General features: G+C 71.9%; 98 protein-coding genes, 1 tRNA gene, 1 other RNA gene, 1 pseudogene and 1 riboswitch. Of the genes and pseudogenes, 48 read left to right on the forward strand and 53 right to left on the reverse strand.

Translation table 11 applies throughout. The features are described 5' to 3' along the window. Positions 1 to 299 precede the first annotated feature (299 nt). Both H7965_RS11295 and H7965_RS11300 read right to left on the reverse strand, forming a co-directional pair. Positions 300 to 374: transfer RNA gene (locus H7965_RS11295), tRNA-Gly, on the reverse strand. 708 nt (positions 375 to 1,082) lie between these two features. Next, positions 1,083 to 1,904 carry an IS110 family RNA-guided transposase gene (locus H7965_RS11300; protein ID WP_186770686.1) on the reverse strand — a complete coding sequence of 274 codons (822 nt, stop codon included), beginning with the start codon at positions 1,902 to 1,904 and terminating at the stop codon, positions 1,083 to 1,085. Positions 1,905 to 1,933: 29 nt separating this feature from the next. Between H7965_RS11300 and H7965_RS31935 the strand changes: the two genes are divergently transcribed. Beyond that, positions 1,934 to 2,167: a hypothetical protein gene (locus H7965_RS31935; protein ID WP_390624562.1), complete on the forward strand. Its 234-nt coding sequence runs from the start codon at positions 1,934 to 1,936 to the stop codon at positions 2,165 to 2,167. 308 nt (positions 2,168 to 2,475) lie between these two features. Here H7965_RS31935 and H7965_RS11305 read toward each other — a convergent pair whose 3' ends face one another. Beyond that, positions 2,476 to 3,267, reverse strand: coding sequence for a potassium channel family protein (locus tag H7965_RS11305; RefSeq protein WP_222440572.1), 792 nt, complete (start codon positions 3,265 to 3,267; stop codon positions 2,476 to 2,478). A gap of 2 nt (positions 3,268 to 3,269) precedes the next feature. Continuing rightward, positions 3,270 to 4,505 (reverse strand): argininosuccinate synthase, encoded by a 1,236-nt coding sequence (locus H7965_RS11310; protein ID WP_186770687.1) that lies wholly within the window; start codon positions 4,503 to 4,505, stop codon positions 3,270 to 3,272. A 268-nt stretch (positions 4,506 to 4,773) separates the two neighbouring features. Here H7965_RS11310 and H7965_RS11315 point away from each other — a divergent pair, with 268 nt between their 5' ends. Then, the gene (locus tag H7965_RS11315) at positions 4,774 to 5,880 is read left to right on the forward strand and encodes a hypothetical protein (RefSeq protein WP_186770688.1); all 1,107 of its coding nucleotides are present in this window, start codon (positions 4,774 to 4,776) and stop codon (positions 5,878 to 5,880) included. Between the two features lie 121 nt (positions 5,881 to 6,001). Here the strand turns inward: H7965_RS11315 and aroC are convergent, their stop codons facing one another. Both aroC and fabI read right to left on the reverse strand, forming a co-directional pair. Next, on the reverse strand, positions 6,002 to 7,108 hold the full coding sequence (gene aroC, locus H7965_RS11320; RefSeq protein ID WP_186770689.1) for a chorismate synthase: 1,107 nt from the start codon (positions 7,106 to 7,108) through the stop codon (positions 6,002 to 6,004). Between the two features lie 4 nt (positions 7,109 to 7,112). Further along, on the reverse strand, positions 7,113 to 7,946 hold the full coding sequence (gene fabI, locus H7965_RS11325) for an enoyl-ACP reductase FabI (protein WP_186770690.1): 834 nt from the start codon (positions 7,944 to 7,946) through the stop codon (positions 7,113 to 7,115). A gap of 113 nt (positions 7,947 to 8,059) precedes the next feature. Here fabI and pdxH point away from each other — a divergent pair, with 113 nt between their 5' ends. From pdxH to H7965_RS11345, 4 genes are all read left to right on the forward strand, one after another. Then, complete coding sequence (pdxH, locus tag H7965_RS11330) at positions 8,060 to 8,647, forward strand: pyridoxamine 5'-phosphate oxidase (RefSeq protein WP_456308148.1); 588 nt, start codon at positions 8,060 to 8,062, stop codon at positions 8,645 to 8,647. A gap of 19 nt (positions 8,648 to 8,666) precedes the next feature. Further along, positions 8,667 to 10,145: a bifunctional aminoglycoside phosphotransferase/ATP-binding protein gene (locus H7965_RS11335; RefSeq protein WP_186770691.1), complete on the forward strand. Its 1,479-nt coding sequence runs from the start codon at positions 8,667 to 8,669 to the stop codon at positions 10,143 to 10,145. A gap of 34 nt (positions 10,146 to 10,179) precedes the next feature. Continuing rightward, entirely contained in the window at positions 10,180 to 11,058 is an 879-nt protein-coding gene (locus H7965_RS11340; protein ID WP_186770692.1) for a universal stress protein, read from the forward strand. A gap of 184 nt (positions 11,059 to 11,242) precedes the next feature. Continuing rightward, entirely contained in the window at positions 11,243 to 11,953 is a 711-nt protein-coding gene (locus tag H7965_RS11345) for a pirin family protein (RefSeq protein ID WP_186770693.1), read from the forward strand. Here the strand turns inward: H7965_RS11345 and H7965_RS11350 are convergent. From H7965_RS11350 to H7965_RS11480, 27 genes are all read right to left on the reverse strand, one after another. After that, complete coding sequence (locus H7965_RS11350) at positions 11,928 to 12,866, reverse strand: hypothetical protein (RefSeq protein WP_186770694.1); 939 nt, start codon at positions 12,864 to 12,866, stop codon at positions 11,928 to 11,930. The two genes, H7965_RS11345 and H7965_RS11350, sit on opposite strands and share 26 nt — an antisense overlap. Further along, positions 12,863 to 13,882 (reverse strand): NADP-dependent oxidoreductase, encoded by a 1,020-nt coding sequence (locus tag H7965_RS11355; RefSeq protein ID WP_186770695.1) that lies wholly within the window; start codon positions 13,880 to 13,882, stop codon positions 12,863 to 12,865. The genes H7965_RS11350 and H7965_RS11355 overlap by 4 nt, the downstream gene beginning before the upstream one ends. A 313-nt stretch (positions 13,883 to 14,195) precedes the next feature. Then, positions 14,196 to 14,390 (reverse strand): hypothetical protein, encoded by a 195-nt coding sequence (locus H7965_RS11360; protein ID WP_186770696.1) that lies wholly within the window; start codon positions 14,388 to 14,390, stop codon positions 14,196 to 14,198. Positions 14,391 to 14,538: 148 nt separating this feature from the next. Continuing rightward, positions 14,539 to 16,725: an NAD-dependent DNA ligase LigA gene (gene ligA, locus H7965_RS11365; protein WP_186770697.1), complete on the reverse strand. Its 2,187-nt coding sequence runs from the start codon at positions 16,723 to 16,725 to the stop codon at positions 14,539 to 14,541. Further along, positions 16,722 to 17,186: a GNAT family N-acetyltransferase gene (locus tag H7965_RS11370; RefSeq protein WP_186770698.1), complete on the reverse strand. Its 465-nt coding sequence runs from the start codon at positions 17,184 to 17,186 to the stop codon at positions 16,722 to 16,724. Before H7965_RS11370 ends, ligA begins: the two co-directional genes overlap by 4 nt. Continuing rightward, positions 17,183 to 18,865 carry a DNA repair protein RecN gene (gene recN / locus H7965_RS11375; RefSeq protein ID WP_186770699.1) on the reverse strand — a complete coding sequence of 561 codons (1,683 nt, stop codon included), beginning with the start codon at positions 18,863 to 18,865 and terminating at the stop codon, positions 17,183 to 17,185. The genes H7965_RS11370 and recN overlap by 4 nt, the downstream gene beginning before the upstream one ends. Before the next feature lie 119 nt (positions 18,866 to 18,984). Further along, positions 18,985 to 19,842 carry an outer membrane protein assembly factor BamD gene (locus H7965_RS11380; RefSeq protein ID WP_186770700.1) on the reverse strand — a complete coding sequence of 286 codons (858 nt, stop codon included), beginning with the start codon at positions 19,840 to 19,842 and terminating at the stop codon, positions 18,985 to 18,987. A gap of 88 nt (positions 19,843 to 19,930) precedes the next feature. Next, positions 19,931 to 20,911 (reverse strand): UDP-3-O-acyl-N-acetylglucosamine deacetylase, encoded by a 981-nt coding sequence (lpxC, locus tag H7965_RS11385; RefSeq protein WP_186770701.1) that lies wholly within the window; start codon positions 20,909 to 20,911, stop codon positions 19,931 to 19,933. A gap of 264 nt (positions 20,912 to 21,175) precedes the next feature. Continuing rightward, positions 21,176 to 22,702 carry a cell division protein FtsZ gene (ftsZ, locus tag H7965_RS11390; protein ID WP_186770702.1) on the reverse strand — a complete coding sequence of 509 codons (1,527 nt, stop codon included), beginning with the start codon at positions 22,700 to 22,702 and terminating at the stop codon, positions 21,176 to 21,178. A gap of 119 nt (positions 22,703 to 22,821) precedes the next feature. Then, a complete protein-coding gene (ftsA, locus tag H7965_RS11395; RefSeq protein WP_186770703.1) occupies positions 22,822 to 24,117 on the reverse strand; it encodes a cell division protein FtsA in 1,296 nt (431 codons plus the stop codon). Further along, complete coding sequence (locus H7965_RS11400; protein WP_186770704.1) at positions 24,114 to 25,016, reverse strand: cell division protein FtsQ/DivIB; 903 nt, start codon at positions 25,014 to 25,016, stop codon at positions 24,114 to 24,116. The genes ftsA and H7965_RS11400 overlap by 4 nt, the downstream gene beginning before the upstream one ends. Beyond that, positions 25,006 to 25,929, reverse strand: coding sequence for a D-alanine--D-alanine ligase (locus tag H7965_RS11405; protein WP_186770705.1), 924 nt, complete (start codon positions 25,927 to 25,929; stop codon positions 25,006 to 25,008). The genes H7965_RS11400 and H7965_RS11405 overlap by 11 nt, the downstream gene beginning before the upstream one ends. Further along, on the reverse strand, positions 25,926 to 26,834 hold the full coding sequence (gene murB, locus H7965_RS11410; protein WP_186770706.1) for a UDP-N-acetylmuramate dehydrogenase: 909 nt from the start codon (positions 26,832 to 26,834) through the stop codon (positions 25,926 to 25,928). Before murB ends, H7965_RS11405 begins: the two co-directional genes overlap by 4 nt. A gap of 11 nt (positions 26,835 to 26,845) precedes the next feature. Further along, positions 26,846 to 28,309 (reverse strand): UDP-N-acetylmuramate--L-alanine ligase, encoded by a 1,464-nt coding sequence (gene murC / locus H7965_RS11415; protein ID WP_186770707.1) that lies wholly within the window; start codon positions 28,307 to 28,309, stop codon positions 26,846 to 26,848. Continuing rightward, positions 28,309 to 29,436 carry an undecaprenyldiphospho-muramoylpentapeptide beta-N-acetylglucosaminyltransferase gene (murG, locus tag H7965_RS11420; RefSeq protein ID WP_186770708.1) on the reverse strand — a complete coding sequence of 376 codons (1,128 nt, stop codon included), beginning with the start codon at positions 29,434 to 29,436 and terminating at the stop codon, positions 28,309 to 28,311. Before murG ends, murC begins: the two co-directional genes overlap by 1 nt. A gap of 46 nt (positions 29,437 to 29,482) precedes the next feature. Beyond that, a complete protein-coding gene (locus H7965_RS11425; protein WP_390624563.1) occupies positions 29,483 to 30,667 on the reverse strand; it encodes an FtsW/RodA/SpoVE family cell cycle protein in 1,185 nt (394 codons plus the stop codon). Then, on the reverse strand, positions 30,664 to 32,043 hold the full coding sequence (gene murD, locus H7965_RS11430; protein WP_229682520.1) for a UDP-N-acetylmuramoyl-L-alanine--D-glutamate ligase: 1,380 nt from the start codon (positions 32,041 to 32,043) through the stop codon (positions 30,664 to 30,666). Before murD ends, H7965_RS11425 begins: the two co-directional genes overlap by 4 nt. A gap of 35 nt (positions 32,044 to 32,078) precedes the next feature. Further along, complete coding sequence (gene mraY / locus H7965_RS11435) at positions 32,079 to 33,167, reverse strand: phospho-N-acetylmuramoyl-pentapeptide-transferase (RefSeq protein WP_186770711.1); 1,089 nt, start codon at positions 33,165 to 33,167, stop codon at positions 32,079 to 32,081. After that, entirely contained in the window at positions 33,164 to 34,555 is a 1,392-nt protein-coding gene (locus H7965_RS11440) for a UDP-N-acetylmuramoyl-tripeptide--D-alanyl-D-alanine ligase (protein ID WP_186770712.1), read from the reverse strand. The genes mraY and H7965_RS11440 overlap by 4 nt, the downstream gene beginning before the upstream one ends. Further along, complete coding sequence (locus H7965_RS11445) at positions 34,552 to 35,997, reverse strand: UDP-N-acetylmuramoyl-L-alanyl-D-glutamate--2,6-diaminopimelate ligase (protein ID WP_186770713.1); 1,446 nt, start codon at positions 35,995 to 35,997, stop codon at positions 34,552 to 34,554. The genes H7965_RS11440 and H7965_RS11445 overlap by 4 nt, the downstream gene beginning before the upstream one ends. Before the next feature lie 4 nt (positions 35,998 to 36,001). Beyond that, positions 36,002 to 38,110: a peptidoglycan D,D-transpeptidase FtsI family protein gene (locus H7965_RS11450; protein ID WP_186770714.1), complete on the reverse strand. Its 2,109-nt coding sequence runs from the start codon at positions 38,108 to 38,110 to the stop codon at positions 36,002 to 36,004. Then, positions 38,107 to 39,069: a cell division protein FtsL gene (ftsL, locus tag H7965_RS11455; RefSeq protein ID WP_186770715.1), complete on the reverse strand. Its 963-nt coding sequence runs from the start codon at positions 39,067 to 39,069 to the stop codon at positions 38,107 to 38,109. The genes H7965_RS11450 and ftsL overlap by 4 nt, the downstream gene beginning before the upstream one ends. Next, complete coding sequence (rsmH, locus tag H7965_RS11460; protein ID WP_186770716.1) at positions 39,066 to 40,067, reverse strand: 16S rRNA (cytosine(1402)-N(4))-methyltransferase RsmH; 1,002 nt, start codon at positions 40,065 to 40,067, stop codon at positions 39,066 to 39,068. The genes ftsL and rsmH overlap by 4 nt, the downstream gene beginning before the upstream one ends. Next, positions 40,064 to 40,501, reverse strand: coding sequence for a division/cell wall cluster transcriptional repressor MraZ (locus tag H7965_RS11465; protein WP_186770717.1), 438 nt, complete (start codon positions 40,499 to 40,501; stop codon positions 40,064 to 40,066). The genes rsmH and H7965_RS11465 overlap by 4 nt, the downstream gene beginning before the upstream one ends. Positions 40,502 to 40,850: 349 nt before the next feature. After that, an RNA gene (gene rnpB, locus H7965_RS11470) (RNase P RNA component class A) lies at positions 40,851 to 41,290 on the reverse strand. Positions 41,291 to 41,330: 40 nt separating this feature from the next. Then, positions 41,331 to 42,014, reverse strand: coding sequence for an N-acetylmuramoyl-L-alanine amidase (locus tag H7965_RS11475; protein WP_186770718.1), 684 nt, complete (start codon positions 42,012 to 42,014; stop codon positions 41,331 to 41,333). A gap of 37 nt (positions 42,015 to 42,051) precedes the next feature. Continuing rightward, positions 42,052 to 42,846 carry a TerB family tellurite resistance protein gene (locus H7965_RS11480; RefSeq protein ID WP_186770719.1) on the reverse strand — a complete coding sequence of 265 codons (795 nt, stop codon included), beginning with the start codon at positions 42,844 to 42,846 and terminating at the stop codon, positions 42,052 to 42,054. A 433-nt stretch (positions 42,847 to 43,279) separates the two neighbouring features. On the opposite strand from H7965_RS11480, the gene H7965_RS11485 reads away from it, so the two are divergent. Then, complete coding sequence (locus H7965_RS11485) at positions 43,280 to 43,441, forward strand: hypothetical protein (RefSeq protein ID WP_186770720.1); 162 nt, start codon at positions 43,280 to 43,282, stop codon at positions 43,439 to 43,441. A 383-nt stretch (positions 43,442 to 43,824) separates the two neighbouring features. On the opposite strand, the gene metE is transcribed toward H7965_RS11485, so the two are convergent. Then, positions 43,825 to 46,164 carry a 5-methyltetrahydropteroyltriglutamate--homocysteine S-methyltransferase gene (gene metE, locus H7965_RS11490; protein WP_186770721.1) on the reverse strand — a complete coding sequence of 780 codons (2,340 nt, stop codon included), beginning with the start codon at positions 46,162 to 46,164 and terminating at the stop codon, positions 43,825 to 43,827. An 89-nt stretch (positions 46,165 to 46,253) separates the two neighbouring features. After that, positions 46,254 to 46,508: riboswitch (cobalamin riboswitch) on the reverse strand. A gap of 311 nt (positions 46,509 to 46,819) precedes the next feature. On the opposite strand from metE, the gene H7965_RS11495 reads away from it, so the two are divergent. From H7965_RS11495 to H7965_RS30840, 3 genes and pseudogenes are all read left to right on the forward strand, one after another. After that, positions 46,820 to 47,302 carry a Tat pathway signal protein gene (locus tag H7965_RS11495; protein WP_186770722.1) on the forward strand — a complete coding sequence of 161 codons (483 nt, stop codon included), beginning with the start codon at positions 46,820 to 46,822 and terminating at the stop codon, positions 47,300 to 47,302. 34 nt (positions 47,303 to 47,336) lie between these two features. Next, positions 47,337 to 47,998, forward strand: a pseudogene (locus tag H7965_RS11505) (ChaN family lipoprotein). Beyond that, positions 47,967 to 48,098, forward strand: coding sequence for a hypothetical protein (locus H7965_RS30840; RefSeq protein ID WP_261394162.1), 132 nt, complete (start codon positions 47,967 to 47,969; stop codon positions 48,096 to 48,098). The pseudogene H7965_RS11505 and the gene H7965_RS30840 overlap by 32 nt, the downstream one beginning before the upstream one ends. A gap of 48 nt (positions 48,099 to 48,146) precedes the next feature. Here H7965_RS30840 and H7965_RS11510 read toward each other — a convergent pair whose 3' ends face one another. Further along, positions 48,147 to 48,947 carry an SDR family NAD(P)-dependent oxidoreductase gene (locus H7965_RS11510; protein ID WP_186770725.1) on the reverse strand — a complete coding sequence of 267 codons (801 nt, stop codon included), beginning with the start codon at positions 48,945 to 48,947 and terminating at the stop codon, positions 48,147 to 48,149. Positions 48,948 to 49,279: 332 nt separating this feature from the next. Between H7965_RS11510 and H7965_RS11515 the strand changes: the two genes are divergently transcribed. Continuing rightward, complete coding sequence (locus tag H7965_RS11515) at positions 49,280 to 49,594, forward strand: DMT family transporter (protein ID WP_186770726.1); 315 nt, start codon at positions 49,280 to 49,282, stop codon at positions 49,592 to 49,594. 204 nt (positions 49,595 to 49,798) lie between these two features. On the opposite strand, the gene H7965_RS30845 is transcribed toward H7965_RS11515, so the two are convergent. Beyond that, a complete protein-coding gene (locus H7965_RS30845; RefSeq protein ID WP_261394163.1) occupies positions 49,799 to 49,930 on the reverse strand; it encodes a hypothetical protein in 132 nt (43 codons plus the stop codon). Positions 49,931 to 50,144: 214 nt separating this feature from the next. On the opposite strand from H7965_RS30845, the gene sdhC reads away from it, so the two are divergent. The 5 genes from sdhC to H7965_RS11540 all read left to right on the forward strand — a co-directional run bounded on the left by sdhC (position 50,145) and on the right by H7965_RS11540 (position 55,450). Next, positions 50,145 to 50,558: a succinate dehydrogenase, cytochrome b556 subunit gene (sdhC, locus tag H7965_RS11520; RefSeq protein ID WP_229682521.1), complete on the forward strand. Its 414-nt coding sequence runs from the start codon at positions 50,145 to 50,147 to the stop codon at positions 50,556 to 50,558. Positions 50,559 to 50,572: 14 nt separating this feature from the next. Then, entirely contained in the window at positions 50,573 to 50,971 is a 399-nt protein-coding gene (gene sdhD / locus H7965_RS11525) for a succinate dehydrogenase, hydrophobic membrane anchor protein (protein ID WP_186770728.1), read from the forward strand. A 114-nt stretch (positions 50,972 to 51,085) separates the two neighbouring features. Continuing rightward, complete coding sequence (sdhA, locus tag H7965_RS11530; protein WP_186770729.1) at positions 51,086 to 52,897, forward strand: succinate dehydrogenase flavoprotein subunit; 1,812 nt, start codon at positions 51,086 to 51,088, stop codon at positions 52,895 to 52,897. Between the two features lie 14 nt (positions 52,898 to 52,911). Continuing rightward, positions 52,912 to 53,694 carry a succinate dehydrogenase iron-sulfur subunit gene (locus H7965_RS11535; protein WP_186770730.1) on the forward strand — a complete coding sequence of 261 codons (783 nt, stop codon included), beginning with the start codon at positions 52,912 to 52,914 and terminating at the stop codon, positions 53,692 to 53,694. Between the two features lie 190 nt (positions 53,695 to 53,884). Continuing rightward, entirely contained in the window at positions 53,885 to 55,450 is a 1,566-nt protein-coding gene (locus H7965_RS11540; RefSeq protein ID WP_315898688.1) for an ABC transporter substrate-binding protein, read from the forward strand. A gap of 211 nt (positions 55,451 to 55,661) precedes the next feature. On the opposite strand, the gene H7965_RS11545 is transcribed toward H7965_RS11540, so the two are convergent. From H7965_RS11545 to H7965_RS11560, 4 genes are all read right to left on the reverse strand, one after another. Continuing rightward, positions 55,662 to 56,564, reverse strand: coding sequence for a glycosyltransferase family 2 protein (locus tag H7965_RS11545; protein ID WP_186770732.1), 903 nt, complete (start codon positions 56,562 to 56,564; stop codon positions 55,662 to 55,664). Positions 56,565 to 56,617: 53 nt separating this feature from the next. Continuing rightward, positions 56,618 to 57,187: a peptidoglycan-binding domain-containing protein gene (locus H7965_RS11550; RefSeq protein ID WP_186770733.1), complete on the reverse strand. Its 570-nt coding sequence runs from the start codon at positions 57,185 to 57,187 to the stop codon at positions 56,618 to 56,620. Between the two features lie 87 nt (positions 57,188 to 57,274). Then, positions 57,275 to 58,669, reverse strand: a complete 1,395-nt coding sequence (locus H7965_RS11555) for an amidase (protein ID WP_186770734.1) — start codon at positions 58,667 to 58,669, stop codon at positions 57,275 to 57,277. 15 nt (positions 58,670 to 58,684) lie between these two features. Further along, the gene (locus H7965_RS11560; RefSeq protein WP_229682522.1) at positions 58,685 to 59,569 is read right to left on the reverse strand and encodes a sulfite exporter TauE/SafE family protein; all 885 of its coding nucleotides are present in this window, start codon (positions 59,567 to 59,569) and stop codon (positions 58,685 to 58,687) included. 162 nt (positions 59,570 to 59,731) lie between these two features. Between H7965_RS11560 and H7965_RS11565 the strand changes: the two genes are divergently transcribed. The 4 genes from H7965_RS11565 to H7965_RS11580 all read left to right on the forward strand — a co-directional run bounded on the left by H7965_RS11565 (position 59,732) and on the right by H7965_RS11580 (position 64,609). Further along, positions 59,732 to 60,211, forward strand: coding sequence for a (2Fe-2S)-binding protein (locus tag H7965_RS11565; protein WP_456308152.1), 480 nt, complete (start codon positions 59,732 to 59,734; stop codon positions 60,209 to 60,211). A 3-nt stretch (positions 60,212 to 60,214) separates the two neighbouring features. Then, positions 60,215 to 61,207: an FAD binding domain-containing protein gene (locus tag H7965_RS11570; RefSeq protein WP_186770736.1), complete on the forward strand. Its 993-nt coding sequence runs from the start codon at positions 60,215 to 60,217 to the stop codon at positions 61,205 to 61,207. A gap of 3 nt (positions 61,208 to 61,210) precedes the next feature. Beyond that, complete coding sequence (locus H7965_RS11575; protein WP_186770737.1) at positions 61,211 to 63,475, forward strand: xanthine dehydrogenase family protein molybdopterin-binding subunit; 2,265 nt, start codon at positions 61,211 to 61,213, stop codon at positions 63,473 to 63,475. Between the two features lie 207 nt (positions 63,476 to 63,682). Then, the gene (locus H7965_RS11580; protein ID WP_186770738.1) at positions 63,683 to 64,609 is read left to right on the forward strand and encodes a BKACE family enzyme; all 927 of its coding nucleotides are present in this window, start codon (positions 63,683 to 63,685) and stop codon (positions 64,607 to 64,609) included. Between the two features lie 17 nt (positions 64,610 to 64,626). On the opposite strand, the gene H7965_RS11585 is transcribed toward H7965_RS11580, so the two are convergent. Beyond that, positions 64,627 to 65,238 (reverse strand): hypothetical protein, encoded by a 612-nt coding sequence (locus H7965_RS11585; RefSeq protein ID WP_186770739.1) that lies wholly within the window; start codon positions 65,236 to 65,238, stop codon positions 64,627 to 64,629. 36 nt (positions 65,239 to 65,274) lie between these two features. Here H7965_RS11585 and H7965_RS11590 point away from each other — a divergent pair, with 36 nt between their 5' ends. After that, positions 65,275 to 66,117, forward strand: a complete 843-nt coding sequence (locus H7965_RS11590; protein WP_186770740.1) for an aldo/keto reductase — start codon at positions 65,275 to 65,277, stop codon at positions 66,115 to 66,117. Between the two features lie 107 nt (positions 66,118 to 66,224). Here H7965_RS11590 and H7965_RS11595 read toward each other — a convergent pair whose 3' ends face one another. Next, positions 66,225 to 67,211 (reverse strand): Bug family tripartite tricarboxylate transporter substrate binding protein, encoded by a 987-nt coding sequence (locus H7965_RS11595; RefSeq protein WP_186770741.1) that lies wholly within the window; start codon positions 67,209 to 67,211, stop codon positions 66,225 to 66,227. 13 nt (positions 67,212 to 67,224) lie between these two features. Further along, positions 67,225 to 68,202 (reverse strand): Bug family tripartite tricarboxylate transporter substrate binding protein, encoded by a 978-nt coding sequence (locus H7965_RS11600; RefSeq protein WP_186770742.1) that lies wholly within the window; start codon positions 68,200 to 68,202, stop codon positions 67,225 to 67,227. Between the two features lie 127 nt (positions 68,203 to 68,329). On the opposite strand from H7965_RS11600, the gene H7965_RS11605 reads away from it, so the two are divergent. Both H7965_RS11605 and H7965_RS11610 read left to right on the forward strand, forming a co-directional pair. Beyond that, the gene (locus H7965_RS11605; RefSeq protein ID WP_186770743.1) at positions 68,330 to 69,130 is read left to right on the forward strand and encodes a phytanoyl-CoA dioxygenase family protein; all 801 of its coding nucleotides are present in this window, start codon (positions 68,330 to 68,332) and stop codon (positions 69,128 to 69,130) included. Positions 69,131 to 69,260: 130 nt separating this feature from the next. After that, positions 69,261 to 70,235 (forward strand): catalase family peroxidase, encoded by a 975-nt coding sequence (locus H7965_RS11610; RefSeq protein ID WP_186770744.1) that lies wholly within the window; start codon positions 69,261 to 69,263, stop codon positions 70,233 to 70,235. On the opposite strand, the gene H7965_RS11615 is transcribed toward H7965_RS11610, so the two are convergent. Further along, on the reverse strand, positions 70,229 to 71,137 hold the full coding sequence (locus H7965_RS11615; protein ID WP_229682523.1) for a hypothetical protein: 909 nt from the start codon (positions 71,135 to 71,137) through the stop codon (positions 70,229 to 70,231). The genes H7965_RS11610 and H7965_RS11615 overlap by 7 nt on opposite strands. Before the next feature lie 81 nt (positions 71,138 to 71,218). Here H7965_RS11615 and H7965_RS11620 point away from each other — a divergent pair, with 81 nt between their 5' ends. The 4 genes from H7965_RS11620 (at position 71,219) to H7965_RS11635 (ending at position 75,856) form a co-directional block, all read left to right on the forward strand. After that, entirely contained in the window at positions 71,219 to 71,710 is a 492-nt protein-coding gene (locus H7965_RS11620) for a pentapeptide repeat-containing protein (protein ID WP_186770745.1), read from the forward strand. Between the two features lie 8 nt (positions 71,711 to 71,718). Then, complete coding sequence (locus H7965_RS11625; protein WP_229682524.1) at positions 71,719 to 73,920, forward strand: ATP-dependent helicase; 2,202 nt, start codon at positions 71,719 to 71,721, stop codon at positions 73,918 to 73,920. A gap of 80 nt (positions 73,921 to 74,000) precedes the next feature. Beyond that, positions 74,001 to 74,924, forward strand: a complete 924-nt coding sequence (locus H7965_RS11630; protein ID WP_186770806.1) for a 50S ribosomal protein L11 methyltransferase — start codon at positions 74,001 to 74,003, stop codon at positions 74,922 to 74,924. A gap of 116 nt (positions 74,925 to 75,040) precedes the next feature. Further along, a complete protein-coding gene (locus tag H7965_RS11635; protein ID WP_186770747.1) occupies positions 75,041 to 75,856 on the forward strand; it encodes a peptidoglycan-binding protein in 816 nt (271 codons plus the stop codon). Positions 75,857 to 76,001: 145 nt separating this feature from the next. On the opposite strand, the gene H7965_RS11640 is transcribed toward H7965_RS11635, so the two are convergent. The 7 genes from H7965_RS11640 to H7965_RS11670 all read right to left on the reverse strand — a co-directional run bounded on the left by H7965_RS11640 (position 76,002) and on the right by H7965_RS11670 (position 84,804). After that, positions 76,002 to 76,763 (reverse strand): SDR family oxidoreductase, encoded by a 762-nt coding sequence (locus H7965_RS11640; protein WP_222440573.1) that lies wholly within the window; start codon positions 76,761 to 76,763, stop codon positions 76,002 to 76,004. Beyond that, positions 76,756 to 77,409 (reverse strand): ankyrin repeat domain-containing protein, encoded by a 654-nt coding sequence (locus H7965_RS11645; RefSeq protein WP_186770749.1) that lies wholly within the window; start codon positions 77,407 to 77,409, stop codon positions 76,756 to 76,758. The genes H7965_RS11640 and H7965_RS11645 overlap by 8 nt, the downstream gene beginning before the upstream one ends. Positions 77,410 to 77,460: 51 nt before the next feature. Then, positions 77,461 to 77,820: a hypothetical protein gene (locus H7965_RS11650; protein WP_186770750.1), complete on the reverse strand. Its 360-nt coding sequence runs from the start codon at positions 77,818 to 77,820 to the stop codon at positions 77,461 to 77,463. Beyond that, the gene (locus H7965_RS11655; protein ID WP_186770751.1) at positions 77,820 to 79,910 is read right to left on the reverse strand and encodes a hypothetical protein; all 2,091 of its coding nucleotides are present in this window, start codon (positions 79,908 to 79,910) and stop codon (positions 77,820 to 77,822) included. The genes H7965_RS11650 and H7965_RS11655 overlap by 1 nt, the downstream gene beginning before the upstream one ends. Continuing rightward, complete coding sequence (locus H7965_RS11660) at positions 79,911 to 82,631, reverse strand: DUF4159 domain-containing protein (protein ID WP_186770752.1); 2,721 nt, start codon at positions 82,629 to 82,631, stop codon at positions 79,911 to 79,913. A gap of 157 nt (positions 82,632 to 82,788) precedes the next feature. Continuing rightward, positions 82,789 to 83,652, reverse strand: coding sequence for a DUF58 domain-containing protein (locus H7965_RS11665; protein WP_186770753.1), 864 nt, complete (start codon positions 83,650 to 83,652; stop codon positions 82,789 to 82,791). A gap of 135 nt (positions 83,653 to 83,787) precedes the next feature. Next, positions 83,788 to 84,804: an AAA family ATPase gene (locus H7965_RS11670; RefSeq protein WP_186770754.1), complete on the reverse strand. Its 1,017-nt coding sequence runs from the start codon at positions 84,802 to 84,804 to the stop codon at positions 83,788 to 83,790. Positions 84,805 to 84,999: 195 nt separating this feature from the next. Between H7965_RS11670 and H7965_RS11675 the strand changes: the two genes are divergently transcribed. The 4 genes from H7965_RS11675 (at position 85,000) to H7965_RS11690 (ending at position 87,878) form a co-directional block, all read left to right on the forward strand. After that, positions 85,000 to 85,632 (forward strand): DUF1285 domain-containing protein, encoded by a 633-nt coding sequence (locus H7965_RS11675; protein ID WP_186770808.1) that lies wholly within the window; start codon positions 85,000 to 85,002, stop codon positions 85,630 to 85,632. Positions 85,633 to 85,693: 61 nt separating this feature from the next. Beyond that, complete coding sequence (locus tag H7965_RS11680; protein ID WP_229682526.1) at positions 85,694 to 86,284, forward strand: CoA pyrophosphatase; 591 nt, start codon at positions 85,694 to 85,696, stop codon at positions 86,282 to 86,284. 101 nt (positions 86,285 to 86,385) lie between these two features. Beyond that, positions 86,386 to 86,685 (forward strand): DUF6111 family protein, encoded by a 300-nt coding sequence (locus H7965_RS11685; RefSeq protein ID WP_186770755.1) that lies wholly within the window; start codon positions 86,386 to 86,388, stop codon positions 86,683 to 86,685. Beyond that, positions 86,682 to 87,878 (forward strand): CCA tRNA nucleotidyltransferase, encoded by a 1,197-nt coding sequence (locus H7965_RS11690; RefSeq protein WP_186770756.1) that lies wholly within the window; start codon positions 86,682 to 86,684, stop codon positions 87,876 to 87,878. The genes H7965_RS11685 and H7965_RS11690 overlap by 4 nt, the downstream gene beginning before the upstream one ends. A 376-nt stretch (positions 87,879 to 88,254) precedes the next feature. On the opposite strand, the gene H7965_RS11695 is transcribed toward H7965_RS11690, so the two are convergent. Then, positions 88,255 to 89,769 (reverse strand): class I SAM-dependent methyltransferase, encoded by a 1,515-nt coding sequence (locus tag H7965_RS11695; RefSeq protein ID WP_186770757.1) that lies wholly within the window; start codon positions 89,767 to 89,769, stop codon positions 88,255 to 88,257. Positions 89,770 to 89,848: 79 nt separating this feature from the next. Between H7965_RS11695 and H7965_RS11700 the strand changes: the two genes are divergently transcribed. From H7965_RS11700 to mnhG, 11 genes are all read left to right on the forward strand, one after another. After that, a complete protein-coding gene (locus H7965_RS11700) occupies positions 89,849 to 91,630 on the forward strand; it encodes an ABC transporter ATP-binding protein (RefSeq protein WP_186770809.1) in 1,782 nt (593 codons plus the stop codon). 5 nt (positions 91,631 to 91,635) lie between these two features. Next, positions 91,636 to 92,835, forward strand: a complete 1,200-nt coding sequence (locus H7965_RS11705; protein ID WP_186770758.1) for an MFS transporter — start codon at positions 91,636 to 91,638, stop codon at positions 92,833 to 92,835. A 59-nt stretch (positions 92,836 to 92,894) separates the two neighbouring features. After that, a complete protein-coding gene (locus H7965_RS11710; protein ID WP_186770759.1) occupies positions 92,895 to 93,224 on the forward strand; it encodes a hypothetical protein in 330 nt (109 codons plus the stop codon). Beyond that, the gene (locus tag H7965_RS11715; RefSeq protein WP_186770760.1) at positions 93,200 to 94,120 is read left to right on the forward strand and encodes a sensor histidine kinase; all 921 of its coding nucleotides are present in this window, start codon (positions 93,200 to 93,202) and stop codon (positions 94,118 to 94,120) included. The genes H7965_RS11710 and H7965_RS11715 overlap by 25 nt, the downstream gene beginning before the upstream one ends. 217 nt (positions 94,121 to 94,337) lie before the next feature. Further along, the gene (locus tag H7965_RS11720; RefSeq protein ID WP_186770761.1) at positions 94,338 to 94,802 is read left to right on the forward strand and encodes a PTS sugar transporter subunit IIA; all 465 of its coding nucleotides are present in this window, start codon (positions 94,338 to 94,340) and stop codon (positions 94,800 to 94,802) included. Between the two features lie 58 nt (positions 94,803 to 94,860). Beyond that, positions 94,861 to 97,818: a monovalent cation/H+ antiporter subunit A gene (locus H7965_RS11725; protein ID WP_186770762.1), complete on the forward strand. Its 2,958-nt coding sequence runs from the start codon at positions 94,861 to 94,863 to the stop codon at positions 97,816 to 97,818. Then, positions 97,818 to 98,162 carry a Na+/H+ antiporter subunit C gene (locus H7965_RS11730; protein ID WP_186770763.1) on the forward strand — a complete coding sequence of 115 codons (345 nt, stop codon included), beginning with the start codon at positions 97,818 to 97,820 and terminating at the stop codon, positions 98,160 to 98,162. Before H7965_RS11725 ends, H7965_RS11730 begins: the two co-directional genes overlap by 1 nt. An 8-nt stretch (positions 98,163 to 98,170) precedes the next feature. After that, positions 98,171 to 99,781 carry a monovalent cation/H+ antiporter subunit D gene (locus tag H7965_RS11735; RefSeq protein ID WP_186770764.1) on the forward strand — a complete coding sequence of 537 codons (1,611 nt, stop codon included), beginning with the start codon at positions 98,171 to 98,173 and terminating at the stop codon, positions 99,779 to 99,781. Further along, a complete protein-coding gene (locus H7965_RS11740; RefSeq protein ID WP_186770765.1) occupies positions 99,778 to 100,266 on the forward strand; it encodes a Na+/H+ antiporter subunit E in 489 nt (162 codons plus the stop codon). The genes H7965_RS11735 and H7965_RS11740 overlap by 4 nt, the downstream gene beginning before the upstream one ends. Then, complete coding sequence (locus tag H7965_RS11745) at positions 100,263 to 100,544, forward strand: K+/H+ antiporter subunit F (RefSeq protein WP_186770766.1); 282 nt, start codon at positions 100,263 to 100,265, stop codon at positions 100,542 to 100,544. The genes H7965_RS11740 and H7965_RS11745 overlap by 4 nt, the downstream gene beginning before the upstream one ends. Beyond that, on the forward strand, positions 100,541 to 100,915 hold the full coding sequence (mnhG, locus tag H7965_RS11750) for a monovalent cation/H(+) antiporter subunit G (RefSeq protein ID WP_186770767.1): 375 nt from the start codon (positions 100,541 to 100,543) through the stop codon (positions 100,913 to 100,915). The genes H7965_RS11745 and mnhG overlap by 4 nt, the downstream gene beginning before the upstream one ends. Positions 100,916 to 100,994: 79 nt before the next feature. On the opposite strand, the gene H7965_RS11755 is transcribed toward mnhG, so the two are convergent. Next, on the reverse strand, positions 100,995 to 104,708 hold the full coding sequence (locus H7965_RS11755) for an AAA family ATPase (RefSeq protein ID WP_186770768.1): 3,714 nt from the start codon (positions 104,706 to 104,708) through the stop codon (positions 100,995 to 100,997). Positions 104,709 to 104,925: 217 nt separating this feature from the next. Between H7965_RS11755 and H7965_RS11760 the strand changes: the two genes are divergently transcribed. From H7965_RS11760 to H7965_RS11785, 6 genes are all read left to right on the forward strand, one after another. Then, on the forward strand, positions 104,926 to 105,780 hold the full coding sequence (locus tag H7965_RS11760) for a class I SAM-dependent methyltransferase (protein WP_186770769.1): 855 nt from the start codon (positions 104,926 to 104,928) through the stop codon (positions 105,778 to 105,780). 119 nt (positions 105,781 to 105,899) lie between these two features. After that, a complete protein-coding gene (locus H7965_RS11765; protein ID WP_186770770.1) occupies positions 105,900 to 106,337 on the forward strand; it encodes a cupin domain-containing protein in 438 nt (145 codons plus the stop codon). A 185-nt stretch (positions 106,338 to 106,522) separates the two neighbouring features. Then, positions 106,523 to 107,392, forward strand: a complete 870-nt coding sequence (locus H7965_RS11770; RefSeq protein WP_222440574.1) for an FAD binding domain-containing protein — start codon at positions 106,523 to 106,525, stop codon at positions 107,390 to 107,392. Positions 107,393 to 107,396: 4 nt separating this feature from the next. Further along, the gene (locus tag H7965_RS11775; RefSeq protein WP_186770771.1) at positions 107,397 to 107,879 is read left to right on the forward strand and encodes a (2Fe-2S)-binding protein; all 483 of its coding nucleotides are present in this window, start codon (positions 107,397 to 107,399) and stop codon (positions 107,877 to 107,879) included. Beyond that, a complete protein-coding gene (locus H7965_RS11780) occupies positions 107,876 to 110,119 on the forward strand; it encodes a xanthine dehydrogenase family protein molybdopterin-binding subunit (protein ID WP_186770772.1) in 2,244 nt (747 codons plus the stop codon). The genes H7965_RS11775 and H7965_RS11780 overlap by 4 nt, the downstream gene beginning before the upstream one ends. An 852-nt stretch (positions 110,120 to 110,971) precedes the next feature. Continuing rightward, positions 110,972 to 113,821 carry a PAS domain S-box protein gene (locus H7965_RS11785; protein ID WP_186770773.1) on the forward strand — a complete coding sequence of 950 codons (2,850 nt, stop codon included), beginning with the start codon at positions 110,972 to 110,974 and terminating at the stop codon, positions 113,819 to 113,821. Positions 113,822 to 113,930: the final 109 nt, after the last annotated feature.

Here is a 113,930-nt window from a genome sequence, read left to right on the forward strand (position 1 = left end):
CTCAGCTTCTGGGATTACCTCGGCGCCAGGCTCGGCATCCCAGGCCAAGCCAGCATCCCGTACTTGCCCGACTTGGTCCGGCAGCGCTGCCAGCCCGCCTGACCACCACAGGTTTTGCCCCTCTTACTTGTAGACTGGATCGGGCAAGTCCCGAGGTCCGGAGAGAAGAGCCCGGAGAGAGACGCGCGCCGCGGCTCGATATCGCCCTCGAAGTCTCAAGGTGCACGCCGAATACGTGGCGGAAGGCCGCGCTTCTGGGAGGCGGCGTCACTACGGAGAATGTGTTCTGAGGGTCCGACTGGAGCGGGCGAAGGGATTCGAACCCTCGACCCCAACCTTGGCAAGGTTGTGCTCTACCCCTGAGCTACGCCCGCGTCCGTCGGCAGCAGCGGGCTTTTATCAGGCTTTCCGGGGAAGACAACCCTGAATCTGTTGAGAATCCGCCATCACCTGTCGATTCATGCCAAAAGCGCATTTTCGCACCGTACCGTGGCGGGTCGTCGCCTGGCAGCGCATCAGGTGAAGCAAAACTCGCCCGAGGCCCGAACCATGATCGGCGATGCCGTGACGCCACATGGCGCACTGGTCGCTGGGGATCGGGCCTCGGCCCAGCGCGCGCTCTGCTGGATGCTGCCTGCGCGGAAGCTTGCCGGGTGGTCGATGAAGCCTCGCCCGCCATGCCGTCACGCCTGAGAGAGCGTCGGCGATGCCACGGGCAAGCCCCTGCCGCTGTCGCCCGACGTGGTCTGTCCGTCGTTGAATGCTTCGAGACAGGGGAGGCGTCTTCCTAGCGGAGGCTCTGGCTCATTGGAGTTGGAGGTTATGCGGCCTGCTGCTGATGCAGCAAGCGGGACACCTTCTGTCATTGGGCGGTGGGAGGTCAACGCGGGCTCGTCCGTTTCGCGGATCTTGCTTCTGTTCGTGGTCTGCGTGTGGCAGCCACATGAGGCGGTCCGATGCGAGGGAAGGGCCGATCTCAAAAGCGGCGGCCCCGTGAGGGGCGACCAGGTGTCCAGCGGCCTGCTCCCACCGTCGTCCGCGTCCGGACGAACCCTGCAGCGGTGATGGAGGTGTCTGGTGGATCAGCCCTCCATCGCCACTGCTGGGATGCCGTAGCGGAAGTCGCTTTCGCTGACCCACATGCGGTGCAGTACGCTGGCGAGCTTTCTGGCGACTACAACCTTGGCGCGCTTGGCGCCGCGGCGCTGGATCAGCCGCACGCCCCAGGCTTTCAGGGCAGGCCATTTGGTGACGCGGGTCAGCAGCACGTGCGCCGCCTCGAACAGGGCCACCCTGGTGGTGGCATCGCCGACCTTGCTGATCGCCCCGGCCCGGTCGGTCTCCCCGGACTGGTAGCGCTTCGGCGTCAGTCCGAGGAACGCCCCGACCGAACGCGACGAGCGGAAGCGGGCGGGGTCATCGATCGTGCTGCGGAAGGTCAGCGCCACCACGGCGCCAACGCCGGGCACCGTCATCAGGCGGCGGCAGACCGCATCGTCGCGCGCGGCGTCCCGGACCTGCCGGTCGAGCGCGGCGAGCTGGTCGCGCAACGCTTCGCGCGCCTGCAGCAGCGGCTCGAGAATACCGGGCAGGCTGGGGTGGCCGTCGAGCAGGGCGCGGACCGCACCCGACCAGCTCCTGCGCCGCAGCGTCGCCAGACGTAGGCCGAAGCCCCGCAGCAGTCCGCGGACGCTGTTCTCCAGGTCCTGCAGTTGCCGGACCATCGTCGTGCGCGCCGCCAGCCGGGCGCGCTGCTCCCGCGCAGTGATCGCCTTCACGTGGACCGGGCGGAACCAGCCCATGCGCAGCAGGTGACCGACACCCTCAGCCTGTTGCTGGCGGTCATCGTCCATCCAGCCAGTGTGCAGGACCGCGAAGGCGCGGAGACCTGCTGCGGGGGGCACGCCGGAGTTTCCTCTTCGTCGAACGCCTGATTGCGGATGCGGGCTACCAGGGGCCGAAGATGGCAGCGGCCGTTGCCGGGACCGGTGCCTGGATTTTGGAAGTCGTCCGCCGCTGCGACCAGCATCGCTTTGTCGTGCTGCCCAAGCGCTGGATTGTCGAGAGAACGCTGGCCTGGATCAGCCGGCCACCTCAGCGTCGGTCCAAGACGCTTCAACATCCGCAATCACGCCCGAGCCGCTGCCGTTTGCGGTGTGCATGGTGAGGCGCTGTCCCGGCCGTATTGCGAGCATTGCAAGGCCTTGGTTCCGAAATCCATTCTGGACGGGAACGGCAAGCGACCCTTGGCGGTGTGAACGAGTTGCCGCCGTGTCCGATCACAGGGGCGGGCGACGACCTGAAGCAGCCAGTGACCCGCAAGGAACCGGCACGACGCAAGGCGCAGCTCAGGCGCGCCATTGTTGGGCACATGCGCAAGTTGCCGGCATCGCCTCGCCGCGTTCGCGGCATCTTCGGGCGCAAGACCTCCACTACGCCGTGTAGGTCAGGATCACCCCAGCCGGATCAATAGTGTCAGACGAGCCCCTGATCCAGGATCTTCAGCTGTATGCCACAGGCTTTGCAATGCACCGCATCCGGCTCATGCCGCTGCAGGCCGCAGCTCGGGCAGGTGAAGCGCACCTTACTGGGGCGGAACAGGGTCTGCGCCAGCCGCAGGAACAAGGTCACCCCGGCCAACATGATCACCACCGTCAGCAGCCGTCCGGAGGCGCCATGCAGGACGATGTCGCCGAAGCCGGTGGTGGTCAGCGCGGTGACGGTGAAATACAGCGCATCGGCATAGTTGCCGATGTTCGGGTTGATGCGGTGCTGCGTCTCGAACACCAGCCCGGTCATGATGAAGATGAAGACGCCGAGCTGTGCCGCCGCCAGCGTCGCCTCCTCGTTGCGGCGGAAGAAGGGCAGGTCGCTGCGCAGCGAGGTGATCAGCCGCACCGAGTGCAGCAGCCTGAGGGTCCGCAGCACCCGCAGGAAGCCGAGCGCCCCATGCAGCAGCGGCGCCAGCAGCAGGGAGACGATGGCGACCAAATCGGCCAGTTCCAGTGGCCGCAGCAACTGCCGCAAGGGACGTTTCGTGGCGGCGGTGCGGGCGGTGAATTCCGCCAGCAGCCCCAACCCCAGCATTACATCCACCGCCATCACCATGGCCGAGAGCGGCAGGAAGGAGGCATAGACGATCCAGCCGATGCTGATCGCGTCCAGTGCCAGCAACCCGTAACGGAATTGCTTCGCATGCTCCGCCTTCGACCAGTAGAGCCGCCGCAGCGCAACCCGGGGGCTGTCGTGTGGCGACTTTTCCGGCACGGCTAAAGCGCGCCGCCCTTGCGCCCAGCCATGGCGCCGAGCCGCAGCCGCAGCGCATTCAGCTTGATGAAACCCTGGGCGTCGAACTGGTCATAGGCGCCCTGGTCATCCTCGAAGGTGACGTGCTTCATCGAGTAGAGGCTGTTCGGCGACTGCCGGCCGGTGACGATGGTGTTGCCCTTATAGAGCTTCAGCCGGACCATGCCGGTCACGCTGCGCTGGCTTTCATCCGCCATGGCCTGGAGCATCCGGCGTTCCGGGCTGAACCAGAAGCCATTGTAGACGATCTCGGCGTAGCGCGGCATGAGCGAATCCTTCAGATGCGCCGCCTCGCGGTCCAGGGTGATGCTCTCGATCGCCCGATGCGCCGCGTAGAGGATGGTGCCGCCGGGCGTCTCGTAGCAGCCACGCGACTTCATGCCGACGAAGCGGTTCTCCACCAGGTCCAGCCGGCCGATGCCGTTGGCCTTGCCCAGCGCGTTCAGCCGGGTCAGCAGCATGGCGGGCGAGAGGCGCTCGCCATTGATGCCGACGGCGTCGCCGCGCTCGAATTCGATGGTGATCTCGGTGGGCGTGTCGGGCGCGTCCTCCGGGCGGATGGTGCGCTGCCACACCATCTCGTCCGGCGCATCCCAGGGCTCCTCCAGGATCTTCCCCTCGCTGCTGCTGTGCAGCAGGTTGGCATCGACGCTGAACGGCGCCTCGCCGCGCTTGTCCTTGGCAATCGGGATCTGGTGCTGCTCGGCGAAGGCGATCAGCGCGGTGCGGCTGGTGAGGTCCCATTCGCGCCAGGGGGCGATGACTTTCACATCCGGCTTCAACGCGTAGTAGCCGATCTCGAACCGCACCTGGTCGTTGCCCTTGCCGGTGGCGCCATGCGCCACGGCATCGGCGCCGACCTCCTCGGCGATGCGGATCTGCTCCTGGGCGATCAGCGGCCGGGCGATGGAGGTGCCGAGCAGGTACTGCCCTTCGTAGAGCGCATTCATCCGGAACATCGGGAAGACGAAGTCACGGACGAACTCCTCCCGCAGGTCGCGGATGAAGATGTTCTCCGGCTTAATGCCGAGCAGCAGCGCCTTGTCGCGGGCCGGGCCGAGTTCCTCGCCCTGGCCGAGATCGGCGGTGAAGGTCACCACCTCGCATTGGTAGGTGGTTTGCAGCCACTTCAGGATGACGCTGGTGTCGAGCCCGCCGGAATAGGCGAGCACGACCTTCTTCACGTCCTTCACACGCATGGGAAACGGCCTTCCGGCTGGCGGTCTGGTTGGGGCCGCACCATGGCGCCGGGTCTCGGTGGCGGCAAGGCGGGGCGGCGCAAACCGCGTGAGGTTTGCGCCCGGTGCATAGCCCGGGCAGGCTTTCCGATCAAAGGCTTGCTCGGCCGGACGGGGCCGGGGCCGTCGAAGCTGAGCAGGGCCAAGTTTCGCCGCGGGAGTTGCGCAAGGGTCTTGCGAACCTCGGGCCAGTCATGGTTTCATCACTTTTATGGCATATCTCGTACAATTGCGCGGGATCGCATGCGCGCTGGCCTGCCTTGCCCTTGCCGGCCTCACCCTGCTCCCCGCCGCGGCACATCCGGCCGGGGCCGACGCCCTGTCGGTGGCCGCACCGGTGCTCGACGTCGCCGCCGTGCCGCATCTGACGCCCGAGGGCCGGGATGATTACGCCCGCTTCCTGCTGCAGGCGACGCCGCGGGCCTTCGCCCTCAGCCCCGATGGCACCTGGGGCTGGGCGGCGGCGCAGCCGGATATGGCGGCGACCGAGGCGCGGGCGCTGACCCTCTGCGCCCAATGGGGTGGTCGCGGATGCCGGGTGTATGCCCGTGACCTGGCCGTGGTCTGGGACGGTGCGCCACCCCGGCCCGGGGCGCCGCCGGCCAGGATGCTGGCGGCCGGGCGAGGCTGGTCGCTGACACCGGACCAACGCTTCTTCTGGCAGGGGCCGGGGGCGGCACGCGGGGTCTATGTCTGGGCCCATGGACGGGCCGCCGGAGGCCAGGACAGCCGCGGCACCCAGCCGCAGCCGCATGTCCGGGTCTTCAACAACGCCGGTTGGGACGTGGTGCGATTCGACCGCGACCCGGCAACCGATGAAACCGACGCCGCCGCCGTCTGGCTGCGCACCGCGGTGCACAGGCTGCGGGCACAAGGCTACGGCCGGGTGGTGGTGGGCGGCCAGTCGCGCGGCGGGTGGAATGCGCTGCAGGCCTTGCAGGAGACTGGCTTGGCCGATGCGGTGGTGGCGGTGGCCCCGGCGGCGCATGGCGCGACCGGCAGCCCGGCCTGGGCCTGGGCGCTGGATGACCTGCGCCGGGTGGTGGCACGGGCCCGCAGCCCGGCGGCGCGGGTGGTGGTGGTGACCTTCGCCGGCGACGAGTTCGACCCGGATCCGACCGGCCGCGCCGCCGTCTTCCGCACCCTTGCGGCGCCGCGGGTGGGGGCGCTGCTCTTCCTCGACCGTCCGGCGGAGGTCAGCGGCCATGGCGGCGGCGCCGATGCGCGCTTCACCCTGCGCTATGGGGCGTGCCTGCTGGAGTTCGTGGAAGGGCGGGCCGCGGGGTGCGATGAGCCGCGGCGGGCGCCCATGGACCTTGCCGCGCGGCATCCGTAGCTGCCTGGAATGCTGCCGGTACCGGGTCGGGCACAGCCAAGGCTCCGGAAGGCTGCGGCTGGCGGCAAAGCGCCGGATGCGTGTGGAACGGTTGGCCGGTCACGATGAACCGCCAACGGCATCAGTTCCGCGGCAGCCGGGCGCTGTCCGGCGCATCCGGGTTCTGCGCCCGGTGCCGCAGCAGGTGGTCGGCCAGCACCAGGGCGAGCATCGCCTCGCCTACCGGCACCGCGCGGATGCCGACGCAGGGGTCGTGCCGCCCTTTGGTGAGGACGTCCACCTCGCGGCCATGGCGGTCCACCGCCTGGCGCGGCGTCAGGATGCTGCTGGTCGGCTTCACCGCGAAGCGGGCGACGATGGGCTGGCCGGTGCTGATGCCGCCGAGCACGCCGCCGGCGTGGTTGGATCCGAACACGACCCGGCCGTCCGCGCCCATCCGCATCTCATCGGCATTGGCCTCGCCGGTCAGGGCGGCGGCGGCGAATCCCTCACCGATCTCGACGCCTTTCACGGCATTGATGCCCATCAGCGCCGCGGCGATCTCCGCGTCCAGCTTGCCGTAGATCGGCGCGCCCAGGCCGGGCGGCACGCCTTCCGCCACCACCTCGATCACCGCGCCGAGCGAGGAGCCGGATTTCCGCGCCGCCAGCAGCGCCTGTTCCCAGCGCCGAGCGGCGGCGCGGTCGGGGCAGGAGAAATCATTCTCGCCCACCGCCGCCCAATCCCAGGCGGCGCGGTCCACCGCGTCGCCACCCATCTGCACCAGCGCGCCACGGATTGTCACATCCGGCCCCAGCACCTTGCGGGCGATCGCGCCGGCGGCGACCCGCATGGCGGTCTCCCGCGCGCTGCTGCGGCCACCGCCGCGATAGTCGCGGATGCCGTATTTCAACTCATAAGCCAGGTCGGCATGGCCGGGGCGGAACCGGTCCTTGATCTCGCCATAGTCGCGCGAGCGCTGGTCCTGGTTCTCGATCACCAGCGCGATCGGCGTGCCGGTGGTCAGCCCCTCGAAGACGCCCGAGAGGATGCGGACCTGGTCCGGTTCCTGCCGCTGGGTGACGAAGGCCGATTGTCCCGGCCGGCGGCGGTCGAGGAAGGGCTGGATATCGGCCTCGCCCAACGCCAAGCGCGGTGGGCAGCCATCGACGACGCAGCCGATGGCCGGGCCATGGCTTTCGCCCCAGGTGGTGACGCGGAACAGATGGCCGAAGCTGTTGTGGGACACGGCATCACACCGTGCTGATGTCCGGCGCGTCCACCGCCTTCATCCCCACCACATGGTAGCCGCTGTCCACGTGATGCACCTCACCGGTGACGCCGGCGGCGAGGTCGCTCAGCAGGTACAGCCCGGCGCCGCCGACCTCCTCGATGGAGACGTTGCGCTTCAGCGGGCTGTTCAGCTGGTTCCACTTCAGTATGTAACGGAAATCGCCGATGCCGCTGGCCGCCAGCGTCTTGATCGGCCCGGCCGAGATCGCGTTCACCCGGATGCCGATGCCGCCGAGGTCGGCCGCCAGGTAGCGCACGCTGGCCTCCAGCGCCGCCTTGGCCACGCCCATCACATTGTAATGCGGGGTGACACGCTCGGCGCCGAGGTAGCTCATCGTCAGCAGGCTGCCGCCCGGCTTCATCAGCGGCACCGCCCGCTGGCTGACCGAAACGAAGGAGAAGCAGGAGATGTCGAGCGCCTGCAGGAAGGCCTCGCGCGGCGTGTCCAGGTAGCGGCCGCGCAGGTACTGCTTGTCGGCGAAACCGATGGCATGGACCAGGAAATCCAGCCCACCCCAGTTCTCCCGCAGGGTGGCGAAGGCGGCGTCCACGCTGGCGTCGTCGGCCACGTCGCAGGGCAGCACCAAAGAGGAGCCGATGCTCTCGGCCAGCGGGCGGACGCGCTTCTCCAGCGCCTCCCCCTGATAGGTGAAGGCGACCTCGGCGCCCTGGGCGGCGACCGCGCGGGCGATCCCCCAGGCGATGGAGCGATCATTCGCCACGCCCATGATCAGGCCGCGCTTCCCCGCCATGAGCGAACCGGTGGGGGCATCAGCAAGCGGCGCTTCGGACATTTGCAAGGGGAACCAGCTTGTTGCGGATGGACGGCCGTGGTGGCACACCCCCGGCCGGCGGGCAAGGGGGACCGACCCGCGACCGCCCCCATCACCCCATCGGGATGCACGCCATGGACAGCACTGCCACCGACCCCATCGCCCGGTTCGAGGCCTGGATGGCGGAGGCGGCGCAGGCCGAGCCGAATGATCCGAATGCGGTCTGCCTGGCGACCAGCACGCCGGATGGCCGCCCCTCGGCGCGAATGGTGCTGCTGAAGGGCGTCGATGCGCGAGGCTTCGTCTTCTACACCAATCTTGAAAGCCGCAAGGGCCAGGAGTTGGCCGCCAACCCCGAGGCGGCGCTGTGCTTCCACTGGAAGTCGCTGCACCGCAGCGTCCGGGTCGAGGGGGCGGTCGAGCCGGTGAGCCGGGAAGAGGCCGATGCCTATTACCAATCCCGCGCCCGCGGCAGCCGTATCGGCGCCTGGGCCAGCCGGCAGTCCCGCCCGCTGGAAAGCCGCTTCGCGCTGGAGAAGGCGGTCGCCGAATACACTATGAAATTCGGCATCGGCGAGATCCCCCGGCCGGCGTTCTGGTCCGGCTTCCGGCTGCTGCCGCGCCGGATCGAATTCTGGCGCGACATGCCGTTCCGCCTGCATGACCGCCAGGTCTTCCACCGGGAGGCGGAGGGCTGGCGGATCGAGGCGCTGTACCCGTGACCCCGGACTGGGGGCGCCGATGATCCCGCCGGCCCAGGCTGAGGCCGCGGCGCTGCTGCAGGGGCTGACCGGCGCAGCGCCGATCGAGACGCATATCTCCGCCATCTACGTCGGTGCTGAGACGGCCTTCAAACTGAAGAAGGCGGTGGCCCTCGGCTTCCTCGACTTCACCGCGCTGGCGGAACGCGAGCGCCTGCTGCGGCGCGAGCTGGCGCTGAACCAACCCTTCGCGCCCGGCCTCTACCGCGATGTGGCGTCACTCACCCGGGCGCCGGGCGGCGGGCTGGAATTGGCCGGGCCGGGCGAGGTGGTGGACTGGGTGCTGCGCATGGCGCCGGTGCCGCCCGGGGATTTCCTCGATGCGGTGGCGGCGCGCGACGGGCTGACGCCGGCGCTGCTGGACGCCATCGCCGATACCGTCGCGGCGCAGCATGCGGTGCTGCCCGCGGCCGCGCTGCCGGATCCCGCGGCGGCGATGGCCGCGGTACTGGAGGGCAACCGCCGTGCCGCCCTGGCGGCCGGGCTGCCTGCCGAACGGATCGAGGCCTGGGCGGCGACGCTGGGCGGGGCGCTGCGCCGCCTTGCGTCCATCCTTGCCGGACGCGCCAGGGCGGGACGGGTCAGGCGCTGCCACGGCGACCTGCATCTCGGCAACCTGCTGCTGTGGCAGGGCAGGGTCTGCCCCTTCGACGCGCTGGAATTCGACGAGGCGCTGGCCACCATCGACACCGGCTACGACCTCGCCTTCCTGCTGATGGACCTCGACCACCGGGTCGGGCGGGCGGCGGCGAATCGGGTGCTGAACCGCTATGTGGCGCGCGGCGGCGACGCCGGGCTCACCACCGCGCTGCCGGTCTGGCTGTCGCTTCGCGCCATAATCCGCGCCCATGTCGAGGCGGCCCGGGGCCAAGCGGCCAAGGCGCTCGGCTATCTCGACCGGGCAGAGGAGTATCTGCGGCCGCCGCCGCCGCGGCTGATCGCCATCGGCGGGCTGCAGGGCACCGGCAAGTCACGGCTGGCGCAGGCGCTGGCCCCCTGGATCGGCGCCGCGCCGGGGGCGCTGGTGCTGCGCAGCGACGAGATCCGCAAGCGCCAGGCCGGGCTGGCGCCGGAGCAGCGACTGCCGCCGGAGTTCTATGCGCCCGAGGCCAGCGCCGCGGTCTTCGCCGAGCTGACGGCGCTGGCGGCGGAGGCGGTGGGCGGCGGCCATGCCGCCATCGCCGATGCGGTGTTCCAGCGGCCGGCCGAGCGCCAGGCCATCGCCGCGGCGGCGGGTGGCGCGCGCTTCGATGGGCTGTGGCTGACCGCGCCGCTGGCCGTGTTGCGGGACCGCGTCGCCGCGCGTCGCGGTGATGCCTCGGATGCCGATGTGGCGGTGCTGGAGGCCGCCGCCGCGCGCGATTCCGGGCCGCTCGACTGGCGTGTGGTGGATGCGGCGGCTGATCCCATTCCGGCGGCCCGGGAATGCCTTGGCGTGTGCGCACCGAATCCGTGTTAGGATGGCACCGGAAGCGCCGATTGGGAGACGCGCCATGGCCTATCGACGTCTGCTGCTGCCTCTGACCGGCACCGCGGCCGGGGAAGCCGCCCTTGCCACCGCGCTGATGGTGGCGCGGATCTGGAACGCGCATGTCCATTGCCTGCATGTGCGGGTGGATGCCCGGGATGTCGCGCCGCTGGCCGGCGAGGGGCTTTCCGGCGCGATGATCGAGGAGATGATGGCGGCGACCGAACGCGAAAGCGGCGAGCGCGCCAACCGCGTCCGCCTGCTGTTCGACCGCTTCACCGGCACCGCCGGCGGCATCGCCATCGCCAACAGCGCCGAATCGGCGCTGAAGCACGACGGGCCGACCCTGTCCTTCGAGAGTATCGCGGGGCGGGAGGAGGATATTGTGGCGCAGCGGTCGCGCCTCTACGACATGGCGGTGGTGCCGCACCCCGAGGCGGATGAGGATGTCTCCTCCTCCGACGCGCTGCATGCGGTGCTGTTCGACAGTGGCAGGCCGGTGCTGATCGCCCCGCGCGAAGTGCCGCAGACCATCGGCACCCGTGTCTGCTGCGCCTGGAACGGCTCGGCCGAGAGCGCGGCCGCGGTCGCCGCGGCGCTGCCCTGGCTGCATCGTGCCCAGGCGGTCCGCCTGCTCTATGCCGATGAGTACCAGCGGCGCGGACCAACGGTGGAGGGCATCCGCAGCTATCTCCGCTGGCACGAGATCGAGGCCGAGCCGGTGCTGTTCAAGCCGTTGACGAAGGATGTCGGCGCCGGGTTGCTGGGCGCGGCGCGCGACTTCCGCGCCGACCTGCTCTGCATGGGCGCCTACAGCCATTCCCGGCTGCGCCAGCTCATCCTCGGCGGCGTGACGCGGCATGTGCTGGAGAACAGCGACATGCCGGTGCTGATGTGCCGGTAATCGGCCCGATGGCCGCAGCGCCGCAGGGCGCGGAGGGCTGAATCGGGTCGCTTCGTGGGGCCGTCATCGCCCTGGTCAATGGTGGTGATCCCGGCTGGTGACGGGACTTCCGCCAGCCGCCGCCCTATCTGGGTGCCATCGCGGCCGTCACCTCCGGCGGCCTCTCACCCGATGGAGCATCCCGATGATCGATGTTCGCCCCTTCGGCACCCTCGGCGGTGCCAACCATGGCTGGCTCCAGGCTCGCCATCATTTTTCCTTCGCCAACTACCATGACCCCGCCCGGATGAACTGGGGACGGCTGCGGGTGTGGAACGACGATGAGATCGCTGCTGGCACCGGCTTCGATCCGCATCCGCACCGCGACATGGAAATCATCACCTATGTCCGCGACGGGGCGATCACCCACCGCGACAGCATGGGCAATGAAGGCCGCACCGAGGCCGGCGACGTGCAGATCATGTCGGCCGGGACCGGCGTGGTGCACAGCGAGTACAACCTCGAGCCGGAGACGACGCGCCTCTTCCAGATCTGGATCATCCCGGACCGGCGCGGCGCGAAGCCGAATTGGGGTGCCAAGCAATTCCCCAAGGAGCAGCGTGAGACGGGATTCGAGGTGCTGGCGAGCGGCCGGCCGCAGGATGCCGGGAACGGCGCCCTGCCGCTGAATGTCGATGGCGCGGTGCTGGCGGCGACCCTGAAGGCCGGCCAGACCCTGCGCCAGCCCCTGGCCGAAGGCCGCGCCGCCTATCTGGTGCCGGCCAAGGGCGCGGTGACGGTGAATGGCGTGGCGGTCGGCACCCGCGACGGCGCTGGCATCCGCGACGAGGCGGAGATCGCCATCACCGCGACCGAGGATGCCGAGCTGGTCATGGTGGAGGTGGCGGCCGAGTAGATCGGACCATGGGCGGCTGGGCGCAGCCGCGTTCAGCCGCTCCCGCCGATCCGCTCCTCGGGCGACAGGCCGCGGCGGATTGCGTTGATCGAAGACCGCAATCCGCCATGGCCGCGCCCGCCAGCATCTCCAGCAGCGCCCCGCGCAGTACGCCGATTGGGTCGCGCCCCGGCCCCTCAGCCACCAGCGCCCGATGCCCGCCGGCCAGCACGGCATGGCGGGCACCAGGCAGCATGGTGGAGGCCAGCGGCACCAGCCCGTCATTCGGCCCGGCCCCCTGGCGTTCCATCCAGCGCGCCAGCGGCGCATAGGCCTGGTCGCGCCAGCCGCCCCGGTCTTCCAGCACCGTCGCCAGGCTCGCCATCGGCAGCTGTTCAGCCAGCGCCAGGATCGCCGCCGCATGCGCCGCCATCCAGGCGCCGCGCACCGACGTCGTCAGATCCTTCACCCCGCGCCCGGTGCCGAGACCCAGCGCCCGCAGCGCATGATGCGCCGCCAGGTGCAACCGCCGCTGGCCGCACACCGCATCCGCCACCGGCGAGCCATGAAAGGGCGATTGCAGCGCGATGAAGCCGTGGCACCGCGCCGCCACCCCCGGCAGCAGCAGCGCCGCCAGCGCCTCCAGCCCCCCCTTGCTGTGGCCGACCAACACCGCCGGCCGCGGGTCGGCGGCCAGCGCCGCGGCGATCCGTCCGGCATTGACGCCGACCGGTGCCGCGGTCGGCAGCGGCAGCACCGCCACCGCCACGCCGAGCCCGCGCAGCCACGCCGCCTGGCTGGCCATGTAGTCGATGCCGATCGGGCGCAGTCGCGCCATCACCTCGCCGAACAGCCCGTGGCAGAGCAGCACCTGCCGGCCGGCGAGCCGTGCCGCCAGCCGCGCATCCGCCGTGCTGGTGGCCGTGGGGTTCAATCGACCTGCACCACCAGCTTGCCGAAATTCCGGCCCTTCAGCAGGCCGATGAAGGCCTGCGGCGCGTTCCGCAGCCCCTGCACCACATCCTCCTTCCAGACCATCCGCCCCTCCGCCATCCAGCCGAGCATCTGCTTCCGGAAGGCGGGGTAGCGCGGCCAGCCATTGTCGCTGACGATGAAGCCCTGGATGCGCAGGCGCTTCCGCACCACCGGCCCCAGGTTGGGGCCCGGCGCGCCGCCGAAGCTGTCGGCACCCTCCGCGACGTTGTACTGCGAGATGACGCCGCACATCACCATCCGGCCGAAGTCGCGGAAGCGCGGGAAGACCGCCGCCTGCACCGCGCCGCCGACATTCTCCCAATAGACGTCGATCCCCTCCGGGCAGGCGGCGTCGAGCTGCGCGTCGAGGTCGCCGCGATGGTCGAGGCAGGCGTCGAAGCCCAGCTCCTCCGTCACGTAGCGGCATTTCTCCGGCCCACCGGCGATGCCGATGACCTTGCAGCCGCGGAGCTTGCCGATCTGACCGACGACTTGGCCGACCGCGCCCGAGGCGGCGGAGACCACCATGGTCTCGCCGGGCTTCGGCGTGCCGATATCCTCGAGCCCGACCCAGGCGGTCAGCCCGGGCATGCCGAGCACGCCGAGATTGGCCGAGAGCGGCGCCTCCTGCGAGTCCACCTTGATCAGCCCAGCGGCCTTGACCACCGAGAAGCGCTGCCAGCCATAGCCGCCCGCCACCGTATCGCCCGGCGCGAAGCCCGGGGCGCGGGAGGCGACGACCTCGCCGGCGGTACGGCCTTCCATGACCGCGCCAAGCTCGACCGGCTTGGCATAGCTCTTCGCCTCCGCCATCCGGCCGCGCATGTAGGGATCAAGCGAGAGGTATCCCGCCCGCACAAGCACCTCGCCCTCCTTCGGCTCCGGCACCGGGGTTTCGACGATCTCGAAATCCTCGGGCACCGGCTCGCCCTTCGGGCGGCGGCGGAGCAGCACCTGCAGGTTGGTTTCGGCCATGGCGTTCTCCTCTTGCGTCCTGGCTGGTTCCCGCCGTCGGGGTGGCTGGGGCGCCGGTTCCAGGCCGCAACATCGGACGGCCGCGGGTGCGGGGAAAGGGGGGCGGCACCGGGAGCGTGGCCAAAAGGGCGCCGATGCTCACTTGGCAGTGATCGCGGATGTCAAATTCCACATCCGATCGCAAGCCGTTGTGATCACCCTTGCGGCATCTATCCGGGGAGGCTGGGGGCGCAACCGAATATGGGACCTCGACCATGCGAATTGCGCCTTTGCTGCTTGCCCTGGGCAGCGGCCTCGCCTTGGCTGCCTGTAATCAGGCCTCCAGCCCCAGCGGCCCGCCGGTCAGCGGCACCAGCGCCGGCCCGGGCGCGCCGCCGTTGCAGCAGCAGGCCAGGGACATCGGCGGCAGCAACAGCGCCAATGCCTCGGCCGGCACGCCCAGCATCTCCGGCGTGCGTGGCGATGGGCGGCCGAATGTCGAATACAGCGGGCCGAGCAGCGGCAGCATCGGTAGCCCGGTGCCGCAAAGGCCGCCGCAGATGCATCAGCACTCGCGGCCCTGAGCCCGACGTCAGCGCGGAGTTCGCCGCGCGGCGCTGAGCGGTTTCACGCGGGCCGGCGACGGCCAGCGTGGAATGACGGCGGCAGCGGGCCGGTCAGGGAGCCGGCCCGCTGGCGGATGTCATTCCCGCCATCTCTCGCCACTCGGCCTCGGTCAGGGTGCGGAGGCCGAGTTCCGCTGCCTTGGTGGCCTTGCTGCCGGCATCCGCCCCGACCACCACGAAATCTGTCTTCTTCGACACATTCTTGGTGACCTTGGCGCCGAGCCGCTCGGCCACCGCCTCGGCCTCGTCGCGTGAGGTCTGCTGCAAGGTGCCGGTGAAGACCACGGTCTTGCCGGCGAAAGGGCTGTCGCTGTCGCCGAAGCTCTCGGCGGGCAGCGGCGACACCTCGCGGGCGAGATCGTCCAGCGCCTCCAGGTTCCGCCGCTCGACGAAGAACTCCGCCAGTTCGGTGGCGATGGCTGGGCCAATTCCCTGAATCGAGCCCAGCTCCTCCCGCGCCTCGGAGCCTATTGTGGTAGCGGCCAGCATGCGCGACCGCCATTGCGCGAAATCATGGTAGTGGCGGGCCAGGAGCTTGGCGTTCTGCGCCCCGATGCGGCGGATGCCGAGGGCGAAGATGAAGCGCTCCAGCGGCGGCGTGCGCCGGCTCTCGATCGCGGCCAGCAGGTTGGCGAGCTTCTTCGAATCCTTCTTCGAAGTGCGGCCCCAGCCCTCCCACTGTCGGATGGTGGCGGCATGGTCCTTGAGGCGGAAGATGTCGGCCGGGCTCTTCACCAGCCCCGCCTCATGCAGGGCGATGATGTTCTCCTCGCCCAGCCCTTCGATGTCCATGGCGTTGCGGCTGACGAAATGCTTCAGCCGTTCCACCGTCTGGGCCGGGCAGATCAGCCCGCCGGTGCAACGCCGCACCACCTCGCCGGCCGGGCGCACCGCATGGCTGCCGCAGGCTGGACAGGTTTCGGGGAAGGCGAAGGGCTGGCTGTCCGCCGGGCGCTTCTCCAGCACCACCGAGACGATCTGCGGGATGACATCGCCGGCCCGCTGCAGCACCACCGTATCGCCGATGCGGACATCCTTGCGGATGATCTCGTCCTCATTGTGCAGGGTCGCGTGCTGCACCATGACGCCGCCGACATTGACCGGCTCCATCACCGCGCGGGGCGTCAGCGCCCCGGTGCGACCGACCTGGATGTCGATCTTCAGCAGCGTGGTGGTGGCCTGCTCGGCGGGGAATTTCCAGGCGATGGCCCAGCGCGGCGTGCGGCCGACGAAGCCGAGGCGGCTCTGCCAGTCCAGCCGGTCCAGCTTGTAGACGACGCCGTCGATGTCGTAGTCCAGCCCGGCGCGCTGCCCGGCCAGCCCGGCCTGGAATTCCGCCGCCGCATGCGCGTCCGGCAGCAGCCTGGAGAGCGGGTTCACCCGGAAACCCCAGCGCTTCAGCGCCGCCAGATATTCCCAATGCGTCTCCGCCACCGGGGTGCTGGAGGCGCCCTGGGCATAGGCGAAGAACTGCAGCGGCCGGCGCGCCGTCACCTCCGGGTCGAGCTGCCGCAGCGAGCCGGCGGCGGCGTTGCGCGGATTGGCCGGGATGCGGATTTCGGGGCCGACCTTCTCGCCCCGTTCGCGGCGCTGCTCCCGCTCCTCGGCCAGCCGCGCCTGCTCCTCGCGGAAGGCGAGGAAATCCGCCTTGGTCATGAAGACCTCGCCGCGGATCTCGATCTGCGCCGGGGCATCGGGGCCGAGGCGCCGGGGCAGTTCGGCCTCGCCCAAGGTCTGGAGGTTGCGGGTGATGTCCTCGCCCACCGTGCCGTCGCCGCGCGTGGCGCCGCGGATGAAGACGCCGTCCTCATAGGTCAGGTTGACCGAGAGGCCGTCGATCTTCGGCTCGGCGACGAAGCGCAGCACCTCCTCCTCCGGCAGCCGGAGAAAGCGGCGGAGGGTGCGGGTGAACTCGGCGAAATCCTCCGGCCCGAACGCATTGTCGAGGCTCAGCATCGGCGTCCCATGGCGGGATTTGGCGAAGCCCGCGGCAGGGGCCGCACCGGGGGGGGCCTCGCTCGGGCTGTCCTCCCGCTTCAGCGAGGGGAAGCGCGCCTCGATGGCGGCGTTGCGGCGGCGCAGCGCGTCGTATTCGGCGTCGGTGATCTCCGGCGCGTCGTTCTGGTGGTAGGCGATGTCGGCGGCGGCGATCTCGGCGGCGAGGGCGGCGAGTTCGGCCGAGGCCTCGGCTTCGGTCAGCGCCTCGGGCGGGCGCGTGCGGAGCGTGGTGTCGTTCATGCCGACCGCGCCATGCGTGCCAGGCTCTCGCCGGCGAGGATGAAATCCGTGACCAAAGCCGTCTCCGCACCAAGCCGGCGATGGAAGGCGAGGGCGGTCTCGTCCCCCTCATCCGCATTCCACCACAGGAAGCTGCCGCCGGAGGCCAGCGCCTCCGCTGCCATGGCGGCGACAAGGGCCCGGCCCATCCCGTGCCGCCGCGCCTCCGGCACCACATAGAGGTCGTTGAGGAACAGCCCCCAACGGCTATGGCCGCTGTCATAGCTCGGATGCGCGGTGGCGAGGCCGGCCGCGTGCCCGTCCAGGCAGGCGACCAGCACCACGCAGCGCGCATCGCCGATCAGGTCGCGTGCCACCCGGTCCGGCGTGATCAGCCCGGGCTGCAACCCCGGCTCGTCGTTCAGCGCGCGCAGCATGGCGGCGAGCGCCGGAGCATCGTCCGGAACGGCGCGGCGAATCACAGCAGCCCCCCCGTCAGCAGGCTGTCCGCCGCCGCCCGCGCCGCATCCGTCACCCGCTCCCCGGCCAGCATACGGGCGATCTCCTCGCGCCGCTCACGCTTGCCAAGCGGCTCCACCGTGGTCGCCGCGCGCTCGCCCTTCACCTGCTTGGCGACGCGCAACTGCTGCGCCCCGCGTGCCGCCACCTGCGGGCTGTGCGTCACCACCAGCACCTGCAACCGCTCGGCCACCCGCGCCAGCCGCTCCCCCACCGCCGCGGCGGTGGCGCCGCCGATGCCGGCATCCACCTCGTCGAAAATCAAGGTCGGCACTGGGCTGCCGCGCGCCAGCACCACCTTCAGCGCGAGCATCAGCCGCGACAGCTCGCCGCCCGAGGCGATCTTCTGCAGATTCCCCGGCGGCTGGCCCGGGTTGGTCGAGATGAGGAAGGCCACCCGGTCCATGCCATCGGCGCCCCAGGCGGCTTCCTCCCGCGGCGCCACCTCGACGAAGAAGCGGGCGCGGTCGAGCTTCAGCGGCGGCAGCTCCTTGGCCAGCGCCGCTTCCAGCCGCTCCGCCGCAGTCCGCCGGGCCACCGAGAGCGCCTCCGCCGCCGCCACATAATCGCGCCGCGCCTGCGCCGCCGCCTGCTCCAGTGCCGCCACCCTGCCGCTGCCGGCATCAAGCGCACCGAGCCTCTCCTTCAGCGAGACCAGCAGCGCCGGCAGCTCCACCGCCGGCACGCCATGCTTGCGGGCGGCGGCGCGCAGGCCGAACAGCCGGTCCTCCAGCTGCTCCAGCCGGCGCGGGTCGGGGGCGCCCTCCTGCAGCAACCGCTCCAGCAGGGTCTCGGCCTCGGCCACCGCATCCTGGGCGGTCGCCAGCAGGGCGAGGATCGGCTGCGCTTCCTCATTCGGCGCCGGCAGCCGTTCCAGCGCGCGCGCCGCGCTGCGCAGCGCATCGGCCGGGCTGCCGCCGCGGCGGCGGTCGCGCGGCTGCAGATCGGCCAGGGCGGCGGCGATGCTCTCACCGCGCCGCTCGCCCTGCTGCAGCCGCTGGCGTTCGGTGGCGAGCGTTGCCTCCTCGCCCTCCTCCGGCGCCAGGGCGGAGAGCTCCTCCACCGCGTGACGGAGGAATTCCTCATCGCGCTGGGCGGCGGCGATGGCGTCGCGCGCCTCGGCCAGGGCACGCTCCGCCTCGCGCCAGCGGCGATGCGCGGCGGCGGTTGCCTGGCGCAGCGGTTCCAGCCCGCCGAAGGCGTCCAGCAGGCCCGCATGGGTTGCCGGATCGGCCAGCCCCACCTGGTCGTGCTGGCCCTGCAACTCGACCAGTGTCGCCGCCAGCCGGCGCAGCAGCCCTGCGGCGACCGGCTGGCCGTTGACGAAGGCGCGGCTGCGGCCGTCCGCCTGGACCACCCGGCGCAGCACCAGCGTCTCCTCCCGCTCAACCGCCTGTTCGGCGAGGATAGCGAAGGCGGGGTGGCCGTCGGGCGGGGCGAATTCGGCGGTGACCGAGCATTGCGCCTGGCCGGCGCGCACCATCCCGGCCTCGGCCCGCGCGCCGCAGGCCAGGCCCAGGCTGTCGAGCAGAATGGATTTGCCGGCGCCGGTTTCGCCGGTCAGCACGGTGAGGCCAGGGCCGAAGCTGAGGTCCAGCCGCTCGATCAGCACGACGTCGCGGATCGCCAGCGAGGCGAGCATGGGTGGCCGCTAGCACATCATCCGATCAGACACCGTCCGATCGGCTGGGGAGGCTCGCAGGCACGGCGGGGCATGGACCGTGAGCGCGGGCGACGCGGGCATGCGCTAGCCGCCGCGGCTCAAAAGATCCAGTTCCAGGCCCGGCGGGCGAAGCCGGGCCGCTCCGCCGCCACCGGCACGGAGCCTTCGACCAGCAGCGCGTAGCTGTCCTGGTACCAGGGGCTGCCGGGGAAATTATGCCCGAGCACCGAGGCGGTCGCCTTGGCCTCCTCCGGCAGGCCGAGGGCCAGGTAGATCTCGGTCAGCCGGTGCAGCGCCTCCGGCACGTGGTTGGTGGTCTGGAAATCCTCGACCACGCGCTTGAACCGGCCGATGGCGGCGCCGTAGAGGCGCTGGCGCTGGTAGAAGCGGCCGATGTTCATCTCCTTGCCCGCCAGATGGTCGCGGCCGAGGTCGATCTTTAGCCGCGCGTCGCGGGCATAGGCGGTGTCGGGGAAGCGGTTGACCACATCCTGCAACGCCGCCATCGCCTGCTCGGTGGTGCGCTGGTCGCGCTGCGCATCGGTGATCTGCTCGTAGTAGCAGAGCGCGCGCAGGTAATAGGCGTAGGCGATGTCGCGATGCGCCGGGTGCAGCTGGATGAAGCGGTCCAGTGCGCCGATCGCCTCGGTGTAGCGGTTGCGCTGGTACTCGCCATAGGCCGCCATGATCTTGGCGTTGGTTGCCCAGGTCGAATAGGGGTGGTCGCGCTCCACCTGGTCGAACAGGTCGACCGCCTGCGGGAAGCGGCGGGCCTGCAGCGCCTCGACCCCCGCGGCGTAGAGCCCTTCGGGGCTCTGGTCGAGCGTCGCGTTGGGCGCGCGGCGGGCGGCGTCCAGCGAGGATTGCCGGCCGTCCCAATTGTTGAACATCGAACAGCCCGGCAGGACGGCAAGGCCCAGGCACAGGGCGAGCAGGGGGGAAGCGCGTCGGATCATCGGGGCCCGGTCATGCGATTGGCCCGACCCTATAGCATGCCGCTTCGCCTGCCGACACGGGCCGGGGCGGCGGGCCATCCGGGCCGGTTCAGGCGACCGCGGGGGCCGCGGCGGCGGCGGCCGGCAGCCGCGGGGCGGCACCTTCGCCGACCAGCAGCCCGGGCAGCGCCCGCCAATTGACCCGGTCTGCGAACAGCGCCCGCAGCAGCCGATTGTTGAGCGCATGGCCCGAACGATGGCCGGAGAAGCGGCCGCGCAGCGGCGCGCCGGCCAGCGCCAGATCGCCCACCACGTCCAGCAGCTTGTGCCGCACGAATTCATCCGGCCGGCGCAGCCCGCCGGGATTCAGCACCAGCGGCCCGTCCACCACCACGGCATTGGCCAGGCTGCCGCCCTGGGCGAGGCCGGCGGCGCGCAGCCGGGCCACGTCCTCGGCCAGGGTGAAGGTCCGCGCATCGGCCAGGCCGGCGCGGAAGGCCTGCGGGGTGAGCCGCAGCGCCAGCGACTGGCGGCCGATGGCGGTGGTCGGGAAATCGATGGTGAGGCTGGCCTCCAGCCGGTCGCCGAGGCCGGGCGCCAGCTCGGCCCATGCGGCGTCGGGGCCCTCGCCCTCCTGCACCCGGACCGGGCGCAGCACCTCGATCACCTCGGCCTCGGCGGTGCCAAGGCCGCCATGGGCGATCAGCCCGGTGCAGTCGAGCAGGAAGACGAATGGCGCGGCGGAGCCGTCGAGGATCGGCACTTCCGGCCCGTCCAGTTCGACCACCGCGTCATCGACGCCGCAGCCGGCCAGCGCCGCCATCACATGCTCCACCGTGCCGATGCGATGCGCGGGCGCGTCGCCCGGGATGCCGAGGGCGGTGCAGAGGCGGGTGTCGACCACATGGTCGTAACGGGCAGGAAGCTCCAGCCCGATGTCGGTGCGGCGGAACAGGATGCCGGTGCCAGCGGCGGCCGGCCGCAGGGTGAGGGAAACCCGACGGCCGCTGTGCAGACCGATGCCGACGCAGCCGATGGCGGCCTTCAGCGTCCGGCGACGACCCGTATCGAGCGGAAAAAACCCGTCCATGCCCACCCCTGTGCAGCCCCTGTTCACCGTGGAGCGCCAGTCCTGGCAGGCACCCAGCATCTAGATGACACCCGGCTCCCGTATCTGCGAGTCAAGCCTTATTTCGTCATATTACGCTGTAACATATTGATTTGATTGTATTTTTGCGTCGCACAATGGATTGGCGAGAAATATGCTGCGGTGCGGTGAAGCCCGATTCACGGCAACGGCCGGTGCCCCGCCAAGGGGGGCACCGGCCGCGGCCGCCAATCCGATACGGTTGCGTCAGTTCGACTGACGCCGCAGGAAGGTCGGGATCTCCAGCCCGATCTCGCCCTCCGGGGCGGCGCGCGCCGGGGTCCGGGCCGGCGCCGGGTCCAGCCGGGGCGCGACCGGCGCCGGCTCCGGCAGGTTGCGCCGCATCAGCGGGGCGGAGCGGCCGGTGACGGTCTGGAACAGCCCGCGCAGCCCACCGCTGGCCACCGGCGGGGCCGGCGGGGCGAGCGTCGCCGCCTGGGCGGCGACCGGCGCCGGGCGGCGCTGCGGATCAACGGCCGGGGCCTGGGTCTCCGGTTCCTCCTCCACCACCACGACCGGCACCGGGCCGAGCGCCTGCGGCGCCGGCGCGGCGACCGGCGAGGCGGATTGATTCACCGCCGGGCGCAGGAAGCTGCCGGGCATGCCAGCGACGCGACGAGGCGCCGGGTTGGGCGGGGTGGCCGGCGCAGCGGTCACCGCCGGGCGGGACGGGCGGCCGCCAGGTACCAGGGTCAGCCCATCCGTCTTCGCCACGGCCGGCTGGGCCGCGGCCTGCGCCGCGGGATGCGTTCCCTGGGCCTGGACGGCGTCGATCCCGGTGGCGACGACGGAGACGCGGATGCGGCCGTTCATCGTCTCATCGATCGAGGAGCCGAAGATGATGTTGGCTTCCTCGTCCACTTCCTTGCGGATGCGATTGGCCGCCTCATCCACCTCGAACAGGGTGAGGTCGTAGCCGCCGGTGATGCTGATCAGCACGCCGCGGGCGCCGCGCATGGAGGTATCCTCCAGCAGCGGGTTGCTGATGGCGGCCTCGGCGGCCTTCACCGCGCGGTCGTCGCCCTCGGCCTCGCCGGTGCCCATCATCGCCTTGCCCATCTCCGCCATGACGGTGCGGATGTCGGCGAAGTCGAGGTTCACCACGCCGGGGTTCACCATCAGGTCGGTGACGCCCTTCACGCCCATGTAGAGGACGTTGTCGGCCATCTTGAAGGCTTCCTGGAACGTCGTCCGCTCATTCGCCAGCCTGAACAGGTTCTGGTTGGGGATGACGATCAGGGTGTCGACGAAGGACTGCAGTTCCTCGATGCCGAGGTCGCTGGCGCGCTTGCGCTTCGGGCCCTCGAAGTCGAAGGGTTTGGTCACCACGCCGACGGTCAGCACGCCGCGCTCGCGCGCCATGCGGGCGATCACCGGCGCCGCCCCCGTGCCGGTGCCGCCGCCCATGCCGGCGGTGACGAAGACCATGTGGCAGCCGTCCAGGTGCTTCGCCAGCTCCTCGGTCGCTTCTTCCGCCGCGGCGCGGCCGATCTCCGGCTTGGCGCCGGCACCGAGCCCCTGCGTCAGATGCGGGCCGAGCTGCACGCGGCGCTCCGCCTTGCTGTGCACCAGCGACTGCGCATCGGTGTTCGCCACGACGAACTCGACCCCGTCGAGTCCCATGGCGATCATGTTGTTGACCGCGTTGGTACCGCCGCCCCCGACACCGATGACGGTGATCCGTGGGCTGAAATCGGTGTGCTGGGCAACGGGCAGGGTCAAATTGAGCGTCATGCGTGCATCCCCCTTCACCAAATCCTAAGTGATCGTTTCGATTCGTGTCTCACGGCCCCCACCGCAAAACCGAATTAGTTCAGGCGTCCTCATCATCTCCCGGGCCGTGCCTTGCGGCACTACGCCCGGTCCCGCAGCCAGTTGACGAAGCGGCGAAACGCGCCTGGCGCCCGATCGGGACCGGGCACCAGATCGAGCAAAGGACGGCCTTCCCCTGCCGCCCAGGCGAGCAGCCCGAGCGGCGAGGCGAAGGCCGGCCCCGAAGCGGTTTCGGGCAGGCCGCGCACCGGATGCGGCCGGCCCAGCCTGACCTGGCGGTCCAGCACCCTGGCGGCCAGCTCGCGCACGCCCACGAGCTGGCTGGCGCCGCCGGTCAGCACCACCCGCCGGCCCATCTCCTGGCTGAGCCCGGCCGCCTCCAGCCGATCCTTGATCAGCTCGAAGGTCTCCTCCAGCCGCGGTCGGATGATGCCGACGACCATGGCGCGCGGCACCCGCGCGATCTGGTCCTCGGCCTCGCCCACCAGCGGCACCGGCAGCCATTCGCGCTCGTCGTCCGGCGCGCCGAGCACCCCGCCATGCAGCGTCTTCAGCCGTTCGGCATGCGCCAGCGGCGTCGACAGCAGGCGGGCCAGGTCGTTAGTCACGTGCCAGCCGCCGACCGGCAGCTGGGCAGTGTGCAGCAGATGCCCCTCGGCGAAGACCGCCAGGGTGGTGGTGCCGCCGCCCATGTCGATGACCGTGGCGCCGAGCTGCTTCTCATCCTCCACCAGCGTGGCGAGGCCGGCGGCGAAGGGGGCGGAGACCAGCTCCTCCACCTCCAGGTCGCAACGCAGCAGGCAGGCGCCGAGATTGCGCAGCGACGCCTGCGCCGCATCCACCAGATGCAGCCGCGCGGTCAGCGTCTCGCAGATCATGCCGCGCGGGTCCTCGACCCCCGGCGTCGCATCCACGGTGAAGCCGAGCGGGAAGCCGTGCACCGTCTCCCGCCCATCCTCGGCGCAGCGGCGGCGGCCCTCGTGCAGGATGGCGCGCAGGTCGGCCTCGGTCACCGCGCGGCCGGCGATCGGCCACTGGATATGGAGCTGCCGCGATTCCGGCTGGCCGCAGGAGAGGTTGACGATGGCGCCGCGCAACTGCGTATCCGCCATCACCTCCGCCTGGCCGACCGCGGCGCGGATGGCGCGCTCCGCCTCCTCCAGGTCGACCACGCTGCCGCCCTTGATGCCGCGCGCCCGCTGCCAGCCGAAGCCCAGCGTGCGCGGCGCCTGGTCACCCTCGATCCGGGCGATGATGCAGACGACCTTGGTGCTGCCGATGTCGAGGATGCCGAAGGTGCCACTGCGGGCACCCCGGCGGCGCTGCGGCGGCGCGGGCGGATCGATCGGTGGCGGCAGGCGCATGATCTGGTTCATCCACGGCCGCTCCTCACCCGCTGCGCCGCAGGCTGCTCGGCCGCGGGCGGGGCGGGCGGCAGCCGCAGCACCAGCTTGTCCGGCAGGCGCAGGTCGATCGCCGCCAGCGTCCGGTCGAGCAGCCCCTGCTTCGCATGCAACTCGACAAGGCGAGCCAGCGCCGCGGCCTCCTGGCCCTCCGGCAGCAGCACGTCAGTGCCGTTGCGCAGCCGGAGATTCCAGCGCCGCTCGGCCACCCGCACCAGCGCATGGGTGCGGTCCTGCACCTCGGGCACGCTGCGCAGCAGCGCCACCATGGGGCCGGCAACCCGGTCGGCGCCGGTGCCGACCACCAGCGGCAGCCGGCCGAAGGCGCCGATGTTCTCGGTCGCCACCACATTGCCGTGGTCGTCGATGACCGAGAAGCGGCCATCCCGCTGCCAGATCGCGAAGGGCTGGCGCTCCTCCAGCCGGACCCGGATGGTGCCGGTCAGGTGGCGCTCGACATGCGCCCGGGCGACCCAGGCGATCATCTCCAGCCGCTCCCGCGCCGCATGCGGGTCGAAGCCGAGGATCGGGTCGCCGCGCCGCACGGCCAGCGCTTCCCGCACCAGCTCCGGCGGGGTGTTGCGGCTGCCTTCCAGGAGGACCTCGTTCACCGTCAGCCCGGCCTCGGCGCCGATCTCCGCCGCGCCCTCCCACAACCCGGCCAGCCTCCCGTAGGGATCGGCCGCCATCACCGCCAGCGCCGCCACCACCAGCGCGCCGGCGCCGAGCACGGCGAGCCCGGCCGGCCGCGCCAGGCCGCGGCGCCGCCGCAGCCAGAGCCGGAAGCGGGAGGGCCGCGACGGCGCGCTGGTGACGGCGGTGCGGCTGCGTCGGGTCGGCTCGCGCTCGCGCCGGGCGCGGCTAGGCTCCATGGCGGGCGTTCTCCACCATCCAGGCGCAGAGCGCGGGGAAGGGCATGCCGACATGCGCCGCCTGTTCCGGCAGCAGCGATGTGGGCGTCAGCCCCGGCTGGGTGTTCAGCTCCAGCAGGATCAGCCGGCCCGGCTCGCCGGCGGTGTCGTCGTAGCGGAAATCCGCCCGGGTCGCGCCCCGGCAGCCGAGCGCGCGATGCGCGGCGACCGCCACCCGCATCGCTTGGTTGTAGATGCCGGGGTCGATCGCCGCCGGCAGGATGTGGCGGGAGCCGCCGGCGGCGTATTTGGAGTCGTAATCGTAGAACACCCCGGCATCGGCCAGGATGTCGGTGACCGCGAGCGCCCGGTCCTCGAGCACGCCGACCGTCAGCTCGCGGCCAGGGATGTATTCCTCGACCAGTGCCTGGCTGCCGAAGCGCCAGCCGCGGGCGATCTCGCCGCGCCGGTTGTCGCCGCTGCGGAGGATGTGGACGCCGACCGAGGAACCCTCGTTCACCGGCTTCACCACGAAGGGCCGCGGCAGCGGATCGGTCTCGGCCAGCTCGGCGAGGTCGACCAGGCGATGCGGCAGCACCGGCAGGCCGGCGGCGTGGAAGACGGTCTTGGCGGCGACCTTGTCCATCGCCAGCGCCGAGGCGCGCAGCCCGGAATGGGTGTAGGGCAGGCCGAGCCAGTCGAGCACGCCCTGGATGCAGCCATCCTCGCCATAGCGGCCGTGCAGCGCGTTGAACACCACATCCGGCTTCGCTGCCTGAAGCGCCGCGATCAGCCCACCGAGGTCGCGCGTCGCCTCGATCGGGGTGACGGCGAAGCCGGCCTCGCGCAGCGCCGCGATGCATTGCGTGCCGGAAGCGAGGCTGACCTCGCGCTCGGCGGAGATGCCGCCGTAGAGCACCGCGACCCGGGTCATGCCGCCGCTCCTTCCGTCAGGGGGATGCCGAGGCGCCTGATTTCCCACTCCAGCGCGACGCCGGAATGCGCCAGCACCCGCGCCCGCACCTCTTCGCCCAGCGCCTCCAGCTCGGCGGCGGTGGCGGTGCCGGTGTTGAGCAGGAAGTTGCAATGCTTCCCGCTCACCTCCGCGCCGCCGCGCCGCAGGCCGCGGCAGCCGGCGGCGTCGATCACCTCCCAGGCGCGGGCGCCGGGCGGGTTCTTGAAGGTGGAGCCGCCGGTACGGGCGCGCACCGGCTGGGTCGCCTCGCGCGCCGCGCGGATCTCGGCCATGCGCGCGGCGATGGCGGCGGCCTCGCCGGGGGCGGCGTGGAAGCGCGCGCGCAGCACCACGCCGCGCGGCGGCAGGCTGGCGTGGCGATAGGCGAAATCCAGCTCGGCGGCGGTCAGCCGTTGCACCCCGGCGGCGGTCGCCACCTCGGCCCAGTCCAGCCGGTCCTTCACCTCGGTGCCATAGGCGCCGGCGTTCATCGCCACCGCGCCGCCGATGGCGCCGGGAATGCCGGAAAGGAATTCCAGCCCGGCCAGCCCCGCCGCCGCGGCATGCTGCGCCACCACCGCATCCAGCGCCGCGGCGCCGGCGACCAAGCCATCGGCCTCGGCCTGCACCGCGCCGAAGGCGCCGCCGAGCCGCAGCACGACGCCGGGCAGCCCGCCGTCGCGGATGATGAGGTTGGAGGCGGCGCCCAGCACGGTCAGCGGCATCGCCTCCGGCAGCCCGGCGAGCAGCGCCACCAGATCCTCCGCATCGGCCGGCCGCACCAGCCATTCCGCCGGCCCGCCAACGCGGAACCAGGTGAAGGGCGCCAGCGCCGCGCCGGCCTGGACCCGGCCGCGGATGGCGGGAATCGGGTTGGCAGACATGGACCGGTTGCTCATGCGCGCCTCAGCGGCGTGACATTCGTCGCGCGCGGCTCGGCGGCCCGGCGGCTGCCGGGCTGCAGCGCCGCGAGCTGGTCCGGCAGCGCATGCGCCCAATTGGTGATGCTGCCGGCGCCGAGGCAGACCACGTAGTCGCCCGGCTTGGCGATGGCGTTGAGCATCTCGGCCAGGCTTTCCGGCCCCGGCAGCGGCACCACGCTGCGATGGCCGCGCGCCCGCAGCCCTTCCACCAGCGCGTCCTTGTCGACGCCCTCGATCGGCGCCTCACCGGCCGGGTAGACATCCGCGACGATGACGGTGCCGGCATCGTTCATGCACGTGCAAAAATCCTCGAACAGGGTTTGCAGGCGGGTGTAGCGGTGCGGCTGCACCACCGCGATCACGTCCCGCGCCCCGGCCTGCCGCGCCGCCTTCAGCACCGCGGCGATCTCCACCGGATGGTGGCCGTAGTCGTCGATCACCGTCACCCCGGCGGTCTCGCCGACCCGGGTGAAGCGCCGCTTCACCCCCTTGAAGCCGGCGAGCGCGGCGCGGATGGTCTCCTCTTCGATCTCCATCTCGACGCCGACGGCGATGGCGGCGAGCGCGTTCTGCACATTGTGCTGGCCGAGCATGGGCAGGCGGAAGGGCTGCATGGTGCGGCTGCGGCCGCTGGCGCGGTCCTGCACCGTGACGGTGAAGGTGGCGCCCATCCGGTCCATCAGCAGCTTCTCCGCCCGCACATCGGCCTGCGGCGAGAAGCCATAGGTGACGATGCGGCGGTCGAGCTTCGGGATCATCGCCTGCACCTCGGGATGGTCTAGGCAGAGCACGGCGAAGCCGTAGAAGGGGATGTTGCCGACGAACTGGGCGTAGCCCTCCTTCATCGCCTCCGCCGTGCCCCAGTGGTCGAGGTGCTCGGCGTCCATGTTGGTCACGATGGTGACGACGGAGGGCAGGCGGAGGAAGCTGCCGTCGCTCTCGTCCGCTTCCACCACCATCCAGTCGCCCTCGCCCTGGCGGGTGTTGGTGCCATAGGCGTTGACGATGCCGCCGTTGATCACGGTGGGGTCGATCTTCGCGGCTTCCAGCACGCAGGCGACCAGGCTGGTGGTGGTGGTCTTGCCATGGGTGCCGCCGACCGCGATGGACCATTTCAGCCGCATCAGCTCGGCCAGCATCTCCGCCCGGCGCACCACCGGGACCAGCCGCTGCCGCGCCGCCTGGACCTCCGGGTTGTCCTTGCGCACCGCGGTGGAGACCACCACCACCTGCGCCGCATCCAGGTTCTCCGCAGCATGGCCGATCGCCACCGGGATGCCGGCCTGGCGCAGCCGGGCGATGTTGTAGCCCTCCGCGATGTCGCTGCCCTGCACCTGGTAGCCGAGGTTGTGCAGCACCTCGGCGATGCCTGACATGCCGATGCCGCCGATGCCGACGAAATGGATGGGGCCGATGGTCTGGGGCAGGGCGCGCATCAGTGGGATACCTGTTCGGCCCGGCTGCGGACCAGGGAGAGGACGAGATCGGCCAGCCGACGCGCCGCGTCCGGCTGTGCCAGCTTCGCCGCGGAGGCCGCGGCGCGGGCAAGGGCGTGCGGGTCGGCCAGCTGGGTGCCCAGCTCGGTGCCCAGCCGGGCGGGGGTGAAGCCGCTCTGCGGCATCACGATGGCGGCGCCGGCTTCGGCCAGCATCCGGGCATTGGCCTGCTGGTGGTCGTCGATGGCATGCGGCAGCGGCACCAGGATGGCGGGGCGGCCGGCGCAGGCCAGCTCCGCCACCGTCCCGGCGCCGGCCCGGGCGATGACGAGATGCGCCATCGCCAGCCGGCCGGCGACATCGGGAAAGAAGGGGGAGAGCTCGGCCGGCACGCCGGCGGCCTGATAGGCGCTGCGGACCCGGTTGAGGTCCTCCGGCCGGCATTGCTGCGCCACCACCAGGCGCTGGCGCAGCGCCTCCGGCAGGGCGGCGACGGCCGGCGGCACCACATCGGCGAAGATCCGGGCGCCGAGCGAGCCGCCCAGCACCAGCAGCCGCAGCGCGCCCTCGGTGCCCGGGTAGCCGCGGCCGGCGAGCGCCGCCAGCGCCGGGCGGATCGGGTTGCCGATGACCTGCGCCCGTGCGCCGGACGGCACCTTGTCGGTGGCGGCGAAGGACAGCGCCAGCACATCGGCGCGGCGGCCGAGCAGCCGGTTGGCGCGGCCGAGCACGGCGTTCTGCTCATGCAGAACCGTCACCGGCCGCCGCCCCAGCATGCCGAGGGCGGCAATCAGCGGCGGCACGCTGGGATAGCCGCCGAAGCCGACCACCGCCGTCGCCCGCAGCCGCCGCAGCAGCCCGCGCGCCTGCCAGGTACCGGCGGCCAGCGCCATGGCGCCCTTGGCGGCCCGCAGCGCGCCAATGCCCGAGAGGCCGGAGCCATGCAGCACGAAGCGCTCGGCATTGGCGAAGGCGGCGCTCTCGAAGGCGGCGGAACGGGCGTCGGTCATCAATGCGATGCGCTCGCCGCGCGCCAACAGCTCGGCCGCCAGCGCCTCGGCCGGGAACAGATGGCCGCCGGTCCCGCCGGCGGCAATCACGATCGGGTCCACCGTCGGGCCGCGCATCACGCATCCCTCCTTCCGCCGGCCTGCCGGGGGGAGATGGCGGGCCTCACGACCCATCCCCCAGGCGGGAGCCGCGTCGCCGGGTCAGCGCCAGCAGCATCCCCATGCCGAGGGCGATCGCCAGCACCGAGGAGCCGCCGTAGGAGACGAAGGGCAGGGTCATCCCCTTGGTCGGGATCAAGTGCAGGGTGGAGGCCATGTTGACGAAGGCCTGCAGGCCGAATTGCGCCAGCAGTCCGGTGGCCGCCAGCACCACGAAGAGCTCGCCCTCCGCCAGCAGCCGCAGCAGTCCGCGCACGACGACGAAGGCGAAGAGCAACAGGATGACGGCGCAGATGATGAAGCCGAATTCCTCGCCGGCCACGGCGAAGACGAAATCCGCATGCGCATCCGGCAGCGCGTTCTTCACCCGCCCCTCGCCGGGGCCGCGGCCGAACAGCCCGCCATTGCCGAAGGCCTCCATCGCCTTGGTGATCTGAAAGGTGTCGCCGGAGGAGGGGTCGAGGAAGCGGTCCACCCGGCTGCGCACATGCGGCAGGATGAAATAGGCACTGACCGCGAGGCCGATGCCGCCGGCGAACAGCACCCCGACGACCGCGAGGTTCAGCCCGGCGACGAAGGTCTGCGCCAGGAACACCGCGACCACCACCATCAGCATGCCGAAATCCGGCTGCGACTTCAGGATGACGCAGACGACGCCGAGCAGCAGCACCGCCGCCGCCGGCCAGAGGATGCGCCCATGCAGCAGCCCGAGGCCCGGCTGCGCCGAGGCCTGGCGCTGCGCCGCCGCCCAGTTTCCCTCCGCCAGGAGCCAGGCCGTGACCACGGCGAGGCAGGGCTTGAGGAATTCGGACGGCTGCATGGTGCCGAGCAGCGGAAAGGCCAGCCAGCGCCGCGCGCCCTTGGTTTCGAAGCCGATCACCAAGGTCGCCGCGGTCAGCGCCAGCGCGCCGAGGCAGCCGAGCAGCGCCAGCCGCCGCACATTGCGCGGCGACAGCAGCGAGACCGCCATCATCATCACCGCCGCCGCCGCCAGGAACACCACCTGCTTGGCGAAGAGCAGGGTGCGGGAACTGGCGCCCATGACGCGCTCGGCAACCGCCGGGCTGGCCGCCAGCATCATCACGTAGCCGAAGCCGATCAGCCCCAGCAGCGCCGCCAGGGTCCAGCGATCGACCGTCCACCACCAGCGGCCCAGGACGGAGTCATCGGCGCGGCTGAGAGCCATCAGGCGGCCCTTTCCTGCGCGAGGGTGGTGACCAGTTGGCGGAAGCGGTCGCCGCGTGCCTCGAAGCCGGAGAACTGGTCCCAGCTGGCGCAGGCGGGGGAGAGCAGCACCACCGGCGCCGCACCCGCGCGGGCCGCCGCGGCGGCTGCGGGCACCGCTGCCTCCAGCGTGCCGAGGATCCGGTGCGGCACGCCATGCGCCGTGAGCGTCGCCGCCAGCAGCGGCGCGTCGCGGCCGATCAGCAGGGCCTCGGCGATGCGTGGGAAGTAGGGTGCCAGGCTTTCGATGCCGCCCTCCTTCGCCGTGCCGCCGGCGATCCAGACCACGCGGTCGTAGCTGGCCAGCGCCCGCGCGGCGCTATCGGCGTTGGTCGCCTTGCTGTCGTTGATGAAACGCACGCCGCCCTCTGTCGCCACCCGCTCCTGCCGGTGCGGCAGGCCGGGATAGCTGGCGAGCCCGGCGGCCAGCGCCTCGCGCGGCACGCCGAGCGCCAGCGCCGCGGCCACCGCCGCCGCGGCATTCTGGGCGTTGTGGCTGCCGGGCAGCGCGGGCGCCTGGCGCAGGTCGAGAATCGGGCCGGCTTCGTCCTGCAGCAGCCCGGCCTCGGCCCAGACGCCGCCGGGCTGGCGCGACTGGCCGGAGATCGGCAGGCGGCGGCCGGCCGTCGCCATGCCGCGCGCCGCGTCATCGTCCATGCCGAGCACGGCAAGGTCGCCCGCCCCCTGTCCGCCGAACACCCGCGCCTTGGCGGCCGCGTAGCCGGTCATGTCGGCGTGGCGGTCCAGATGGTCCGGCGAAAGATTGAGCATGATGCCGATGTTGAAGCTGAGGGTTGCGATTCGCTCCAGCATGTATGACGACATCTCGAGGACGTATACGCCTCCAGACCCCAATATCTTGAGAGACAGTGCCGCGGGACCGAGATTTCCGCCGACCTCGGCGGGGATGCCGGCACTCGCCAGCAGGTGGTGCAGCAGGGCGGTGGTGGTGGACTTGCCGTTGGTGCCGGTGATGCCGACGAAGCGGGCGGCGGAGCCGGCAGCGCGCACCGCCCGGAACAGGTATTCCACGTCGCAGAGGATTGGCCGGCCGGCGTCCCGCGCCGCCTTGGCCGCCGGATGCGGCTGCGGCAGAAGATGCGGGATGCCAGGGGAAAGCAGCAGCGCGTTCCAGCGAAACGGGGGGGCGGCGGGATCGGCCAGCATCAGCCCCGCCGCCGCGGCGCCGGCGCGGGCCTCCGGCCGGTCGTCCCAGCAGGTCACCGCGGCGCCCCAGTCGCGCAGCCGCAGCGCCGCCGGCAGCCCGGCCTTGCCGAGGCCGACCACGGCGATGGCCTCGCCGGCGAAGGGCTGGAATGCGTCGGCGGGCGGCCGGGTCACGCAACTCTCCTCCGGCGCTGCGGCTGCGGGCGCCGTCATCGGATCTTCAGGGTCGAGAGCCCGACCAGCGCCAGCACCATCGCAATGATCCAGAAGCGGATCACGATGGTGGGCTCGGCCCAGCCCTTCTTCTCGAAATGATGGTGGAGCGGCGCCATCAGGAAGACGCGTCGTCCGGTGCGCTTGTACCAGAACACCTGGATGATGACGCTGACAGTCTCGACAACGAACAGTCCGCCGACGATCGCCAGCACGATCTCATGCTTCGTCGCCACCGCGACCGCGCCGAGCGCGCCGCCGAGCGAGAGCGAGCCGGTGTCGCCCATGAACACCGCCGCCGGCGGCGCGTTGAACCAGAGGAAGCCAAGGCCGGCGCCGACCAGCGCGGCGCAGAACACCGCCAGCTCATTGGCCCCTGGCACTGCGTGCAGTTGCAGGTAATCCGCCAGCACCCGGTTGCCGACGAGGTAGGCGATCAGCGCGAAGACGCCGGCGGCGATCATCGCCGGGACGATGGCGAGCCCGTCCAGCCCGTCGGTGAGGTTCACTGCGTTGGAGGCGCCCATCATCACCAGCATCGCCACCAGTGGAAAGGCGAGGCCGAGCGGCAGCATGATATCCTTGAACACCGGCACCGCGAGCCCGGTGGCGATACCGGGCGGCAGCAGCCAGACGATCCAGATGGCGCCGACCAGGCCGACCGCCGCCTGCACCATCAGCTTCATCCGGCCGGAGACGCCCTTGGTATTGCGCTTGGTCACCTTCAGCCAGTCGTCGGCGAAGCCGAGCAGCCCGTAGGCGACGGTCACCAGCATCACCGCCCAGACGAGCCCGCTGCGCAGATCGGCCCAGAGCAGGGTGGAGAGCACCATCGCCAGCAGGATCAGCACGCCGCCCATGGTGGGCGTGCCCTTCTTGGTGAGCAGGTGGCTCTGCGGCCCGTCCTCGCGGATCGGCTGGCCACCGCGCTGGAAGCCGCGCAGCCAGCGGATCACCGCCGGGCCCAATACCAGCGAGAGGACCAGCGCCGTCAGGCAGGCGGCGCCGGCCCGGAAGGTGGTGTAGCGCACCAGGTTGAACAGCGCGAAACCCTCGGCGAAGGGTGCGAGCAGGTTGAAGATCAAATCGCACTCTCCGTCAGCGCCCGCACCACCACCGCCATTCGGCTGCCGAGCGCGCCTTTCACCAGAACCACATCCCCGGGCCGCAGCGCGTCGCGCACCAGCGGCGCCAGGGCCTCGCTATCCGCCGCATGGGCACCGCGCCGCGCCGCCGGCAGCAGCGCGTAGAGCCGGGCCATCTCCGGCCCGCAGGCGAAGACCAGATCGGCCCTTGCGGCGTCCGGCGCCAGCGCCGCATGCAACGCCGCGCTGTGCTCGCCCAGCTCCCGCATGTCGCCGAGCACGGCGATGCGGCGGGCCTCCGGCCCCCCCTTAGGGCGCAGCGCCAGCGCCGCCAGCGCCGCCCGCATCGCCGGCGGCGCCGCGTTGTAGCTTTCGTCGATCAGCAGCGCAGTGCCGCCAGGGACCACGATCTCGCGCGGCGCGCCCCGCCCGATTCCCGGCACATAGCCCGCGAGGGCCGGGGCGGCGCGCGCCGCGTCGGCCCCCAACGCCACCACCAGCGCCAGGGCGCAGCAGGCGTTCTCGGCGTGGTGCAGGCCGAGCGCCGGCAGCGCCAGCGCGACCTCGCCGCCCGGCAGGGCGATGCGCGCGCGGGTGCGGCCATCGACGCCGACCGCCGCCTCCAGCAGCCGCACCTCCGCCGCCGGGTCGCGGCCGAAGCCGAGGATGCGGGCGGCGCCGGCGGCGCGGACGGCCGCGGCGACCTGCGGGTACCAGGCGTTGTCGCGCGGCAGCACCGCGGTGCCGCCAGGCTGCAGGCCAAGCGCGATGCTGGCCTTCTCCGCGACGATGCCCTCGATGCCGCCCATATGGCCGATATGTGCCTCGCCGATGGCGGTGACGGCGACCGCATGCGGTCGCGTCAGCCGGGTGAGGGGGGCGATCTCGCCCGGGTTGTTCATGCCGATCTCGATCACCGCGAAGGCGGCCTCGGCCGGCATCCGCGCCAGGGTCAGCGGCACGCCCCAGTGGTTGTTGTAGGAGGCGGCGGCGGCATGGGTCGGGCCCAGCGCGCCGAGCAGCAGCCGCAGCATCTCCTTGGTGCCGGTCTTGCCGACGCTGCCGGTGACGGCGGCGATCCGGCCGGCGAAGCGCGCCCGCCCGGCCGCGCCGAGCGCGGTCAGTCCGGCCAGGCTATCGGCCACCCGCAGCAACGGCGCGTCGGGTGCCGCGCCGGGCGGGTCATGGTCCACCAGCGCCGCGGCGGCGCCCTTCGCCAGCGCCGCAGCGACGAAATCATGCCCGTCCCGCACGTCGCGCAGCGCGACGAAGAGGTCGCCGGGGGCGAGGCTGCGGGTGTCGATCGAGATTCCGGTGACGACGGGCTCCGCCGCCAGCGTGCCACCGGTCGCCGCCCGCAGTGCCGCCGCGTCCCACAGCGCGCTCACGTCGCACCGCCGGCGAGCGACCGCACCACCGCGGCATCGTCGAAGGGCAGGGTGACGCCGCCGATGGTCTGGCCGCTCTCATGCCCCTTGCCGGCCACCGCCAGCACGTCGCCAGGGCCAAGCTCGGCCATGGCGGCGGCAATGGCGGCGGCGCGGTCGCCGATCTCGCGGGCGCCGGGGCAGGCGGCCAGGATGGCGGCGCGGATCAGGGCAGGCTCCTCGGAGCGCGGGTTGTCGTCGGTGACGATGAGGCGGTCGGCCAGCCGGGCGCAGGCGGCACCCATCAGCGGGCGCTTGCCGGGGTCGCGGTCGCCGCCGGCGCCGAATACCACGGTCAGCCTGCCTGCCGCATGCGGTCGCAGCGCCGCCAGCAGCCGCTCCAGCGCATCCGGCGTATGGGCGTAATCGACATAGACGGCGGCGCCGTTCGGCAGCAGCGCCGCCCGCTCCATCCGCCCGCGCACCCCGGCGAGGCGTGGCAGCAGCGTGGGCAGCCGCGCCGCCGGCAGGCCGGTGGCGACGGCGAGCGCCGCCGCCAGCATGGCGTTGTCGGCCTGGAACCGGCCAGGCAGCGCCAGCACCACCTCGGCCCGGCTGCCGTATAGGTCGAGCGTCAGCGCCTGGCCCTCGGGCAGCGGCCGGTGGGCGAGCAGGCGGATCGCATCGCCGGCCTCGCCCATGGTCGCAAGCCGCAGCCCGCGCGCCGCCGCCACCCCGCGCAGCCGCCGCAGCGCCTCGGGCGCCATGTCGGCATTCGCCACGGCCGCCGCGCCGGCAGGCAGCAGCACCTCGAACAGCCGGAGCTTGGCGGCGAGGTAGGCGTCGAGGCTGCCGTGATAGTCCAGGTGGTCGCGCGTCAGGTTGGTGAAGCCCGCCGCCGCCAGGGTGACGCCATCCAGCCGGCGCTGGTCGAGGCCGTGCGAGGAGGCCTCCAGCGCCGCCCGGCTGATGCCGGCGCAGGCCAGCGCCGCGAGGTCGGCGTGGAGCGCCACCGGATCCGGCGTGGTCAGCGAGGCGCCGGGCGGGAAGCCCGGCGCCACCAGCCCCAAGGTGCCGAGCGAGGCCGCGCGGTCGCCGTCCAGCGTCCAGAGCTGGCGCAGGAAATCCACCGTGCTGGTCTTGCCATTGGTGCCGGTGACGGCGACCACCGTCGCCGGCTGGGCGCCGGCCATGGCGGCGGCCATCAGCGCCAGGATGCGGCGCGGATCGGCATCGGTCAGCAGCGGCCGCGGCGGCACGCCTTCCGGCCATGCCGTGCCCTCCGGCGCCAGCACGGCGGCGGCGCCGCGCGCCACCGCATCGCCAATGAAGCTGCGGCCATCCGCCCTTGCGCCGGGCAGGGCGGCGAAGAGGAAGCCGGGCCGCACCGCCCGGCTGTCGGCGGTCAGGCCGAGCAGCGCCGGCGCGGCGCCGGGCCCCGCAGGGCCCCCGATGCGCCGCATGAGGTCATCGAGCTGCAAGGCCGGCCTCGGACGGAGGCGTGGCGGGCACGACGGCGAGGCGCAGCGGCGGCAGCGCGACGGGCGCATCGGTACGGCGCAGCGGCGGCGCCTGGCCGATCGGCGGCGTCGGGATCGGCCGGAGCGGCGACGGGGCGGCGGCCGGCACATTGGCGCGCGGCGCCGGCGCGGCGGCGACCGGCGGCGTCGGCCGGGCCGGACGGCCGGGTTGCAGCGGGATGCTGATGGTCTGCTGGATCTGCGGCGCCCGCTCGGTCTCCGGCACCATGCCGAGGATCGGTGCGACCCGGCGGATCACCATGCCGGCGGCCGGCGCGGCGACCCAGCCGGCGGTGGCGTAGCCATGGCTCTGCGCATTCGGCTTCGGCTCATCGACCATGACGTAGATGGCGTAGCGCGGCGCGTTCATCGGAAAGGCGCCGACGAAGGCGGCGATGCGCTTGTCCTGCAGGTAGCCGCCGCGCGGTCCGGTTTTCTGCGCCGTGCCGGTCTTGCCGCCGACGAAATAGCCCGGTACCTCGGCGCCCTTGCCCGAGCCATCGGTGACGACGAGGCGCATCAGCCGCCGCATGGTGTCGGAGGTGCGCTCCGAGATGACGCGCACACCCTCCCGCGGCGCGCCATCGGCCTGCGCGACGAGGGTTGGCTGCCGCAGGATGCCGCCATTGGCCAGCGCCGCCACGCCGGTCACGACGTGCAGCGGCGAGACCGAGATGCCATGGCCGAAGGCGATGGTGATGGTGTTGATGTCGCGCCAGGCCTGCGGCCCGGGGGCGATCGGCCGCGCCGTCTCCGGCACTTCGAGGCCAAGCCGGGTCAGCATGCCCATCCGGCTCATGAACTCCCGGTGGCGCTGCGGACCGAGCAGCTGCGCCATGTGCGCGGCGCCGAGGTTGGAGGAGTAGGCCAGCACCTCGGGCAGGCTCAGGACGCGGTTCTTGCCCTTGTAGTCGCTGATGGTGAAGCGGCCGTAGCGGATCGGGCGGCGGGCGTCGAAGCTGCTCCAGACATTCGCCGCGCCGCTGTCGAGCGCCATCGCCGCGGTCAGCAGCTTGAAGGTCGAGCCGGGCTCGTAGAGGCCGACGGTCGCGCGGTTGAAGTGCGGGTCCTGGTCCTGCCGCGGCACCGCGGCGGAGCCGGTGCGGCCGACCGCCACGCGCAGCGGCGTGGCCGCCTGTGCGGCCACGCCTTCGGCGCGACGCTGCAGCCCGCCAGGGTCGGAGGCGTCGAAATCCGGCAGGCTGACCATGGCCAGCACTTCCGCGGTGTTGACGTCCAGCACCACGCCGGCGCCGCCGACGCCATTGAAGTCGGCGATCGCCTTCTGCACCGCATCGCGCAGCGCCACCTGCACCCGGACGTCGAGCGAAAGCCGCAGCGGCGTGCGGTCGGTCCGCAGCCGCTCGTCGAAATGCCGCTCCACCCCGGCGATGCCGCGGCCATCCACGTCGACCTGGCCGAGCGCATGCGCCGCGGCCGAGCCCTGCGGGTAGAAGCGCCGCTCGGCCGGGCGGAAGTGGAAGCCCGGGATGCCGAGGTTGTTGATCGCCTGCTGCTGCCGCGGCGGCAGGTTGCGAGCGATGTAGGCGAATTGCACCGGGGTCTCGGTGCCCGGCACCAAGCGTTGGGTGATGCGGGCGATCAGCCGTTCCCGGTCAAGTCCGGGCAGCACGGTCAGCAGCCGGTCGGCGGCGGCGGCGGGATCGTGAATCTCCTCCGGGTTGGCATAGAGCTCGGTCACCTGCAGGGAAACCGCCAGCACCTCGCCGTTGCGGTCGGTGATGGCGGCGCGGCTGACGTTCGGCTCGCCGGTCGGCACCCGCACCGCGGGGCGCAGGCGCGGGGTGGTCGGATCGAAGATGGTGGCCAGCGACAGCTTCAGCCCGACCGCGCTGAACAGCAGGGCGAAGCCGCCGGCGGCCAGCACCAGCCGGCCACGGGTCCGCTCCATCTGGGCGCGCCGGGCGAGTTCGGGTGCCGCCACCCGGACCAGGGCGCGCGATCCCGACGTGACAGCCGGCAGCGGCCGACCGGCTGGCGCCGCATGCGGTGAGGGCGGGACGAAGTCGTAGCCATCCTCCGGCGGCAGCGTCACCGCAGGCCTCCGCCGTTCAGGGTGGCGGCGTTGGCGCTGCCGAAGGGCACCGGCGGTGCCAGCATCGGCCGGCTGCCGCCGAGCGCGGAGCCGCCTAGGGAGGAGCCGCCTAGGGAGGAGCCGCCTATGGACGCACCGCCCAGGGACGAACGACCCACGGCGGCGGGTGCCGGCTCGGCACGGCGCGGCGCCGCGGTGGCGACCTGGGTGACCATGGGCGCGCCGAGCGAGGAGACGGTCCGGCGGGCGGGCGGCGGGGCGGCGCTTGCCACCACCGGCATCGCCGGGCGGGGCGCCGCGATCGCCGGCAGCGCTGCCACATCGGTTGCCGGACGCGAGGCCGGGCGCGGCCGCGGTGCCGGCGCGCTGGGGCGGGCGGTATCGGTTGTCGTGGTGCGCGGCTCCGCCGGGTGAGGGGTGGGGGCTGGGGCCGGCGCGCGGACGGCCACCGGCGGCTCAGCCTCGCGCGGCAGGGCCTCGGGCAACTCGAGGGCGATCGGCGGCGCGGCGGGCGGCGGAGGCGGCGCGACCGGCGCCGGCTCCACCGGTACGGCGCGCGCCAGCTGCACTGCCGGCGCGATCTGCGGCAGCAGCGCCAGCGACACCGCCTCGCCAGGCGGCGCGGTCGGCTCGCGGGCGGCGAAGAGCGCGGTCGGCCCGTCATAGGCGACAACCGCCGGAAGCCGCCGCTCGGCCTCGTTCAGCCGGATGAACTGGCTCGGCTGCATCGGCTCCAGCGACAGGTGGCGCTGGGCAACGCCGCGCAGCCGCTCCGGCTCGTTCAGCCAGGCCCATTCCGCCTGCAGCGTCTGGGTGCGCTCATTGGCTTCGTCGATGCTGCGGGCGATGCTGCGCAGCTCGCGGTCGAGCAGCGCCGCCTCGTGCTTGGTCGTGTAGAGGTGCAGCCCGGCCAGTGCAGCGGCGACGAAGCCGACGATGTTGAGCGGTCGGAAGATCATGCGGCATCCCGATCGAGCGGCAGGCGTTCCAGGGCACGCAAACGCGCGCTGCGGGCGCGCGGATTGGCATCGGTCTCGGCGGCGCCGGGGCGCAGCGCGCGCGGCGTCAGCAGGCGGTACCCGGCCGGGGCCGGGCGGCCGGCCAGCGCACCGGGATCATGGCGGGAGGTGCCGCCGCCGCGGCCGGCGCGGCTGGCCATGAAGCGCTTCACGATCCGGTCCTCCAGCGAGTGGAAGGCGACGACCACCAGCCGCCCACCCGGAGCCAGCAGCCGCGCCGCGGCATCGAGCCCACGCTCGACCTCGCCCAGCTCGTCGTTCACCGCGATGCGCAGCGCCTGGAAACTGCGGGTGGCGCGATCCATGCCTGAGGGATCGTAGGGGGTGACGGCGCGGATGATCTCGGCCAGTCGGCCGGTGGTGGTGATCGGGGCCTCGCTCCGCGCTGCGACGATGGCGCGGGCGATGCGGCGGGAATGGCGCTCCTCGCCCAGCGAGAAGAGCATGTCGGCAAGCTCCGAATCGGCCAGTGTGTTCACGAGGTCCGCGGCCGACTTGCCGACTTTCTCCATGCGCATGTCAAGCGGCCCGTCGGTGCGGAACGAGAAGCCGCGATCGGCCTCGTCGAGCTGGAAGGAGGAGACGCCGAGGTCGAGCACGACGCCATCGAGCTGCGCCACTCCGGCCTGCTGCATCAGGGAGAGCAGATCGCCGAAACGGCCTTCCAGCAAATGAATGCGGTCGGGATGGCGCGCCGCGAGGCTGGCGCCGCGGGCGATGGCGTCGGGGTCGCGGTCGATGGCGTAGAGGGTGCAGCGCGCCGCGGCCAGGATGGCGCCGGCATAGCCGCCGCCGCCGAAGGTGCCGTCGCAATAGGTGGCGCCGTCGCGCGGTGCCAGGCTCTCCAACACCTCGGCGAGCATGACCGGGACGTGGCCGGAGGCTTCGGCGCCAGGGGCGCCCTGCTGCGGCCGGTTCGTTCCTGTGGGCGCGGTCATACGTCGCCCCCGTCGTCGAGCGCGTCGAGCCGGGCTTCCTCCTCGAGGAAGGCGGCGTTGGCCCAGATTTCGAAGAAGGCGCCGCGGCCGGCGAATTGGATCTCGCCGTCGAGTCCCGCCTTCTCCGCCAGCTCCTTCGGCATGACCACGCGTCCCTCGGCATCGGGGTGCAAAGTGTGAACGCGGCCGAGCAGCCTTCGGGTGATGCTCTGGTACTCCTGGGAAAGCTTGCTGAGGCCGGCGACACGACGCTCGACCTCGGCCATGAAATCAGGCTTTGGCCAGACCTCGATGCAGGGCAGGTGACGGGAGGGACGGAGGATGACGTCCTCGGCGCCGATGCGGGTGAGGATGGCGCGGAAGGCGGCCGGCACGGAGATGCGGCCCTTCTTCGCGTCGAAACTCCCCGGAATGGTGCCCGCGAAATCGGACATCGCCCTGCAACCGCCCCCCCGGCATCGGCGTGCCCCACCTGATCAGCGGCCGGTGGGGCCCCCCGACCCCACCGACTCGCCCGACCATCCCGCTGCGAACCGCTCGCCCCCCCGAGCGTCTGGTCCCTCGCGGGATGAGGTGGGATAACATGGGAATGTCTGGGCGTACAAGCACGAATACCATTTCGGCATACTAAGTTTCTGGTCGAAGTACATGAATTTACACAGCTTGGCGTCGCCACGGGACCGAATACCAAGAACTTCACGAACCGACCGGGACGCGAGTCGTGCCGCCCCGATTTGTTCTTTTCCCGGGCTGGGAATTCCGTGGATAGCTCTGTGGATAGAGTGCGCCAGGCGGCCTGTAAGCCGGGTTCTGTCCACCTCCGGAATTCCGGGGATGGGACGACCATTCCTCTATCGCCCGCCTTACGGCAAGGCTCTCGCGGCCAACCCGGGCGACGGGGCGGGAACGCCCCTGCGGCACCATCCCGAAGGATAGCCCGCCGGTCACCCCTATTCGGCCTTGCTCCCGGTGGGGTTTGCCATGCCGGCCCCGTTGCCGGCGCCGCGGTGCGCTCTTACCGCACCCTTTCACCCTTGCCTGGCGCGGCTTTCGCCGGGCCGGGCGGTTTGCTTTCTGTGGCACTTTCCCTGAGGCTCGGAGCACGCCTTGCGGCATGCCCATCCCCCCGCCGGCCGTTGGCCGGCACCGTGTTCCCGTGGAGCCCGGACTTTCCTCCGGCCCACGCCGCAAGGACGCAGGCCGGCGGCCGTCCAGCCACCTGACGCGGCGGCCTCATGCGCCTGCGGGCAGTGGCGCGTCAACTCAGGACGAAGACTCGATCAGCGCGGCGACGGCGGCGACTCGCCCGAGCGTTCCGGCATCCGCCGCGCCATCCACCCGCGCCGGATGCCAGCGGCGCTGGAAGGCGGCGAGCAGCACGGCCAGCGGCAGGTCGGCGCGGTAGCCGATGGCGCCGAGCAGGCCGGGCACCGCGGCCAATGGCGGCGGCGTCAGCACCGCCTCCGTCCACAGCCCGACGCCGTTCGCCGCCAGCCCTGCCCAGTCGAACAACTCGCCCGGGTCCTGCTTGCGGTCAGGGGCGATGTCGCTGTGCGCCACCACATTGCGCGCCGGGATTGGATGGCGGGCGAGGATCTCGAGACAGAGGTCGCAGACCGCGGCCATCTGCAGGGCCGGGAAGTCGCGGTAGCCCCATTCATGGCCGGGATTGACGATCTCGATGCCGATGCTGCGGCCGTTCAGCCCGTCCTGCCCGCGCCAATGCGAGACGCCGGCGTGCCAGGCGCGGCGCTCCTCCGGCACCAGGGCGAAGACCGCGCCATCCTCCTCGACCAGGTAATGCGCCGAGACCCTGGCGGCCGGATCCCGCAGCCGGGCCAGCGCGGCGGCGCCACTCTGCATGCCCGTGTAGTGCAGCACGAGCATGTCGGCCGGCGTGCCGGAAGGGCGCTCGTCGTGGTTCGGGCTCGGCGCCGGGCGGATCATCAGCGCTGCGGCATGGTCCGGGATGGCACCACGCAGGTCACAGCTTGCGCTCGCGCTTGACCCGGTCCCAGGCGGCGTTGATCTCGGCCACCTTCTCGGTCGCGCGCTTGACGAATTCCTGCGGCACGCCGCGCGCGGCCAGGCTGTCCGGATGGTTCTCCCGCATCAGCCGGCGCCAGGCCAGGCGCACGCCCTCGTCGCTGGTATCGCGCGGCACGCCGAGGATGGCGTAGGGGTCCGGCCCGGTCTGCGCCGCCGCGGCGGTGCCAGCACCGGCATGGCCGTCGCGTGCCCGTTCCCAGCTCCGCGCATCCAGACCGAAGCCGAGTTGCACCCGCTGCAGGAAGGCGACCTCGGCTTTGGTCAGCGGACCATCGGCGCGGGCGATCTGGAAGAAGGCCGCCAGCACATCCTCCAGCATGCCCTTGTTGTCGGTGAAGGCCTGGCCCAGGCGCTCGGCGAAGGGGGCGAAGTCGTCGCTGCTGTCGCGGGCGTGGTCGAACAGCTGGCCGACCTCGCGCAGGCTTTCCGGCGGGATGCGAAACAGCCGCTTGAAGGTGTCGATCTCGTGCCGGTTCACCGCCCCGTCGCATTTCGCCAGCTTGGCCGCCAGCACCACCACGCTGATCGCGAACAGCTGCTCCCGCGAGCCCAGCAGCGCCGCCATATCGGCCGCCTGGTGCGCCGCGGAGCGGCCGAACATGCCGCCGACGCCGGGCGCGCCGCGCCCCTGGTCCGCCGCATGGCCCAGCGCCGCGCCGACCACCGCGCCGAGCGGCCCGCCGGTGACGAACCCCGCCACCCCGCCGATGATCTTGCCCCAGAGACTCATGCCAGCAGCCTTACCACGCCGGCGCCATGCGGCGAGAGGCTTCCGGCGCCGTCGCCGGGCGGAGGGCCTTCCAGGCATGCCGAGGAACCGGCCGGATTGAGTGTATACAAATTACCTGAACATCCGGCTCCAAACGCATTTGGCTTCAAGCCAGTTCTTTCACGCAGATGGTTTCGACCTTGGTGGCGCTGCCCTGTCCGATTCTATTCGCTGGCGGCAATGGCAGGGATCTCCACTGTTTGCTTGCAAGCGTTGGACGCCGCTGGTCGGCGGGCTCAGCGGGCCATCGGCCCCGTGGGTCACGGTCCGGCTGGGTGGAAGCTGCCGGCGAGGCCGCGGAAGAGTCCCGCGTGCGGGCAGGCGGCGGCTGGGCTGCGTTAGCTGGGACTTGATCCGGCAGCTTGTGTTGATTTCCGAAGGATGGAGCCGGTGGGTGGGCGCGGTCCTTGCCCTCGCGCTCGGACCGCGCCTGCTCACCGGCGGAGCGGAGGCCCTGGAGACAGCACAGGAACAGAAGAGCATCCGCGCCGAGGTCCGGCTGCCGGAGCTGGCCTGCCAGCCCGGCAATCTCAGCCGGGCCTGCAATCCGCGATGAGCGCGCGCAGACGGGCGCACTGATCCACCTCGACATCAAGATGCCCAGCTGCATCGATGGCGCGGTCACCACATCACCGGCGACCGCACCGGCCGGAGCAACAGGCGCGGCAAAGGCTGGGAATACCTGCACGTCGCCACCGACGACGCCCCCGCCAAACCTGAAGCACAAGCGAACGGACCCTGCACGCCAAAAGACCGAGGGCAGGGCCGGGCGCTTCATCCAAACCACCATCCGCGAATCGGCCTGCGCGACGCCCTTCGCCTCATCCGCCGGCAGGACCCGCGCCATGCGCCCCTGGATGCGACACAACCGGGCCGCACTCCGCCCTCAACGCCAAACCGCCAGCCGCATCACCAGGACAACCTCCCTGGCAATGACCCCTAGCCGGGCGGCGCCACCAGCTCCGCGCGCAGCTGCCGTGCCGCCGCGACCATGTTGCCGACCGCCGGCCGCACCTCCTCCCACCGCCGCGTCTTGCAGCCGCAATCGGGGTTCACCCAGAGCTGCGCCGCCTCGACCCGGCCCCGGGCCAGCCGGAGCAGCCGTGCCATGCCGTCGACATCCGGCACCCGCGGGCTATGGATGTCCCACACCCCCGGGCCGATCTCATTGGGGTAGGCGAAACCGGCGAAGGCATCCAGCAGCCCCATGCGGCTGCGCGCCGTCTCGACACTGATCACATCGGCATCCAGCGCGGCGATGGCGGCGATGATGTCGTTGAACTCGGCGTAGCACATATGGGTGTGGATCTGCGTGTCGTCCCACACGCCGGCGCTGGCGATGCGGAAGCATTCCACGGCCCAGGCCAGGTAGCCGGGCCATTCCGCCGGACGCAGCGGCAGCCCTTCACGCAGCGCAGGCTCGTCGATCTGCACCACAGCGCAGCCGGCTGCCTCCAGCTCGGCCACCTCGTCGCGGACCGCGAGGGCGAGCTGGCGGCACACCGTCTCGCGCGGTAGGTCGTCGCGCACGAAGGACCATTGCAGCAGGGTGACGGGACCGGTCAGCATCCCCTTCACCGGCCGGCTCGTCAGGGATTGCGCGTAGCGCCACCAGCCAACCGTCATCGGCGCCGGCCGCGCGACATCGCCCCAGAGGATGGGCGGGGCGACGCAACGGCTGCCGTAGCTCTGCACCCATCCGTGCTTGGTGAAGGCAAAGCCGGCGAGCTGTTCGCCGAAGTACTTCACCATGTCGTTGCGCTCGAACTCGCCATGCACCAGCACATCGAGCCCGGCCTCCTCCTGCCAGCGGATCGCCGCCGCGGTCTCGCTTTGCAGGAAAGCGTCGTACTCGGCAGCCGGAAGCCTGCCTGCCGCGCGGTCGGCGCGGGCCCGCCGCACCGCCTCGGTCTGCGGAAAGGAGCCGATGGTGGTGGTGGGGAAGGGCGGCAGCTTCAGCCGCGCCTTCTGATGGATACGGCGGGCGGCGAAGGGGCTTTTCCGTAGCGCCATCGCCGGTGTCACCGCGGCCAGCCGCGCGGCGACCGCCGGGTCATGCACCTTCGGCGAGGCACGGCGCGACGCCAGCGCCGCATCCGCCTCGGCAAAGAGCTGGCGCACGCCGGGCGCCTCCTCGCCTTCCTCCAGCGCCAGGGTCAGCGCCCGCACCTCGCCGAGCTTCTGCACGGCGAAGGCGAGCCAGGAGCGCAGCGCCGGGTCGAGCGCATCCTCCTGCGCCAGATCCAGCGGCACATGCAGCAGGGAGCAGGAGGGGGCGACCATCAGCCGCCGCGCGCCATCGGGTCGCAGCGCCGCCGCCCGGCGCAGCTCGCCGAGTGTCCGGCGCAGGTCGGCGCGCCAGACGTTGCGGCCATCGATCACCCCGAGCGACAGCCATTGTTCCGGCCGTGCCCCGGCAAGCACCGTGTCAAGCTGGCCAGGATCGCGCACCAGGTCGAGGTGGAGCCCGGCGACTGGCAGGGCGAGGGCGGTTTCCAGGTTCCCGCCAAGACCGCCGAAATAGCCGGTCAGCAGCAGGCAGAGTCGTGGGGCCGCGGCGGCGAGCGCGGCATAGGCGTCCCGCAGCGCGGCCTGGGCGGCCCCGTTCAAGGTCGTCGCCAGGCAGGGCTCGTCCATCTGCACCCAGCTGGCACCGGCGGCGGCAAGCTCGCGCAGGATCCCGGCATAGACCGGCAGCAGCCCGGGCAGCAGGGCCAGCGGGTCGGAGCCATCCTCGGTCTTCGCCAGCAACAGGAAGGATACCGGCCCGAGCAGCACCGGGCGGGTACGCATGCCGAGCGCAAAGGCCTCACGGAAGGCAGCCAGCGGCCGGTTCTGCGTCAGGGTGAAGGTCTGCCCCGCCCGCAGCACCGGGACCAGGTAGTGGTAATTGGTGTCGAACCACTTGGTCATCTCGAGCGCCGGCGCCTCGGCGGCGATGCCGGCCGCCTGCTCGGCTTCGGTGCCGCGCGCGCCGCGGGCCAGGGCGAAGTAGGTCGAGAGGGAGACCGGCCCCTGGCCCGGCCAGCCATAGCCCGGCGGCACCGCGCCCAGCATGCAGGCGGTGTCGAGGACGTGGTCGTAGAGCGAGAAGTCGTTGCTCGGTACATGACCGATGCCGAGGCCCTGCTGCAGGCGCCAGTGGCGCGCCCGTAGCCGCGCGGCCTCGGCCAGGAGGTCGGCCTCGGTGAGATGGCCGGCCCAGAAACCCTCCAGCGCCGCCTTCAGTGCGCGCCGATGGCCGATGCGGGGGAAGCCGAGGTTGGCGGCGATGGTCATCGGGCAGCCCGCCGCGGCGTGGCGTTGCGAGTGAGATAGGAGCGGTTGGTCATCAGCGTCTCCTCTGCCGGTGCACCCCGACCGGCGATGGGTGGAACAGGGCGATGGCAGGTCTCCTGGCTCGCGGTTGACGCCACCGGCCCTGCCTTCCCGCGCCGTACCCCCTTGGATGGAGGCCGCGGCGCAGTGGCCCGCCCCTGAAGCGAGGCGGACGGACCGATGGCTTGCCGCTGACAGTTGCGGGGGCAGCCGACGACTTGCCGCCACATCCCGATGCGGGACGGGGTGACGCACGGCGTTCCCTTTTCACCTGCTTGCGCAGGACCATGGCTTCATAAGAATATCTTTATATCTGCAATTAGCAAGCGGGATCGGTAACCTCGAAGGCTGCCGCTCGACCTGGTGGCAGGAAGCCGTCGGCAAGCCGAAACCCCTGCCGCGCGGCGGCACGAATCCGATCGCGGCAGCTACGCGCATCCGGCGTCACCCGGCTTTCAGCCGGGTTGCGCGAAGCGGTGCGGCGGAGATGTGTGGATCGCCGGGCGTGCCGGCCGGGTTGGCTGGTGGCGGATGGCAGTCGCCGGCTGAGGGGCACATTGAGATTGCGAGTCGTTATCAAATATGGCAAGCAAGCCTGGCATCGAAGGAGGCTGGGATGACGGCGGCAATGCGGGACGATCGGCACCGCAGCGCATCGCGGCGCCCCTGGTCGGGCGTGATCCTCGGGGCTGGGCTGGCGGCGGCGCTCGCCGGCGCAGCCCGGGCCGAGGCCCCGCCGCCGCTGCAACTGGAGCTGAACCGGCTGGAGCCGATGGCCGGCACGGCCGAAGGCTGCCGCATCTGGCTGGTGCTGGGGAATGATGCCGAGGGGGCGGCGCCGGTCGGCACGCTGCGCCTCGACCTGGTGATGTTCGGCACCGATGGCCAGGTCGCCCGGCGCGCGGCGGTGGAACTCGGCCCGGTCGGCGCCGGCCGCACGGTGGTGCGGCTGTTCGACCTGGCGGGGCTGGCCTGCGACCGGCTCGGCCGCATGCTGGTGAATGACGTGCTGGCCTGCAAGGTCGGCGGCCAGGATCAGCCCGATTGCGCCGAACGGCTGCGCCCCGCCAGCCGGACCGGCATCCGCTTCGGCCTGTAGCGAGGATCGCCGCCATGACGACACCGCACGGCTGATGCGGCGCGTGGCCGGGCGCAGCGCCGTGTTGCTCGACGAGACGCACGATGTGGCGGAGATCCATCGCTGGCAATTGCAGGTCACCACCTGCCTGTACCTGCCGCGGCCGGAGCTGGCGGTGGGTTTCCAGACGTTCCCCCGCCGGCTGCAGCCGGTGCTCGACCGCCAGGTCGCTGGCGAGATGGGGATCGCAGGCTTCCTGGAGGCGGTGGAATGGGAGCAGGTCTGGGCTTCCCACCGAAGATCTATCTGCCGCTGTTCCATTTCTGCCGGCAGCAAAAGGTCCCGATGGTCGCGCCGAACTGCCACCGCCCGCTGGTGACGCGGGTCGGCCATGACGGCTGGGCTGCGGTGCCGGAGGCGGAGCGGGAGGCTGCCCCGACCCCGGGGCACCGTGCCCATATCGCCAGCCTCTCCAACCAGCGACCGGAGGGGGTGACGGACCACTTCCTCCGCGCCCAGCAGGTCTGGGACCGCGCCTTCGCCTGCAACATCGCCCGGGTGAGCCGGGCCGCCGAGACGGCGGGGGAGCCGCCACCACTGGTGGTCGGCATCATCGGCCGGCCATCTGGAATACGGCCATGGCACGCCGCACCAGCTGCGCGACCTCGGCATCGCCGATGTGGCGGTGCTGCTGCCGACCGAGGCGGCGGAACATGACGCTGCCCGGCTGTGCGGCATCGGCGAGGGCATCTTCCGCCTCGGCCGCCCAGAGGAGCCGGCGCCGCGGGTGCGCCGGGAGGCTTCCTCGGGCGCGTGACGCATGGCGTGGCGCCCGAGGGCCGGTGGCGAAGGGGTGCCGCCGATCTCAGCCGCAGCGCACCGTCATCCCGCCATCGACCACCAGTTCTGTGCCGGTGACGAAGCGGGCATCGTCCGAGGCTAGGTAGAGCACCGCATTGGCGGTGTCGCGGCCATCGCCGGCGAAGCCCATCGGGATGCGCGCCAGGCGCTGCGCCAGCAGCTTCTCGACATCGCCGCCGGCGCGCTGGCCGGCCAGCCGCGCCTCGACCAGCGGCGTGTGCATCTGCCCCGGCACCACCGTGTTCACCCGGATGCCCTTGCTGGCGTATTGCACGGCGACGACCTTCGTCAGCTGGATCACCCCGGCCTTGGACGCCGCATAGGCCACCTGCGCCGAGCCGGTGAAACGGATGCCGGAGGTGGAGGCGACGTTGACGATGGCGCCGCCGCCCTGCGCTTCCATGATCGGCAGCACATGCTTGCAGGTCAGGAAGACGCTTTTCAGATTGACCGCGATCTGGGTGTCCCAGACCTCCTCCGCCAGTTCCACCGGGCCGCCGGCGGCGGAGCCGCCGACGTTGTTCACCAATATGTCGATGCGGCCGAAGCGCTGCCGGCATGCCTCGATGGCCTGGGCGACCGAGGCGCTGTCGGTGGCGTCGCAGGCAGCCTGGACAAATTCGCCGCCGGCTTCCTGGATCCGCTCCGCCGTCTCGGCCATCGCCGACGGGTTCTTGTCGGTGCCGAAGACCTTGGCGCCCTCGCGGGCGAAGAGCACCGCGGTCGCCCGCCCGTTGCCCCAGCCCGGGCCGACCGATCCGGCGCCGCTGATGAAGGCGATCTTCCCTTCGAGCCTGCCTGCCATGGTTCCGCGTCCCTTCCCTGGATCATCCGCTGTCGAATGCCGGGCTGAGTGCCACAGCGGTTGTGGGCTGGCCACCCGGGGCGAGGCGGCGGTCCGATCCAGGCGGCTGTCCTTCCCGCGGAGGATGAATCTGCGCCCGGGACGCCGGCTTGACCCGCGGGCCGGCGTGTGCCCCTGTCCCGCCGCCCTCCTGACCGCCCCGCCGAGCCGGGGCCAGCGGCAGGGCAGGGCACCGGGACGACGTGGGGCCGCTGGTCCGCGCCGGGGGTGAGCAGGCCGAGTACGCCGGGCGGCCGGCGCATGGCCAACAGAACCGGAACTGGAAAAATTCGATGGCATGGGTGTGGCTGGCCGTGGCGGGCGGCTTCGAGATGGTGTGGGCGGTGCTGCTGAAATACACCGAGGGCTTCACTCGCCTTGGCTTCAGCGCGGCGACGCTGGCGGCGATGGCGATCAGCTTCTACTGCATGTCGCGGGCGCTGCAGATGCTGCCGATGGGCACGGTCTATGTGATCTGGGTCGGCATCGGCGCCTTCGGCACCGCCGTCTGGGGGATGGTGGTGGAGGGTGACCCGGCGACCGCGGCACGGATCGGCTGCCTGGTGCTGATCCTCGCCGGGGTGGCCGGGCTGAAGGCGGCGGGCTGATGCGGGCCAACCCGCACCGTCAGTGCCCAGTGCCCAGGGCGCCGGGCGGCGCACTGTATCATCCTTCGCCCTCCGTATCCCGCCAGCCGCGCCCCCGGCCAGACCGAGCTGCTGTTCCGGTGCCGGCAGCCGCCACTCCGGGTGGCCGGTCTTAGAGCAAGGCGCTTCCGCCAGGCCGCGGAACGGTCAGGCGCTCGGCGGCGTTCAGCGTAGCCCCCGCCAGATCGCCAGCGCCGCCGCCGTTGCCACCAGCAGCTTGTACAGCGTGTCCACCCAGGGCTGGAGCCGGGTGCTCAGCGGCGGGCGCTGTGGCCTGGGATCGGGGGGCTGGGTCATGCCGGCAGCATAGCGGCGGCGGGATCGGATGTGAAGGAAAATATTCCTAAATCCCCGGCCTGCCGAGGGAATGACGCAGGCACGGAATTGACGCTATGCCGGGCGGCACCATAGAACCCTTTCAGCGCGGCGCGCACCGCCATTCCTCCGGTGCGCCCCTTTGGCCGGAGTGCATTGTTTCATGTCCATCATGCAGGATTCGCGTGAGGCGACCATGAGCGGTCGTCGATCGGATGGGACGCCCGTCCGCCGGCCGTTGTCGCCTCACCTGCAGGTCTACGACATGATGCAGATGACCAGCGCGCTGTCGATCAGCGGGCGGATCACCGGCGTCATCTGGAGCTTCGGCCTGCTGATCCTGGTATGGTGGCTGGTCGCCGCCGCCGCCGGGCCCTCCGCCTTCGCCGGGGTGCAGTGGTTCCTCTCCTCCTGGCTCGGCCTGCTCGGCATGGTGGGGCTGACCGCGGCGGCCTGGTTCCACACGCTGAACGGGCTGCGCCACCTGTCCTGGGACGCCGGTTACGGTTACGACATCGCGACCACCTACCGCACCGGCAGGATGGTGCTGATCGGCACGGCGGTGATGACCGTGCTGACCTGGCTCATCGCCATCATCGCCTGGGCCTGAGGGGAGCGCGCGTCATGGCCAATGAATACGCCGAGAACACCACGCTTCGCTCGCCGCTCGGCCGGGTGAGGGGGCTCGGGTCCGCCAAGGGCGGCACGCACCATTGGTGGATGCAGCGCGTCACCTCCATGGCGCTGCTGCCGCTGATGCTGTGGTTCGCGCTGTCGGCGGCCTCGCTCGCCGGCGCCTCCTACGCCGAGACCGTGGCCTGGATCGGCCGGCCCTGGAACGCCGTGCTGCTGCTGGCGACCATCGCCCTGGCCTTCCACCACACCGCCGCAGGCATCCAGGTGATCCTGGAGGATTATGCCAATCAGGAATGGGTCAAGATGGGTGGCATTCTCGCCATCAAGGCCATCTGTTGGCTGCTGGCGCTCGCCTCGGCCCTGGCGGTCCTCAGGATTGCGGTCTGAGCGGATCGCGCGGGCGCGGCCAGGCGCCGGCGCACGAGGCCATTCGATGGAGTAAGCCTCCGGCAGCGCCCGATGCGCGCGGCCGGAGGGCGAAATGGACAGGAAGACCGGACGATGAACGCGATTTCCCAGCCTTCGCGCGGTGCCTACCGCATCGTCGACCATACCTATGACGTGGTGGTGGTCGGCGCCGGCGGTGCTGGCCTGCGTGCCACCTTCGGCATGGGCGCGGCCGGGCTTAAGACCGCCTGCGTCACCAAGGTCTTCCCGACCCGCTCGCATACCGTGGCGGCCCAGGGCGGCGTCGGCGCCGCGCTCGGCAACATGGGTGAGGATGACTGGCGCTGGCACATGTACGACACCGTGAAGGGGTCGGACTGGCTCGGCGACCAGGACGCCATCGAGTACATGTGCCGCGAGGCGATCCCGGCGATCATCGAGCTGGAACACTACGGCGTGCCGTTCAGCCGCACCGAGGATGGCCGGATCTATCAGCGGCCCTTCGGCGGCCATATGCAGGACTACGGCAAGACCCCGGCGATGCGCGCCTGCGCCGCCGCCGACCGCACCGGCCATGCCATCCTGCACACGCTCTACCAGCAGTCGCTGAAGCATAATTGCGAATTCTTCGTCGAGTACATCGCCCTCGACTTGATCATGGATGAGGAAGGCGCCTGCCGCGGCGTCATGGCCTGGAACCTGGAAGACGGCAGCATCCACCGCTTCCGCGCCCAGACCGTGGTGCTGGCCACCGGCGGCTACGGCCGGGCCTATTTCTCCTGCACCTCGGCGCATACCTGCACCGGCGACGGCAACGCCATGGCGCTGCGCGCCGGCCTGCCGCTGCAGGACCAGGAGTTCGTGCAGTTCCACCCGACCGGCATCTATGGCTCAGGCTGCCTGGTGACCGAGGGCGCCCGCGGCGAGGGCGGCTACCTGACCAACTCCGAGGGCGAGCGCTTCATGGAGCGCTACGCGCCGACCGCGAAGGACCTCGCCAGCCGCGACGTCGTCTCCCGCGCCATGAGCATGGAGATCCGCGAGGGCCGCGGCGTCGGGCCGAAGAAGGACCACATCCACCTGCACCTGGAGCATCTCGGCGCCGCACTGCTGCATGAGCGGCTGCCGGGCATCTCCGAGACGGCGAAGATCTTCGCCGGCGTGGACGTGACGAAGGAGCCGATCCCGATGCTCCCGACCGTCCATTACAACATGGGCGGCATCCCGACCAACATCCACACCGAGGTGCTGAACCCGACCGCCGAGGACCAGGACCGCGTGGTGCCCGGGCTGATGGCGGTAGGAGAGGCGGCCTGCGTCTCCGTCCACGGCGCCAACCGGCTTGGCACCAACTCGCTGCTCGACCTGGTGGTGTTCGGCCGCGCCGCGGCCCATCGCGCGGCGGAGACGATCAAGCCCGGTGCCTCGCAGCCGCCGCTGCCGGCCAATGCCGGGCAGAAGGCGCTCGACCGGCTGGACCGGGTGCGCAATGCCAAGGGCAGCACCAGCGTCGCCGAGCTGCGCGACCGGATGCAGCGCACCATGCAGACCCACGCCGCGGTGTTCCGCACCACCGAGCTGCTGCGCGAGGGCGTGGACAAGATGAAGACGGTGCAGGCCGGCTACGGCGATATCCGCATCGCCGACCGCAGCCTGATCTGGAACAGCGACTTGGTGGAGGCGCTGGAGCTTGACAACCTGATCGGCAATGCCGTCACCACCATCACCGGCGCCGATGCGCGCAAGGAAAGCCGTGGCGCTCACAGCCACGAGGATTTCCCCGAGCGTGACGATGCCAATTGGATGAAGCACACCCTGGCCTGGGTCGATGACAAAGGCGCGGTGAAGCTCGACTACCGTGACGTCAAGATGCGCACCCTGACGAACGAAGTGCAGGTGTTTCCGCCCAAGGCACGCGTTTACTAAGGAATCCCGCCGCAATGGCTACCTTCACCCTGCCGAAGAACAGCACCGTCACCACCGGCCAGACCTACAAGGCCGAGGCCGGGGCGAAGAACCTGCGGTCCTTCCGCATCTACCGCTGGGACCCGGATGGCGGTGCCAACCCGCGCACCGACACCTATGAGATCGACCTCGACACCTGCGGGCCGATGGTTCTCGACGCCCTCATCAAGATCAAGAACGAGGTCGACACCACGCTGACCTTCCGGCGGTCCTGCCGGGAGGGCATCTGCGGCTCCTGCGCGATGAACATCGACGGGCTGAACACCCTTGCCTGCCTGAAGCCGATCGAGGATGTGCAGGGCGACGTGAAGATCAGCCCGCTGCCGCACCTGCCGGTGGTGAAGGATCTGGTGCCCGACCTGTCGCAGCTCTACGCCCAGCTGCGCAGCGTCGAGCCCTGGCTGAAGTCCGACACCCCGCCGCCGCCGGATGCCGAGCGCCGCCAGTCGAAGGAGGAGCGCGCCAAGCTTGACGGGCTGTGGGAATGCATCCTCTGCTTCTGCTGCTCCACCGCCTGCCCCAGCTATTGGTGGAACGGTGACCGCTACCTGGGCCCGGCGGTGCTGCTGCAGGCCTATCGCTGGATCGCCGACAGCCGCGACGAGGCGACGGGTGAGCGGCTGGACGATCTGGAAGACCCGTTCCGGCTCTACCGCTGCCACACCATCATGAACTGCGCCCGGACCTGCCCGAAGGGGCTGAACCCGGCCGCGGCGATCGGCAAGATCAAGCAGATGATGGTCGAGCGGCAGAGCTGAGCCACCCCCGGCCCCGCCACGCCGAGGGGGGGGCCATTTCAGCGCCTATGGACGCCGTTCCGGTGGAGACACCGGAGCGGCGTCTCCATATGCGCCCTCCGCCGGCGGTTCATTTCCCGTCGCCTGCCGGCGCCAGCCCGGTTACGCTCCCCGCAAAGCCAACAAGGCCGGGAGCGAAGCAATGCCTGGGATGATCCGTAGCCTGACCCTCTGTGCCGCGCTGGCCGCGCTGCCCGCCGCGGCGCAGCCGCGCGACACCCTGACCATCGGCTATGCCGCGGTGGTCACCACCCTCGACCCGCACTACCACAATCTCGGTCCCAACAACGCCATGGGGCAGCACATCTTCGACCGGCTGGTGGAACGCGACGCCACGGCAAAGCCGCACCCCAGCCTGGCCGAAAGCTACCGCCCGCTGTCCGAGACGGTGTGGGAGTTCAAGCTCCGCCGCGGCGTCACCTGGCATGACGGCAAGCCCTTCACCGCCGATGACGTGGTCTTCACCTTCGAGCGCGCGCCGAACGTTCCCAACAGCCCGGGCGGCTTCGGCGGCTTCCTCCGCACCATCTCCCGGGTCGAGGTGGTGGACGACTACACCATCCGCCTGCATACCCGCCAGCCGCATCCGCTGCTGCCGCTCGACCTCGCCTCGGTCAGCATCATCGCCCGCCACGCCGCCACCGGCGCGCAGGTGGAGGAATACAACAGCGGCCGTGCCGCCATCGGCACCGGGTCGTACCGCGTGCTCGCCTACCGCTCCGGCGACAGGGTGGAGCTGGCGCGGCACGAGGCGGATTGGCGGCCGGCCCAGCCCTGGTCGCGGGTGAACGTCCGCTTCCTGCTGAACGACGGCGCCCGCACCGCAGCGCTGCTGGCCGGCGACGTGGACCTGATCGAGCAGATCCCGACCTCCGACCTCGCCCGGCTGCGGCGCGACCCGCGGCTGACCGTGACCGAGATCGCCAGCCTGCGTACGGTCTTCATTTCGCCCGACTACTCGCGCCGCGGCCCGCACCCGAACGTCACCGACAATATCGGCACGCCGCTGCCCGAGAACCCATTCCACGATGCGCGGGTGCGCCGCGCCCTGTCGATGGCGGTCAACCGCGAAGCGCTGGTCGAGCGGGTGATGGAGGGCGCGGCGGAGGCGACGGCGAATTGGCTGCCGCGCGGCGCCTTCGGCTACAACCCCGACATCCGCCCGCGCGCCTTCGACCCGGATGGCGCGAAGCGGCTGCTGGCCGAGGCCGGCTTCCCCGAGGGCTTCCGCCTGACCCTCGCGACGCCGAACGACCGCTGGCCGAATGATGCGCGGATCTCTCAGGCGGTGGCGCAGATGTGGACGCGGATCGGCGTGCGCACCAGCATCGAGGCGCTGCCCTTCGCCGCCTTCGTGCCGCGGCGCTCGCGCCAGGAATGGGCGATCCAGCTCGGCGCCTGGGGTAGCACCACCGGCGAGGCCTCGAACTTCCTGCTCAGCATCGTCGCCAGCTACGACCGGCAGAAGCTGACCGGCGCCTCCAACATGACCCGGCATTCCGACCCGGTGATCGATGACTTCGTCGCCCGCGGCGCCGCCACCATGGACGAGGAGCGGCGCGAGGCGATCTGGCGCGAGGCCGTGGCCTATTACGCCGAGCAGGAGCCGATGATCCAGCTGGTGCAGTACATCAACACCTGGGCCCATCGCCGCGGCCTGCGGCACCAGCCGCGGATGGATGAGCGGACGGTGGCGATGGGGGTGCGGCCGGAGTAACGCCGTAGCGGGCCGGATGCGGGCAAAACGCCCTGCCCGCCGTCAGCGGCGCGGCAGCGCGAGAACCATCATCGTCCACCGTCATGGGCGGGCTTGACCCGCGCATCCGGTCGCCCGGTGAAGACAGGTGGTCGGGGATGACCGGACCAACTTCGGCCAGGACGGGGAGGCGGGGCCGCCAGCGCCGCTGCCGGGCCTCCTCGCCTGCCTGTCAGCGGATGCCGGCCGCCGTTGCGCTGCGGCCGCGCAGCGCCGCCAGGGTGCCCTCCAGCCGCGCCACCCATTTGCCGCGCCGCGGGTCGCCCCGGCACAGCGCCAGCCGGGTGGCGAGTTCCGCCAGCAGCAACCCGCCCTGCAGCGCCGCGACTGCCGGTCCGCGGTATTTCCGCAGCATGTGCTGGCGCGACCAGCCCATGTGCCATTCCTTGCCCCGGGTGACCTTGGCGGAGGGCGCCGAGGATTGCCCGCTGCCATGCTCCAGCCGTGCTGCATGCACATGCACCAGTGTCCGCCCGGACCGGCGCATCCGCATGCAGATGTCGTCATCCTCGTAGTAGAGGAAGATGTCGGGGTCGAAGCCGCCGATGGCGCGGAAGGCCGACAGTGGGAAGAACATCGCCGCGCCGCCGACATAGGGCGCGCAGCAATCCCCTTCTGGCGGCATCGGCGTACCGCGGCGGCGGTGGCGTTCCAGGATCGGCAGATGGCCGAATTGCAGCCCGCCATCCGGCGTGGCGATGCGCGGCGCCAGCAGCCCGGCCTCCGGATAGCGTTCGGCGGCATCCAGCAACGCCTCGACCATGCCGGGCGTGCAGCGTGTGTCGGCGTTGAGCAGCAGCCCGTAGCGCGTGGTGGCGCCGGCGAAGCCGAGGTTGGCGGCACGGCCGAAGCCGAGGTTCTCCGGCGCGCGGATCACCTGCGCCCAGGGCGCCAGCCGGGTGGCCAGCGCGGCGCTGCCGTCGCTGCTGGCATTGTCCACCACCACCAGCCGGGCGGCGGGCGGGACGGAGCGCAGGCATGCCTCCAGCACGCCGCCGCTGTTGTAGCTGACGACGAGGATGGTGACCTCGGCGAGGCGACTGTCCGCCTCCGTTGCGCGCAGGCTGTCGTGCACGCGCCACGCATCTCACCCCAGGCGCGCATTTGTCAACTTTAAGTGATAATAGGTCAGCGCGGTGGCGCCTCCAGATTGCTGGCATCGAGGCCGAGTGCCGCCGCTGTCGCCGGATTGATCTGGCCGGTCGCCTGCAGCCCGCGGCCCTGCTGGAAGCGCTCGATGGCGGATTGCGTGCCAGCGCCCCAGGCCCCGTCGATGCCGCCGCGATAGAAGCCGAGGGCGCGCAGCCGCCGCTGGATGTTGCGCACCGCCGCCGGGCTCAGCGGCTCGGTCGCCAGCGCCGCCGGGGTGCCGGGGGCCGGGCCGGCGGTCGGGCCGGCGGCCAGCAACTCGGAGGGGCCGAGGCCGAGGGTCGCCGCCGTCGCCTGGTTGAGGTGGCCGGTGACCTGCAGGCCACGGCTCTGCTGAAAGCGTTCCAGCGCCGACTGGCTGTCCGGGCCCCAGACCCCGTCGGCCCGGCCGGCATAGGCGCCGGCCTGGCGCAGCTTCTCCTGCACCTGGGTCACCGCCGCCGGCGCCAGCGGCTGGCTGTACATCAGGGAGGGCGCCTGCTGCGCCATCGCGCCCGTCGTCCAGATCGCGCCCGCCAGAGCCGCCGCCATCGCGCATTGCCGAATCATTGCCGCCTCCTCCGTGCCGCAGCCGGAAACACCCGAGACGGCACCGGGTTCGCCGGCGCCGGCGAAGCGGTCCGGAACGATCGCGGCCTACACCACAACCGGCGCGACGTTTTCCAGCAGCCAGCGGGCGAGGGCGGTCATCCGCGCATCCTGGTGCATCTGTCCCATCACCTGCACCCCGACCGGCAGCCCGCCCACCGCCAGCAACGGCACCGTCACCGCCGGGGCGAAGAGCAGGGAACTCGGCAGGTTGAACACCGCATCGCCGGTCGGCCGCGGCGCCAGCGGCTGGCCCGGCCGGTCGCCGTCCCAGACCGGGGCGGGGCCAGGGCAGGCCAGGCTGATCGCCGCATCCGCGAGTGGGGCGATGCGGGCATGGCGCTGCTGCGCCTCCTCCCGCCGCGCCAGCGCCGCCTGGTAGGCGGAGACAGGCTGCGCCTCGGCACGTTCCAGTATGGCGCGGGCGCGCGGGCTGATCGCCTCGGAATTCTGGTCCAGCAGGGCGCGCTGGTACCAGCGGTTCTCCCAGCCGGTGATGGCGCCGCCGATGGCGCGGCCCTCGGCGATCCCCTGCTCGAAGCTCTCGATCCAGGGGTGGTCGGCGCGGCGCAGCAGGGTGATGCCGGCGGCGGCGATGCGCTCCAGCAGCGCTTCGAAGGCGGTACGGCTGGGGGCGTCCAGGCCGGCCCAGCCCTCCGTCTCCATCACCACCAGCCGCAGCGGCTTCGCCGCCGGGGGCGGCGCGGGCGGGCCGAGCAGCCCGGGCCGGCCGGGGTCGCCGCCGCAGCGAGCGGCGATCTCGATCGCCACCTGCCACATGTCCTCGACGCAGCCGGCATGAACGCCATGGGTGCTCATGCTGGTGGTCTGGCGTTCGCCGCGGTGGATCCCGCCCTGGGTCGGCTTCAGCGCGACATTGCCGCAATAGGCTGCCGGCCGGATGATCGAGCCGCCGACCTGGGTGCCGATCGCCGCCGGTACCATCCGCGCCCCGACCGCCGCAGCCGAGCCGGAGGAGGAGCCGCCCGGCGTGTGCCGCGGATCGAAGGGGTTGGTGGTCGGCCCGGGATGGCTGCCGCCGAGCTCCGTCGTCACTGTCTTGCCCAGCACCACCGCGCCTGCCTGGCGCAGCGCCCAGACCGCGGCATTGTCGCGCTTCGGGAAATTCCCCCGGTAGCCGACGCAGCCCATCTCGGTCGGCATGTCCTTCGTCTCGAGCAGGTCCTTGATGCCGATCGGCATGCCGTCGATCGGCGAGAGCGGCCGCCCCTCGCGCCAGCGTGCCGTGCTGGCGTCGGCGGCGGCACGGGCGCCGGCCTCATTGCGCGCCGCCCAGGCCTGTACCACCGGCTCCCGCGCCGCGATGGTCTCGAGGCAGCGTTCCAGATAGGCGCGCGGGGTGTCGGCGCCGCTGGCGAAGCCGGGTGTGGCGTCGTGCCATGTCAGGGCCCGGAAGCGGTCCGGGCGGTAGCCTTCCTGCATCGCCAATCCTCCCATTTATCGCAGCAACCCATCCCACAGCGGCAGCCCGAGCAGCGCAGCCAGGGCGATCATCGCATAACAGGCGAGGCGGAAGGCGCGCTCGCTCGCCAGTCCGAACATCCGCGTCCCTGCCCAGATGCCGGCACCATAGGCCGGCGCCGACACCAGGAAGGGCGCCAGCAGCGCCGGCGTCAGCAGCCCGGCCGCGGCATAGGCGATGCCGGCGAAGACTGCGCCCGCCGCCAGATACAGCGCGAAGCTGGCGCGCACCTGCCGCGCCGTGCCCGGCTGTCCCAGCAGATAGGCCATCACCGGCGGTCCGCTGACCATGGCGACGCCGCCCAGCACCCCGCCGGCCAGGCCGACGGCAAGGGTCGCCGGCGTCCTTGGCCGGCCGCGGAACCGCCAGCCCGAGGCCAGCAGGCCGAGCAGCGCCAGGATCAGCAGCGCCACCGCCCAACGCAGCGCCAGGGGATCGGCCGAGGCCAGCACCAGCGCGCCCAGCGGCGTGCCGACCGCCGCCCCCATCGCCAGGATGCCGACCTGCCGCCGGTCCGCCAGCTTCCAGGCGCCCGGCGTCAGCGCCAGCACGGCCACGGCCTCCAGCACCAGCATCAGCGGCGCCGCGGCGCGCGGGCCGAGCCCGACCGAAGCCAGCGGCACGAAGATCAGCGCGGCACCGAAGCCGGAGAAGCCGCGCGCCAGCCCACCGGCCAGCGCCGCGGCCAGCAGCCAGGCCAGGGCCCCGGTCTCGGGAAGCGCCGCCAGCAGATCCGTCACCGTGCCATCCATGCCATCGGCGTCAGCATCGCCCACCGGGCCGCGTGCGGAAAGGCCCGCGCCGGCCGGCCCGCGGGTGCAACCCGGCACGCCCGCCGCTGTTGCGTCGCGCAAGGTCACCGGAGCTTCCCCCCACAGATGACGACTCAGCCCACCCCAGGCGTGGTCGGCCGCCGGTCCCTGCTCGGCTCGGGCGCTGTCTCCGCCGCCGCGCCGCTGCTGGCCGTCGCGCCCGCTGCGGCGCAACCCACCCCGATTCTCAAGGAGACCGCCGTGCTCGACCTGGTCCTGCGCGTGAATGGCCAGGAGCATCGCCTGGCGCTCGACCCCCGGGTGACCTTGCTGGATGCGCTGCGTGAGGAGCTTGGCCTGACCGGCGCCAAGAAGGGCTGCGACCAGGGGCAGTGCGGTGCCTGCACCGTGCTGCTGGACGGCCGGCGGGTGCTGTCCTGCCTCACCCTGGCGGCGCGGGCCGCGGGCGGCGCGGTCACCACCATCGAGGGGCTGGCGACGGAGGACGGCGGGCTGCACCCAATGCAGCAGGCCTTCCTCGATCATGATGCGTTCCAATGCGGCTACTGCACGCCGGGGCAGATCATGTCGGCGATCGGCTGCGTGCAGGAGGGTCATGCCGGAACGCCGGACGAGATCCGCGAGGCGATGAGCGGCAATCTCTGCCGCTGCGCCGCCTACCCCAACATCGTTGCCGCCATCGAACAGGCGAAGCCGCAGATGGCCGGGCGCCGGACGGAAAGAGGCTGAGCGATGCGCCCTTTCACCTATGACCGCGCCGATGCGGTGCCCGCCGCGCTCCGCGCCGCCGGCAGCGGCGCTTCCAGCTACCTCGCCGGTGGCACCACGCTGCTCGACCTGATGAAGCTCGACGTGATGCGGCCGGAGCGGGTGGTGGACATCACCCCGCTGGCGTCCCGACTCGGCGGGATCGAGGCCGGGCCGCAGGGGCTGCGGCTCGGCGCGCTGGCGCATATGTCGGCCGTCGCCGATGACGCCATGGTGCGGCGCGACTATCCGGTGATCGCGGAGAGCCTGGCGCTGGCGGCCAGCGGCCAGCTGCGCAACATGGCGACGCTCGGCGGCAATGTGCTGCAGCGGACGCGGTGCAACTACTTCCGCGACGTCAGCTATGCCGCCTGCAACAAGCGCCGGCCGGGGTCGGGCTGCAGCGCGCTGGATGGAGTCACCAGGCTGCATGCGGTGCTCGGCACCAGCGAGCATTGCATCGCCAGCTACCCCGGCGATTTCGCCCAGGCGCTGCTCGCCCTCGACGGAACAGTGGAACTGGAGGGGCCGCAAGGCCCCCGCCGCATCCCCTTTGCCGAATTGCACCGTCTGCCCGGTGACACGCCGCACCTCGAGACCACCCTGGCCCCGGGCGAGCTGATCACCGGCTTCGGCGTGCCGCCGCTGCCCTGGGCGCGGCGCTCGGTCTATCTGAAGGTACGCGACCGGGAGAGCTATGCCTTCGCCGTCGCCTCCGCCGCCGTGGCGCTCGACCTGGACGGCGGGCGGGTGCGTGAGGCGCGCATCGCCCTCGGCGGCGTGGCAACGCGGCCCTGGCGGGCACGCGAGGCCGAGGCGGTACTGGCCGGCCAGGTGCTCGACGAGGCGGCGGCGCAGCGCGCGGCGGAGGCGGCGTTCCGCGATGCCCGCACCCATGGCGACAATGACTTCAAGCCTGAGCTCGGCCGCCGCACCCTGGTGCGTGCGCTGTTCCAGGCGCAGCGGCTGGGGGCCTGAGCCATGCCCGACACCATGATCGGCCAGTCGCCCATCCGCATCGACGGCCGTGCCAAGGTCACCGGCGCCGCGCGCTACCCTTCCGACGTCGTTGTGCCGAACCCGGCCTGGGCTTTCCTGGTTACCAGCGCCATCGCCCTCGGCCGTATCACCGCCATTGAGGAGGCCGAGGCGCGCGCGGTGCCGGGAGTGCTGGAGATCCTCACCCATCGCAACATGCGCGGCACGGTGCGGGATGCCGGCTTCTTCGCCGCCGGCGGCTATGCCGCCGAGACCATCCGGCCGCTGGAGGATGACCGGATCTGGCACGATGGCCAGATCGTCGCCATGGTGCTCGCCGACAGCTTCGAGGCGGCGCGCGAGGCGGCATTCAGGCTTCGGGTCGACTACGCCGCGGTCACCCCCGCCGCCGGCTTCGGCAGCGCCAGCGCGACGACCGAGCCGGCCGCCAAGGCCCGCCAAGGCCACGAGGACCCCCAGGTCGGCGACGCCGATGCCGCCTTCGCCGCGGCGCCAGTGAAGATCGAGGCCGACTACGCCACGCCGACCCAGCACCACAACCCGATCGAACTCTTCACCACCACCGCGCTGTGGGAGGGGGGTAAGCTCGTCATCCATGAGCCGAGCCAGTACGTGACCGGCATTCGCCATGGTGTCGCTACCCAGCTCGGGCTCGACCCGCAGCAGGTGCGGGTGGAGAGCCATTACGTCGGCGGCGCCTTCGGCTCCAAGGGCTCGCTGACTCAGCGGACGGCGCTGGTCGCCATCGCGGCGCGGCGGCTGGGGCGGCCGGTGAAGCTGGTGCCGACGCGCGACCAGGGCTTCACCATCGCCACCTACCGGGCCGAGACGCGGCAGCATGTGAAGCTTGCCGCCGACCGCGACGGCAAGCTGCAGGCGCTGGTGCATGAGGGCACCGAGGTCACCTCGCGGCCCGACCCCTACAAGGTCGCCGGCACCCAGACCACGGCGCGGATGTACGACTGCCCGAACGTGCGCACCAAGGTCACGCTGCTGCACGCCGACCGCAACACCCCGGGCTTCATGCGCTCGCCGCCCGAGGTGCCCTACATGTTCGCGCTGGAGAGCGCGGTGGATGAGCTGGCCGTCGCGCTGAAGCTCGATCCCATCGAGCTGCGTCGGCGGAACGACAGCAAGAAGGAGCCGATCAAGGGCCTGCCCTGGAGCAGCCGCGGGCTGATGCGTTGCTACGAGGCCGGCGCCGAGGCTTTCGGCTGGTCGCGCCGCAACCCGGAGCCGCGCAGCATGCGCGAGGGCGATTGGCTTATCGGCTGGGGCTGTGCCTCGACCATCTACCCGACGCATATCGGCGCGGCGACCGCGCGGGTGACGCTGACGCCGGATGGCCAGGCGCGGGTGCAGACCGCGGCGCATGACATCGGCACCGGCGCCTATACCGTCATCGCCCAGGCGGCGGCGGAGATGCTCGGCCTGCCGCTGGAGAAGGTGCAGGTGGCGCTGGGCGACAGCGACCTGCCGCCGGCGCCGGTGGCCGGCGGCTCGAACACCACCGCCAGCGTCTGCAACGTGGTGGCGGAGGCCTGCGGGCAGATCCGCGCGCGCCTCGCCCGGGCGGCGGTGGAGGACGGGCCGCTGAAGGGCCGCGATCCGGCATCGCTCAAGCTGGTTTCGGGCGAGCTGCGCGCCGCCGATGGCACCGCCGAGGCGCTGCCCGAGGCGATGAGCCGCGCCGCCAATGGCGCCATCGAGGCCTATGCCGAATACCTGCCGCAGGGCATGCCGAAGGAATCCATGCGGAAGCTCTATTCCGGCAAGCAGGCGCTCGGCGGCGGCATTGCCGAGGGACCGCTGGCGATGGCCGCCTTCGGCGCCGAATTCGTCGAGGTCCGGGTGCATGCCCGTACCGCCGAGGTGCGGGTGCCGCGAGTGCTCGGCGCCTTCGCCGCCGGCCGCATCGTCAACCCGCGCACCGCGCGCAGCCAGCTGATGGGCGGGCTGATCTGGGGCATCGGCAGCGCGCTGCACGAGGAGACGGAGATCGACCACGGCCGCGCCCGCTACGTGAACGACAACATCTTGGAATACCTGATCCCGGTGAATGCCGATGCGCCGAAGGTCGAGGTGATGCTGCTGGAGGAGACGGATACCGGGGTGAACCCGCTTGGCATCAAGGGGCTGGGCGAATTGGGCAATGTCGGCACCAACGCCGCCATCGCTAATGCGGTGTTCCACGCCACCGGCCGGCGGGCGCGGGAACTGCCGATCCGGATCGAAAGCCTGCTGTAGCGGCGCTCCTCCGCCCTGGACGCGGCGGCCCGGACGCGCCAGCCTGGACGCCGTCGTGACTGGCGAGCTAGAGCGGATCGCGGAGGGGCGTGAACGCCCCGGAGCGTGAATCCGCTCTGCAGACAACGGGCCACGGCGGGCCGGCGTTCAGCCTGAACGCCGGCCCGCCGTGGATCCCGCCGGTCCGGAACCGAGGGGAGAGACGGCATGGCAAAGATCATCATCAGCGTGGCGGTTACCGGCGCGATCCACACGCCCAGCATGTCGGACTACCTGCCGATCACCCCGCAGGAGATCGCCGAGCAGTCGATCGCCGCGGCCGAGGCCGGCGCCGCCATCATTCACCTGCACGCCCGCGACCCGAAAGATGGCCGCCCGACCCCGGACCCTGCGGTGTTCATGCAATTCCTGCCGGTGATCAAGCAGAGCACCGATGCGGTGATCAACATCACCACCGGTGGCGGCCTCGGGATGACGGTGGACGAGCGGCTGGCGGCGCCGCTGCAGGCCAAGCCTGAGATGTGCTCGCTCAACATGGGCAGCATGAACTTCAACATCTCGGGCAGCGCGGCGCGGATCAAGCAGTTCAAGCATGAGTGGGAGCGGCCCTATCTGGAGGGCACCACCGACTTCATCTTCCGCAATACCTTCAAGGATATCGAGCAGATCGTCGAACGGCTGGGCAAGGGCCACGGCACCCGCTTCGAATTCGAGTGTTACGACGTGGGCCACCTCTACAACCTGGCGCATATGCTGGACCGCAAGGTGGTGGAGCCGCCGCTGTTCACCCAGACGATCTTCGGCATCCTCGGCGGCGTCGGCGCCGAGCCGCGCAACCTGCTGTTCATGAAGGAAACGGCGGATCGGCTGTTCGGCAAGAATTACGTCTGGTCGGTGCTGGCGGCGGGCCGCAACCAGATGCCCTTCACCACCATGGCCGGGCTGCTCGGCGGCAATGTGCGGGTCGGGCTGGAGGACTCGCTGTGGATCGGCAAGGGCCAGCAGGCCAAGAGCAATGCCGAGCAGGTGGCGAAGATCCGCCGCATCCTTGAGGAGCTGAGCCTCGAGATCGCCACCCCGGCCGAAGCGCGGCAGATGCTGGCACTGAAGGGCGGCGACCTGGTCGGTTTCTGAGCCGCGGCGTGCTGCGGCTATTGCCAGCCGAAGCGGCGCAGCAGGCGTTGCAGCAGCTCCGGCGCGTCGACGCCGGGGGCGGGGTCCGGCGCCGGGGCGGGTGGGGCCTCCCGGGCGAAGCGGGCCACCGCTTCCCGCGTGCCGGCCAGGCGCAGCTCCGTGGGCTCGCCGCCGTCGCCGCTGAGGCCGGCCATCCGCACCAGCGCCTTGTCGGCTGCCAGCAATTCCTGCTCCGCCCGCGCCGCATCCTCGCCGCGCGGGGCGCAGATCAGGGAACGGCCATCGAGGCCGCAGGGCAGCTCGATCATCCGGTTGGGCGGGAAGCGGAGCTGGGCGGTGCCGGTCAGCGCCAGCAGCCCGCGTGAGGCGCCCTCCAGGGTCAGCTCCCGCGACGTCACCACCGGTACCAGCCTGCCGCCGCGGTCCACCACCTCCAGCGCCAGCCCCGGCGCGGTGCCGGCAGGGGGCTCCACCCAGTCGCGGTGGCGCATGGTGCAGCTGGCCCGGTCGGTCATCCGGTCGGTGGCGCAGGTGAGGCGCCAGCTGCCGATCTCGGCGGTCGGCTGCGCCGTCGCGGGCGAGGCGGCAAGAGCGAGGAGGATCGCCAGCTGGCGTGCAGGGTACCACATGGGCAGGATGATAGCGGCAGAGCGGGAGCAAGCGGAATGCGGGTCGTGAGATTGCCGGACGGCACCGAGGTTCCGGCGCTCGGCCAGGGAAGCTGGCACATGGGTGAGCGCGGCGCCGACCGGGCGAGGGAGGCGGCGGCGCTCCGCCTCGGCATCGACCTCGGCCTGACCCTGATCGACACCGCCGAGATGTACGCCGAGGGCGGCGCCGAGGAGGTGGTGGCGGAGGCCATCGCCGGGCGGCGGGATGAGGTGTTCCTGGTCTCCAAGGTCTATCCGCACAATGCCGCCGGGCGGAAGCTGGAGCAGGCGCTGGAGCGCAGCCTGCGGCGGCTGCGGGTGGAGAGCCTCGACCTCTATCTGCTGCATTGGCGGGGCTCGGTCCCGCTCGCCGATACGGTGGCGGCGATGGAGCGGATGCGGGAGGCCGGCAAGCTTCGCCGCTGGGGCGTCTCCAACCTCGATGTCGATGACCTGGAGGAGCTGGGCGCGGCGCTGCCCGACTGCGCCACCGACCAGGTGCTCTACAATTTGGAGCATCGCGGGGTGGAGTTCGATCTGCTGCCCTTCTGCCGCGGCCGGGGAATGCCGGTGATGGCCTATTCGCCGGTCGGCCAGGGGGACACCGGGCGCGGCGCGCTGCTGCGCCACCCGGCACTGGGGCAGGTGGCGCAACGGCGTGGGGCGACGCCGGCGCAGGTGGCGCTGGCCTGGACCCTGCGCGAGCCCGGCGTCATCAGCATCCCCAAGGCGACCGATCCCGAACATGTGCGGTTGAACGCCAAGGCGCGCGAGCTGGTGCTGGAGGCGGACGATCTGGCGGCGCTGGATGCCGCCTTCCCGCCGCCGAAGCGCAAGAGATCCCTTGCGATGCTGTAGGTCCAGCCTCCGTCATCCGCGGGCTTGACCCGCTGATCCGCCTCCGTTCGGCCGGGCCCGGTTGTCCCGGTCCCTGGGGCGCGGGGCGTGGTGGGCCCCGGCCGGCGCTACTCCACCCTGATCCCCTCGGTGCGGATCATCTCGGCGGCGAACCTCCGGTATTCGTCCATGGCGGAGCCAAGCTGTGCCGGCGTGCTGCCGACCGGCGTCATGCCGAGTATCTCCAGCCGCGCCAGCACCTCCGGTTCCGCCAGCGCCGCCACCGCCGCCTCATGCAACCGGCTAATGGCGGCGGCGGGGGTGCCGGCTAGGGCCCAGAGGTTGCTCGCCTCGGCCCGCTCGAAGCCAGGGAAGCCCTGCTCCGCAACCGTCGGCACCTCGGGGAGGGACGGCAGCCGCTCCGGCGAGGAGACCGCCAGCGCCCGCAGCCGCGCCTCCCGCACCAGCGGCACCGCCTGGGGCAGGGTGGAGAAGCCGAAGTCGGTATCCCCGCCCATCACCCCGGCGATCGACTGGCTGCCACCACGGTAGGAGACATGGGTGGCGGTCACCCCGGCGCGACGCAGCAGCATCAGCCCGGTCATATGCGGCCCGCCGACCAGGCCGGAGGAGAAGAAGGTGAGATGCCCGGGGCGTGCCCGGCACATCTCCAGCAACTCGGTCAGGCTCCGCGCGGGATGGTCGGCCCGCACCACCAGCAGCAACGGCGCCGAGATGAGTTGGCAGATCGGGACAAAGGCGGTGACGGGGTCGTAGGGCAGGTTGCGCAGCAGCATCGGGTTGGTAATCATGCTGAGCCCGGTGCCGAGGATGGTGTATCCATCCGGCGTCGCCCGCGCCGCCTCCGCCTCACCGATCGAGCCGGTGGCGCCGCCGCGGTTGTCGAGCACAAGCGGCTGGCCGAGGAAGCGGCTCATCGGCTGGGAGACCAGCCGGATCGGCGTATCCACCCCGCCGCCAGCCGGCCAGGCGACGACCACGCGGATCGGCCGGCTGGGGTAGGCGGTGCCCTGCGCCCCGGCGGGGCCGGCGGCGGTGGCCATGGCGGCGAAGACCCCGCCCAATTCGCGACGGCCAAGCCGTACCGGACGCATGCTGCGGTGCTGATTATTCAACTTTGATCCCCTCGGCCTGGATGATGGCGCCCATGCGGTTGCGCTGGTCGGTCCAGAAGGCCTGGAACTCGGCCGGCGAGCTGCCGACCGGGATCATCCCGATCTCGCCCAGCCGCTTCACCGCATTGGGATCCCGCATGCCGGCCTGCGCCGCCTCGGCCAGCTTGGCGATGACCGGCGCCGGCGTGCCCGTGGGGGCGTAGAAGCCGAGCCAGTCGGCCATGTCGAAGTCGGGGAAGCCCTGCTCCTGCACGGTCGGCACCTCGGGCAGATTGGGCAGCCGGTGGGCGATGCTGACCGCGAGGCCGCGCAGCCGACCCTCCTGCACCAGCGGCGCCGCCTGCGGCAGGGTGGAGAAGACGAACTCCGCGTCGCCCGCCAGGATGCCGGCGATGGAGGCCGCGCCGCCGCGGTAGGAGACATGGTTGGCGCTTACCCCGGCCCGGCGCAGCATCAGCGCCGGCGCCAGGAAAGTCGCCGTGCCCACCCCGGAGGAGGCGAAGGGGATCTGCCCCGGCGCCGCCCGGATGCGCTCCAGCAGTGCCGCCAGATCCTTCGATGGGTGATCCGCCCGCACCACGCAGAGCAGCGGGGAACGCACCATCTGGCTGATCGGCATCAAGGCCCGGGAGAAGTCATAGGGCAGGCCGGGGATCAGCAGGTGGTTGATCGCCCCGCCGGCGGTATCGGCCAGGGTGGTGTAGCCATCCGGCGCCGCCTGGGCGACCACCCCGGCACCGACCGAGCCGCTGGCCCCGGCGCGGTTCTCCAGGATGACCGGCTGGCCCAGCACCTGCTGCATCGCCGGGGCGGCAAGGCGCATCGGGATATCCGCGCCGCCGCCGGGCGGCCAGCTGATGACGATGCGGACCGGCCGGGTCGGCCAGGGGGCGGCGGGTTGGCCCCGTGCCGAAGCCGGCAGCGCGAGCGCAGCGGCCAGCAAGGGGCGGCGGCCAATTGGTCCGGACATGCAATCCTCCCTGGTGTTGCCGGCATTCTGCGATGCGGTGGCCGCGGCGGAAAGCCTTGGGTGCCGGGCAGCGTGGCGATAAGCTCGCCGGAACGCCAAGAAACATGCCAGGAAAGAGGGAACGGCCATGCAGCTCTCCGCCGAGCAGATTCGCCAATTCCACGAGGAAGGCTGGCTGTTCCTGCCTGAGACCTTCAGCCCGGAAGAGATCGCCGTGTTGCGGGCCGAGGCCGAGGCCATCTACGCCGCCGACCGCCCGGAGATCTGGCGGGAGAAATCCGGCGCCCCGCGCACCGCCTTCGCCGCCCATACCTACAACGAGGCGTTCCGGCTGCTCGGCGCGCATCCCCGGCTGGTGCGGCCGGTGGAGCAGATCTTCGGCGAGTCGCTCTACATGCACCAGTTCAAGATCAACGCGAAGGCGGCCTTCACCGGCGATGTCTGGCAGTGGCACCAGGATTACGGCACCTGGGCCCGCGACGACGGCATGCCGGAGCCGCGGGCGATGAATATCTCCGTCTTCCTCGACGAGGTGATGCCGATCAACGGGCCGCTGATGCTGATCCCGCGCAGCCAGCAGCATGGCACGCTGGACGCCGGGCACGACCTCAGCACCACCTCCTACCCGCTGTGGACGCTGGACGAGGCGACGGTGACGAAGCTGGTGCAGGAGGGCGGCATCGTCTCGCCGACCGGCAAGCCCGGTGGCGTGCTGCTGTTCCATGGCAATCTGGTGCATGGCTCGGCGCCGAACATCACGCCCTATCCGCGCAAGATCGTCTACCTGACCCTGAACGCGGTCTCGAACCACATCCGCCGGCCGACCCGGCCGGAATGGATCGCACACCAGGATTTCACCCCGATCGAGCCAGTGGCCGATGACGCGCTGCTGGACTACGCGCGGCGCTGGAAGCAGGCGGCGGAATAGGCGCTCCCGCGCTCGGGACGGATCGGACCGCCCGGTTCAGAGGGGAAGGACAACGACCGCGCGCGGAGTGTTCAGCGCGGCGCCGCCGCGGCGGGGATAGCTTCGGCGCCTCCATCAAGGGCATCGCCCCATGCGCCTCACGCTTCGCCCGAGCCTCCTCTGCGCCGCCCTGCTGCTTGGCGTGCCGGCCCAGGCCGAGGATCCGCTGGCCGTCCGCATCGTCAACGAGATGAACGCCATCTTCGGCACGCATCCGGGCTTCCGCGCCACCCATGCCAAGGGTGCGGTCTACGACGGCAGCTTCACCCCGGCACCGGACGCGGCGCGGCTGTCTCGCGCACCGCAATTCCAGGCGCCGCTGCCGCTGCTGGTGCGCTTCTCCGATGGCTCCGGCAATCCGATGATCCCGGATGGCGCGCCGGCCGCCCGGCCGCACGGCATGGCGCTGCGCTTCGTCACTCCGGACGGCCAGCCCAATGACATCGTCGCCAATGCCCTGGATGATTTCCCGGTCGGCAATGGCGAGGATTTCCTGGCATTCCTCCACGCCGTCGCCAACAGCCGGCCCGGCATGGCCTCACCCACGCCACTGGAACGTTTCCTTGCCAGCCATCCGGCGGCGCAGAGGGTGGTCCAGACCCCGAAGCCGGCGCCGCGCAGCTTCGCCACCCAGCCCTATTTCGGGGTGAACGCCTTCTGGATGGTCGGCGCCGACGGCACCCGCCGCGCCTTCCGCTACGCCATCGAGCCGGTGGCCGGCCGCGACGTGCTGGAGGCTTCGGCCGCCGCCGCGGCGCCGCCGGACTACCTGTTCGCCGAGCTGGACCAGCGTCTGGCCGCGGGCCCGGCAATGTTCACCCTGGTCGCCCAGATGGCCGCCGAGGGCGACCCGACCCATGACGCGACCCTCCGCTGGCCGGCCGATCGGCCGCGGGTGGCGCTCGGCACCATCAGCATCCGCGCCCGCCGTGCCGACAGTGACGCCCAGCAGAGGGCCCTGAACTTCGACCCGACCAATGTCGTCGAAGGCATCGCCCTTTCCGACGACCCGTTGCTGCCATTGCGGCGGGAGGCCTATGGCGTCTCCATCGCCCGCCGTCAGTGAGGCCGGGCGATCCGCCGGTACAGCGGCCGCAGCAGGACCGGGCTGAGGAACAGCGGCACCTGGCCGATGGCGAAGAACAGCAGCACGCCGGGGTCGGTCGCCGCCGGCAGCACCGCCAGGAACAGCGCCTGGTTGCGGTTGCCGGCGAGCATCCCCGCGGCCAGCGCCAGCCGCGTGCCGAAGGGCCAGAGCGCCAGCACCGTCAGCCCGTTCAGCCCCAGGTTGCCGAGCAGCGCCAGGGCGAGGCCTGCCATCACCCAGAGCGGATCCGCCAGCAGCCTTGCCTGCACCCCATCCATTACCCCAAAGGCGAAGACCACCAGGATCAGCACCACCGATCCGTCCACCGCCGGCGCCAGCCGCTCCAGCCGTGGCTGCCCCAGCACCCGGCGCAGGACGAACGCCAGTGCCGCCGGCAGCCCGACGATCAACAGCAGCCGCAGCATCAGCCCTGGCATTGAAATCGCCAGTTCCAGCCCCAGCAGCCCGAGCGCCAGCGGCGGCGCGGTGAAGGGCAGCAGCGCCGTGGTGGCGACCGAGACCACCAGGCTGATCTCGGCATCGAGGCCCACCAGCCGGGCGAAGGCCGGCGCCGAGACCGCCGAGCAGGCTGCCGCCGCCAGCACCAGCCCGGCGCCGAGTGGCCCGTCCAGCCCTGCCGCCCGGGTTATCGCGAAGACCGCCAGCGGGCAGGCCAGCAGCACCCAGGCCGAAAGCCCCAGCACCAGCAGCGGCCGGCGCAGCCAGCCCAGCATCTCAATGGGGTCGATACGCAGCAGCACCAGGGTCATCAACAGGGCGACCGTGGGCGCCACCACCGGGCGCAGCGCCGCGGCCAGCGGTGCGAGGGCAACGCCGGCGACGATGCTGGCGGCCAGCAGGGCGCTGCCATGGCGCGCCACCCAGCCGAGGATGCGGAGTAACTTCAGCGGCGGGAGCAGTTGGATGCGTTCGCGCGGCGTTCTATATCGATCCCCGTGCGCATGTCACTCCCGGCTGTCTTCCTGATCCTTGCCCTCGCCACGCCCGCCGCCAAGGCGGCCGGCTGCGCGGCGCTTCCCTCCACCGGCGTGGATTGGCGACGCTGCCAGCTCGATACGCGCGATCTGCGGGGCGTCGACCTCACTGATGCGGTCCTGCGCGACGCCTCGCTGACCCGGGCCAACCTCGAGGCGGCGAAGCTGGTCCGGGTGGATGCCTACAATGCCCGCTTCGTCTCGGCCGGGATGCGCGGCGCCGATCTGTCCGGCGCGGTGCTGGTGCGGGCCGATTTCACCCGCGCCGACCTGAATGGCGCCAAGCTTGCCGGCGCCGATCTGCGCCGCGCAAGATTCTTCAGTGCCGATCTGCGCAACGCGGATTTCACCGCGGCGCAGATGGAGGGGGCGGATCTGCATCGCGCGCGGCTCGATGGCGCCCGCTGGACCGACGGCACCAGCATCTGTGCCGAAGGCTCGGTCGGCTCCTGCCAATGAGCGCCCCCATGGCCACGGGCGTGCCGGAGTACCTCGTCCGCCTCAACGCCGAGCAGCGCGAGGCGGTGGAGACCCTGGATGGCCCGCTGCTGGTGCTGGCCGGCGCCGGCACCGGCAAGACAAGGGTGCTGACCACCCGCTTCGCGCATCTGCTGATGACCGGACGCGCCTTTCCCGGCCAGGTGCTTGCCGTCACTTTCACCAACAAGGCGGCGCGGGAGATGCGGGAGAGGGTCTCCGCCATCCTCGGCCGCCCCGCCGAGGGGCTGTGGCTCGGCACCTTCCATGCCCTGTGCGCCCGGATGCTGCGGCGGCACGCGGAGCTGGTAGGGCTGACCAGCGGCTTCACCATCCTCGACACCGACGACCAGCTCAGGTTGCTGAAGCTGGTGATGGAGGCCGGCGGCATCGACCTGAAGCGTTGGCCGGCGCCGGGGCTGATGGCGCAGATCCAGCGCTGGAAAGATCGGGGTGTTTCGCCCAACCGCATCACCCCGGCGGAGGATACCGACTACGCCAGCGGCAAGGCACGGCCGCTCTACGCGGCCTACCAGGCCCGCCTGCGCGATCTGAATTGCGCCGATTTCGGCGATCTGATGCTGCACATGGTCGATATCCTGCGCGATCATCCGGAAGTGCTGGCCGATTGGCACCGGCGCTTCCGCTACATCCTGGTCGACGAGTACCAGGATACCAACCTGGTGCAGTACATGTGGCTGCGGCTGCTGGCCCAGGGTCACAAGAACATCTGCTGCGTCGGCGACGACGACCAGTCGATCTATTCCTGGCGCGGCGCCGAGATCGAGAACATCCTGCGCTTCGAGAAGGATTTCCCCAACGCCCGGGTGGTGCGGCTGGAGAGCAACTACCGCTCCACCCGGCCGATCCTCGGCGCCGCCAGCGGCCTGATCGCGCACAACGCCGGCCGGCTCGGCAAGACGCTACGGGCCGGGCGCAACGACGCCGATGGCGAGAAGGTGCGCGTCGTCTCGCTGTGGGACAGCGAGGAAGAGGCCCGCATGGTCGGCGAGCGGATCGAGGTGGCGCAGCGCAGCGGCCATGCCCTGTCCGAGATCGCCATCCTGGTCCGCGCCGGCTTCCAGACCCGCGCCTTCGAGGAACGGCTGATCACCCTCGGCGTGCCCTATCGCGTCATCGGCGGGCTGAAATTCTACGAGCGCGCCGAGATCCGCGACGCCATGGCCTATCTGCGGGTGCTGGCGCAGCCGGCCGATGACCTGGCCTTCGAGCGCATCGTCAACACCCCGAAGCGCGGCCTGGGCGATACCGCGATGCGGAAGATGCACGAGATCGCCCGCGCCGAGGGCATTCCGCTCTCCTCCGCCGCGGCGCGGCTGGCGCAGGGCGGCATCACCGGCCGCGCCCGCGCCGCGCTGTCCGAGCTGCTGCACGGCTTCGCCCGCTGGCGGGAGGCGCTGCCGCGCGACGGCCATGTGGTGGTCGCGGCGACGCTGCTGGACGAGAGCGGCTACACCGAGATGTGGAAGCAGGATAAGTCGCCCGAGGCGCCGGGGCGGCTGGAGAATTTGAAGGAGTTCCTCCGCGCCCTCGGCGAATTCGAGACCCTCACCGGCTTCCTCGAGCATGTCGCGCTGGTGATGGAGAATGACGAGAACGCCGCCGACGACCGGCTCTCGCTGATGACCTTGCATGCCGCGAAGGGGCTGGAGTTCGACACCGTCTTCCTGCCGGGGTGGGAGGAAGGGCTGTTCCCGCATAGCCGCGCCATGGAGGAAGGCGGCGAGAAGGGCGTGGAGGAGGAGCGTCGCCTCGCCTATGTCGGGCTGACCCGGGCAAGGAAGCACGCCATCGTCTCCTGCGCCGCCAACCGCCGCATCTACGGCAACTGGTCGAGCTCCATCCCCTCCCGCTTCCTCGACGAGCTGCCGCTGGAGCATATCGAGCGCGAGGGCAGCGCCGGAATGGCGCGCAACCGCATGGTGGAGATGCCCTCGGTCTTCACCGGCGCGGGCGGGCTGCTGGCGCGGCGGCCGAAGGTGATCGAGGCCGGGGCGTGGGAGGTGCAGGCGCGCCCGGTCCGTGCCGATGCCATCGGCGTCGGCCAACGCGTCTTCCATCAGAAATTCGGCTATGGCCGCGTCACCGGCGTGGAGGACGACAAGCTGGACATCGCGTTCGAGAAGGCCGGCACCAAGCGCGTGCTCGACCGCTTCGTGGAGAAGGCGTGATGGCGCCGTCCGATGACCGGGGTGGCGATAGCCCCGAAGATCTGAAGCGGCCGGCCAGATCGCCCGACTGGGCGACGCCGATGTCGCGCCGCCGTGCCGAGCCGCTGGAATTGCTTGCTGTCGAGGGCCTGCCCGAAGCCGCCGTCCCGGCCTTCGAGGCGGCCTTCCAGACCACCTGCGCCACCGTCGCCTATTTCAAGGACGACCCGACCGACACCTGGCGCGTCGAAGGCGTGCGCGAGGCCGGCGCAGGCGAGGACGCGCTGACCGGCGCGCTGGCCCTGGCGGCATTGATCGGCGACATCGAGCCGCCGGCGCTACAGGTCGGGCCGATCGAGGCGGAGGGCTGGCTGGCCCGCACTATCGAAGGCTTTTCCGAATTCCCGGTCGGCCGCTTCCTGATCCGCCCGACCCATGCGCCGGACCCGCCGATGCCGGGTCGCACCGTGCTGAAGCTGGATGCCGGGCTGGCCTTCGGCAGCGGCGAGCATGCCTCCACCCAGGGGTGCCTGCTGGCCTTCACCGCCGTCGCGCATCGCCGGCCGCGCCGGCTGCTGGACCTCGGCACCGGCTCGGCCATCCTCGCCATCGCCGCGGCGAAGACGCTGCGCCGGCCGGTGCTGGCGACCGACATCGAGCCCTGGTCGGTGCGCGTCGCCGGGGAGAATGCGCGGCTGAACGGCATGCAGCGGCTGGTCTCGGCGCGGCTGGCGGATGGCTGGCGCCACCGGCTGCTGCGCGGCCGCCGCTTCGACCTGGTCTTCGCCAATATCCTGGCACGGCCGCTCTGCGCCATGGCGCGCCCGCTGGCGCTGCATCTGGCGCCGGGCGGGACGGCGATCCTCGCTGGGCTGCTCGGCACCCAGGCGCGGATGGTGCTGGCGGCGCATCGGCGGCAGGGGATGGTGCTGGAGCGGCGGATCGATGTCGGGCCGTGGACCACGCTGGTGCTGCGCCGGCGCCATGGCGGATCGCCTTCCGATCTGAGCGCCAATCCGCTGTAGGCCGTATCACGCTCCGGCGTGTTCACGCCTTTCCGCGATCCGCTTCACGGATGTGACGAAAGGCACAGCGGTCCGGACCTCCGGCTTCCAGCCTATGCCGGCAGGAGGACAACGTCATGGAACTGACCGACCTCGTCCCGGTGCCACCCGGCATCAACACCCTGGCGGATGGCCGCAAGGTAGTGAACGCCAAGCAGGCGACCATGCTTTCGCTGCTCGGCAATCCCCGCGCCGACTATGGCGATGATTGCCGGGAGATCACCAACCCCCGCCTCAAGCCGCTGGTCGAAAGCCGTCAGCTCGGCCCGATCAAGGTGCGCGGCCTGCGCCCGGCGGTGGATGGGCTGCAACGCATCCTGGCCGAGATCGCCGCCAAGGCGCCGGAGATCCATGCCGTCATCGGCACCGCCGGCATGCTCTGCGCCCGCTTCGTGCGCGGCTCCACCATCGCCATCAGCAATCATGCCTGGGGCACCGCCATCGACCTCACCCTGGCCGGCAGGCTCGATGCGCGGGGCGATGGCAAGGTCCAGTTCGGGCTCACCAGGATCGCCCCGATCTTCAACGCCCATGGCTGGTACTGGGGCGCCGGTTTCGGCACCGAGGACGCCATGCATTTCGAGGCGGGCGACGGGCTGATCCGCGACTGGGCCGCGGACGGGCTGTTCGGCGGTGCCGGCGCCAAACCGCCGCCGGCGCATCTGCTCTCGCTCGGCGACCGCGGGCCGCAGGTGGAGGGGCTGCAGCGGGCGCTGAACGCGGCCGGGGCCGGGCTGCTGGCCGACGGCATCTTCGGCCGCGACACCCAGGCGGCGGTCATGGCCTTCCAGGGCAAGCGGGGCCTGCTGGTGGATGGCGTCGCTGGCCGCGAGACCCTCGCGGCGCTGAACCTCCTGGCGGCGACGGCGGCAACCGGAGTGGTGCCGGCCTGAGTTCATGCCAGCGGCCCTGAGCGTTCGCGCGTTCAGGGGCCCTCGAACGCCAGGCGCGAACCTCCGGCTTGCCTGACTTCGCGCCACTTGGCGCGGCCCGCATTCGCGGCCTCGGACCGGCCGTCGGGTATCACCCTGGCCGAGATCAAACCGCCCGGACCCAGCCCCCGTCCACGTCGAGGATCGCGCCCTGGACGTAGCTCGCCTGGTCGCTCGCGAGGAAGGCGACCATGGCGGCGATCTCGGCCGGCTCGCCGAAGCGGGCGACGCCGGTTTCGGCGGCCAGCGCCTCGGCCGCGGCGGCGTGGTCCAGGCCACGCGCCTCGGCCAATGTCCGGATGCGGCCCTCCAGCCGGTCGGTGCGGATGCTGCCGGGGTTGATGCAGTTCACCCGCACCCCCTCGGCCACGCCCTTGTCGGCCAGCGCTTTGGTCAGGTTCATCAGCGCCGCGTTTACGCTGCCGCCGATGGTGAAATCGGCGCTCGCCACCCGGCCGCCGATGCCGGCGATGTTGACGATCCCGCCGCGCGCCGCCTTCAGATGCGGCCAGGCGGCGCGCGCCAGCCGCACCGCGCCATGCAGCTTGAGCGCATAGCCATCCGCCCAGGCGGCGTCGTCCAACGCGACGAAATCGCCGCGCTGCGTCGCCCCGGCACAATTGACCAGCAGGTCCAGCCGGCCGAAACCGGCCATGGCGGCGTCCACCGCCACCCCTGCCGCCGCCGGGTCGCGCAGGTCGGCGGCATGCGCGACGGCACCGGGCAGCCGCGCCGCCGCCTCGGCCAGCGCGGCCCCGGAACGGGCGACCAGCAGCACCCGCATGCCGTCGGCCGCCAGCCGTTCGGCGATGGCGAGGCCGATGCCGCGGCTGGCGCCGCTGACCAGCGCGGCGCGCGGCTCAGCCACGGTCGGCGCGGGCCGGGCGGCTGGCGGTCGGGGCGGCGCCCGCCGGGCGGCCGGCGTCGAAGCCGAGGAAGCCGATCTCCGGCTGCGGCGCGCCGCCATCCCCGGCCCAGAGCCGCGGGTTGCGCGCCACCGGCGTCGGCACCGGGACGTTGCGCTCCACCGCCGGGCCGGGCACCGGCGCCTCCCGCCGGCCGCGGCGCGGCGGGGGGGCGGCGGCCGGGGTGGCGGCCTCGGGCGGCGGTGCCGAGCGGATGCCGGTGCGGACCGACAGCAGGTAGAACATGATCTCGGTCCGCCCCTGGTCCACCGCCGCGTCGATCGGCGTCAGCCCCAGCACGTTGCGGGACTCGATGTCGGCGCCGCGCACCACCGCATCCCGCGCCGCCGCCAGATCGCCGCGGTTGATGGCGTCGAACAGCGCGGCATTGGGCGAAAGGTTGGCATTCGGGTCGCCCGGAATCGGCTCCGGCGCGCGGCGGTACTGCAGGCCGGGCAGGGCCGGCGGTGGCGGCCGTACGGGCTCGGCGGTCGGGCGCGGCACGCGATTGGCGCCGGAGCGGCCGAATTGCGCCGCCGCATCGGCGATCGGCAATGCCAGCCAGGCCAGGGCGGCGAGCGGAAGCAGGCGGGGGGAGAGGCGGCGCATGCGCTTTCCTACCGCGCCCCCGAACCGGCCGCCAGAGCCGCATCAGGCTGGTCAGCGGCAGTCATCGCCACGCAGCAAAAAGCTCTCCACCACGCCCTGGCGCAGGGTGAAGGTCATGTCGCAGCTGCGGGTGATCATCATCGGGCCCGCGGAGAGCATCGGTCCGAACCGGCCGTAGGGCCGGGCCCAATAGGGGTCGCCGGGGTAGAGGGTGGTGCGGCGTTCCTCGTACTGCAGGAATTTCCGCCCATCCGCTTCATAGGTGCGGGTGGGGACGCCGAGCGCCATCACCACCTCACCCTCCCGCTTGCCGATCAGTGGCGCCAGCCGTTCCTCAAGGCTGGGACCGATGGCGCAGCCGGCCAGCAGCAGCGCCAAGGTGGCGAAGGCGTATTTGCCGGGCCGCCGCATCAGTGTCCCTCCCGCTGCCAGGCCAGTACGGCAAGGCCAAGCACCAGCGGCAGCGCCAGCCAGGGCGGCAGCAAGGGCAGGGCGGCGATGCCGGTGACGGTGTGGTCGCCGTTGCGGCGCAGGCCGATCCAGCTCGCGCCGCTGGCGTCCCGCCCCGGGGCAATGCGGCGCAGCTCCGGCAGGGTGGGCTCCGCCCCGCTGTCGAGCCAGCGCGCGGCGCCGCTGGTGGCGGTCAGGATCGGTGCCAGCTTGCCCGGGTCGGCGCGCAGATCGGCGACCTCAAGCGGGTTGGTGGTGGCGGCGGCGGCGAAGGCGGTGCGGCGGCCGTCCGAGACCTGCCAGACACCGGGCTGGTCGGCCGGCAGCTCCACCGTGGCGCGACCGCCGGGGCCGGGGGCCAGGGGCCGGCGCAGGTTGGTGCCGTCGGGGGCGGTGATGCCGATCTCGGGCGGTGGCCCGCCCTCGACGCTGCGGCGCTCGACGTGCAGATGGCCGGCTTCGATGCGGGCGGTCAGCTCCTCCTCCTCCAGCTCGGGTTCGCGCATGAGCCAATGCGCGGCGCGGCGAAGAAGTTCCGCCTGCGGTCCGCCGCCGTCATGGCCGCGGGACCAGAGCCAGATGTGGTCGGAGAGCAGCAGGGCAACCCTTCCCTCGGCAACGCGATCGAGCAGCAGCAGTGGGGCGCCGCCGGCGGCCTCCATCACCGCCACGCCGCTGCGCTGGTCGGCCCGCATGCTGCGGTACCAGCGACCCCAGCTCGCCTCGCTCGCCTCGTCCGGATTGGCGCCGGTCAGCTCCTCGGTGACCGGGTGGCGGGCGCCGAGCGCCGTGATCCGCGGCCGGAACGCGCCTTCCGCCGCGGTGGAGGCCCCCACCCCGGCCGCCGGCCGTGCCGGCAGCACGGCGCCGAGCGGGGTGTTTGCCAGGCTGACCGGGCCGGCGAATTCCGGCCCCACCGAGAGCAGCAGCGCGCCGCCGCCGCGGACATAATCGGCGATGTTGCGCAGATAGGCCGGCGGCAGGATGCCGCGATTGGCGAAGCGGTCGAACACCACCAGGTCGAATTCGCGCAGCTTCACCTGGAACAGCTCGCGCACCGGGAAGGCGATCAGCGCCAGTTCGTTCAGCGGGGTCAGGTCATCCTTCTCCGGCGGGCGGAGGATGGTGAAATGCACCAGGTCCACGCCCGGGTCGGCCTTCAGCAGCCGGCGCCAGGTGCGTTCCCCGGCATGCGGCTCGCCGGAGACCAGCAGTACCCGCAGCCGGTCGCGCACGCCGGTGATGGTGACGACGGCACGGTTGTTCAGCTCGCTCACCTCGCCGGGGCGGGTCTCGGCGGCAAGCTCCACCACTGTCGGGCCGCCGCGCTCGATCGGGATGGTGATGCGATGCTCGCGGCCGACCGGCACGCTCTCGATCCGCGGCGGCGTGCCATCCCGCCGCACCGCGAGGCGGGCGGCCCCCGTCCCGGTGGCGCCGAGGTCCTCCACCGCGACCCGCAGCTCGACCGAACGCCCGACGATGCCGAAGCCCGGCGCCTCGATCACTCGCAGCCGGCGGTCCACCTCGCCGGGGCGGCCGGGCAGCAGGACATGGAAGGGCGCCTCGATCGGCGCATCGGCCGGCACGTCGTGCACCTGGCCATCGGTCAGGGCGATGATCCCGGCCAGCCGGGCGCGCGGGATGTCGGCCAGGGCGCGTTCCAGCGCGGTGAACAGGCGGGTGCCCTGGTTGCCGCCCTCCGGCACCTCCACGGTGCGCAGCTCCAACTCGGGCAGCCGGGCGGCGCGGCCCTCCAGCGCCACGCGCGCCGCCTCGATCTGCGCCGCGCGTCCGGCGATGCGGGCGCTGTCGGAGCGGTCGACCAGCAGCACGCCGATGTCGGGCCTGGTCTCCCGCGTCTCCTCAACCAGCCGCGGATTGGCCAGCGCCAGCAGCAACAAGGCGAAGACCAGGGCGCGCAGTCCCGCCCCCCGCGCCCGTCGCAGCACGGCCGGCAGCAGCGCCGCCGCCGCCAGCAGGCCGAGCCCGGCGATCAACCAGACCGGCAGGATCGGCGCGAAGTCGATGCCCGAGAGCGCCTGCTGCATCTAGTTGCCAAGCCTTTCGAGAATGGCCGGGACGTGCACCTGGTCGCCCTTGTAGTTGCCGGTCAGCGCGTACATCACGAGGTTCACCCCGAAGCGGTAAGCCAGGGTCCGCTGCCGGTCGCCACCTGGGATGGCGGCGAAGGGGTTGTTGCCGCGGGCATCGATCGCCCAGGCGCTGGCCCAGTCATGCCCACCGATGATCACCGGGGAGACGCTGTCGTTCGCCCTGTCCTGGTCCCGCGCCACCCAGACCCGGCCGCCGGCGAAGCGACCAGGCAGGTCGGGCAGCAGGTAGAAGGACCGCTTGAGCACATGGTCCTCGGCCAGTGGCGCCAGCGGCGGGATGGCAAGGTCTCGCGTCACCCGCCGCAGCGCCGCCCGCGCCCCCGGCGCGAAGCCTTCCCCGGAGCCCTCGTCGCGGGTGTCGAACAGGATGATTCCGCCGTTGCGCATGAAGCTGTTGAGCGCGGCGACCATGGCATTGTCGGGCTGCGGCGCCTCCGGCGTGACGCACCAGTAGAGCAGCGGGAAGAATGAAAGGTCATCCTGTCCCGGTGTCACCGCGGCCGGGTCGGCCAGCGCCGCGGCGGTGCGCCGGTTGACGAACTCCGACAGCCCGACGAGACCCATCCTGAGGGTCTCGTCCAGCGTACCGTCGCCGGTGACGACATAAGCGAGGCGGGTTGCCAGCGCCGGGTCGGTGCTTTGCGCCTGGGCCGTCTGGGCGAGGCTGGGTTGCGCTGACAGCAGCAGCGCCAGCGCGGCGAAGCCCGGCCGCAGCAGGCCGCGCAGGCGCAGCCCGATCAGCAGGTCGAGCGCCAGCAGCAGCAGCGCCGCCGCCAGCAGCCAGGGCCCGAGGTCGCGCTCCGCCGGAATGCCGCCGATGCCGATGATGGCCGCCCCGGCCGGCGGTGGTGGCGCGGCCTCAGGTGCGGGGACCGCGCCGCCGAGGTTCAGCGCCCGGCGATAGGCGGCGGCGGTGGCATCCTGCCCCGGTGTGCCGTACCAGCCTGGCGGGTGGCGCGGGGAGGGGGCGGTGGCGTCGATCTGCGCCGCCGGGATGGCGGCGGCGGCAGGCGGCGCGGCGCCGAGCCGGCCGAAGCCGTCCAGCGTTTCCAGCGGCGCCAGCGGCGCCTCGCCCTCGGCGCCCTGAATGCCGGCCGAAAGCGCCACGATCCGCCGCAGCATCTGCACGAAAAGGCCGGAGAGCGGCAGGTTCGACCATTCGGCATTGGCGGTCACGTGGAAAAGCACGACCCGTCCGGCGCCGCGCGCCTCGGCGGTGACAAGCGGCGTGCCATCGGCCAGCCGTGCCCAGCTCCGCTCGGTCAGCTGCGGCGAGGGCTCGGCCAGCACCTGGCGTTCCACCGTCACCTCGGCCGGGATCGGCAGCCCGGCGAAGGGCGAGGTCTCGGGGAAGGGGGCGAGGCGCTGCGGCTGCTCCCAGGACAGCGCGCCGCCGAGCTGGCGTTCGGCCCGCAGCGGCACCGGCAGCAGCGGGTCGGGGTGCTCGGCCAGGCGCGGGCCGGCGAAGCGCAGCAGGGTGCCGCCCTGCTCCACCCAGCGGGTCAGCGCCTCCCGCTCCGGCCCCTCGGGCACCGGCCGGTCGGCCAGGGCCAGCACCGCGATGGGGCGGGAGAGCAGCCGGTCCAGCGGCGCCCGGCGCAACTCGGTGAAGGGCGCCAGGGCACGGTCGAGGTAGAACAGCTCGCCGATCAGCGGCGCATCGGCGCTGTCCTCGGCGCCAGGCAGCAGGCCGACCGGGCGGCGGCGGAAGCGCTCATCCAGCAGCACCACCCCGCCGGCGCCGGTCTCGCCCTCGATCTCCAACCGCACCACCTGATTGCGCAGTTCAAGCGGCAGTTCGAGGGTGGCCTCGCCGCTGGCCGCGTCGGCCGGGATCGGCACGTCGGCGCGGGCGAGGGCGCGGCCGTCGCCGGTGCGGGCCAGCACGCCGGCCTCGGTCGCCATGCCGATCGGCACCTGCTGGACCCGGATGCGCAGCCGGTCGGCCTCGGCCACCGGCGGCGGCAGCAGCCGGTGCGGCCGGGCCTCGGCCAGCGCCACGCTCAGCCGGCCGGCGGCGGCCAGGGCAGCGGGCAGCCGGCCGGCCTCCGGCCCATGCGCCACCCCGTCGCTGACCAGCAGCGTGGTCAGCGGGCCGGGGTTGCCGGCGTGCCAGGCGGCGAAGGCGGCCAGCGCGGCGGCGCGGTCGGGCGGCCAGGGCTTCGGCCGCAGCGCGGCGAGCCGGGCGCGGAGGTCCTCGGCCGGCATCGGACCGATCAGCCGCGGGGCGTCGCCGGTCTCAGCCGGGGCGGTCGGCAGCAGCGCGGCGCGGCGGCCCTCGCGGGCGGCGCGTTCCAAGGTGGCGCTGGCGGCGGCCATGCGGGCGGGCCAATCGGCGGCGGCGGCCCAGCCGTCATCCACCACCAGCAGCAGCGACCCCTCGCCGCCGGCGCCGCCACCCGGCCCCAGCACCGGCCGGGCCAGGCCGAGCACCACCAGCGCGGCGGCCAGTAGCCGCAGCAGCAGCAGCCACCAGGGGGTGCGGGCAGGGGTTTCCTCCCCGGTCGGTAGGTCGCGCAGCAGGCGGATGGCGGGGAAGGCGATGCGCCGCGGCGCCGGCGGGGTGACCCGCAGCAGCCACCACAGCGCCGGCAGCGCCGCCAGGGCAAGCAGCAGCCATGGCGCGGCGAAGGCGAGGGGACCCAGATTCAGCATGCGTGCACCGGCCAGGTGATGGCCACCGGCCGCGATCGGCCAAAGGCGTGCCTGCGTCCTGCAACCGCCGGGCCATCCCGCCGCAGCCCTGCGGCGTCAAGGCATTGCGGAACAGGCGGCGCGGTACACGGCATCATTTGGCCTATTGCGTGGGACACTACTCTGGCGCGAGTGCCTGCCACAGCGCCAGCAGCGCCTGACCCGGCGGCTGGTCGGTGCGGTGGGTGAGGAAGCCCCAGCCGGCGGCGGCGGCGATCGCCGCGACACCGGCGCGATGCTGCCGCAACCGCTCGGCATAAAGGTCGCGCACGCCTTCGACGCGGGGGACCAGGGCGGGTTCCTCCGCTTCCAGTCCCTCGAAGCGGACGCGGCCGAGATAGGGCAGGGATTCTTCCGCCGGATCGAGCACCTGCAGCAGATGGCCATGCACCGGCCGCCCGGCCAGGGCCGAGACAGCGCGCTGGATCTCCGGCAGGGGTTCGAGGAAATCGCCGATCAGCACGCAGCGGGCGTGGCGCGGCAGGGCAGGGTCGACGGCCGGCAGCCCGGCGGGGGCGGCATCGAAGGTGAGGGACTGGGCCAGCGCCTCCAGCCCCGCCCGGCCGGCATGGCTGCGGCCAGGACCGCCGAGGATGCGCACCCGTTCCCCGCCGCGAAGCAGCAGGGAGGCGAGGGCGAGCAGCAGCAGTTCCGCCCGTTCCCGCTTTGGCGGCGCCCGCAGGGTGGAGCGCCATGCCATGGAAGGTGAGGCGTCGCGCCACAGCGCCACGGTTTGCGCCGCTTCCCACTCGGTCTCACGAATGAACAGCCGGTCGGATTTGGCGCTCTGCCGCCAGTCGACGCGGCTGGCCTGGTCGCCGGGCAGGAAGGGGCGGAACTGCCAGAAGGCATCGCCCTGGCCGGAGCGGCGGCGGCCGTGCACGCCCTGGAGGATGGTGCTGGCGACCCGGTCGGCGGCCACCACCAGCGGTGGCAGGGTGGCGCCGAGCACCTCGGCGCGGAGGGTAGGGCTAACCGGCATGGTGCCGGCCCCCCGGGCGGCCTGCCCGCCTCGGACCTTCGCGCCGTTCGGCGTTGCGGTCATCGGCGGCCTGGGCGCGAGCGCGCGCCGGACTCAGATCTCCGCACCTGTCGGCGCTGCAATCATCGGGCGGTCTCACCCGAGTTGCGCCTTCAGCATCCCGATCACATCCCCCAGCACCACGCCATCGGCGCGGGCGGAGAAGTTCAGCGCCATGCGATGGCGCAGCACCGGCTCGGCCAGCGCCAGCACATCCTCGACCGAGGGCGCCAGCCTGCCGTCCATCACCGCCCGCGCACGGGTCGCCAGCATCAGCGCCTGCGCCGCCCGCGGCCCGGGGCCCCAGGCGAGCTGCCTGCGCACCGCCTCCAGCCCCGAGCTGTCCGGCCGGGCGCCGCGGACCAGTCGGAGAATCGCGTCCAGCACGCTCTCGCCCACCGGGATGCGGCGGATCAGCGCCTGCGCCGCGATCAGCTCCGCCCCGGTCATGGTCGGCACCGGCTTCGCATCGCGCGCGCCAGTGGTCGCCAGCAGCATGGCGCGCTCGGCCGCCTCGTCCGGGTAGCCGACCTCGACCTCCAGCAGGAAGCGGTCGAGCTGGGCCTCGGGGAGCGGGTAGGTGCCCTCCTGCTCGATCGGGTTCTGCGTCGCCAGCACATGAAAGGGGATGGGCAGCGGATGCGCCACGCCGGCCACCGCCACCCTGTGCTCCTGCATTGCCTGCAGCAACGCCGACTGGGTACGCGGGGAAGCGCGGTTGATCTCGTCGGCCATCAGCAGCTGGCAGAACACCGGGCCGGGCAGGAAGCGGAAGGCCCGCTTGCCGGCCTCGCTCTCCTCCAGCACCTCGGAGCCGATGATGTCCGCCGGCATCAGGTCCGGGGTGAACTGCACCCGCTTGGCGTCGAGCCCCAGCACGGTGCCGAGGGTCTCCACCAGCTTGGTCTTGCCGAGGCCCGGCACCCCCACCAGCAGGGCATGCCCGCCAGAAAGCAGGGTGATGAGCGTCTGCTCCACCACCTCCTGCTGGCCGAAGATCACCCGGCCGATCGCCTCCCTGACCCGTTGCAGGCGGTCGCCAAGGGCTTCCGCCTCGGCCAGGAGGGTTGCGGGGTCGCTGCTGCCCATTGCGGTGTCGGCCACTTCAATCATCCCAACCACGATCCCTATATGGGGGCCAGCGCGCCGTTGGCGACGCCCCGTGGCATCTTCTGGCGGTAACCAGTGGTCAATCGGTGGCGCGGCAAGACGCACCGCACAGGGCAGAGCGTCCCGGACCAATGGAAGGCAGCCTATGGCGATGATCGGCGCGAATACAGCGGTGAATGGGAGGAAGCCTTGCGGCAGATGAATCTGCGCCGCGCCCTTTACCCCGCCAACGAGGGCGGGCCGGGGTGCGGCGACGCCGGCCGGGGCAAGGCTCCGGGGACGACCCCGCCGCCGGCCCGCCTGCCCCGCATCAAGCACGAGGTCGGCGATTTCGAGATCCGCATCGACCGCAACGGGACCTGGTACTACCGTGGCAGCCCGATCAACCGGAAGGAGCTGGTCTGCCTGTTCGCCAGCGTGCTCAAGCGTGCGGAGGACGGGACCTACTGGCTGGAAACCCCGGTGGAGCGCGGCCGGATCACGGTGGAGGACGCGCCCTTCGTCGCCGTTGAAATGTGCTGGAAGCATTGCGACTGCGGCGACGGCGTGCCGCAGCAATGCCTGACCTTTCGCACCAACCTCGACGAGATCGTGACAGCCAATGCCGACCACCCGATTCGCGTCCACCTCTGCCCGGTGACACGGGAGCCGCGGCCCTATATCCAGGTGCGCCCAGGGCTGGAGGCGAAGATCAACCGCGCGGTGTTCTACGAGCTGGTGGCCCTCGGTGAGACCGAGCAGGTGGACGGGCGCGAGATGCTGGGCGTCTGGAGCGAGGGCGTGTTCTTCCCGATCGACGAGACCGGCGCGCTGGACACGGCGGCGGAGTGATGCCGGCTGTCGCCTTTGCCGCGCTGCCCCGCTGCCAGCCGCACTACCCGTCGCTTCGGCCTTGACCGCCGCCGAGATCGCCGCCCGGCTCGCTGACCCGGCCGCGCTCGCCCTGGCGGCCCAGCCGCCCGAGACCGCCCAGCCGCCGGGCCGCCCGGCGGCGCGTCATGTGCTGGCGGCGGTGCTGGTGCCGATCGTGCTGCACCCGCAGCCAACCGTCCTGCTGACCCTGCGCGCCGCGAGGATGACCGCCCATGCCGGCCAGGTCAGCTTCCCCGGCGGCAAGATCGAGGCCGGGGAGACGCCGGAAGCCGCGGCGCTGCGCGAGGCGGCGGAGGAGGTCGGCCTCGACCCCCGGCTGCCCGAGCTGATCGGCCGGCTGCCGGAACAGGTGACCGGCACCGGCTTTCACATCACCCCCGTGGTCGCGCTGGTGACGCCGCCCCTCATCCTGACGCCCGACCCGGCCGAGGTGGAGGAGCCGTTCGAGCTGCCGCTGTCGATCGTGCTCGACCCCGCCGCGCCGAAGCGGCAAACCCGCGAGTTCCAGGGCGGAAGCCGCGAATTCTGGGTCTGGCCGCATGAGCGGCATTACATCTGGGGCGCCACGGCGGCGATACTGGTCAATCTGGCCAAGGTGCTACGCGGGTAGAGCGGTTTACGCACCCGGAAACAGTCTGCGTAAATAACTACCCGGGCCCGGATGTTTCTGGGGCGTGGCCTTCAGCTTGACCGACTGCGGACAGCCTGAACGTGCTCCAGCGGCCGGGTGTGACGAGCGGCGATTTCGCCTATGTCACCAGGGCGATGCCCTATCTCATCGAAATCCTGCTGTTCCTCGCCCCATTTGCCGGCTTCGCGCTGTGGCGCCGGTGCAACCCGGGCGCCGACCCCAGCCCGCGGATGCTCTGGCTGGCGCTGGCCGGCGTCGGCTGCGGCCTGGTGGCGGCGGTGTGGTACGGATTCTCGGTCCGGACCCGGCCGCACGCCGACTACGTGCCGGCGCGGATCGGCGAGGACGGCCGGGTGATCCCCGGCCAGGCGCCGCGATGAGCGACCCGCCGCGGCACCGCATCGCCCCGCCCGGCTTCCTGGCGGCGCCGGCGCCCGCCGCGGTGCTGGCGGCGCTGCCCGGCGCCCGCGCGGTGGGCGGGGCGGTGCGGGATGCGCTGGCCGGCCGGGACATCCAGGATATCGACATCGCCGTGCCGCTGCCGCCCGAGGTCGCCGCCGCCCGGCTGCGCGCCGCTGGCCTCAAGGTGTTCGAAACCGGGCTGGCGCATGGCACCGTCACCGCCGTGCTCGACCGCCAGCCGGTGGAGGTGACCAGCCTGCGCCGCGACATCGCCACCGACGGCCGGCACGCCGAGGTCGCCTGGACCACCGATTGGCGGGAGGATGCGGCGCGTCGCGACTTCACCATCAACGCCATGTCGATGGCCGCCGATGGCGCTCTCTGGGATTATTTCGACGGCTGCGCCGATCTGGCCGCCGGCCGGGTGCGCTTCGTCGGCGACCCGGCGACCCGGCTGGCCGAGGATTACCTGCGGGCGCTGCGCTTCTTCCGCTTCCACGCCCGCTACGGCCATGGCGAGCCGGACCCGGCGGCGCTGGCGGCGATCCGCGCCGCGGTGCCGGGGCTGGCGCGGCTTTCCGCCGAGCGGATCTGGATGGAGCTGAAGCGGCTGCTTGCGGCGCCCGACCCGAGCGACGCGGTGGCGCTGATGGCGGAGAGTGGGGTGCTGGGGGCGGTGCTGCCGGAGGGCGCCGACCCGGCCGCCCTGGCCCGGCTGGCCCGGCTCGGCGCCCCGGCCGACCCGCTGCTGCGCATTGCCGCCCTGGTGGCACGCGGTGCGCCGGCGCCGGCCGCCCGGCTGCGCTGGTCGGCCGAGGAAGCGGCGCGCTTCGCCCGGGCGCGCGACCAGCCGGCTCACCCCGGCACCGATGCCGCCGCGCTCCGCCGGCTGCTGGCGGAGCGTGATACCGCGGCTCTTACCGACGCCGCCTGGATCGCCGAGACCTGGGGCGAGGCGGGCGATTGGGGGGGGCTGCGCGCCCGCCTCGCCGCCACGCCGCGGCCGGTTTTCCCGCTGCAGGGCCGGGACGCGCTGGCGCTCGGCCTGGCGCCGGGTGCCGCCGTCGGGCGGCTGCTCGCGGCGGTGCGGGGGTGGTGGCTGGAGGGTGGTTGCGTGGCCGACCGCGATGCCTGCCTTGCCGAGCTTTCCCGCCGGCTGGAGAGGCGCTGACCTCGGCGCCGTGCCCGTCGTGGCGAGGGTCGGAGTACCTATCGATATTGGGCGCTTCCTGGTGACCTTCCGCGGAAGGCGTGCTGAAGCGCCGATTGGGAAGGATCATCGGCGCCTCCGCAAGACCGCGAAGCGGTTTTGCGAGGGAACGCTCAGTACCGGCAGGGCCACGGCTGAATTCGAAACCGCCACCCTGCCGGCGGCTGAAATGCTGCGAATCGAATGCGGTTGGATTCAAGATGTCCGCCGGCACCGCCTGTCGCCTCAATGCGGGCTTGCGCATGCCGACGCCCGCCAGCCTGGCTCCGGCCTGGCGCGGCTGCCGTGCCTTTGGTCACGGACCATGCAGGGGCGGCGGCGGTGCGCTGCCCTGGGCTCACACCAGCCCCATCGCCCGCCAGCCGGCGAGCGAGGTGTTGAGCACGTCGCGCACCAGCGTCGCCGCCTTCCCCGGCTCCAGCGGCAGCCCGCCGGCCAGCAGCGCCCGGGCGATCGCCCCAGGGTCCGGTGTCGCATCGCCGGAGTCGGCCAGCAGCATCGCCACCGCGGCCTCTCCCGCGGTCAGCGGCAGCGGCCCGCCGAGGCGCGGCACGGCGAGGCCGATGGCGAAGCCTGCCTCCTGCACCTCACCCGCCCAGCGCTGCATCACCACCGTGTTGAACCTCCGTGCCCGGGCCAGGGCGGCGGCGCCCGCCGCCTCGCGCCAGACCGGCACCGCGGCATGGCCGCTGACCAGGAACACCGCCAACTCGCGCGGAGTGAGGCCGCAATCGCCGGCGATCGCCGCCAGCGCCTCGATCCGCCGCGGCGTCTCGGCCAGCGCCGCCAGCAGCGGGCCGGCCACTGCCTTCGGCAGGGTCGCCTTGCCGATGCCGGTGTCGATCTGCACCGCCCCGCCCGGCAGCAGCCGCTCCAGCGCGAGGCAGCAGTCGCCCAGCGCCTCCGGTGCGGCGGGGCGGCGGCCGCGGATGAAGATGTCCTCGCGCAGCGGCTGGCGGGCGCCGAACACATCCTGCGCCAGCTCCCGGTCGGTGCCGGGCGGCAGGGCGGCCAGCGCCTCGCGCTGCTGTGGGGTCAGCCAAAGCTCGGGGAACTGCCGCCACAGCTTGGCCTGGCCGACGAACTCCAGCTTCGCCCCGGCCATGGCGGCGGCGACATCGGTGGGGAAGGCAGGGCGCCAGGCGCTCGGCAGGAACTCATGCGCCAGGTAGCGGGCCCAGCCGAAGGAGGCGTTGTTGCCGCCTTCGGCGAAATCCTGCAGCACCATGCTGTTGCGGAGGGCTGGCGCGCCGGCCGCGTGCAGCGCCTGGGCCGCGGCGAAGGCCATGGCCGCGCGGGCATCGGCCGGGCCGTGCAAGGCACCGGCGAGGTTCTGGATCAGCTTGCCGAGCGCCAGGTCGCCGGACCAGCCTGGCAAGGCGTTGTAGCCGACCATGACCAGCCCGCCCGGCTTCAGCCGGCTGCGCAACACCGCGAGGATGCCCGCCCGGACCGGGTCGGAAACCCAGGTCCAGACGCCATGCAGGGTGATGACATCCGCCTCCGGCAGCAGCGCCGCCGCCGCGGCCTCGTCCATCCCGGCGAGGTCGGCCTCGATGAAGCGGGCATTGGCCAGCCTGGCCTCGGCGGCGACCTCCCGCGCCTCCGCCACATGCGCCGGGCTGTAGTCGAGGCCGATGGCCTGCCAGCCGGGGTTGGCGGCCGCCAGGGCGAGGATCGAGGCGCCGCGGCCGCAGCCGAGGTCGATCACCGTCAACGCCTCCCGGTCCGGTGCCCAATGCACTCCGGCGACGGCGCAGGCCAGCGCCAGATGGGCCGGCGACTGGCTGGTGGAGAAGTTGGGCACATAGGGGGTTTCGGCGCCGTAGCCGCCAGCCCAGCCCGGTTGCATCGGTCGTGGATCCTTGCGCTTGATGGATGAATCTCCATCCGCCGGCGCAGCCCTGTCCAGCCTCCGCCGCCCCCTGTACATGCATGGCATGGTTCCGAATTCGGATGGCTCGACCCCCGTGCTGGTGCGCCGGCTGGCGCGTGGCTACCTCGCCCGGCATCGCCGGGGCATCGGCCTTGCGCTCCTCTTCACCGTGGCGCTGGCCGGGCTGACGGCGCTCTACCCCATCGTCATCCAGCAGGGCTTCGACCGTTTCGCCGCCGGCGACAGCAGCATCGCCTGGCTGATCCCGCCGGTGATCATCCTGGTCACCTGCCTCAAGGCGCTGGCGCAATACGGCCAGGCGGTGGCGGTGCAGGCGGTGGTGCTGCGGGTGATCGAGGCGATCCAGGGCGACCTGTTTCGCGCCCTGACCCGGGCCGACCTGGCCCAGGTGGTGCGCGACGCCCCGGCCCGCCACGCCAGCCGCTTCACCGTGGATGCGGCGGCGATCCGCGAGGCGCTGACCAAGACCATCAACGGCGCCGCCGACATCCTGACCGTGGTCGGGCTGATCGGTTCCATGGTCTGGCTCGACTGGCAGATGTCGCTGGTGGCGGCGCTGCTCTACCCGATCGCGGTGCTGCCGATCCTGAAACTCGGCAAGCGCATCCGCCGCGCCTCGGGCGGCATGCAGGACCGGATGGGGGAGGTGGCGGCGCAGCTGACCGAAAGCTTCAGCGCCGCCCGGGTGGTCCGTGCCTACCGGCTGGAGGCGCAGGAGGAAGCCCGCGCCGGCCGTGCCTTCGCCCAACTGCGGGCGGCGCTGCTCGGCATCGCCCGGACCCGGGCGAGCCTCGACCCGATGCTGGAGGCGCTGGGCGGCGTCGCCGTCGCGGCGGTGCTGGCCTTCGTCGGCTGGCGCGTCGCTTCCGGCCAGGGGACGGTCGGCGAGTTCACCGGCTTCGTCGCGGCGCTGCTCATCGCCTCCCGCCCGGTCCGTGCGCTGGGTTCGCTGAACGCCGCCTTGCAGGAAGGGCTGGCGGGGCTGTCGCGGGTCTTCGCGGTGATCGATGCGCCGCGGCGGATTACCGATGCGCCGGGCGCCGTGCCGCTGCCGGCCGGCCGTGGGCGGGTGGCCTTCGAGGATGTCGGCTTCCACTACGAAGGCACGCCGGATGCCGCCCTGGAAGGGCTGAGTTTCGTTGCCGAGCCGGGCCAGACAGTGGCGCTGGTCGGGCCCTCCGGTGCCGGGAAATCCACCGCCCTGGCGCTGGTGCCACGGCTGTACGACGCCACCGCGGGGGCGGTGCGGCTGGACGGCGCCGATGTGCGGCAGGTGAGCCTCGGCTCGCTGCGCGACGCCATTGCTTATGTCGGCCAGGATGCGGTGATGTTCGACGACACCGCCTTCGCCAACATCGCCTGCGGCCGGCCTGGGGCGACGCCGGAACAGGTGGAGGAAGCCGCCCGCGCCGCCGCTGCGCATGGCTTCATCGCTGGCCTGCCGCAGGGCTATGCGACGCCGCTCGGCCCCGCCGGCGGCCGGCTGTCGGGCGGCCAGAAGCAGCGCATCGCCCTGGCCCGGGCGCTGCTGCGCGACCCCCGGGTGCTGCTGCTGGACGAGGCAACCAGCGCGCTGGACGCGGAGAACGAGGCGCTGGTGCAGGGCGCCCTGGCCCGGCTGCGGCAGGGCCGCACCACCCTGGTCATCGCCCATCGGCTGGCGACGGTGCGGGAGGCCGACCGGATCGTGGTGATGGAGCGTGGCCGGGCGGTGGAGCAGGGCAGCCATGCGGCGCTGATGGCGGCCGACGGGCTCTATGCCCGGCTGGTCCGCACCCAGGCTTTCGGCGGCGCCGAGCCGGTCACGGCGGGCTGAGGCGCATGCCGGCCCTGCGCAACCGCTGGGCCGAACTGCTGCTGCTGAGCCTCGCCCGTACCTCGATGGGCGTGCAATTCCAGGCGGTCGGCGCGCTCGGGCCGCTGCTGATCGGCACCTTGGTGGCGGATTACGCGGCGCTGGGAACGCTGATCGGCGCCTATTCGCTGGTCGGCGTCGCGGTGGCGATGCCGGCGGGCTGGTTGCTGGTGCGGTTCGGGGACCACCGGGTGCTGCTGGCGGGCCTCGGGCTGATGGCGCTGGGCGGGCTGCTGCTGGCGCTGGCGCCGGGCTTCGGCCTGGCGCTGCTGGGGCGGCTGGTCGCCGGTGGCGGGGCCAGCGTGCTGGCGATCGTCTGCGCCAAGCGGGTGCTGGACCGGTTCAGCGGGACGTCGCTGGCCCCGGCGATGGGGCTGATGCTCTCCGCCTGGCCGATCGGCATCGCCGCGGCACTGCTGCTGCTGCCGCTGTTCGGCGAGGCCTGGCGGCTGGCGCTGCTGGCCTCGGCAGTGCTCTGCGCGCTGGCGCTGCCGGCGCTGTGGTGGGGCATCCGGCCAAGTGAAGCGGCGACGCCGGTGGTTTCGGCCTGGCCGGCCCGGCTGGCGCCCGGCGAATGGCTGCCGCTGCTGGCGGTGGCGGTGCTGTGGTCCAGCTACAATGCCGGCTTCGCCGTGGTGCTCGGCTTCGGCCCGGCGCTGCTGGTGGCGCGCGGCGCCGATCCGGCCGAGGCGGGGGCGGTCGCCTCGCTGGTCGGCTGGGCGATCCTGCCGCTGCTGCCGCTCGGCGGGTGGCTGGCGGAGCGGCTGGGGCGGCCGCTGCTGGCCTGCGCGCTCTGCACCCTGGGCATGGGGCTGGCGCTGCTGGCCTGGGTCGCCGGGGCGCCGCCGGCGCCGATGCTGATCCTCTTCGGCCTGCTGTCGGGGCCGCCGGCCAGCCTGACCATGGCGCAACTCGGCAGGGTGCTGTCGCCTGAGAGCCGGGCCTTCGGCGTCGGCGTGCATTACATGATGTTCTACGGCGGGCTGGCGGCGCTGCCGCCGCTGGCCGGCTGGCTGCGCGACCTGACCGGCGCGGCGGCGGCGCCGGTGCTGGTGGCGGTGGGGTTCCTGGTGGTGGCGCTGGGGGCGGTGGGCGTGCTCGGCCTGTGCGGCGTGGGCCAGGCCGCCATGCCCGCACCCGCATCGAGGCCCGGCAGGGCGGGCTGAGGATCGGTCGCGGTCAGATAACAGATGGAACGGACGGCCGCCGAGGCGGTTGACGATCCATGTCCTCGGTACCGCCCCGCCATGATCCGCCCACCGACGCAGAGGAGGAGGCCCGCCGCCTGCGCCTTCACCTGCGTATCCTGCGCGACTTCGGCCGGATCGCCCTCGAAGACCTGGAGATCGGGCCGCTGCTGCAGCGCGCAGTGGCGCAGGTCGCGAGGGCGACCGGCGTCGGCCATACCAAGGTCATGCGCTACCGCTCCGAACAGGGCGACCTGCTGGCCGAAGCCGGCTTCGGCTGGCGACCCGGCGTCATCGGCAGGGCCCGCTTCGGCATCGACGCCGTCTCGCCCCGGGGCGTGCCGTGCAGACCGGGCAACCGGTGCTGATCGACGACATCCGCAACCATGCCGAGTTCCGGATCCACCCGGTGATCGCCGAGCACGGCATTGTCGCGCTGCTGAACGTCCCCATCCGGGTCAACGGGAATATCTCGGGCGTGCTGGAGGCTGACAGCAGGGAAGCCGGGCATTTCGACGACCTCGACATCGAATTCCTCGAAGCCATGGCCGACCGCATCGCCGGGGCGCTGCAACGCCAGCGCGCCATCGCCCAGGCGGAGATGACCGCCGCCGAGGTGGCGGTAAGGGTGGAACGGCAAGGGATGCTGCTGCGGGAATTGCAGCACCGGGCGAAGAACAACTTCGCCCTGGTGGCCGCCATGCTGGCGCGCGAGCGGCGCACCGCCATGGGAGAGCAGGATGCACGCGCCGCGGACCGGCTGGGGCGGCTGATGCAGCGGGTCACCGCCATCGCCCTGGCCCAGGACCGCCTGTGCGGCGCCGAGAGCAGCGGCGACGGCACCGGCACCGACCTATCGGATTATCTGCAGGCGCTGATCGGCAGCCTCGACCTGAGCCTCGGCGGCAAGATCGTGTTCGAGACCGAGCTGGACAGCTGCATGCTGCCCTTCGACCGCGCTGTCGCTGTCGGCCTGGTGGTGAACGAGCTGGTGACCAACGCCGCCAAGCACGCCTATCCGGAAGGCGAGGAGGGCATCGTGCGGATCGAGCTGAATGCCGATGAGGTACGGGCCGAAGCGGCCCTTCGCGTGGCCGACGAAGGCCGCGGCACCGACCCGGCGATTCTGGCGGCGCGACAGGCCGGTGGCGGGCAGGGGCTGGAGCTGCTTCGGCATCTGGCGCGGCAGCTCGGCGGCGAGGTGGAACAGGGCACCCCGGAACGCGGCACCAGCATCACCATCCGCTTCCCGCTGGTCGTTTGAGTCCGGCGGCTACGCCCACCGAGATTGCATATTCTTAACCTGTCCGGTAGGGGTGCCCGACCGCGCTGCGGCTGGCAACGTCCCGGCCCGCGCCTAGCTTGGGGAAGAGCGGCGCGGCTGGCCCCCATCCGGGGCCGTGCGACATCGCGCTGCCGCCGGCGTTCCCCGGCCCGGCTGGGCGGCATCGGCAAAGCGGCCGCGCGCCGAGGAGGATGGAATGCGGATCACCGATCTGCTGGCGGCGGAGGACGTCGTCCTCGACCTGAATGCGGGCAATAAGCGAAGCCTGCTGAAGATCCTGGCGGCGCAGGGGGCCAGCCGGCTGGGCCGGACGGAAGCGGAGGTTCATGCTGCGCTGCTCGCGCGGGAGCAGCTCGGCTCGACCGCGCTTGGCCGCGGCGTCGCGCTGCCGCATACCCGGCTGGACGGAGATTCCCGGCCCGCCCTGCTGTTCGCGCGGCTGCACCGGCCCATCGACTTCGAGGCGAGGGACGACGAGCCCGTCGACCTCGTCTTTACGCTGCTGTGGCCGGAGGCCTCCCCCGAGGGCTTTCTGCCGGCCTTGGCCGAGCTCTGCCGGGCGCTTCGCAATCCGCAGGTCCTGCAACGGCTGCGCCAGGCCCGGGATGCCGAGACAGTGGTGACGCTGCTGCAGCAGGGCACCGCGCCAGGGACGCCGTGATCCGCCGTGGCGCCTTGCTGGCGCTCGCCCGCCGGGCTGATGCATCGCAAGGAGACCCATGCCCGACGCCATGCTGCTGATCGCCGCCGTCGGCCTGCCCTTCGCCGGAGCCTTCGCCGCCGTGCTGCTGCCGACGCATGCCCGGGATGCCGCGGCGTGGCTGGCCGGCGCCATCACCCTGGCCGCGCTCGCCATGGTCTGGCTGGCCTTTCAGACGGTCGCGGATGGCGGCGTGCTGCGGTACGAGATCGCCTGGATGCCCAGCGTCGGGCTCGACTTCTCCTTGAGGATGGATGGCTTCGCCTGGATGTTCGCCGGGCTGGTAACCGGCATCGGCTTCCTGGTGGTGCTCTACGCCCGCTACTACATGTCGCCGGAAGACCCGGTGCCGCGCTTCTTCGCCTTCCTGCTCGCCTTCATGGGCGCGATGATGGGCGTGGTGCTTTCGGGCAACCTGATCCAGCTGGTCTTCTTCTGGGAATTGACCAGCCTGCTGTCCTTCCTGCTGATCGGCTACTGGCATCACACCCAGGGCGCGCGGGACGGGGCGCGGATGGCGCTGACCGTTACCGCCGCCGGCGGGCTGTGCCTGCTGGCTGGGGTGCTGGTGCTGGGACACATCGTCGGCAGTTACCGCCTTGACGAGGTGCTGACCGCGGGTGTCCGCATCCAGTCGCATCCGCTCTACCTGACGGCGCTGGTCCTCATCCTGCTGGGCGCGCTAACCAAGAGCGCGCAATTCCCCTTCCACTTCTGGCTGCCGCACGCCATGGCGGCGCCGACCCCGGTCTCGGCCTACCTGCATTCGGCGACGTTGGTGAAAGCCGGCGTGTTCCTGATGGCGCGGCTGTGGCCGGTGATGGCGGGCACCGACGCCTGGTTCTGGATCGTCGGCACCGCCGGGCTGGTGACCCTGGTGATCGGCGCCTACATCGCCATCTTCCAGCACGACATCAAAGGCCTGCTGGCGTATTCGACGATCAGCCACCTCGGGCTGGTCACCCTGCTGCTCGGGCTCAACAGCGACCTCGCCATGGTCGCCGCCATCTTCCACATGATGAACCATGCGATGTTCAAGGCGTCGCTGTTCATGGCCGCCGGCATCATCGACCACGAGACCGGCACCCGCGACATCCGCCGCCTGTCGGGCCTCAACCGCTCCATGCCCTTTACCGCGCGGCTGGCCCTGGTCGCCGCTGCCGCCATGGCCGGCGTGCCGCTGCTGAACGGCTTCCTGTCGAAGGAGATGTTCTTCGCCGAGGCGCTGACGGCGGAGGCGCCGCTGCCGAGCGCATTCTGGGTCCTGCCGGTCCTGGCGATGGTGGCGAGCGCCTTCGCCGTCACCTATTCGTTGCGCTTCATCCATGGCGCGTTCTTCGGCCCCGACCCGATGGACCTGCCGCGCGCGCCGCATGAGCCGCCGGCCTGGATGCGCTTCCCGGTGGAGATCCTGGTGCTGGCCTGCATCATGGTCGGCGTGCTGCCGGCCGCGACGGTGGGGCCGTTCCTCGACATGGCGGTGCGGGCGGTGCTGGGCGATGCCACGCCGGTCTACAGCCTGGCGGTCTGGCATGGATTCAACCAGCCCCTGGTGATGAGCCTGCTGGCGCTGGCCGGCGGTGTCCTGCTGTACCTGCTGCTGCAGCGGCACCTGCTGGGCGGGGCCGAGGGCGTGCCCCTGCTGCGCCGCCTCGAGGGCCAGCGGATGTTCGAGCGGACCATGGTCTTCCTGTCCTGGCGCCTTGCGCGGACATTGGAAGCCCTGCTCGGCACCCGCCGCCTGCAGCCGCAGCTCAGGCTGGTGGTCGGGGTGGCGGTGCTGGCCGCAGGATGGGCGGTCAGCCTGCGCAGTTTCGCGCCAGGCAACCTGCTGCCGTCCGACATCGACCCGGTCATCGCCCTGGTCTGGGTGGTGGGCGCCGCCTGCGCCCTCGGCGCCGCCTGGCAGGCCAAGTACCACCGGCTGGCCGCGCTGATCCTGCTCGGCGGTGCCGGGCTGGTGACCTGCGTGACCTATGTCTGGTTCTCCGCGCCCGATCTGGCCCTGACCCAGCTGCTGGTGGAGGTGGTCACCACCGTGCTGCTGCTGCTCGGCCTGCGCTGGCTGCCGAAGCGGCTGGACGCGCCCGGGGCCCGGCCGGCGGAGGTGGTGACCGCCACCCGCCGGCTGCGCGACCTGGCGCTCGCCGGCGCCGCCGGGGCCGGCATGGCGGCGCTGTCCTACGGGGTGATGACGCGGCTGCCGCCTGAACTGCTTGCGCAGCATTTCCTGAAGCTGGCCTATGCGGAGGGTGGCGGCACCAATGTGGTCAACGTCACCCTGGTGGATTTCCGCGGCTTCGACACGCTCGGCGAGATCACCGTGCTCGGCACCGTGGCGCTGACCGTCTTCGCGCTGCTGCGGCGCTTCCGCCCGGCCCCCGACAGCGTCGATCTGCCGGAGCAGCAGCGCGACCAGAGCGCCGAGGACGAGGCGCGGCCGGACCGGGTGGATGGCGACAGCCTCGCCGACTGGCTGCTGGTGCCCGCCGTCATCACCCGGCTGCTGTTCCCGGTGATCGGGCTGATCGCGCTGTTCCTGCTGCTGCGCGGCCATGACCTGCCGGGCGGCGGATTCGTCGCCGGGCTGGTCATGTCGGTCGCCTTCATCCTGCAGTACATGATCAGCGGCGCGAATTGGGTCGAGGCGCGGCTGCGGATCCTCCCGCTGCGCTGGATCAGCCTCGGGCTGCTGCTCGCCGCCGGCACCGGGATGGCGCCCTGGCTGTTCGGCCTGCCGTTCCTTACCGCCTATTTCAGCTATGCGGAGCTGCCCGGGCTCGGCGCCGTGCCGATGGCCAGCGCCCTCGTCTTCGATCTGGGGGTGTTCCTGCTGGTGGTCGGGGCAACCGTGCTGATGCTGATCGCGCTGGCCCATCAGTCGGTCCGCGGCCATCGCGCCGCGACCCGCCCGGCGGCGGCGCGGCCGCCCATCCCGTCCGCCGGCCGGATCGCCGCGGCGGTGGGAGAGGATTGATGGAGCTCATCGTTTCGCTCGCGATCGGCGTGCTGGCGGGCTCCGGCGTCTGGCTGCTGCTGCGGCCAAGGACCTTCCAGGTCATCATGGGGCTGTCGCTGCTGTCCTATGCGGTCAACCTGTTCATCTTCTCCACCGGCGGGCTGCGCACCGGGGCGGCGCCGGTGCTGGAGCACGGGGTGCCGGGCAATCTCGCGCAGCATGCGGATCCGCTGCCGCAGGCGCTGGTGCTGACCGCCATCGTCATCAGCTTCGCCACCACGGCGCTGTTCCTCGTCGTGCTGCTCGCCTCCCGCGGCCTGACCGGCACGGACCACGTCGACGGCAGGGAACGGGACGGTTGAGCCGCTGGATGGATCATCTGACGATCGCGCCGATCATCCTGCCGCTGCTGGCCGGGGCGCTGATGGTGCTGGCCGGGGAGCGGCGGCGCCGGCTGCAGATCGTGCTCGGCCTCGTCTCCACCCTCGGGCTGCTCGGCCTCGCCATCACGCTGCTGCTGCAGGTGGACGGGGTGGCGCCGGGCGCCGAGGCGGTGGTGCGGGTCTACCGGCTGGGCAATTGGCCGGCGCAATTCGGCATCGTGCTGGCGCTCGACCGGCTCTCGGCGCTGATGCTGCTGCTGACCGCGGTGCTGGGGCTGGCCGCGCTGACCTTCTCGCTGGCCCGCTGGCACCACGCCGGCGTGCATTTCCACCCGCTGTTCCAGTTCCAGCTGCTCGGCCTCAACGGTGCCTTCCTGACCGGCGACCTGTTCAACCTGTTCGTCTTCTTCGAGGTGCTTCTGGCGGCCTCCTACGGTCTCGTCCTGCACGGCTCCGGCACCGCCCGGGTCAGGACCGGGCTGCACTACATCGCGGTCAACCTGGTGGCCTCGCTGCTGTTCCTGATCGGCGCGAGCATGATCTACGGCCTGGCCGGCACGCTCAACATGGCGGACCTGGCCGCGCGCATCCCGGCCCTGGCCGCGGAGGACCGTGGGCTGCTGGAGGCCGGCGCCGCCATCCTGGGTGTCGCCTTCCTGATCAAGGCCGGCATGTGGCCGCTGGGCTTCTGGCTGCCGACCACCTATGCCGCGGCCAGCGCTCCCGCCGCGGCGATCCTCTCCATCCTCAGCAAGGTCGGGGTCTATGCCGTGCTGCGGCTGTGGCTGCTGCTGTTCGGCGAGGGCGCCGGCGCCTCGGCCGGGTTCGGCGGCGGCTGGCTGGTGGCGGGCGGGCTGCTCACCATCGGCTTCGGCTCGATCGCCGTGCTGGCGACCCAGAACATGGCGCGGCTGGCGGGGGCGAGCGTGCTGGTCTCCTCCGGCACCTTGCTGGCGGCGGTAGGCGCGGGGCAGGTGGCGGTGAGCGGCGGGGCGCTGTTCTACCTCGCCAGCTCGGTGCTCGCGCTCGCCGCGCTGTTTCTGCTGATCGAACTGGTCGAACGCGGCCGCGGCGTCGGCGCCGACGTGCTGGCGGTGACGCGGGAAGCCTTCGGGGAGGGCGAGGAGGAAGAGCTGGAGGATGAGGAGGTCGGCGTCGCCATCCCGGCGACCATTGCCACCCTCGGCCTCAGCTTCTTCACCTGCGCGCTGCTGCTGGCCGGGCTGCCGCCGCTGTCCGGCTTCCTCGCCAAATTCGCCATGCTGGCGCCGCTGTTCGCCCCGGGCGAGGGCGGCGTGCCCGCCACCTCCTGGGCCCTTCTGGCGGCGCTGCTGCTGTCCGGGATGGCGACCATCGTGGCGATGACCCGGGCCGGGATCGACGCCTTCTGGGCGGCGCCCGATGACGCCGTGCTGCGGGTCGGCGTGGTCGAGATCGCGCCGGTGATGGTGCTGCTGGCCCTTTGCATCGGGCTGACGGTGGGGGCGGGGCCGGCCATGCGCTACATGGAGGCCACCGCCGCGACGCTGCATGCGCCGGCCGGCTACGTCCGCGGTATCCTGTCCGCGGCGCCGGGAACCCGGGGGGGCAGCCCATGAGGCGGTGGCTGCCCTTCCCGCTGGTGGCCGCCGCGTTGCTGGCGATGTGGCTGCTGCTGAACGAGAGCGTCTCGCCCGGCGCCATCCTGCTGGGCGGGATGGCGTCGCTTGGCGCCTGCCTGGTGCTGGTGGCGCTCGACCCGCCGAAGGGCCGGTTCCGGCGCCTTCGCGTGGTCCTCGGGCTGGCGGTCAAGGTACTGGCGGAGATCATCCGCTCCAACAACGCCGTCGCCCGCCTCATCCTGCGTCCGGGGGAGCGGCAGCGGAGGTCGGGTTTCGTGCTGATCCCGCTCGACATGCGCAACCCCTATGGGCTGGCGGCACTGGCCTGCATCGTCACCGCCACGCCCGGCACGGTCTGGGTGGAGTATGACTCCACCCGCAGCACCATGCTGCTCCATGTCCTCGACCTGATCGACGAGGCGCAATGGCGGCAGATCATCAAGGACCACTATGAAAGGCCGCTGATGGAGGTGTTCGAATGAGCGCGGCGCTGCTCGGCTGGTCGGTTCTGCTGGCCCAGCTCATGCTGGGCCTGGCCATGGCCTGCGCCGCCTTCCGCGTGCTGCGGGGGCCACGGGCGCAGGACCGGGTGCTCGCACTCGACACCCTCTACGTCACCGCCGCGGTCCTGCTGCTGGTCTTCGGCATCCGCACCGGCAGCACGCTCTACTTCGAGGCGGCGCTGGTCATCACCCTGCTCGGCTTCGTCTCGACCGCGGCGCTGGCCAAATTCCTGATGCGCGGGGAGGTGATCGAATGACCCAGGCGGCGGAGCTTCCGGCCTGGGCGGCGCTGCTGGCCGCGCTGCTGCTGCTGCTCGGCGCCGGGCTGACCCTGACCGGCGCGCTGGGGCTGCTGCGCCTCGGCACCTTCTACGAGCGGGTCCATGCGCCGACCCTTGGCACCACGCTTGGCATCGGCTGCGTGCTGCTGGCCTCGATGCTGTTCTTCTCCGTGCTGCAGACGCGCCCGGTGCTGCATGAGGTGCTGATCGCGGTGTTCATGGTGGTCACCACCCCGGTCACCATGATGCTGCTGACCCGCGCGGCGCTGTACCGCGACCGGCGTGAGGGGAATGACGCGGTGCCGCCGGCCCCATCGGCCATCGGCGCCGCGCGGCCGGAGGGCTGACCCGACGCGGGGCGGCTGGAATATTTGCTGAAAGGGCGGATTCACGCCTCCGGGCGATGCCGCTCCGCGGCGATCCGCTCTACGCGCCCTCCGCGGCCGCCAGGATGCGCGCCAGCCCGGCACGGGCCAGATCGGCCTGCGGCTGCATCCCGAGTTCCGTCGCGATCCCGATCGCCCGGCGGTAATGCGCCGCCGCCGCCCGCGGCTCCGTGGCCGAGAGCAGGTCGCCAAGGCTGCGCTCGGCCCAGGCCAGGTGCCCGCGCTCGCCCTGCGCCGTCGCCGTCGCATGCCCGGTGCGCGCCGCCGCCAGCGCCTCCTCCACGCGCCCGGCGAGGCCCGCCGCATCCGCCAGCCACAGCCAGGTCTGGGCGTAGAGCGGGCCGCGCCGCCGCACCTCCGGCGCGACCGCGTGACGCAGCAGCGCCAGCCCGGCCTCGGCCTCGCCCTGCCGCACCCGCACATAGCCGAGGCAGGCGGCGATCCAGGGGTAGGTCGAAGGCACCTCCTGCACCCGGTACAGTTCCAGCCCGCGCTCGAGCACCGCCGCCGCCGCCTCAAGCGCCCCGGCGCGGATCAGCGCGTGGCCGTAGCCGAAGCTCATCACCGCCTGGGAATAGCTGTTGCCGAGCCGCAGCGCCGCATCCCAGCCCTGCGCCCCCGCCGCGCGCGCCGCGGCGTACTCGCCAAGCTCCGCCAGGGCCCAGGCTCGGAAGGAGCAGCAGAAGACATAGGGATAACCGCCGAAGGCGAAGGCATCAGCGGCACCGTGCCGTTCGAGCAGCGTGATGGCCTCGGCCAGGGTCGCCGCCGCCGCGCGGTATGCCCCGACCGCCTTCAGATTGGCCCCGCGCCGGTAGAGGCCGAGCGCGGCCAGCAGCGCGTCGCCACCCTCCGCGACGGCCCGGTCGGCTGCCGCGCCGGCGGCGCCGTGCTGGCCGTTCTGCCAGTACCAGCCCGACAGCAGCAGCCCGACCCGCGCCCCGCGCTGCGCATCGCCGATCGTCGCGGCGATGCGTGCGGCTTCCTCCAGATGCGCCGGGATCGCCTCGGGCTCGCCCAGCACGAAGAGCGCGTTGCGGATCTCCAGCAGCAGGTCCACCTCGGCCCCGCCGCGCCGCGGGCTCTCCGGCAGCCGGCGTAGCGCGGCCAGCGCCTGGCCGTAGAGGCTGACCGCCTCGCGATTCGCCGAGCGTGCCGCGGCCTGCATCCCCGCCTGCCGGCCGTAATCCGCCGCCGCCTCCCAGGCCTCGGCGCGGGTGGCGTGGAAGGCCAGGATCTCCACCGGCGGCTCCGCCCCGTCGCGCGGCGCCATCGCCCGCAGCACCCTGAGATGCAGCTCCCGCCGGTCCTGCCGCAGCAGAGAGCCGTAGGCGACCTCATGCGTCAGCGCGTGGCGGAAGCGGTAGGCCACATCGGGCACCAGCCGCAGCGGCACCAGGAATTCACCGGATTGCAGCCGTGCCAGGCTGGCCTCGAACGCCTCCTCCGGCAGCCCGGACACCGCCCGTAGCAGCGCCGCCGGCGGTTCGGTGCCGATCACCGAGGCCACCTGCAGCAACCGCTTGTCCTCCGGCGCCAGCCGGTCGATCCGGGCGCCGATGACCGCCTGCACCGTTGCCGGCAGCACCACCGCGTCGGGATCGCCGACCAGCCGGTAGGCCCCGGGCGCCTCCGCCAGCAGCCCCGGCGTTCCGGCGGCGGCGCGGACGCATTCCTCCAGGAAAAAGGGGTTGCCGTTGGCGCGAGCCGCCAGCCGGCAGCGCAGCGGCGCCATGCTCGGATGCTGCCCCAGCAACCGGTCCAGCAGCGCCTGCGTCCCATCCATCGAAAGCGGCTCGACCCGCAGCTGCCGGTAGTGGCCGAGGCCGGCCCAGCCATGGGTGAACTCCGGCCGGAAATTCACCAGCAGCGCCAGCCGCGCCGCAGACAGCGATTCGGCCAGGCTCTCGATCACCTGACGGCTGGCGGAGTCCAGCCAGTGCAGATCCTCGATCACCAGCAGCACCGGCTCGGCCGCGGCGCGGAGGTGCAGCAGCCTTTGCACCGCCTCCACCATCCGCCGCCGCCGCCGGGCCGGCTCCAGCGAAGCCCAGCCGGCATCCGTCGCCGGCGCGAGGTTCAGCAGCGCCAGCAACGGCACCACGGCCTGCTCCGCAAAGCCTGGGTCGAGGGCGCGCAGCGCTGCCGCGATCTGTGCCGCCGCGGCCGCGCCCGCCGCATCCTCGCCCAGGCGGAAGTCGTCGCGCAGCAGTGCCGCGACGGTGGCATAGGCGGTGTCGGAGGTCTGCGGATCGGCGGCGGCCCGGACCACCCGCCAGCCGGGCGGCAGCGTCCGGACGATGAACTCGCGCACCAGCCGCGACTTCCCGACCCCGGCCTCGCCGACCAGCGCAACCAGCCGGCCGCCGCCCACCGCAACCGGCTCGATCGCCGCCGACAGCGCCGCCAGCTCGGCCGCGCGCTCGACCAGCTCGCCCTCGGCCGCCAGCCGTCCCATGTCGCCAGGCCGGGCCGGGCCGTCCGGGCGGAACAGCGGCAGCGGCGACCCGCCGGGATCGGGCGGCAACGGCGCCGCCGGGGTGAAGCGGAGCCGGCCGCGGGCCAGCGCCGCGGTTGCCTCGGTCGCCGCGACCCTGCCCGGACCGACCGCCGTGGCGATGCGCGCGGCGCGTTGCAGGCAGGAGCCGAAGATCCGGGCGCCATGCTCGGCGCCCTCGCCATGCAGCACGACCTCGCCGGAGTCGAGGCCGATCCCGAGCCAGGCCGCATCCGCCCCGGCCGCGAGCAGGTCGAGGGCCGTCCGGCAGGCGCGGGTGGCGTGGTCCTCCAGCGCATGCGGGGCGCCGAACACCGCGGAGATCCCTTCCGGCACGGCACGGAGGATGCGACCGCCATGCCGGCGGATGACCTCCGCCGCCCGCCGCGCCGCGGCATCCAGCAGCGCTTCCAGCTCCTCAGGATCGGCTGGCGCGCCGGAGCCTGGCGTGAGGACGGCGGCGAGGGCGGTTGCCTGCTTGCGTTCCCCGGCGGCGGCGTCACCCTCCGGGGCGGCGGGCGGCTCGCGTGCCGCACCCTGCGCCAGCGCCTCGCGCCACAGCGCCACGGTTTCCGGTCCCGGCTCGACCTGCAACTCGCGGCTGAGGATGCCGGCGCAGGCCGTGTATTGCCGGACCGCCTCGGCCGCCCTGCCATGGTCGAGATGCAGCCGCAGCAGGTCGCGATGCGCCTCCTCCGACAGCGGGTCGAGCGCCACGGCGCGTTCCAGCGCGTCGCGCGCCGCGACCGCGTCCCCGCGCGCCCGCGCCGCCCCGGCGAGCCGCCGCAGCACCCTGAGCGCCTGCTCGTGCAGCCGGCCGCGCTCGGTGCGGAGCCATTCCTCGAATCCCTCCTCGCGCAGCGTGATGCCGTCCAGCAACGGCCCGCGGTAGCGCCGCGCGGCCGCCTCCAACGCTGTGAGTCCCGCGCCGGGCGCGGCCTCGGCGACGAAGGCCAGCGTATCCACCGCGACCCGGTCGGGGAGGAGCGCCACGCTCTCGCGGGTGGCGAGCAGCGGGTCGTCGCCGAGCGCGGTCCGGATCGAGGTGAGGCTCTGGCTGAGGCTGTGCCGCGCCTGCGCCTCGCCACGATCGCCCCAGAGCAGCCCGGCCAGCCGCTCACGGCTGCGCGGCGCGCCGCCGGCCAGGGCGAGCACCGCAAGCAGGGCCTCGGCCTTGCGGGTCGGGAATGCGGCGCGGCTTCCGTCGGCCCGGTAGGCCTCGAAGCCACCCAGCAGGCGAATCTCTGCTCTGGCCATCGAAGCGGGCAATCCTGTGGTCGATCGCCGGAGAGGCGAGCGGCGGCCCAGCAGCATGCCGAACCGGCACGGTATCGTCAAAAACGTGGTTGGTCAGGCTTTTGACGCTTCCTTGAGGGCGGATTTGAGCCTGGCCTGCGACCTCGGCGGCAGGGTGTGGCGGTGCCGCCAAATCAGTCGGCGGCGGCCCCGGTCAACCCCAACACGGGAGAGCGCCATGAACGCCCCTATCATCTCCGCCCTTCGCCAGCATGCGCCGGCCCCCGCCGCGCCCGACCTCGCCGCGGTGAAGCAACGCCAGCAGGCCGCCTGGGCCTCGGGCGATTTCGCCGTCATCGGCTCGACCCTGCAGATCGTCGGCGAGATGCTGTGCGAGGCCGCCGATGTCTGCGCCGGCGAGACGGTGCTCGACATCGCCGCCGGCAATGGCAACGCCACCCTCGCCGCGGCGCGCCGCTTCGCCGAGGTGACCTCCACCGACTACGTCCCGGCGCTGCTGGAGCGTGGCCGCGCGCGTGCCGCGGCCGACGGCTTCGCCGTCAGCTTCCGCGAGGCGGATGCCGAGGCGCTGCCCTTCCCGGCGGCCAGCTTCGACGTCGTGCTCTCGACCTTCGGGGTGATGTTCACGCCTGACCAGGATCGCGCCGCGTCGGAGATGCTGCGCGTCTGCCGCCCCGGCGGCCGGATCGGCCTGGCGAATTGGACACCTGCGGGCTTCATCGGTGAGCTGTTCAAGACCATCGGCCGCCATGTCCCGCCGCCCGCCGGGGTGCGCTCGCCGGCGCTCTGGGGCACCGACGCGCGGCTGCAGGAACTGTTCGGCCAGGGCGCCAGCTCGATCACCGCCACCCGCCGCGACTTCAACTTCCGCTACCGCTCCGCGGCGCATTGGGTGGAGGTGTTCCGCACCTTCTATGGCCCGGTGCACAAGGCCTTCCTCGCGCTCGATCCGCCGCGGCAGGCGGCGCTTGAACATGACCTGCTCGAACTGCTGGCGCGGTTCGACCATGGCGGCGCGGCCGGGCTGGTCGTACCCGGCGAGTATCTCGAGGTCGTCATCGCGCGGCACTGATCACGGTGGCTCCGGGCCACGCCCGGGGCATCCGCCCGCGCGGCTCCGGCCCGGTCGGCAAGCCAGCCGGCCGGCCGGGCTGGGCCCGGAACCCGTTCCCCCTTTCGAGGAAGCGAAAGATGAAGAAGATTCTCCTGGCCTGCGCCCTGGGCCTGGCCGGCCCGGCCATCGCGCAGCAGGCGCCCAACCCCCATGCCGGGCATGGCATCCCCGCCCCGACCGCGAGCTTCAAGGCGGTGGTGCTGCTGGAGACGCCGCTGCAAGGCACCGAGCATCGGATCTACCGGCTCTACACCATCGACCTCGGCCCGGGGGGCGCCACGCCGCGGCACATGCACCCGGGCGACGAGATCGCCCTGGTGACCGAGGGCGCCGTCACGCTGGAGATGCAGGGCGAGGAGCCGCGGACCTTCCAGGCGGGGCAGACCTTCCATCCGCGGCCGATGACGCCGCATGTTGCCCGCAACGCATCGTCGACGGCCCCAGCGAAGCTCACCGTCAGCAGCATCACCGAGGCCGGGAAGCCAAGCACCATCATGGTGCCCCTTACCAACTGAGGAGCGGGCGGCCGCCCGGCGCCGGTGGCCGCCTCACTGGCGGGCCCCCTGGCCACAGCCGTTGCGAGGGGGCTATGCCAGCCCGTCCTGGCATCGTAGCCTCCATAACCCTGAGCGCCTGACCAGGTGTAGCACCCCGAGTCATCTGGGTGCACCGGGGACTGGAAACGACCAGGGATATAAGCATGACGGACATCCGATACCTTGCGCCGAGAACGCTTGACGAAGCGGTCGGCGCCTTTGCCGCTGCTGCCGGCGCAGCCCGCATCCTGGCGGGTGGCACCGATCTGCTGGTGCAGATGCGGGCCGGCGTGCTGCGCCCGGGGCTGATCGTCGACATCAAGAAGATCCCCGAGATGACCAGCATCGAGGAAACCGCCGATGGCGGCTTCCGCATCGGTGCCGCCGTCTCCGGCGCGGCGCTGGCCGACCATCCGAAGTTCGGCCAGGTCTGGCCCGGGGTGCTGGAGGCGGTGAACCTGATCGGCTCGACCCAGGTGCAGGGCCGCGCCTCGCCGGGCGGCAACCTGTGCAACGGCTCGCCGGCCGGGGACAGCGTGCCGGCCATGATCGCGGCTGGCGCCATCGTCACCGTGCAGGGGCCGAACGGGCGGCGCCGGATGCCGGTGGAGGCGGTGCCTGCCGGGCCGGGCCGCACCACCCTGGCGCCGGGCGAGATCCTCGTCAGCTTCGAGCTGCCGCCGCGCCCGGCGGGCTCCGGCGACGCCTATCTGCGCATGATCCCGCGTACCGAGATGGACATCGCCGTGGTCGGCTGCGGCGTCAGCCTGACCTTGCAGGACGGTGTCTGCACCGCCGCCCGGGTGGGGCTGGGCGCGGTGGCGCCGACCGTGCTGCTGGTCGAGGACGCGGCGAAGGCGCTGATCGGCTCGAAGCTCGATGATGCGGCGCTGGAAGCCGCCGCCGCCGCCTGCCGCGCTGTCTGCCGTCCGATCAACGACAAGCGCGGTACCATCGTCTACCGCACCAAGGTTGCCGGGGTGCTGCTGAAGCGCGCCGCCGGTATCGCCGCCGAACGCGCCGGGAGGGCCTGAGGCCATGGCCAAGCTGCATGTATCCACCACCATCAACGGCGAGCCGGTGGAGTTCCTGACGGAGCCGGGCGAGAGCATGCTCGACGTGCTGCGCGGGCCGCTCGGCCTGACCGGCAGCAAGGAAGGCTGCGGCTCCGGCGATTGCGGTGCCTGCACCATCACGCTGGACGACCGGCTGGTCTGCTCCTGCCTGATGCTCGCGGCCGAGGCCGAGGGGCATGAGATCCGCACCATCGAGAGCATGGCGGAGGGCGAGACGCTGCACCCGCTGCAGCAGAAGTTCCTGGAGATGGCCGCGCTGCAATGCGGCATCTGCACCCCCGGCGTGTTGATGGCCGCCAAGTCGCTGCTGGAGCGGAACCCTGACCCGACCGAGACCGAGGTCCGCTTCTGGCTCGCCGGCAACCTGTGCCGCTGCACCGGCTATGACAAGATCGTCCGCGCGGTTCTGGAAACGGCCGCCGACATGAGGGAGGCCGCACGATGAACGTCATCAGCAACAAGTGGATCGGCCAGCGCACCATCCGCCCGGATGGCGCCGACAAGGTCACCGGGCGGGCTGCCTATTCGGCCGATACCACCATGCCCGGGCTGATCTGGGGCAAGGTGCTGCGCAGCCCGCATGCGCATGCCCGGATCCGCTCGATCGACACCTCCAAGGCGGAAGCGCTGCCGGGGGTGAAGGCGGTGGTGACGGCGAAGGACATCGTCGACTTCCCGCTCGACAAGCCGGTGATGCTCGGCATCCAGGACATGCGCTGGATGTGCCGCAACGTCATGGCGCGCGAGAAGGCGCTGTTCCACGGCCACCCGGTCGCCGCCGTCGCCGCCACCTCCGAGCGTATTGCGCAGGAGGCCTGCCGGCTGATCGAGGTGGATTACGAGGTCCTGCCGCATGTCATCGAGATCGAGGACGCGCTGAAGCCGGACGCGCCGATCCTGCATGATTTCATCAAGTTCGACGGCAAGCCCTCCAACATCGCCGGCAAGCTTGAGCACAAGCTGGGCGATGTCGACGCCGGCTTCGCCGAGGCCGATGTGATCGTCGAGCGCAGCTTCACCACCCGGCCGGTGCACCAGGGCTACATCGAGCCGCATTCCTGCCTGGTCAGCGTCTCGGGCGATGGCAAGGCGACGATCTGGAGCTCGAGCCAGGGCCAGTTCATGGTCCGCGCCATGACCTCGCTGCTGACCGGCATTCCGCAGAGCGACATCCGTGCCTTCCCGGCCGAGATCGGCGGTGGCTTCGGCGGCAAGACCATCATCTACCTCGAGCCGCTGGCGGTGGTGCTGTCCAAGAAGTCCGGCCGGCCGGTCAAGATGACGATGACGCGCGAGGAAGTGTTCCGCGCCTCGGGGCCGACCTCGGGTTCCATGAGCACGGTCAAGATCGGCGCGACCAAGGACGGCAGGATCGTCGCCGCCAAGGGCGTGTTCTACCTGCAGGCGGGCGCCCTGCCGGGTTCGCCGATCCGCGGCGCGGCCGGCTGCGCCTTCGCGCCCTACAACATCCCGAACGTCCATTCGCTCGGCTTCGACGTGGTGTCCAACCGCTCGAAAGTCGCCGCCTATCGGGCGCCTGGCGCGCCGATCGGCGCCTATGCGGCCGAATGCGTGATGGATGAGCTGGCCGAAGCCCTGAAGATGGACCCGCTGGAGCTGCGGCTGAGAAACGCGGCGAAGGAAGGGACCAAGGCGGCGCACGGGCCGGTCTTCCCCCGCATCGGCTATGAGGAGACCATCCGCGCGGCGATGGAGCATCCGCACTACTCGGCGCCGCTCGGCCCCAACCAGGGCCGCGGCGTGGCCAGCGGCTTCTGGTTCAACGCCGGTGGCGAGTCGAGCGCGCAAGTCAACATCACCGAGGACGGCAATGTGGTGGTGACCACCGGCCATCCGGATATCGGCGGCTCGCGCGCCTCGATCGCCAACATCACCGCCGAGCTGCTCGGGATCGACTACAGGAAGGTCTCGGTCTTGATCGGCGACACCGCGACGATCGGCTACAGCAACCTGACCGGCGGCAGCCGCGTGCTCTTCGCCTCGGCGATGGTGGTCACGCAATCGACCGAGAAGGTGATCAAGACGCTCTGCGAACGGGCGGCGAAGATCTGGAAGATCGATCCGGAGGCCGTCGAATGGGAGGATGGCGAGGCGCGGCCCGCCGGCGATAATGCGGGCAAATTCCCCGCCCTGTCCCTGGCGGAACTCGCCGCCCGGGCCACCGAGACGGGTGGTCCCATCGGGGCTGGCGTGCAGGCCAACACCACCGGCGCTGAAGGCGGCTTCGCCACGCATATCTGCGATGTCGAGGTCGACCGCGAACTCGGGATCGTGCGGGTGCTGCGCTACACCTCCTTCCAGGATGTCGGCCGGGCGGTGCATCCGAGCTATGTCGAAGGCCAGATGCAGGGCGGCGCCGCCCAGGGCATCGGCTGGGCGCTGAGCGAGGAATACCTGTACGACAAGCAGGGCCGCGTCGATAACGCGAGCTTCCTCGACTACCGGATGCCGGTCTGCTCCGACCTGCCGATGCTGGATACGGTGATGATCGAGGTGCCCAACCCGAAGCACCCGCAGGGTGTCCGCGGGGTGGGCGAGGTGCCGCTGGTGCCGCCGCTGGCTGCGGTGGCGAATGCCGTCTACGCTGCCCTCGGCCATCGCTTCGACAGCCTGCCGATGTCGCCGCCGAAGGTCCTGGCGGCGCTGGAGCCGGCGGAGGCCTAGAGGTGCGATCATCGCAGGTGGCTCCGGCCATCTGGATGTGAAGCAACCATTGGTGTCCTGCCCCGGAGTTCGCAGGTGAACTCCGGGGCCAGGCCGGCCATCAGGTCGTTGCTCCTGGCGCGCTGGTTCCGGCATCTCGGGAAATTCGGAATCGACGCGCCAGAATGGTTCCGTGCGGATCGGACACAGTCCGCGTGAAATAGCCACCCTCGATCACATATGTCTGGAGCGCGTGCAGGCTGACCATGTACGGTCGGCCCGCAGGTGCTCCGGATCGGAGCGCGGGCCGGGCGGCGCGCTGTGGCGTTCCTACCACTCCGTGCGCCTCCGATCCTCCAACACATGCCTGCAGCGGGTTGCCTTCGACCTGGATGATCCGCTGTGGCCAAGCCAGCGCCGGCATCTCGTCGGCCGGGACATGCCGGGTGCATCTCCATCATCGGCAGATGGGCCGTCGCGGCTTGCACAGGCGCCAATACGGGCGGTGCGAGCCATTCCTGGACAGGGGGACGCGGAAAAGTGCCACCACCGCCCAAGCGATGGCGGAACATGCCTCCGGCATTCCGGGGACCGTGGGATCCGGCCGGGCCATTCCCGCGCCTTGGGATGTGTCCGCAGATGGCCGGGACATAGCGTGTGACGTCGCGGGCCGGCCTGTCTGATGGTGAGGTCGGCGGCCGGTCGCATGTCGGCCGGGTGGAAGCCGCCACCATGGGCCCGCCGCGTGCCGCAGGGGGCGCATCGTTCAAGAGGCTGCCGGCACCCCAGCACCGGGACTCCGTGGCGCCGGGTGGCGTCAGCCGGGGCAGGGCGGCCAGCGTCAGCCCAGGGCATGCCGACAGGGCGCCGGCGATGCGTCGGCGGCTTGGCCTTCGCGCGCATCTGCTGGGCCTCGTGCTCGCCGTCCTGCTGCCATCCCTCGCCCTGGGCGGCGTCACTGCATGGCACATGGCGCAGATCTGCCGCCTCGCCTTCGAGGATCGCCTAGCAGACACGGCGCGCGCGCTCGCCTCGGCAGTGGATTCGGAGATCAGCCGCCACCTCGCGGGGCTTTCGGTGCTGGCGGCATCGCCGGCGCTCGACGTGCTGGCGGAAGATGAGGCCGCCGAGCCGGTGATGTTCCGCACCCAGGCCGAGCGCGCCGGCGCCTTGCTCGGCAGCCCCGTGGTCGTGCTGGGGCGCGACCTGCGCCAGCGTCTCCCCGCCCTCTCCTCGAAGGATCCCGAGCTTCCGGTCATGCGGGGTGCCGGCGGGGTGGCGCGGCTGTTCGCCACCGGCCAGCCCGTGGTCAGCGACGTGATGGTCGGGGCGGCGCCGGGCCAAGCCGTGGCGGGTGTCGCGGTGCCGATCCTGCGCGCCGGGCGCGTGGTGGGGATACTCGGCACCCGCCTTGAGCTTGCGATCCTGTCGCGCGCCCTTGTGGCGCCGGAGCTGAGCGGTGGCCTGTTCGCCACCCTGGTGGATGGCAGCGGCCTCGTCGCGGCGGGCTCGGCCGGGCATGAGCAGTATCTGGGCGGCGCCGTCCCGGCCTGGTACTTGTCGGCCATCGAGGGTCGGGACCGGGGCATCGCCCAGGGCACCGCGATCGATGAGCAAGCCGTCATCCTGGCGTTCCAGCGCCTTGTCGCCGCGCCGGGCTGGACTCTCGCGGTTGGCGAGACCTTCGCCGCCTACCGCGCGGCCTGGCTCAATCCGCAGCTGGGTCTTGCGGCGGGCGGGGCCTTCGCCCTGACGTTCGGGATCGCGCTCAGTGCGGCGCTCTCACGGCGGATCCTGCGCCCGGTCTTCGCGCTGGTGCGCCATGCCGAGGGTGCCGGCGGTGAACGACCGGCCGTCACCGGCCTGCCGCTGTCCGCGGGGGTGCCTGCGGGGGTGGCGGAGTTCGAGGTGCTGCGCGACGCCACCGAGCGGGCCGAGGCGGCGTTGCGGGGCGCCAACCGGCGCAACGCCGAGGTGCTGGCCAGCATCGGCGAAACGCTCTACGCGCTCGACCCGGATGGGCACATCATCTTTGCCAGCGACCACGCGCTGGCCTTCTGGAGGCTGCGGCTGGAGGAGGTGCTCGGCTGCCGTTTCGACGAGCTGCTCCCGCAGGCGGTCGGCAGCGCCGCCTGGGAGGCCAAGCGCTATGCTGCCGCGCGGCATGAGGACGTCCATCTCTGCACCATCTCCGCCGTGACGCACCGCTGGATCGAGATCGACATCTACCCGCGGGGCGATGGCGGCATCACCGTTGCCTTCCGCGACATCGAGCAGCGGCGCCGCGACCACCTCGACCGGGCTCGGGCCGAGGCGGCGCTGCGGGAAAGCGAGGAGCGGTTCCGCCTGGTGGCGGAGAGCGCGCCGGTGATGCTCTGGATGGTCGACGCCGAGGGTAAATGCCTCTACCTCAACGCCGCGCTGAGGGAGTTCTGGGGCGTCGGTCCCGAGGGTTTCGACACCTTCGACTGGAGCGCGAGCATCCATCCCGAGGATCGGGATCGCGTGTTCCAGCAGGTCGGTCCGGCGATGCAGGCCCGGAAGGGTTTCACCGAGGAAGCGCGGTACCGGCGGGGCGATGGCGAGTACCGGGTCCTGCGCACCGTGGCGCAGCCTCGGTTCGGCCCCGGCGGCGAGTTCCTCGGCATGATCGGGGTGAATGCCGACATCACCGATGCAGCCCGGGCCGAGGCTGCGCTGCGTGCCTCGGAGGAGCGGCTGCGCCTGGCGCAGGAAGCAGGCGGCATTGGCGCCTGGGAACGTGACCTCGCCAGCGGCATGCGCCATTGGTCGGAAAGCAATTATCGGCTCTGGGGGGTGGAGCCGGGCACGCCGGTGACGCGCGAGCTGCTCACCTCGCTGATCCATCCCGAGGATCTGGCACGATCCAGGCTGGCGATGGCCGAGACTGCCACGGTGGTAGGAGCGCTGCCCGAGCTGGAGATGCGGATCATCCGCCGCAGCGACGGCGCGGTGCGCTGGATGCTGTCCTGCGCCGAGGCGGTGGCCGATGCGAACGGCCGGCCAGTGCGCCATATCGGCATCATGCGCGACATCACCGCGCAGAAGGAGGCGCTCGATCGGCTGGCGCTGCTGATGCGGGAGCTGGACCACCGCGCGAAGAATGCGCTGGCCGTGGTGTCGGCGGCGGTGCGGCTGACCCATGCCGAGGACATCCGCAGCTTCGTGCGTGCGGTGGAAGGTCGGGTGGCGGCGCTGGCGCGGGCGCACACCATGCTGGCGCAGGGGCAATGGACGGGGGCTGAGCTGCAGGCGGTGGTTACCGCCGAGCTGGCCGCCTTCCTGCCGGCTGCCGATGGCGCCGAGGCGGAAACCGTGGCGGACCAGCCGCGCGTCGATGTGATGGGGCCGGCGCTGACCGTCTCGCCGGCCGCGGCGCAGGCACTGTCGATGACGCTGCACGAGCTGGCGACCAATGCGACCAAATACGGCGCACTCTCCACGCCGGGCGGACATGTCAGCGTGGCGTGGCAGGTCGAGGGCGCGGGAGGGTGGCTGCGGCTGCGCTGGACGGAGGACGGCGGCCCGCCGGTCGTGGGGGTGCCGGAGCGGCGTGGCTTCGGCTCCCGCGTCATCGAGGCGACGGTGAAGGGACAGCTCGGCGGCCGCGTCGACCGGCGATGGGATGAGGCCGGGCTGGTCTGCACCATCGAGGTTCCCCTGGCGCGGGCACTGGCCGGCGGTGTGGAGACCGGCGGGTAGAGCAGGTCGCGGAGGGACGTGAATCCGCTCTGCAATCGACAGGCTGCAGCGGATCGCCGGAAGGCTGGAAGCCTGAAGGCGTGACTTCTGCCCTTGAAGCGGCAGGCCG

Source organism: Siccirubricoccus deserti (genome assembly GCF_014283215.1).
Classification (GTDB): domain Bacteria; phylum Pseudomonadota; class Alphaproteobacteria; order Acetobacterales; family Acetobacteraceae; genus Siccirubricoccus; species Siccirubricoccus deserti.

Coding starts and splice junctions, on each gene's coding strand:
- H7965_RS11310 (WP_186770687.1), bottom strand. CDS start 4,505: ATGCGTGTGAAGGACGTGAAGAAGGTCGTGCTCGCCTATTCCGGCGGG.
- fabI (WP_186770690.1), bottom strand. CDS start 7,946: ATGTCCGAAGCGCCGCTTGCTGATGCCCCCACCGGTTCGCTCATGGCG.
- pdxH (WP_456308148.1), top strand. CDS start 8,060: ATGGACAGCACTGCCACCGACCCCATCGCCCGGTTCGAGGCCTGGATG.
- H7965_RS11335 (WP_186770691.1), top strand. CDS start 8,667: ATGATCCCGCCGGCCCAGGCTGAGGCCGCGGCGCTGCTGCAGGGGCTG.
- H7965_RS11340 (WP_186770692.1), top strand. CDS start 10,180: ATGGCCTATCGACGTCTGCTGCTGCCTCTGACCGGCACCGCGGCCGGG.
- H7965_RS11345 (WP_186770693.1), top strand. CDS start 11,243: ATGATCGATGTTCGCCCCTTCGGCACCCTCGGCGGTGCCAACCATGGC.
- H7965_RS11355 (WP_186770695.1), bottom strand. CDS start 13,882: ATGGCCGAAACCAACCTGCAGGTGCTGCTCCGCCGCCGCCCGAAGGGC.
- H7965_RS11360 (WP_186770696.1), bottom strand. CDS start 14,390: ATGCTGCCGCTGCTCGGCCCGCTGTATTCGACATTCGGCCGCCCATCG.
- ligA (WP_186770697.1), bottom strand. CDS start 16,725: ATGAACGACACCACGCTCCGCACGCGCCCGCCCGAGGCGCTGACCGAA.
- recN (WP_186770699.1), bottom strand. CDS start 18,865: ATGCTCGCCTCGCTGGCGATCCGCGACGTCGTGCTGATCGAGCGGCTG.
- H7965_RS11380 (WP_186770700.1), bottom strand. CDS start 19,842: ATGATCCGACGCGCTTCCCCCCTGCTCGCCCTGTGCCTGGGCCTTGCC.
- lpxC (WP_186770701.1), bottom strand. CDS start 20,911: ATGGACGGGTTTTTTCCGCTCGATACGGGTCGTCGCCGGACGCTGAAG.
- ftsZ (WP_186770702.1), bottom strand. CDS start 22,702: ATGACGCTCAATTTGACCCTGCCCGTTGCCCAGCACACCGATTTCAGC.
- ftsA (WP_186770703.1), bottom strand. CDS start 24,117: ATGAACCAGATCATGCGCCTGCCGCCACCGATCGATCCGCCCGCGCCG.
- H7965_RS11400 (WP_186770704.1), bottom strand. CDS start 25,016: ATGGAGCCTAGCCGCGCCCGGCGCGAGCGCGAGCCGACCCGACGCAGC.
- H7965_RS11405 (WP_186770705.1), bottom strand. CDS start 25,929: ATGACCCGGGTCGCGGTGCTCTACGGCGGCATCTCCGCCGAGCGCGAG.
- murB (WP_186770706.1), bottom strand. CDS start 26,834: ATGTCTGCCAACCCGATTCCCGCCATCCGCGGCCGGGTCCAGGCCGGC.
- murC (WP_186770707.1), bottom strand. CDS start 28,309: ATGCGCGCCCTGCCCCAGACCATCGGCCCCATCCATTTCGTCGGCATC.
- murG (WP_186770708.1), bottom strand. CDS start 29,436: ATGCGCGGCCCGACGGTGGACCCGATCGTGATTGCCGCCGGCGGGACC.
- H7965_RS11445 (WP_186770713.1), bottom strand. CDS start 35,997: ATGCGGCGCATCGGGGGCCCTGCGGGGCCCGGCGCCGCGCCGGCGCTG.
- ftsL (WP_186770715.1), bottom strand. CDS start 39,069: ATGATCTTCCGACCGCTCAACATCGTCGGCTTCGTCGCCGCTGCACTG.
- rsmH (WP_186770716.1), bottom strand. CDS start 40,067: ATGACCGCGCCCACAGGAACGAACCGGCCGCAGCAGGGCGCCCCTGGC.
- H7965_RS11465 (WP_186770717.1), bottom strand. CDS start 40,501: ATGTCCGATTTCGCGGGCACCATTCCGGGGAGTTTCGACGCGAAGAAG.
- H7965_RS11475 (WP_186770718.1), bottom strand. CDS start 42,014: ATGATCCGCCCGGCGCCGAGCCCGAACCACGACGAGCGCCCTTCCGGC.
- H7965_RS11480 (WP_186770719.1), bottom strand. CDS start 42,846: ATGAGTCTCTGGGGCAAGATCATCGGCGGGGTGGCGGGGTTCGTCACC.
- metE (WP_186770721.1), bottom strand. CDS start 46,164: ATGACCATCGCCGCCAACCTCGGCTTCCCCCGCATCGGCCATCGGCGC.
- H7965_RS11495 (WP_186770722.1), top strand. CDS start 46,820: ATGACGGCGGCAATGCGGGACGATCGGCACCGCAGCGCATCGCGGCGC.
- H7965_RS11510 (WP_186770725.1), bottom strand. CDS start 48,947: ATGGCAGGCAGGCTCGAAGGGAAGATCGCCTTCATCAGCGGCGCCGGA.
- H7965_RS11515 (WP_186770726.1), top strand. CDS start 49,280: ATGGCATGGGTGTGGCTGGCCGTGGCGGGCGGCTTCGAGATGGTGTGG.
- H7965_RS30845 (WP_261394163.1), bottom strand. CDS start 49,930: ATGACCCAGCCCCCCGATCCCAGGCCACAGCGCCCGCCGCTGAGCACC.
- sdhC (WP_229682521.1), top strand. CDS start 50,145: ATGAGCGGTCGTCGATCGGATGGGACGCCCGTCCGCCGGCCGTTGTCG.
- sdhD (WP_186770728.1), top strand. CDS start 50,573: ATGGCCAATGAATACGCCGAGAACACCACGCTTCGCTCGCCGCTCGGC.
- sdhA (WP_186770729.1), top strand. CDS start 51,086: ATGAACGCGATTTCCCAGCCTTCGCGCGGTGCCTACCGCATCGTCGAC.
- H7965_RS11535 (WP_186770730.1), top strand. CDS start 52,912: ATGGCTACCTTCACCCTGCCGAAGAACAGCACCGTCACCACCGGCCAG.
- H7965_RS11540 (WP_315898688.1), top strand. CDS start 53,885: ATGATCCGTAGCCTGACCCTCTGTGCCGCGCTGGCCGCGCTGCCCGCC.
- H7965_RS11550 (WP_186770733.1), bottom strand. CDS start 57,187: ATGATTCGGCAATGCGCGATGGCGGCGGCTCTGGCGGGCGCGATCTGG.
- H7965_RS11555 (WP_186770734.1), bottom strand. CDS start 58,669: ATGCAGGAAGGCTACCGCCCGGACCGCTTCCGGGCCCTGACATGGCAC.
- H7965_RS11570 (WP_186770736.1), top strand. CDS start 60,215: ATGCGCCCTTTCACCTATGACCGCGCCGATGCGGTGCCCGCCGCGCTC.
- H7965_RS11575 (WP_186770737.1), top strand. CDS start 61,211: ATGCCCGACACCATGATCGGCCAGTCGCCCATCCGCATCGACGGCCGT.
- H7965_RS11580 (WP_186770738.1), top strand. CDS start 63,683: ATGGCAAAGATCATCATCAGCGTGGCGGTTACCGGCGCGATCCACACG.
- H7965_RS11585 (WP_186770739.1), bottom strand. CDS start 65,238: ATGTGGTACCCTGCACGCCAGCTGGCGATCCTCCTCGCTCTTGCCGCC.
- H7965_RS11590 (WP_186770740.1), top strand. CDS start 65,275: ATGCGGGTCGTGAGATTGCCGGACGGCACCGAGGTTCCGGCGCTCGGC.
- H7965_RS11595 (WP_186770741.1), bottom strand. CDS start 67,211: ATGCGTCCGGTACGGCTTGGCCGTCGCGAATTGGGCGGGGTCTTCGCC.
- H7965_RS11600 (WP_186770742.1), bottom strand. CDS start 68,202: ATGTCCGGACCAATTGGCCGCCGCCCCTTGCTGGCCGCTGCGCTCGCG.
- H7965_RS11605 (WP_186770743.1), top strand. CDS start 68,330: ATGCAGCTCTCCGCCGAGCAGATTCGCCAATTCCACGAGGAAGGCTGG.
- H7965_RS11610 (WP_186770744.1), top strand. CDS start 69,261: ATGCGCCTCACGCTTCGCCCGAGCCTCCTCTGCGCCGCCCTGCTGCTT.
- H7965_RS11620 (WP_186770745.1), top strand. CDS start 71,219: ATGTCACTCCCGGCTGTCTTCCTGATCCTTGCCCTCGCCACGCCCGCC.
- H7965_RS11625 (WP_229682524.1), top strand. CDS start 71,719: ATGGCCACGGGCGTGCCGGAGTACCTCGTCCGCCTCAACGCCGAGCAG.
- H7965_RS11630 (WP_186770806.1), top strand. CDS start 74,001: ATGTCGCGCCGCCGTGCCGAGCCGCTGGAATTGCTTGCTGTCGAGGGC.
- H7965_RS11635 (WP_186770747.1), top strand. CDS start 75,041: ATGGAACTGACCGACCTCGTCCCGGTGCCACCCGGCATCAACACCCTG.
- H7965_RS11645 (WP_186770749.1), bottom strand. CDS start 77,409: ATGCGCCGCCTCTCCCCCCGCCTGCTTCCGCTCGCCGCCCTGGCCTGG.
- H7965_RS11650 (WP_186770750.1), bottom strand. CDS start 77,820: ATGCGGCGGCCCGGCAAATACGCCTTCGCCACCTTGGCGCTGCTGCTG.
- H7965_RS11655 (WP_186770751.1), bottom strand. CDS start 79,910: ATGCAGCAGGCGCTCTCGGGCATCGACTTCGCGCCGATCCTGCCGGTC.
- H7965_RS11660 (WP_186770752.1), bottom strand. CDS start 82,631: ATGCTGAATCTGGGTCCCCTCGCCTTCGCCGCGCCATGGCTGCTGCTT.
- H7965_RS11665 (WP_186770753.1), bottom strand. CDS start 83,652: ATGCCGGTTAGCCCTACCCTCCGCGCCGAGGTGCTCGGCGCCACCCTG.
- H7965_RS11670 (WP_186770754.1), bottom strand. CDS start 84,804: ATGATTGAAGTGGCCGACACCGCAATGGGCAGCAGCGACCCCGCAACC.
- H7965_RS11675 (WP_186770808.1), top strand. CDS start 85,000: ATGAATCTGCGCCGCGCCCTTTACCCCGCCAACGAGGGCGGGCCGGGG.
- H7965_RS11690 (WP_186770756.1), top strand. CDS start 86,682: ATGAGCGACCCGCCGCGGCACCGCATCGCCCCGCCCGGCTTCCTGGCG.
- H7965_RS11695 (WP_186770757.1), bottom strand. CDS start 89,769: ATGCAACCGGGCTGGGCTGGCGGCTACGGCGCCGAAACCCCCTATGTG.
- H7965_RS11700 (WP_186770809.1), top strand. CDS start 89,849: ATGCATGGCATGGTTCCGAATTCGGATGGCTCGACCCCCGTGCTGGTG.
- H7965_RS11705 (WP_186770758.1), top strand. CDS start 91,636: ATGCCGGCCCTGCGCAACCGCTGGGCCGAACTGCTGCTGCTGAGCCTC.
- H7965_RS11710 (WP_186770759.1), top strand. CDS start 92,895: ATGTCCTCGGTACCGCCCCGCCATGATCCGCCCACCGACGCAGAGGAG.
- H7965_RS11720 (WP_186770761.1), top strand. CDS start 94,338: ATGCGGATCACCGATCTGCTGGCGGCGGAGGACGTCGTCCTCGACCTG.
- H7965_RS11725 (WP_186770762.1), top strand. CDS start 94,861: ATGCCCGACGCCATGCTGCTGATCGCCGCCGTCGGCCTGCCCTTCGCC.
- H7965_RS11730 (WP_186770763.1), top strand. CDS start 97,818: ATGGAGCTCATCGTTTCGCTCGCGATCGGCGTGCTGGCGGGCTCCGGC.
- H7965_RS11735 (WP_186770764.1), top strand. CDS start 98,171: ATGGATCATCTGACGATCGCGCCGATCATCCTGCCGCTGCTGGCCGGG.
- H7965_RS11740 (WP_186770765.1), top strand. CDS start 99,778: ATGAGGCGGTGGCTGCCCTTCCCGCTGGTGGCCGCCGCGTTGCTGGCG.
- H7965_RS11745 (WP_186770766.1), top strand. CDS start 100,263: ATGAGCGCGGCGCTGCTCGGCTGGTCGGTTCTGCTGGCCCAGCTCATG.
- mnhG (WP_186770767.1), top strand. CDS start 100,541: ATGACCCAGGCGGCGGAGCTTCCGGCCTGGGCGGCGCTGCTGGCCGCG.
- H7965_RS11755 (WP_186770768.1), bottom strand. CDS start 104,708: ATGGCCAGAGCAGAGATTCGCCTGCTGGGTGGCTTCGAGGCCTACCGG.
- H7965_RS11760 (WP_186770769.1), top strand. CDS start 104,926: ATGAACGCCCCTATCATCTCCGCCCTTCGCCAGCATGCGCCGGCCCCC.
- H7965_RS11765 (WP_186770770.1), top strand. CDS start 105,900: ATGAAGAAGATTCTCCTGGCCTGCGCCCTGGGCCTGGCCGGCCCGGCC.
- H7965_RS11770 (WP_222440574.1), top strand. CDS start 106,523: ATGACGGACATCCGATACCTTGCGCCGAGAACGCTTGACGAAGCGGTC.
- H7965_RS11775 (WP_186770771.1), top strand. CDS start 107,397: ATGGCCAAGCTGCATGTATCCACCACCATCAACGGCGAGCCGGTGGAG.
- H7965_RS11780 (WP_186770772.1), top strand. CDS start 107,876: ATGAACGTCATCAGCAACAAGTGGATCGGCCAGCGCACCATCCGCCCG.
- H7965_RS11785 (WP_186770773.1), top strand. CDS start 110,972: ATGCGTCGGCGGCTTGGCCTTCGCGCGCATCTGCTGGGCCTCGTGCTC.